The following is an 83,606-nucleotide window of genomic DNA, read 5'->3' as shown; positions in this document are numbered from 1 at the left end:
AGCTTAAGTCGGCGAGGAAATTGTTGGGACAACGCTCCAATGGAGCGAGTTTTTCGAACATTAAAAACAGAATGGATACCGGAAATTGGCTACGAATCAGTAAACCAAGCAACAACTGATGTATTTGCATTTATACGATACTACAATTTTATACGCGGACACAGCTACAACAACTACGCAACACCAGCTGAAGTTGAGAAAGCATTTAAATGATAAAAACCTCCTACAGGGTGGTATGAAAATAATTGACCACTACAAAATACCAGCAAGATGTTAGTAGTTACAGAATAGACATCAAGACAAGACAATGGCTTCAGCCAGTAAAGCAACTTCCCAACAAACTGAAACGATTAATTGAAGCATGGGTTGAGGTGCATGAATCTGATTTATTTATTCAATGGAATAATGCTCAGAGACGAATTCCAGTGCGTATAGTAGGATGAGAAAATATATGTGGAATGAACTAGAGGCTTACCTAAGCTCCAATAACGTAATTATTGAAAAAGGCATACTGAAAGTTGAATATATCGATGAGTACATCCTTCAAATTTGGTTTGAGGAAAAGTTAAACGTATCGATTTACAATCTGGATTTTTTGCCAATAATTTCATCGCCAGATGCAGGAGAAGTTTTTAATAGACTACTTAACAAAAATTTATTTATGCAAGCCGTGGGTAGATATAACATAACTTGGTACGACGAGGAAACAGCCGAATATAACGAAAACGCAATAGATATTTCACCCGAAGCTGTAAAGTGGTTCTGTAAGAAATTTGGCAAGTTAATAAAAATTAATAACGAAAAACACAAATTAATGAACAAATAAATCAACACTATCGAATTATTTTTAATCTAGAAGACTCTGATTAAATCAGAATCGAGTTAATCAGAGAACCCTTTATTAACTAATCTTTTGATTTATACTTCGATCAAAGGTTTCTGTGCTGAAATAAACAATTCGTAAATCACCATATCTGGATCTTGAATTCCATAGTACTCCCTTGAGTGCTCTATAAAGTATTCAGAATCACAAAAAAATATTTCCATTTTTTTTAGATCAAAGCCAGACTCTAGCATTATTCTACGCAATCTCAACGGGGTATAAAATATTTGCCACAAACCTTGTTTATCTTCACGATATGAACTCTTAACGGCATCCACTCTATTTAAAAACTCGCTATTCTCTTCTAAATAACCCATATCCAAAGTTGCAAATATTGTAGGAAACATACCAACAAGAAATCCTCCGGGTTTTAGTGATTCAAAGCACGATTCCAATATGTTTCGATTTTCCTCGTCATTTTCAGAAAGTATTGAGTTAACAACAATTATAATATCCCACTCATCCCGAAAACCTAGTTTCTGAGAGTTTCTAACGTCATATTTTATTTTAATGTGATTATCATTTAATTTTGCTTTGTCTATAACATCGGCAAAATCGGTGCACAGTATTTCTTCAACCTCATCTACCATCATTGCTATCTGATTTTGTAAAGTAACTCTCGAACCACATCCAGGGATTAATATTTTACTATTTTCAAAGATTTCTATTTCTCTAATCAATTTTTCTCTTACCTTATGGTCATCGGTCATACTCCAAACAGTCTCGTAATTTTCATTGAGATGGGTATTTTTCCAATATGATTCCCGTTGGATATCGGTAAGCTTTCCTTCGTTCTCTATAAGCCACTTTCTTTGCTTTTGCATTATTCCGCTCCAAAAGGTCCTATCAAATCCATATCAAATACAGCTTCATCCATAGATTTAAACACAGACCGCTGATAGTACTCAATCGTACCTCGTTCGAAATACACAGAAAGATTCCCACCCTTTTCATGCCAGTAAAAAAGTAATCTAGGATTTTGTAATAGTCTATTAGAGAAGTATGACAAAACCTCTTCTAAAAACTCTGCTCTTCCTTTAGATCTTGTCTCTAGTGCATACATATACTGGTAATATGTATGTTCATATATCTGAAATATACACATAGCAATAGCACGCTCTTTTAGGTGGTACTCTTCCCTCTGAAAGCTTGTAGTCGGCCCCACAGCTGACCGTACCGAGATTCTAATATGCTCATAATTTTCTGGAATTTCAAACATATGGTTTAACATCCAGTTATCCAACCTTAACGCAGCAAGCTCATTAAAGGCATCATATTGCTGGTCAAGTAATTGAGATTTTGAAGCCTCTCTACTTATTTTTAACGATAACCAGACACTAAAGACAGAAACAAATAAAGCTATTGCCGCAATTATCCAAGAAATATGATCGACTAGATTACTACTATCTATTTCCATAAGGTTACGTGCTCTTGAGTTAGGGATATTTTCGATCACGTTAATATTGACGTTTATAACTATAACTACAAGCTGAAAACCAGCAACTGATTATTCGCAGGCATGGCATTATCTTCTTTGAGCGTGAGGCCAATTTTTGCAGCGAGTTCTTGTATGGCTTCGATATCGCGGATGCCGCTAACGGGGTTTTGGTCTTTGAGCCATAAATCAAATTTGGCGTTGCTGGGTGTGGTGAATTCGCCGTTGTATTTAAACGGGCCGTAGATGATCAGTTGGGCGCTGTCGCTAAGTACCTTGGGCAGACCTGCAAAGAATTGTTTTACCGAGTCAAAGCTCATTATGTGAAGGGTGTTAGCGGTGTAGATGGCATCAACCGTTAATTCGGGCCAGCCGCCGTTTACGTCTAGCTCAAAAGGGCGTTCGATATTGTTACCGGTGTATTCATCGAGCCATAAGTTAATGCCGGGATGATTTACGGCAAGATCTGAGGTGTGCCAACGCAGATGCGGTAATTCTCCGGCAAAATAAACCGCGTGCTGGCCGGTGCCAGAGCCAATTTCTAAGAGGTTTTTCGTTTCGGTTAATAATCGTTGAAGATGATTAAAAATCGGTTCACGGTTATTAATGCTGGCGTTAGAAATTGGTTTTTCTGTTGACACAAATTACCTCGCTTAATTGGGTTTTTGATGTTTACCCAAAATTAATATACATATTTTTATAGGAAACTCTGATTAATCTAGAGTTTCCTATAATCAAATAAATAAGACCTGTTATTGCGCAACATCTCGCGTAAATACCCAGGTGTTGCCTTTGCTTAGGCTTTCGTTATAAACGTAGCCGTTGCTATCAAAGCCTTTTAAATCTTGTGCTTGGGTAATGCTGTGGCGTATGGCCCAAGCGCTCATTAAGCCACGAGCTTTTTTGGCGTAAAAGCTGATAATTTTATACTCGCCATTTTTTAAGTCTTTAAAGGTTGGGGTAATAATGTCGGCATTCAGCACTTTTTTATTGACTACTTTAAAGTATTCGTTAGAGGCGAGGTTAACCAGTGTTTGGCTTTTAAGGGTTTTCAGTTGTTCGTTAAGCGCCTCGGTGACTTTATCGCCCCAAAATTCGTAGAGGTTTTTGCCGCGTTGGTTTTCGAATTTGGTGCCCATTTCAAGTCGGTAGGCTTGCATTAAATCGAGTGGGCGCAATACACCGTATAAGCCCGATAAGATTCGCAGATGTTTTTGCGCAAAACTAAATTCTTCTTTACCAAAGGTTTCGGCTTCTAAGCCTGTGTATACATCGCCTTTAAACGCCAGCACGGCCTGTTTGGCGTTGGTTTTATCGAAAGGCTGCGACCACGCTTGAAAGCGATCAAAGTTTAAAACGCCTAGCTTGTCGCTAATGCTCATTAAGTTTGAAATATCTTGAGGCGCAAGTTTACGGAGGTCTTCGATTAACACTTCGCTGTCATCAAGAAAACTCGGTTGGGTTGCCGTTTTGGTGACCGGTGCGGTTTCATAGTCCAGCGTTTTTGCTGGCGAAATTACCATTAACATATCAAAGCCATTGTCTTGTTTGTTGCAAAATAAAGCGGATTTACTCCGGCTTTAAAATTTCATTCCACCAATTGAGTGGCGTTGTGCCATCTTCTGGACTGTAGACATTGCCGTAACGCCAAACACTACCGGAATGCTCGCCAATGTATTTATTCAGTATGTCTTCTATGGCATTAAAGCCACAAGACACGTGAATGCTGTACACCAACAGTCGTGGTGACTCGATATCCAGTTCACCACCGAGCTTCTCGATACCAGAGGTTAATTCTTCGGCAAATCGTTCGGCATTTTCAGCATAAACACGAATGCATAAATTGCCCGAGCGCTTGACCAGCTCAAAAGAGTCGCCATCGCGTTTGATGGTGTCGCCTCTAGCCAGCCCTTGCACAAACGCAGGCGATGTCACTAGTTGGCAGCTGTCGTCATCGTTAATGGTTACACGCAGCTTTTCAACCACGGTTTCGCCGTCGGGACGTGTTCCGGCGTACATTTCTATTACTTGCAGAGCTTGCATTTTATTTGGCCAATGTTTCGTTATCTTGGGTTATAGACGGTGTTTGGCGTTATTATAACGGCACTCCGGGTGCAGGGCACAAACGACCTATTTTGCAGTCGATAGGTGCAACCCGAATGGATTAAACGGCAGCTTAAGCCGATTTTATTACTCAATATATTATTCAGTGCGTAAATTCATAGTAAGAGGAAGTTCTTGTGAAATTATCCAAACGTATTGCTATTGGTATGATAGCGGTGTTGCCAGCACTGCATGGCTGTACCACGAACCCTGTCACAGGACAAAGCCAATTTAGTTTGTTGTCTCGTGCTGATGAGATTGCCATCGGCGAGCAACAGTATGTTCCCAGCCAACAAAGCCAGGGTGGCGAATACACCGTTGACCCAAATCTCAACGCGTATATTTCTTCGGTGGGTCAAAAACTGGCGCGCGTTAGTGATCGACCAGACTTGCCTTACGAATTCGTAGTGTTAAATAACGATGTGCCAAACGCTTGGGCGTTGCCGGGTGGCAAGATTGCTATCAACCGTGGCCTGCTTTACGAATTAGAAGATGAGTCGCAGCTCGCAGCGGTTTTGGGCCACGAAATTGTTCACGCCGCAGCCAGACACGGTGCCACTCAGCAAAGCCAATCAACCATTCTCGGTGGTTTAGGTTCTTTAATTCAGGCAGTAGGTGAGAGCTATGGTTATGGCGCCTTAACTCAGCAAGGCGTGGCTTTGGGTGCATCGGCTTTTACGGCCCAATATGGCCAAGGCCAAGAGCTCGAAGCCGACCGCTATGGCATGGATTACATGGGGCGTGTTGGATACGAGCCGATGGGTGCGGTTGAATTGCAACAGACCTTTGTGAAGCTCTCAGAAGGTCAAAACACCAGCGCCTTACAAGCTTTTTTTCAAAGTCACCCACCGTCACAAAAGCGTGTTGCCGCTAACTTAGAAAAGGCACGTAGCATGTCTGACGGTACCCGCAACAAAGCAGCCTTTGATCGCGCTATGGCCCAAATTCGTAAAGATAAACCCGCCTACGATTTACACACCGAGGCATTAAAACTCGCGGGCGCTAAAGATTATCAAGGCGCCTTAGCAAAAGTTGAACAAGCCATTGCGAAACAACCTAAAGAAGCTTTGTTCTGGACAACCAAAGGCCAGTTACAAACCGAATTGAAAAACGAAGCCGCAGCGAAAACATCGTTTAATAAAGCGATTAGTTTAAATAACGAATACTTTGCGCCCTATCTGTACCGAGGCATTATTTCTGTTGATCAAAAAGAATACGCCGCGGCCCGGTCTGACCTGCTACAAAGTAATCAATGGTTGCCAACGGCTTACGCGACCTATTACTTAGGTCTGAGCAACGCCAATTTAGGTAACATTGTCGAAGCTCGCCAAAACTTTACTGCGGTTCAGCAGGTTGGCGGAGAGTTAGGACAAGCAGCCACTCGTCAGCTAGAACAACTCGGAAATTAGTCTTACTTTTCGGCAAATTTCTGCGTTCATTTTTAACGGTCACCGGTAACTCTGCTCACCTTGGGCGGAGTTACTTTTTTAAACCTCAGTTGCGCCCTCGGTATATATTCAGAGCTCAAGAGCACAATTGCGAGCACTGGGTAGCACAGCTCAGTTCGAGATTTTTTGCACCAAAGTGCAACACAGAAATTCGATGACTCCTCGCCAAAATCTTTTTTACGGTCTGAAATCTTCGGGCAGTAAAACATATCATTTATGTTATTTAGCAAACCAAAAACTAACCCTGCCGTACTTTTACGGCAGTTTTTACCGCTCATTTTGTAAAATAAAGTTTACTGGAAAACTCAACTTTGAAAGAAAACGCACCACTTTGGTACTCATAAACAATAAAAGATCGATATTGGAGAAAAATTTACAGATTCTCCCGTTTCTTTTGAGTCTCGTCATAAATCTGTCACAAAAACGACACAAAATAGCGGAGGTAGGCGTTTTACTTCGTAAATCTCTCAAAAAGATCTCATTTTATGACAATCAATACCTCCGCCACGTCATTACCCCAAACTGAGTATACCCAACGTAACTGGCAAAACTGGTTGTTGGTGGCAGCTCTCGTTTACTTATTGTTAGTCGCAGTTTCATTAATTGGTGGCGGTTTTAAGCAAGCAGCCGGTACCAGTGCAAAAGAATTATTTGAATTCGCCAGCAACCCAATCACTGGCTTGGTTATCGGTACGATCACTACCGCGTTAATTCAGTCGTCCAGTACCGTAACATCCATTATTGTGGGTTTGGTTGCCGGTGGCATGCCCGTCAGCGTCGCCATTCCTATGGTAATGGGCGCCAACATCGGCACAACTATCACCAATACTATTGTCAGCCTTGGCCACATCAAACAAGGTGAAGAGTTCCGACGCGCCTTTGCAGCTGCAACCGTGCACGACTTCTTTAATGTTTTGTGCGTGCTGATTTTTTTACCGCTTGAAATCATGTTTGGTCTTTTAGATCACATAGGTGCTTTTTTTGCCAAAATGTTAGTGGGTAGCGAATCGGTATCAATGAGCGGCCTTAATTTTATGAAAATGCTGGTCGGGCCACCGGTTCATCTGCTTAAAGATATTCTTTCACCTCTATCATCAACTTTTGCCGGTGTGATCACGATTATTCTTGGTGTGGTCTTGATTTTTGCGTCAATTACCTACATTGGAAAATTACTGAAAGTATTGATGGTTGGTCGCGCTAAAGAAGTGTTGCACTCCGCCGTTGGTCGCGGCCCAGTAACCGGAATTTTTTCGGGCACATTAATGACAGTGTTGGTTCAGTCTTCTTCTACAACCACCAGCCTTATCGTCCCTCTGGCCGGTTCTGGCGTGTTTTCTTTACGTCAGATTTATCCTTTTACTCTTGGGGCAAATATTGGAACCTGTATTACCGGTTTATTAGCGGCTACCGCAGTGACCGGTGCTAATGCTGTTTTTGCGATGGAAATCGCGCTTGTGCACTTGTTTTACAATTTAATCGGCGTAGTTCTGATCTACGGCATACCTATGCTGCGCGAAGTACCGTTAAACTGTGCTAACTGGCTTGCTGCCTTGGCCGTAAAAAATAGACTGTATATCGCTGTTTACATTTTGACAGTATTTATAGTTATTCCGGCAATTTTAATTATTGGCAGCAAACTTGTTGGCGGATAAACAAAATAAAGGTCGATGCAATGGACTCTATACAATCGCAAAAGCAAGAGCTGCAAGAAAGAATTCAAAACCTTGAAGCAACGTTAAAGGAATTAAACCAAAAGCTGGAGCAGTTAGAACAGCAAGAACAACACGAGGCGATTGATCACCTAGAAATGTATTTAGAAGAAGTTGACCACCACACTTCTCATTTACAAAATGTTGGCCAATTATTAGTGAACGAAATTCGCAAGGTATTTGCCTAGGCCGGTAAATATCATCGGTAAGTACACCCGCCTGTAACTTCATGCAATTTGTATGAAACATCAACCGTAAAACAGTTCTTAATAGTCTGTTTTACGGCTTTAACACTTCCCACCTTAATACTTCTCAATAAAAACCGTAAACATTTTCCACCGTGCATTCGCATGTTTAATTTTTTTCGATATCGAATAATTTGTTTAATGAATTATTTGTACAAAATTATCTTTCAGAACCATTGCACAGCTCTCTGCAATTCACCGATGAATACAATATAGGAACCTCTGATTAACTCATCCATGATTTAATCAGAGGACAGAAATTGAAAATGCGATTTCCAATTTCTTCACAATTTCAACCACTTACCGTTCTTGAAATTGGCGACACATCCTTGTGTCGCGAGAAACTCTAGGTTAATCAGAGTTTCCTATAAAAAATACCATTTTGAATTGTTTAACCATTTCGCTAGCGTGCATCATCGATAGAGGCAGCCGTATTAAGCCTTATCGAATATTTCAAATACATCGGAATTTTCTCGTAAAACTCTTTCAATAATAAAATGGTTTGCGGGGGTGTTTTTAAACAAGGCGAGCTAAACGGTTGGCAGTTTAACTTTTCAGGGCGCATAAAAAAGGGCTCCTATTTTAGGAGCCCCAAAAGCCGTCACTTATATGACTGGAAATTAATAACTGCTATTTAGCGGTAAATCTTAAGCACGGTGTCTTTTTGTCATTTTTACAGATTCTTCAGCAACCGCAAATTCATTCATAACGTGAATTTTTGCTTTCGGGAAGAAGTTAAATTCTGTTGCCGTAGCTGAGGTGTAAGCACCCATCATGCGGCTAACAATAAAGTCACCGTTGTTCAATTCTGGCAAGCTGATGTTTTCAGAAATAACATCAATGCTGTCGCAAGTTGGGCCTGCCAATACACATACTTCTTCTTGACCTTGGTTAAAAGGTGCAGAAATTGGGTAGTCACCGTGATCGAAGGTAATACCACTGAACGAGCCGTAAAGACCATCGTCCAAGTAGTACCACATTTTGCCATCGCGTAATGCTTTACCCATTACAGAGGCAACACCAGTCATTGCACCAGCAACAATAAAACGTCCAGGTTCTGCAATGACTTGAACAGTGTCTGGCAATACATCTAAAGCTTCGCGAATAGGTGCACAGAAGTCATCAATTGCTGGCACAGATTCGTTGTAAGGTACTGGGAAACCACCGCCAATATCCAAAGTAGAAAGCGCTGGCAAACCCATTTTTGCCGCTTTGCGAATTACGCGCGCGCTTTCTAAAATTGCATCAACGTATTTTTGCGAATCTAGAGTTTGTGAACCAACGTGGAAAGACAAACCTTTCACACGAATACCAAACTCTTGCGCTTTTACTAATAAATCGATCGCTTGTGTTGGAGAACAACCAAATTTTTTCGATAAATCTGAGTAAGCATTTGGATTTCTGAAACTCAAACGAATTAAAATTTCTGCTTGATCGCGGTAAGCGATAAATTTTTCAAGCTCGTTTAGATTATCGACCACAAACACGTAGCAGCCATATTCTAAGGCCCGCCGGATGTCGCCATCACGTTTAATTGGGTGAGTGTGGATGCATTTTTCTGGATCAATGCCTAAACCTTCAACCAATTCAACTTCACCGTTGGTCGCTAAATCAAAGCTAGCACCGATGTCGCGAAGCGTCGCAACAACTGCTGGGTGAGGTAATGGTTTTAATGCATAGTGCAAGGTTACATTTGGTAATGCTTTGCTTAATGCTTCGTATTGCGTACGAACTGAGTCACAGTCTAAAACCAACAAAGGCGAACCGTGCTCGGCAACTAATTGTGGAATATCAGCGTCAGACAAACCCTTGATTTCGCCTTTTTGAGTTTGGGCGAATGCAGGAATTTTTGAATACTCAACGTTTGAATCAACAGAACAAAGTGACATGGCCATCCTCAAAATGCATTAGCGCTTTTTGCAATAGAAATGCTATCGGCAGGACGTCACAATATTAAGGTAGGAACCAGAATATGGATGTGCGCAAACCAAGTGCAAGGGCAAAAAGCAAATAAAAAGGCAAAAAAAGTGTCATCAGCAACGCCGACAACAATTAATTCACTCTTGGATAGTTGCTCTTCTGCCTTGTCGCTATCAGTCCTATTTCTAGGAGCGCTGTACTTGGATTGGCTATCATCAAGAAGAGCGCGAATAATAAATTAATTAGTGGAAATCACAATCTTTTTTTTAGGCGTTTTTAGTTATTTTTATGTTAAAAAATGTTTCATTAATGAATATTCACATTCATCATAGCAGTATATTATTTATGGTTTTATGCCTGTCTAATTTAGAAACCGCTTTCATTTTCAGATTTAATTTGCAGCTGATAACCACCGTCATCGTCGACCACTAAATGAAAATCGATCGGACGGCAGCAAATCTGACAATCTTCAATGTAATCGCAGTCGCCTTCACTGAAGTCGACGGTAACCGTCTGTGGCTCCCCGCAATAGGGGCACAGAATTTCTTCATCAGGTAAACAGCTCACAATCAACTACCTCATTTCTTTATGAATACGTTTATTTGCCAACACTGTAATCAAGCCGTCTTCTTTGATAATAGCCAATGCGAATCTTGTGGTGCGGCATTGGGTTTTGACAGTGACCAATTACAGATGATTAGTCTGACCCGAGTTCACGAAACACAAACGCTGCTGGATAAAAAATCCAACCCCTATCGCGCTTGTGCAAACCGTGCGTTACACGTTTGCAACTGGCTTTTACCCAAAGCCAGTTTAGACACAGATTTGTATTGTCGGGCCTGCGCGCTAAATCGATACGTTCCAAACACCGGTGACGCTGACGCCAGTGTCCAGTGGGCCGAATTGGAACAGGCCAAAAAACGGTTGATGTACAGTTTGATTCGCTTTGGTCTTCCGGTGGTGGCTAAAAAAGACGGCCAACAACAAGGCTTACGCTTTGACTTTATCGACCAGCAACAAAATATTCCCCAAAATGCGACCAATACCATAGGCCACTCCCAAGGCCAAATTACGATTACAACCGACGAGGCAAATCCCAGCGAAAGAGAGCAAACTCGCATCGACTTGGGTGAAAAGTATCGTACGCTGCTGGGCCACTTTCGCCATGAAATCGGTCACTATTATTGGGATCATTTGGTCGCAAACGACGCTCATTGGTTGCAGGAATTTCGCAAGCTTTTCGGCGATGACAGACAAGACTATCAACAAGCTTTGGCAAGCCACTATCAAAACCCCAATCCAAATTGGCGTATGGATTTTATTTCTGAGTACGCGTCTTCGCACCCATGGGAAGATTGGGCAGAAACCTGGGCGCATTATTTTCATTTAATTGATACGGTAGACACAGCTCTGCATTTTGGCATACAGATACGACCTAATAATGCCGAATTGCCAAAGACCACCTATTCTTTGCGCGATGGCGCCTCTGCCGATGCCTATAGCAGTGAAAACTTCCAAGAGCTCTATGACAACTACATTCCCATTACTCTTGCGGTAAATTCTTTGAACCGCAGCCTAGGGCAGTCGGATGTTTACCCCTTTGTACTAAACCAATCGGTCTTTAAAAAACTCGACTTTATCCATCAGCTGATCAAGAATAAATCGAGTACCGCTACGCCAGATTAATGCAATCAATCACCGAGAAGAATAACTGCGTGGAAGTCGCCCGACTGATCTTGGATTTTCTGAAAACCTCAATTTGGCCGATTGTGACGCTGGTGTTCTTTTTGGTGTATGGCGATAGGGTTTTAAGCATCTTGTCGTCGCGAGAAATTGATGTGTTTGGTGTGCAAATTGGCCAGCAGATCAACAACTTTTCACACGTGCACGAACAACAAATTTCCGATTTAAAACGCGAGTTGTTGGTTCGCCAGCCCCAGCTTCAAGAAGCTAACATCGATTGGCTGACCCAAGAGCTCGATAAGATCAGTGTTAATGTGAATTCTGACCTTACCGCCATGCGCAGCCAGACTACCGAGCCTGAGAAATTCGATAAGATCGATCAACACAACCAAGCCCAAATTGAAGAAAAACGTGGCTTTGACGCCCTACTAAATAGAGATATAGATTCCGCCATTACTGCTTTCGATAAAGCGCGCAAACTGTGGCCGCAATACCACAATGTAGACGAAATTTACCGTCTGCTAGAGCAGTACAAAGGTAAATTGAATCAAAAAGACCAATGGAAGCTTTTTTGTGAGGAGCTTACCGGCAAGTACTCTTGGGGAATGCCCGCCGGTATCAAAGAAGAGCTTTTGCGCTCGATTTGAGAATTTATTTAGAGCGACTGCTGACCTGACGTTCCATCTCAGAAACGCTGGTGTGTCGAACATCCAAACCTTTCACTAAATAAATAATGTGCTCGGCGATATTTCTGGCGTGATCGCCAATGCGCTCAAGTGAACGCAACGCCCACATAACGTTTAAAATACGATTGATAGAATGCGGATCTTCCATCATGCAGGTCATTAGCTCACGCATTGCTGACTTGTACTCACGATCAACATCGTTGTCTTCGCGCACAACCGCAAGAGCTGCATCAACGTCAAAACGCGCAAATGCGTTAAGCATTTCATCAACCATGTGCAGTACGCCATGAGCAATATGGCGCAGCTCAACATAACCTTGAGAACGTTGACCTTCTTCAACCAAAGCAAGTGCCATTTGGGCAACTTTTTCGGCTTCATCGCCCATACGTTCAAGGTCACGAGTGATTTTGGAAACCGCCAAAACCATGCGTAAATCAGAAGCGGCAGGCTGACGTCGCGCCAATACGAGCGTGCAATGTTCGTCGAGAGCCATTTCGCGGGCGTCAACTTCGTCTTCAACGGTAATAACCTTACGCGCCAAATCCGAATCGGCATTGCTGATGGAAGAAATACCATCGCGAACCTGCTCTTGTACTATCCCGCCCATTTCCAATAACTCGGTACGCAGGTCCTCAAGATCTGAGTTGTACTGACGAGAAATATGCTGGTCGAGATGTAGCTTATCCATGGAGGTAGCTCCGTAAGTTAACCAAAACGACCGGTAATGTAAGCTTCGGTCAGCTGATGGTCTGGGTTAGTAAATACTTTTTCTGTCTCATTCACTTCAATAAGCTTACCAAGGTGAAAGTACGCCGTTCGATTCGAAACCCGCGCCGCTTGCTGCATGGAGTGGGTTACGATGGCAATGGTGTAGTTTTCGCTCAGTTCCGCAATGAGTTCTTCAATTTTTGCCGTAGCGATTGGATCAAGCGCAGAGCAGGGTTCGTCCATAAGAATAACTTCGGGACTCACCGCGATTGTTCGCGCGATACACAAACGCTGTTGCTGACCTCCAGAAAGTCCTGTTCCCGGAGCATCGAGTCGATCTTTTACTTCGTTCCAAAGGCCAGCTTTTTGTAAACTGGTTTCAACAATTTCATCGAGCTCGGTGCGCTTAGACACTAGGCCGTGAATCTTAGCTCCGTAAGCGACGTTTTCGTAGATCGACTTTGGAAATGGGTTGGGTTTTTGGAACACAATACCGACGCGCGCTCTTAACGGTACCACATCCAATTTCGCACCGTAAATATCCTCACCCTCTAAGTTTAGACTGCCTACAACTCGACAACCTTCGATTGTGTCGTTCATGCGGTTTAAACATCTTAAAAATGTCGACTTGCCACAACCCGAGGGACCAATCATGGCGATAACTTCGTTGGAGCCAATATCGAGGCTGACGTCAAAAATCGCTTGTTTTTCGCCGTAAAACACATTGACGTTGCGCATGCTCAGCTTCGCCGAGTCTACAAAAGGTTCGCCCACGGTACCATTAACCGGTACGTCTTGAATTCCAGAGGTTGTTGTCATGTTCCGTTAACCTTTTTAAATCTTATTGCCGAGACTGCAATGCTGCGCTCGGTTTTAGACGAATGTATTACCAACGACGCTCAAGCTTGCGTCGTAACAACACCGCTACGGTGTTCATTAAAATCAAAAAGCCTAACAACACCATAATGGCGCCGGAAGTTCGCTCCGTAAAGGCGCGCTCTGGGCTGTCTGACCAAAGATAAATTTGTACCGGCAGTACCGTTGCCGGATCGGTAATTGAGCCTGGTAAATCGACGATAAATGCGACCATACCAATCATTAACAGCGGTGCGGTTTCACCCAAGGCTTGCGCCATACCAATGATGGCGCCGGTAAGCATGCCGGGCATAGCCAAGGGCAATACGTGATGCAAAATCACCTGCATTTTTGACGCGCCAAGACCGTAGGCCGCTTGGCGAATCGAGGGCGGTACCGACTTAATGGCAGCTCGGCTGGAAATAATAATGGTCGGCAAGGTCATCAGCGTTAACACCAAACCACCCACCAAGGGCAAGGAGCGCGGCATCTCAAAGAAATTGATGAAAATCGCCAAACCCAGCAAGCCGAAAATAATCGATGGTACAGCCGCCAGGTTGTTGATGTTCACTTCGATAAAATCGGTAAAGCGATTTTTAGGCGCGTACTCTTCAAGATACATGGCTGCGGCAACACCAATGGGGAACGACAACACTAGAGTTACCAATAAGGTATACAGTGAACCCAACAGAGCACCGCGAATGCCGGCCATTTCTGGCTCGCGTGAATCACCGTTGGTAAACAGTATGCGGTTGAAGCGCGATTTGATTTCGCCAGAGGCTATAAGGGTCTCAACCCACTCAATTTGTTTCTCACTCAAGCGACCAATAAATGGCTCAGCATCATCACGGCTTTTCGCGTAGGTATCGACGTCGTCATCCACCAGCACCCACAAACTAACGGTACTGCCGAGCTTGGTCGGATCGGCTTTGAGAATATCTTGTACGGCAAATCCAGCACTGTTACTAACCAAAGCGTACAAAGAGCGGCGATCGGAACGACCGGTAACCTCGGGGAAACGTGTTCTCAAAGCCTCTTTGACCACGCCTTGATAATCGGCAAGGGCCAGCTGCTCTGGATCGGTAGCATCGCGAATGTCGAGAGTACTCGCATTTAGAGTTACTTCAATTTGCACGTAGTGCGCGGTAAAAGCCCCATGACCTTTACCAATGATGTCGGTAAACAAAACCACTAAGCACAACAAACCAAAGCCAATAGACAATATGCCGTAGGCTCGAAAGCGTTTTTCTGCGCGATAACGTTTTTTGAGGTTCTTATTGACCAGCTCGATGGTGCTGGAAGTAGACTTACTCATATTGCTCTCGATATTTTTTCACAACGTGTAAGGCGATAAAGTTCAGAGTTAAGGTCACCAAGAACAACACCAAACCCAGTGCAAACGCCGCCAAGGTTTTAGGGCTATCAAACTCTTGATCGCCCACCAACAAGGTTACGATTTGCACGGTAACAGTGGTAACCGACTCTAGCGGGTTAGCGGTCAGATTTGCAGCAAGTCCCGCCGCCATCACCACGATCATGGTTTCACCGATGGCGCGGCTCACCGCCAGTAAGATGCCGCCAACAATGCCGGGCAATGCTGCGGGAATAACGACCTTCTTGATGGTTTCAGACTTGGTTGCGCCAAGACCATAGGAACCATCGCGCAGCGAATTGGGTACCGCGTTGATCACATCGTCCGATAACGAAGACACCATCGGAATGATCATCACCCCCATCACCGCACCCGCAGCCAACGCGCTTTCGGATGAAGCACCAGCAATACCGATACTTTCTAAAAAATCACGCAGCGCAGGCGCTACGGTTAAGGCGGCAAAAAAGCCGTACACAACCGTTGGAATACCGGCTAAAACCTCAAGAACGGGTTTGATAATGGCGCGCACGCGGCGGTCGGCGTATTCCGATAAATAAATTGCTGCCATCAAACCCGATGGCACCGCAACCAACATAGCAATGGCGGAAATTAACAAGGTACCGGCAAATAAAGGCACAGCACCAAAAGAACCAGAGCCACCCACTTGGTCGGCGTGGATCGCCGTTTGTGGGCTCCAGTGCAGGCCAAAGACAAAGTCGGTGACAGGAATAACTTGGAAGAAGCGTAAACTCTCGAATAACACCGACAGCACAATGCCTACGGTCACTAAAATTGCGAGACTTGAAGACGCCAATAAGAGGCTGCGGAAAATCTTTTCAACGAAATTACGGGCGCGCAGCTCGGGGTGGACCTTCAACCAAGCACCGGCGCCAAAAATCATGGCAACCAACAACACCACAACGGCCTTTGACCAATCACTGATGCGGTTTAAATCCGCTAAACGATTCGCCGCGTCAATCATCACCGGTGTTTCATTGCCCGTAAGGGCCGATGGGTTGGAAGCCAGATTCTCAACGGAGTTGATCAAAAGGCCGAGTTCGGCCGCTGAAATTTGTCGCTCAGACTCTGGCAGTGATTGAATCACCATGGTTTCGATCAAGTAACCGTCGAAAATCGTCCAAACAAAAATCACCAATAACGCCGGAAATAAACACCAAATTGCTGCCATCATTCCGTAGTACATCGGTAGAGAATTCAGCTGGGCCTGACCGCCAATAGCTCGGGCTAAGCTCAGTGATCTTTGCCGGGATACTACAAACACCCCAAAGCACAAAATCGCTAGAACCAAAATAAGCGTGGATAAACTCATGCGTCCTCAACTAGACAACGTCTTTCTTATCGTCACAAATGTGGCGGTATCACCTAAAATTCAGCGGCAATTTAGGATGCAACTTGTGTTATTGGTTGCATTCTTCCTTGAGATATAAACTGAACAACGTGTTCGATAGTGGCTTAATTTTGCGAAATAATTGCTTTATTTCACCGATTTTCTCAGCCAATTACTCTTGTTTAAAGGCGCACCGTAAAAACCAGGCGCGACTATAAAGAAAAATGGCGCAAAACAAAAATAAAGCCCAGGCCTTAGCGCTGGGCTTTATCTGTTCTAAACCAGTGCCGGCTATTATCTAGCCGATACCCAAGCTTAGATTACATCGCCAAGCTTTCTAGATTTTCTACCCGAGCCTTAATGGATTTACGCTCTTCTTCGCTGAGCGGAATCATGCCTTTTTCGGCTAAATAACCTTCTTCACCCCATGCCTTGCTGCTGGTGAACTCACTTAAATACTCAGCAATACCTGGAATAAAGTTGATGTGCTCTTTTTTCACGTAGAAATAAAGCGGGCGCGAAACTGGGTAGGTACCTTCAGCAATAGCATCAAAAGTGGGTTGTGAACCGTCGATAAACGCACCGTGAATAATGTCGGCGTTTTGATCTAGGAAGCTAAAACCAAAAATACCGTAGGCGGATTTATTTGCGTCTAACTTTTGAACAATAAGGTTATCGTTCTCACCGGCCTCAATATAAGAACCGTCTTCACGCACTGTGTGACAAATCGATTTGAATTGATCTTTGTGAGTTTTCTCAAGATCTTTAATCCAGCTGTAGCTTGAACAACCGGCTTCCATAACCAACTCAACAAACGCGTCGCGAGTACCTGAAGTTGGCGGTGGGCCTAAAACTTCAATTTTAGACTCAGGCAACTTAGCGTCGATATCGCTCCAGTTAACATAAGGGTTATCGATTAACTTACCAGGATTGGCTTCGTCGGGGGTTTTTTTCGCCAACGCCAAGAACAATTGCTTGCGAGTGATGTTTAGCGGCTCGGCTTCGGCAGAATTGCCAAGCACAATGCCATCATAACCAATCAAGACTTCAACGATGTCTTTAACACCATTAGCTTGGCATTGCTTGAATTCGCTGTCTTTTATTTTGCGCGAAGCATTGGCGATGTCTGGGTAGTTAACACCCACGCCCTGACAGAACAATTTTAAGCCGCCGCCGGAACCAGTAGCTTCAATTTTTGGGGTTTTAAAGCTGGTTGCACGACCGAATCGCTCGGCAACTACGGTCGAGAACGGATAAACAGTCGACGAACCAACAATCTCAATATAATCACGCGCTGCTAGCGCAGTATTTGCCACGCCAGAGCATGTCGCTAGCAGTAGGGTTGAAAGCAGTACTTTTTTCACAGGTAACTCCTAGAGATAACACTTCACAGCAGCCGCTTTGAAAGTTCAGCAGCGCATAAAATTCCGTGGCAAATTTATTTCAAAAATGTGTAAGAAATATTACAGCGGGCAAATTAGGTCGATTTTTCGTGTAAAAAAAAATAAATTTAGACCAAATTCGAGTATTTGTTGCTGATAAGATAGAGCTAGCGCCACAGTCTAACGACTGTATGCGACAATTTTGTTTAAACGACGACATATTTTCATTTTATTTATAAAAATTTTTGCACGTATAGGGAAAAATGAATATAAGACTGGTGTCTAGCAATTAATCTGTTTATTCGTATATTTTTTTGTCAGAACCGGTTTTTCAGGTTTAAGAACAACGGCTTTTTCTTATTAATTACTTAGAATAATTACAATAAATTAACGAACTTTCTCCACGATTATTCTCCGTACGCAAAAGATTTGAGAACTCATGAAATACGCCATCCACTGGCTTGATCAGATTGCAAAACTCACTGGCCTGATTTGTTCTTTCGCCATTCCATTTATGGTGATTATTACCGTGGCTATCGTTGTCATGCGCTATGGATTTGGAGTCGGCTCGGTGGCCTTGCAAGAATCGGTAACTTATCTACACGCCAGTCTTTTTATGCTGGCTATCGCCTATGCGCTAAAAACCGACTCTCACGTTCGAGTAGATATCTTTTACCGCCGCTTTAGTCCAAACACGCAAGCCTGGATCAACGCACTGGGCGCTCTGGTCTTTTTACTGCCATTAGTTTTGGTGATGATTATTTACGGTTGGGACTACGCCGCACGCAGTTGGGCCATCAAAGAGACCTCTATCGAACCCGACGGAATACCGGCTTTATTCTTATTAAAGAGCTTGATTGTGTTGTCGGCATCACTGTTGTTATTGCAATGCCTGGCCGAGGTCTTAGCAAACGCGCTGACAATTATTGATCGTCCAATCGAGCGCATCCGTGGAAAATAGCCGCCCAAAGCACAACGAATCTTACACAACTTCCATTTGCGCAATTTTAGGTTAGCTCGCCGTTGATTGAATTTATTCCCATTTTGCTATTTGTTTGCGTCTGCTTGGCACTGATGCTTGGCTATCCTGTTGCCTTTACCTTAGCGGGCGCTTCGCTGATTTTCGCCGGTTTTGGTATTGTTTTCGGCGTTTTTGAGCCAAGTCTCTTGGCCGCTATTCCCGATCGTTTTTTTGGCACCATGAGTAATTCAACCCTCGTCGCGGTACCGCTGTTCATCTTTATGGGCATCGTGCTTGAAAAAAGCCGCATCGCCGAAGACTTGCTAAAAAGCATGGCGCGATTATTGGGTTTTCTACCGGCGGGACTGGGTTTATCGGTTGTCGCCGTTGGTGCGCTATTGGCGGCATCCACGGGTATCGTTGGTGCCACCGTAGTGACCATGGGTTTGATGTCGTTACCGACGATGCTCAAGCAGGGTTACAGCAAGAGCTTGGCAACCGGCACCATCTGTGCGACCGGTACTTTGGGGCAAATCATTCCACCGTCCATTGCCTTAGTATTACTTGGCGATATTCTCTCTACCGCCAATCAGCAAGCGCAAATTAATAATGGCGTATTTAACCCAACCCCGGTATCGGTAGGCGATTTGTTTATCGGCGCCGTTATCCCCGGACTTATGTTGGTTTTCGCCTACGGTATTTACGTACTTTGGGCTGGCCGCAAAACTAAGCAACCGGCAATAAAAAACTCAGAAGACGAGCCAGACATCAGTTTGTGGTTCGCGTTAATCCCACCAATTTTATTAATCAGCATTGTGCTTGGTTCGATCATTTTTGGTGCAGCCACTCCCACCGAAGCCGCCGGAATAGGCGCGTTGGGCTCGGTGATATTGGCCCTTGCCAAGCGCCAACTGAATCTTGCGACCGTAAAAGAGATCGGCCTTGCGACCACGCGCGTAACTACCATGGTTTTTACGATTTTGCTGGGCGCGTCAATTTTCTCACTGGTGTTTCGTGGATTTGGCGGCGAAGAGCTGATCAATCACGGCTTTAGTCAACTACCCGGTGGGTTATTTGCTGCCACTTTGATCGTAATGCTGGTGATTTTCTTATTGGGCTTTATCTTAGACTTTATTGAGATCACCTTTGTGGTGGTGCCACTGGTAGCGCCGGTGTTAATTACCCTTGGCGCAGATCCAGTGTGGCTTGGCATTATGATCGCTATCAATTTACAGACTTCGTTTTTAACGCCACCGTTTGGTTTCGCACTGTTTTATTTACGTGGCGTAGCACCCAATTCTGTAAATACCTCCGACATCTATTCTGGAGTGGTACCCTTCATTGTGATCCAATTGTTGTTGCTTTTGGTGCTTAGTATTTGGCCTAACATTGTCACCTGGCCCATACAGGCTCTACCGCAATTGAGCCTTAGCCACTGAGTATTCAAAGGAGTGAACATCACAACAAGGAAGTCGGCGATAATGTGGCAGTATTTATGCTGACACTTGTTTCGTCTTCAATAATCAATAAACAATAATTAGAGATACCCATGAGCCATTCTTATAATGAACTCGACGAAACACCGTTACCTAACGGTGAGCTAGCTTTACAAACCGTCGCCATGCCCGGTTCCACCAACGCCAGTGGCGATGTCTACGCTGGTTGGTTGCTGTCGCAAATGGATATTGGCGGCTCCATGGTTGCCCAAGAAATTGCTGGCGGAAGAGTTACCACCGTCGCCGTAGGCAGTATGGCCTTCTTGCGGCCGGTACCGGTGGGATCGCAGATTCGCTGCTACGTAGAAACCTTAGAAGTAGGGCGCTCTTCCATTAAGGCATTGGTAGAGGTCTGGTTAAAGGCGCCGCAATCTCTGGAGTTGATGAAAGTCACCGAAGGTGAGTTTGTCTTCGTTGCCATAGATGCCAACGGTCGCACTCGTCCCATCGACAAATAAATCGCCCTATCGAGAAAATCGAGAAATATAAGCCAGACACAAAAACGCCCCGAAGGGCGTTTTTTTAAATCATATCGTTGTAGATGGCTATGTAATGGCAGCAACTGCCGCCCAACACAAATAAATGCCAAATGGAATGCGCAAAGGGAAGTCTATCGAGCGCATAAAAGATCACACCTACGGTATAAACAATGCCCCCAGCCAAAACCAGATCAATGGTCATTGGCGAAAGCTTATCCATTAGTACCGGAGCGGCAATAATACCAATCCAGCCCATTACTACGTAATTGATGACGTGAATCTTGTGGTACTGACCACGGCGCACCAGTTTTAAGGTAATGCCAGTAATGGCCAATGACCAAACCACGATGAAAAACGACCAACCCAATACACCGCCAAGACTAACCACCAAAAATGGCGTGTAGGTTCCGGCAATCAGCAGATAAATAGCGCTGTGATCGAACAGCCGCAGGACCTTTTTCGGGCCAGCAAAGGGAATGCTGTGGTACATGGTGGACGCCAAAAACATCAAAAACAGGCTCGCGCCGTAGATGGATACAGCCACAATCGTCCAAGCGTCGGCTTCGATGCTTGCCATTACAATCAAGAGCGTCACCGCCGATACACTTACCACGGCACCAACACCATGACTGATGGCGTTGACCAACTCTTCGGCGAGACTGCGCGCGCGACCTTTTTTGTCTTCAACTTTTACCGGCAGGTTCGCATCCGGCATGTGTATACTGTCGTTCATAAAATGAGTACTAACCTTTTGGGCGATCATCTTAATTCTTTGGATTTTTACTTGCTGCTGTTAGTTTAAAGAGTAGCAGCTGAATAGTGTCTGAGTAATTGGTTGTAACCGCAGATTTTGATGGCTGAGCAAAGCTTAACCCTGGCCAACCAGCGGCATAGACATGTGCTGATGCACGACCTGCCAGCGGTTGTCGGTTTTCTCCAACGCGAAAGTGGCTCGCACCAGGTTCTCAAAGCTTTGGCCGTTTTCTAAAACGCCACCGCAACGAATAATACCAAAGGCATAGGCTATGTGTTCACGCGCCTTGATGCTCAACTCGATAAAATCAAACACCATCGACTGCGGATTGTCGAGATGCCAATCATCCCAACTTTGACGGTAAGCCTCTACGCCTTCGTACTTGAGCGGCGGTAATACATCGAACATAACCAAGTCATCACGATGATGCCTAAGAATCTGATCATCCATACTCAAACGCGTACAGGTGGCCCATTCTTGCAAAATATTTTGGATGGCTTGTTCTTCGTGCTCCATGCTAATCCTCGTCAATAAATAGGCGACTACTGCGCCTTTGGAAAACTTTCTCGGGCTTTGTACCACGCCTGCTCAGAGATTTCGTGGTAGGCCTCTGCTTGATGTCGAAACTCTTCGTAAGCTTTGTACACTCGGGCAAACTGCGGATCTTTTGCCGCTAACTCATCGTACACCTCAAACGCCGATTTGCGCAGCGCTAAGAGCACATCTTTGGGCAGCTCGCGCAGTTGCACGCCGTGTTTTTCGACCAATTCTTTTAATGCCGCATTGTTGCGACTGGTGTACTGATCAAGGGTTAGCTGATTAGAAACAATCGCCGCGCGATAGACCATCTTTTGCAAGTCTTCGGGCAATGACTCGTATGCATCGCGATTGACAAGTAACTCAAGCGTTGGCCCCGGCTCGTGCCAACCCGGATAATAATAATATTTCGCGACCTGATAAAAACCCATCACCAAATCGTTGTAAGGGCCAACCCATTCGGTCGCGTCGATCACGCCGGTTTGTAGCGAGGTATACAGTTCACCGCCGGGAATGGTCACCGCAACACCACCGGCGCGATTCCAAACCTCGCCACCAAGGCCCGGAATACGCATCTTCAAACCTTTAATGTCGTCGATGGTGTTGATTTCTTTGTTGTACCATCCCGCCATTTGCACGCCGGTATTTCCGGCCGGAAAAGGCAACAGATTGAACGGTTCATAAAGCTCGCGCCACAATTCCCAGCCACCGCCTTCGGTAATCCACGCGTTCATCTCTTGGGCATTCATGCCAAAGGGCACGGTCGTAAAAAATACCGACGCTGGCATTTTGCCTTTCCAATAATAAGACGCGCCGTGGCCCATTTGCGCAGTGCCATTAGAGACCGCATCAAACACGCCCAATGCAGGTACAAGCTCGCCTGCACCATACACTTTGATTTGTAAGCGCCCGCCACTCATTTCAGTAATGGATTCGGCAAACTCGTTAGCGGCGGTTCCCAATCCGGGAAAATTCTTGGGCCAAGTGGTTACCATGCTCCAGTGATACACCAATTGATCACCGGTTGCGGTTTCAGATTTGGCGTAGACCTTGGTTGACCCGCGTTTTACGTACTGCGCAACCAACGCCGTGCTTACTAGCACCAATAGCAGAGTCAAAACCAGTACCGCAATGGGCAGCACCGTTCTGGGTTTAGACATTCTTTTTCCTCAAGGGAGATAACAATCTACAGCGGCGTAAGCTTGGCATACTGCATCACCAGCCACTTGTTACCAGCGTCATCAAAGTTTATTTGCACTCGGCTGTTCGGCCCACTGCCTTCTACATGCAAGATAACGCCATCGCCAAAAATAGGATGGGTTACACGCTGCCCCAAATGAAACCCCATTTCTTCCGGCGAGTCACTGTAACGTCTGCGACCCACCGGTTGTCGGTCAAACTGCACCGGACGCTGCACACTCGATTTAACACGAACCTCTTGAATGCATTCACTGGGAATTTCTTTGACGAAACGCGATACCGAATTGAAGCTTTCTTTACCGTGAATACGCCGTGATTCGGCGTAGGTGAGAAACAACTTGGTCATGGCGCGAGTGATGCCCACGTAGGCAAGACGGCGCTCTTCTTCCAAACGCGTTGGATCTTCCACCGACATCTTGTGCGGGAAGAGGTTTTCTTCAACACCGGCCATAAACACCAGCGGGAATTCTAAACCCTTGGCCGAGTGCAAGGTCATCAGCTGCACGGCTTCTTCGAATTCGTCGGCCTGTTCTTCACCGGCATCTAACGCCGCCGAGGCTAAAAAGTCTGCCAGCACGCTGAGTTCTTCTTCACCTTCTGCCACACCCGACGGCTCATAGCCCCGACAAGCGCTGATAAACTCGTCCAAGTTTTCTTTTCTAGCTTGGCCTTTCTCGCCTTTTTCTTTGGCATGAAAGGCCCCAAGGCCTGAGATATCGATGACCTTTTCGGCCAAATCGGCCAGATCCAAGTCGTCGGTAAAACCCGCCAGCGTATCGACAAGATGCATAAAGTTCTTAACCGATGTACCGGCGCGATTGGTAAACACGCTGTTAGACAACATTTTTGCAGCGGCCTGCCACAACGAAGCGCCCTCACTGCGAGCAAATTCGCGAATGTCATCGATAGTTTTACCACCAATACCGCGTGTAGGCGTGTTGATGACACGCTCAAATGCCGCATCATCGTGACGATTCAGTAACAAGCGCAAATAGGCGAGAGCGTTTTTAATTTCGAGGCGATCGTAGAAGCGTTGGCCGCCATAAATGCGGTAGGGCACAGACTCACGCAGCAAGACTTCTTCAAGCACTCGCGATTGCGCGTTGGAGCGATACAAGATTGCTACGCTGTCGCGAGGATTGCCTTGATCAACCCAACGCTTGATCTGCTCAACAATAAACCGCGCTTCGTCTTGCTCGTTAAAACCGGCATACAGCGAAATCGGATCACCGTCTTCGCCGTCGGTGCGCAGAGTTTTACCCAAACGGCCAAAGTTATGTTCGATAACACCGTTTGCGGCTTTCAAGATGGTTCCGGTAGAGCGGTAGTTTTGCTCCAAACGCGTGATATGAGTGTTGGGAAAATCGACATCGAACTGCTGAATGTTTTCGATTTTTGCACCACGCCAGCCGTAAATCGACTGATCGTCGTCACCAACGGCAGTAATAAAAGAACTGTCACCAGCGAGCACACGCAGCCACGCATACTGAACCGTGTTGGTGTCTTGGAATTCGTCCACCAAGATAAACGGAAAGCGCTGTTGATAATGTTTCAGCAAAATGGGGTTATTTAGCCACAACTCATGGGCACGCAGCAGTAACTCGCCAAAATCCACCAAACCCGAGCGCTGACAAGCCGCTTCGTATTCACGGTAAACGCTGAGCATGGTGCGCTCGTACAGATCGGCGGTTTCGATAACATGCGCCGCGCGACGACCTTCGTCTTTGTGACCGTTGATGTAGGAAGCCGCCTGACGAGGTGGCCATTTTTTATCATCAATATTTAAGGATTGATAAACGCGCTTAATCAAACGCAGCTGATCGTCGCTGTCGAGGATTTGAAAGGCTTGGGGCAGATTGGCTTCGTGCCAATGAGTTTGCAAAAGTCTGTGCGCAAGACCGTGGAAGGTACCAATCCATAAGCCGCGCGGATTCACGCCCAGCAGCTGCTCAACGCGCGCGCGCATTTCCCGCGCTGCCTTATTGGTAAAGGTCACCGCCATAATCGAAAACGGCGACACTTGTTCAACCTGAATCAGCCAAGCAATACGATGCACCAGCACACGGGTTTTACCCGAGCCAGCTCCCGCCAAAATAAGTTGATGCCCAGCCGGAGCACTTACGGCCTCGCGCTGAGCGCTATTTAATTGATCTAATAATTGCGATACGTCCATGGGCGGCATTGTAGCAGAGCGATTTATAGATACTCGGATTAATTCACCAAGGCTTTAAAATTTATCCGCGTCTCAATGACGGCTCTTTATTGAGAGAACAAGTGCTATTTTTACCCTAAGAGGATTTGTTTGCGGTAAGTTGTACAAACTCAAACACAGATTCTTGTAATTTCAGGCGGAAATGTGTGTAATTTCACTACAAAAAGTGGGCTGGAATTACAAAAAAAGATGAATATGCATCATAATCAACCATAAAATCAGCGCTTTTAGCCCCAAATTGCAGATTTTTACGTGCTTTATCGGCAAAATCAGCGTGTAGCACAACACTACCGAGTGCCAGAGCCTTGACCTTAAAACCCTCTGAAGTCACACAAAGTATTACCGACAACATTCCCACCATGCGCAAATCCGAGCGCAAGGTTGCCGAATATGTGCTCGAAAATACTCGCGATGTCATTCATATGCGCATTGTTGATCTCGCCAATGCTGCCAAAGTGAGTGAGCCCACCGTCGTGCGCTTTTGTCGTGCCGTCGGTTGCAATGGCTTTCAGGAATTTAAGCTGAATTTGGCGCAACAGCTGGCCTCGATACCAAACTTTGTACACGTGGCGGTCACCCGCGCCGATACGGTTACCACCTTTTCACACAAGATTTTCGATTCCACCGTAGAAACCCTGCTGCAACTGCGCGACCAGCTCGATCCCATCCAAGTTGAAGCGGCAATTTCGGCCATTTGTCGCGCCTCGCGGGTAGAATTCTTTGGCTTTGGCGCCTCCGGTGCCGTCGCTGCTGACGCACACCACAAGTTCTTCCGTTTGCAACTCGCAACCGCAGCCTATTCCGATCACCACATTCAACACATGTCGGCGATGAGCATGAAAGAAGGTGATGTGGTGGTTGCCATCTCGCAAAGCGGTCGCACCAAATCGTTATTGAACTCAATGGCTTTGGTAAAGCAGCAAGGCGGGGTGGTGATTGGCATTTCGCCGAGCAACTCACCCATTTCTCAAGAGGCAAGCATCAATATTGATGTGAATGTGGATGAAGATTTAGACATCTATACGCCATTGCTGTCGCGCATTGCCCATTTGTTGGTGATTGATATCTTAGCGATTGGCGTTGCTCAACAAAAAGGCGAAGGACTTCACGAGCATTTGTACAAACTCAAACAAGGTCTGGTGTCTTTACGGGTTTAGTCGTGAAACCTAGTTAACGCGCTGGGCGATCAATAAAAATTCGCGATTGCCATCGCCGCCTTTAATGGGGCTTTCTAGATAACCTTGCACCTCAAAACCCAGCGCTTCAACTTCTCGCTGAATGCGAGCTTTTACCTGCGGATACAGTCGGGCATCGCGCACCAAGCCGCCCTTGCCAATGTTTTCTTTACCGACCTCAAATTGCGGTTTTACTAAGCTGATCAAAAAGCCTTTCGGTTTTAAAAAGCGACCCAAATTCGGCAAGATCAACGATTGCGAGATAAAAGACACATCCATCACGATCACATCAAAACCCTGCGGTTCATAGTCCAGTATGGTTTCCGGCAGTTCACGGGCATTCACACCTTCAAGACAGGTTACCTTGGGATGTTCGCGTAATTTGCCATCGAGCTGATCGCGACCAACATCCACACCCACCACACGCTTAATGCCCGATTGCACTAAATAATCGGTAAAACCGCCCGTAGATTGACCAACATCCAAGGCCGACTTGCCAGTCAACTCGATGCCCGAGAACTCAACCGCCGCCTTAAGCTTTAGGGCACCGCGGGAAACGTATTGCAATTCGTCTAAGTCATCGAGCTGAAATTGAATATCGTCAGGCAACTTGAGGCTGGGTTTAGACAACACCTGCCAATCGCTGCCACTGCCATAGCGAACGCCGCCTTGTTTGATAATACGTGCCGCCTGCGCTCGTGAGCTTACCCAGCCGCCTTCAACCAAAAGTACATCTGCGCGATTCATGTGTTGCTATGCTGCCTGTTCGTCGATTTAAGTATTACTGAAAGGAAAAATATGTACGAGATTATAGAGGTGAACGCCGAGACTACCTATCCCTTGCGTTTAGAACTTCTGCGACCCAACCAAACACTCGCCGAAATGGCCTTTCCCGGTGATCGCGATATTCACACACGTCACTTTGCCGCTGTACTTAAAAACGATCTATCGACGTTAAAAATCGAAAATCTCAATCCGGAATCTATCTATGGAATTGTCTCGGTGTATTTTGTTGAGAATTCCGTGATTGGCGCACAATGGCAAATTCGGGCAATGGCAACCCGAGCACAATGTCGAGGCCAAGGCCTAGGCCGTTTATTGCTAAACGTTAGTGAAGACTACTGCAAAAATAACACAATTATCGAACCTTCGTATATTTGGGCAAACGCTCGTGTCTCTGCATTAGCGTTTTATTACGCATGTGGTTATCAAGCCGTGGGCGATACTTTCAACATTGAAGGCGTTGGCGAACATCGTCTAATTAAAAAACCTTTGATAAAAAACTTTTAGGACGCTTTGATAAAGCTCATTTATAAATCCGTCCTTGTAAATTTATTTTTAAAAAATGTCGCAAATAGCTAAATAATTCCGTTAAATCCTTCAGGAATCTCAGATTAACTCCGCAATGATTTAATCCGTGATTCCAATAAAACCATGATCAGTAAAAATAGCTTATCAAGCCTGTGTTTTTATTCCTTAAAATTTAAATTTTAAAAATACATACCATTAATTTTTATTTTTTGTTAATCCATCCTTATTATTTTAAATAATTTAGTTTAAGATCACCCAGTAATTAATCGCTAAACACCTTTGTAAAATTAATCTCTTAACGTTTGTAAATATTTTAATAATTTTTAAAAAGGCTTTTTAAAGTTATTGGTCAAAATATTTAAAACCGCATTAATTCGCATAACCGAATTTACCAAAGATTAATTTAAGGTTACTTAATTAAGTTTAAGAAACTCTGATTAAATCATGAATGAGTTAAGCAGAGGTTCCTTTAGTGATTATCGGTCATTTAATTGATTCCAATTAAATACTCATTACATGGATTCTTAAAAACAAGGTGTGTTACCCATCACGGATTTAAATCGGCACAGGTAATTTTTGAGCATTTTTAATACTGCCTCTGCATACGCTTGTCGAAAACACCCTATCTAAACACGGCACAAAACCAGTTTAACTATTTATGATTTATTAACGATTTATTTTAATTATTCTTAAATAACTCATTAACGATATTTTTGGCCCAACCTTGTTCGGCTGCGTGCACCTGCACGCCCGTAATTTGCGAAACGATAGAAGTATTTAAATGTTAAATTTTTATTTGGCCGTCGTCGTATTTTTTTCTTTTACTTGGCTATTCGAATATTTATACGGACTCAAAACCGGCAAGAATACCTACAACGGTAATGAATTTTTATCAAATATTTCCATGGGTCTAACCAGTACGCTGGTTAGTGTTTGCATAACACTGATCAGTGTGCCTTTGTATATTTGGATTTATGAAAACGCTTCTTTATCGTTTCTTAAAAACGCTGTCGTAGCGCAAATTATTGTTGCAGTAATTGCGTACGATTTTTTGTACTACTGGAATCACCGCTGGCACCACACCATCAGTTTTTTATGGCTCGGTCACTCGGTACATCACTCGGGTCAAACCTTCAATTACAGTACATCATTGCGCCTAGGCGTTATTGCCTCTGCCACCAGCTGGGTGGTGTTTATGCCTTTGGCCATGCTAGGGGTAAGTGTTGAGGTGTATTTTGGTATTTACGCGGTACAGTTGTTTTATCAACATTTAATTCATACGCGACATATTCCCAAGCTCGGTATTTTAGAAAAATTCTTTTACACGCCGTCTCACCACCGCGTGCACCACGCCAGCAATAAAGAATACATCGATAAAAATCACGGTTGTTTTACGATTATTTTCGACAAGCTCTTTAATACCTACGCTGAAGAACGCGACGATATAAAAACCGTATACGGCACCACGCACGTAGTCACCAGCCACGTGCCTTCGAACGTGAATTTTTTTGAGTTAAATCGACTTATTCAGTATTTGGGTCGCAAAGCACGGCCGATAAAACAATGGCTTTCGGCGCTGTTTGGTGGCCCAGACTACGATGAACAAGACAACACAGCGCACTTGCCGCGGCCTGCTCTTGCAGATTATTCGCACAATGTTACCAAGTACGTAACCGCTTTATTTTTAAGCGCGCTGTTTTTAGCGCTTTATATAGCCATCAACTTTTTAAACAAAGCGCAAACCTTGGATTTTTTATCGTTAATGAGTTTTGTCATTTTGGTTATTGGCATTATCGACATCGGCGCGCTGCATCTTAATCAATCACCAGCAACCTATCGCAGCCTTATTTACACCATGATTTTATCCAGTTTGGCGTTTTTTCTGTGGCAGCGACAGCAGCTGAACATCACTATTTTTGCTTTTGTCTTGGTCTTTTTAGCGGTTCACACGCTGATACTTTTTTACAAAAAACGACCAAGCACTCACTCGTTTGAAGGAATAAATTATGACAAGTAAAACCAACAGGGACATTACCGTTGGCTCAAAAGCCTGTAACTTTCTGCTAAACCGATACAACAAATACAAAGAGCGCGGTTATGCTGATGTGGTTTCGAGAATTTTTCACGGTATTCCTTCAAAGCACGCGCAAGTGAGCTATAACAATATCGAATTTTGTGACAACCCCACCGACAGTTCGCACATAGAAATTCAAAATGTATTGCATTTGGGTTCTTACAATTACTCGGGATTAAACGGCCACCCGGATATTATTGCCGCAGCAAAAACTGCACTTGAAAATTTTGGCACCACAACCAGCGGAGTGCGTTTATTGAACGGCACCTCGCGTCTTCACATTGAGCTTGAGAAAAAACTGGCCGAATTTTTACGCTACGATACCGTTATTACCTACAGCAGCGGTTTTGCAGCTAATCTTGCCGTTTTCGATACATTATGTGATGCCAACGATGTTATTTTTTCAGATTCACTGAACCACGAATCTATCGTTAAAGGCATTGAGCTTTCCGGCGCACGCTGTGAAGTTTTCCCGCATAAAGATATGGCGGCGCTAGCAGCGTTACTTGAAAAAGAAAGTCCTGAAATTCGTAAATTTATTGTTACCGATGGCGTATTCAGTATGGATGGCGATTTGGCGCCATTACCTGAACTGTGCGATCTCAGTGAAAAATACGGCTGTTTCTTAATTGTTGACGACGCCCACGGCACCGCTGCCATCGGCCCGAATGGCCGAGGTACGGTTGCGCATTTTGGCTTAGAAGACAAGGTAGACATTATTACCGGTTCATTAAGCAAAGGGCTTCCCGGTATTGGTGGTTTTGTTGCTTGTAACGATAAAACCGGCATTGTGCTTCGCACCGGTTCGGCACCTTATATATTTTCTGCATCAATACCACCGGCAACGGCGGCGGGTATTTTAAAGGCCGTAGAAATTCTAGAAACATCACCCGAAATTGCCGAGAGTCTACAATACAACGCTAAATTTCTTCGCGATAGCTTACGTGCCGCAGACATTGATATTTTAGACAGCGAAACAGCGGTTATTCCCATCGTAGTTCGCGCCGACGAAAAAGCCTTTATGCTTGCCAAGCGTTTACACGAAAAAGGTGTTTACGCCAATCCGGTGGTATTTCCTGCGGTAAAAAAAGGTCGCGCTCGCGTACGCTTAAATGTCAGTGCCGATTTAACGCAACAAGAACTGGACTTCGCGGTTAAAACATTAATCGAAGAAACCAAAGCTGTACTTGAGTCTACCAACGCCTTGGCACCCGCGGAGATGGCTTGATTCTCGATGCAAGGCTCGAACTATACAACAACCTGGGTCAGCTCGCTGGCCGAGGTTGGCGAACACCATTGGCAGACGTGTTTTCCTGAGGACGATATTTTAAGATCGTATAAAATGCAGCAGGTATACGAAGCGGCTCATTTAAGCGATGTTAAATTTCATTATTTGCTGATTAAAAACACGTCCGTGGATTGTGTTGTTGGGTTATTGCCGTGTTTTGAATTTCGATTATCAATGACCGACGTTGCACCACAGGGTGTGCAAAACGCAGTCGCACAAGTTCGAAAAATATTCCCGAATTTTTTGCGGGTCAGCGCCTTTGTTACCGGTAGCCCAATCGCCATTTGTGATGACTTAATTGGTATTAATCCCGCTTACCGACAGCAGAGCAATCGTATTCTGAGTTTGGCCTTTACCGAGTTTGATGCTAAAAGTCAGCAACTGAAAAAACAAATGGTTGTGGTTAAGGAAATTCGCCAACGTTATTTAGACAGTTTCAAAAATCAATTGTCGGAATCCTACTTGTTGGGCGAAAGTCCGCCCACCAGTTTTGCCTATGTGGGCGAGATAGATGGCAAAGATTATTTACACGCGTTCCGCAATCGCTATCGTAGTTCTATCAAAGGCTATTTAAATAAGTTTGCAAAAACCGGTTTACGTTGGGAAATTGTCCAGGATTTTGGTGAACATGCCGAAACCATGTGCAATCTTTACTTAAATGTTTTAAATCATTCCAAGGTAAAATTCGAACGGCTCACGCCGGATTTTTTTCGCGCTGCAAACTCTATTTTAGGTGAGCAATCGTCGGCGCTATTATGCTTTGAAGGCGATAACATTATTGCCATGGAATTGATCATTCAAGGCAAGCAAATGCATCCTATTTATTTGGGAATGGATTACCAATATTTGCAAAATTCCGGCTTGTACTTCAACTGTTTAATTCGCTTACTTCAAGAAGCTGAAAATCGTGGCAGTTTTGTTGTTGAGCTTGGCCAAACCAGTTATGAGGCTAAATCGAATTTCGGGATTTGCTTAGAAAAATTATACGTTGCCATTAAATACAATAACCGTCTCGCGAATGGTTTGATAAGCCTATTCAAAAATCAGTTATTTCCCGCCTACCAACCGTTACGCGAGCGTAATTTATTTAACAACACGCAAGCGCATCGCGACAAGCTCGATCAAGCTCTTGCAGCAGACAGAGAGCCTTATCAATCATGAATACCTTGACTCTCTGCGCTTCGTTTGAGGATTATCGTTTAGATATTTTTAACTCGATTCAGCAAATAGATGCGATTTTTTGGGATGATCACATCGGTAAGCTGGATGTCAGTAAAAGCCATCAATTTTTAACCGACATAGAACGATGTTTTCCAGAACGCCAATATCGTTATGTTATGGTATACGCCAATCACGATCACAACAAATTGGTTGGTTTATACTTTGCCTGCCAGTATCAACACGATTTGCTGTTAACTGCACCGCCCGCGCTGAAAACACTCACGAGCGGTATACGAAAAGTGTTTAAAAATTTCGGCGCCGTTGCTGTTGCTATGACAGGTAATCTGGAAACGCACAGTCAAACTTGGTGGTTTGACGAAAAGGCTCTGTCACAAGCTCAATTTTTTGCACTACTCGCCGGGTCGTTAAAATCGGTGTTTAAGAAAGCGTTTTTATACATTGTTCGTGATTTTAATATCGCCATACGTGATTTTCCAAGCGAGCTCAACCAAGCGCTAAACGATCAGCACTATTTTTTAACCGAAGGCTTACCTTTGGCGTTAGTGCATAGCAACGATCTTACCCCTGAAGAATACAAATCTCGTCTCAAACAAAATTACCGCAAATTGGTACGCAAAGCGTTGGAGAAGTTCGAACAACAGCAATTTAGCGTTACGCGATTGGATAGCTTTACCGAATGGGTAGATATTATTTATCCCATGTATTTAAACGTTCACGCTCGCGCTAAAGAATATGCCCGCGAGCCTTTTTCCCGTGAATTTTTTCTAACGCTGGCGAGTGCTGAAAATCATTATGCCGAACTGACCCTGATACTCGATAAAGACCACCAAGTTGCCGCATTTACCATCAGTATATTCGCCGGTACTTCTTATAATCCTTATCTATTTGGTTGCCGAGAACCTAGCGACAATGATCCTAATTTTTATTATTGTTTAATGTGGTTCGACCTAGAAAACGCTCACTCAAAACACATCCCTGTAATCGACATGGGTATTACCAATTATTTTCCAAAGCAAAACTTTGGCGCCGAACTTAAGCCTCTCAACATGGCAGTATCTTTGTGTCGACCACTGCGGTTTTTGAGTCGCAGCCTCGCTAAGGGTTTAAACGAACCACAACCACCCGTGCGTCATGTGATGCGGTAATTTATACTTGCGAACGGCTTTCAGAAATTTCTGATGTGAATTTTACGACGATAACAAAACGCAGGTAATTTGTGACACACGCAGAATCTAGGGTTGAAAACGCTACGGCGAATGAATCTTCTAAAGCGCAACAGGCGGTAATTGATCAGATAGAAGCCAAGCGAGATTTTTACCAAGCGCAAATAGAGCAACAAAACAAACAACTGGCGCTATTGTCTAAAATTCGTGTAACGCTCTTTTTGGGATTTATTGGGCCGTTGGCTTTTTTAGAACACGGTTTGTTTTTGGTAATTCCAAGCGTTATTTCATTGGTACTATTCATTGTTATTGTTAGACGTTACCAAAAAATCAATCGCAATAAAAATCACCATTGCGATCTTCTTGCTATTAACCAAAGAACCTTAGCGCGCATTTGTCGCGATTGGACATCTCTGGATCAAGCCAAAGATGACACCGACGATGCTATTTTTTGGCACGACCTTAACATTGGTGGTACTAAGTCATTTTTATCGCTAATTAATTGCATCAGTTCACCGCTGGGTTTTTCACGCATTAAAGCTTGGTTAAAAGAACCCGCACGTACCGAGGTCATTTATGAACGGCAAGCCGCACAACAAGCCTTAAAAACTTTGCTCGATTTTCGTCAGCACATTAATGCTCTGGGTTTGAAAATTGGCGAAATCAACCAACTGACCTTATTAACACAATGGCTGAAAACACAGCCGCAAAAGGGCCGTGCATCGGTTATTAATCGCCACTTATTACTGGCGTGGAATCTATTGGGGTTAGGCGCCATCGGCGCTAGTGCTTTTTCAATTATTTCGCCTTTATTACCAGCACTCTATGTTCTTGGTAACATTGTTTTAATCGTAAAAAATTCCGTTCAAGTTAAAAATCTGTATTTTCACATTAATATTAAGCCCGAGCAGATTAATGGTTTAAAAGAGCTCAGCGCGTCTATTGAACAGCTTTCTACAGACAACCGTCAGTTAAAAGATTTACAGGCACAGTTATCGGATCAAGACGGACATTTTTCACAAAGCTTAGAGCGCTTGCATCAATTAATTTTGCTCTCTGAGTTGCGCCTTAACGTGATTCCTTACGCGGTAATTTCGTTATTGGTGTGCTGGGATTTACACGTATTGTTAAATGCAAATATCTGGGCAGATCGCTTTAATAACCGTTACGAAACACGGTTAAGAGCCGTTGCCGATTTTGAAGCGCTGACCACACTCGCGGCACTGGCTTACGAAAATCCAAGCTGGACGCTACCGACCATCGAAAATAATTTAACGAGCGCTATTGTTATCGAAAATGGCGCACATCCGCTTTTAGCAGCAAACAGTGCAGTTACCAATTCGTTTGAATTAACCCAACAACAACGTGTGTGTGTTATTACAGGTTCACATATGTCTGGTAAGACCACGTTTTTACGAACCATAGGCGTTAATGCAAAATTGGCGATGATCGGCTCTGTGGTTTGCGCGTCACGCCTATCTATGCCGCGCATAGAAGTTCTCACGAGTATGCATATTTCTGACTCATTGCTCGACGGTGTTTCGCTATTTATGGCCGAAGTCATAAAAATTAAGGCCATTATCGAGAAGCTAGAACGTATTCGCAGTGAAAACGATACCAATACGTTATTTTTACTGGACGAAGTTCTACGAGGTTCTAACGATTTAGAACGTAAATTTGTCTTTGTAGAATTATTAAAAAAGCTCGAAACCTACGGTGGTTATGGGTTAATTTCGACCAACGATATTTCCATTGCAAGGTCATCGGAGGTCGATGCCATTGTCGAGCAATATCATTTTCAAGAGTCTTTATCTGAGCAAAATCACGGTGTTAATTTTGAGTTTGATTATAAACTCAGACCGGGCTTGGTTTCTAAAACGAACGCACTGCACATTTTAAAATCAATGGCAGTGGTGTAGCGGCTTATATATTTGTGAAAATTATTCTAGCAACACTTCCAACCTTATATTCTATTTATTTTTTAAACGTTTATTTACGTCGCGACAAGGGTTCGGTGAATACTGTTTTGGTGTCAACTAAACCGGTGGTTATTGATAAACGTAAAATAACCGGAATTGCCGACACCGTATTTTTACTCAATCGATTCGGCTTACGCTATTTTTTATTTTTGGCGGCCAATCAATCGTTAATGGAGAAAATTCATCAGCAAAGTAAAGCGTTTGAGTCTGTACACGATAATCTTTGGAGTTTAGATAAGCTCGCCTATCATTTTGGCTTTGATGTTATTACATCGAATAATTTTAATTCTGAAGCCTGTATCAGAGAGTTGAGCTCTATCAACTCTGATCTTGTGGTCGTTAATGGTTGCGATCAAATTTTAAAAAAACCGTTTTTAAATGCCGTAAATAAAACTGTGAATATCCATCCGTCTTTTTTGCCAGATGATCGCGGCGTTGATCCGATATTTCAAAAATATCTACGCCAAGCCCATGAAGTGTCGGTAAGTTTGCACGAAATTACCGAGGCAATCGATGAAGGGCCTTTACTGATACAAGATCTTCATAGCGCTCAAAAACACGATAGTTATCTACAGTCTTCAATGGCCCATGGCCGTATGGCATCAACGCTGTTGAAGCAGTATCTACAAAACCCGACAGAAGCCAAATCACAGCGGGCCGAAATACAATTCCCGTACAAATCTTGGCCCACCAAAGACGACTTGAAGATTTTCAATAAGAAGGGTTTAAAGCTGATAACCAAGCAAGCTCAACAGGAATTGTTGAGCTTTTCGGTTTAACGTAGAGATTATCGAAGCGAGCCGGGATTAACCGAACAAAACAATCTTTAGGTAGGGCAGCATAAACGCACTAAAGGTACCGGTTAAACCCATTCCCAAACCCGCTAAAGCGCCGCAGCGAACGCTGATTTCAAAACCGCGCGCCGTACCCACGCCGTGGGCCAGCACCCCCAAAAGAATACCTTGCAAGCGATCGTCGGTAAGGCCCGCTATTTTGAATATGGTTGGCCCCATTAACGCACCGGCAATACCGGTAAAAAGTGTTACGGCGGTGATGAGCGATACCAAGCCACCTAGGTTTTCGGTAACACCAATGGCAATTGGACTGGTTACCGATTTTGCGAGCAGGCTTACCAGTACTTGTTCATCGGCACCAAACAACCACGCCGCACCCAACGCCGTTAAAGGCGCAATCACTGAACCTAGGGCAATGATAACCAACGCAGGTACAGCAATACCGCGCAGGGTTTTTAGTTCATTGCGCAAGGGCACTGCGAGGGCGACCGTTGCCGGACCTAAAAAGAACAACAGTAATTCGTTGTTTTTAAAGTAGGTTGGGTATTCGTGGGGTGTTAATAAGATAAAGCCAACAATGATTACGGTACCCATAACCACCGGGTGCATCCACGCTTTACGACCGACTTTTTCGTAGCAAATCAAACCCACCTGAAAGGCTAATAGGGTGAGCGTTACGTTAAACAAAGGCGACGAAAAGAGCGCATCGACGGCGCTGTCAAAACTCATGGTCTACTGATCCAACGTAAAATAAGTGCACAAATAAACAGAGCTACCGCGGTACCTAAAACCATGGCCGCCAGTAACGCCGGCCACTGTGAAAGAATGTTTTCAGGCAAAAAGAACAAGCCAACACCGGCCGGTAAAAAGAACAAGCTGAGGCTTCGCACGAGGCCATCGGCAACTTTTTGCAACGGCTCAGGTGTGGGCATGAACAACAGGTAGATAAATAACAATAAAAGCCCAATTACCGAGCCTGGAATGATCAGGTTAAACCAGCGTACCAATAGCTCGCCCAAAGCCTGAAAAATAAATAAAAACAGAAAACCTTTGATTAACACACGTTACTCAGTTCCGGCGTAATAGCTGCCAGAGATTAAATAATACCAAACCAATGAACGCGACCAGTGTCCAGCCGGGAATACTAATTCCCAAAAACGTCCATGAAATTTCTGCACAGTTGCCGTCGCCGCGCAACAGTAACGTCAGTGCTTCTTGTAGTGGGAACGCATCCAAGAGGTAGTTCAGCGATGGCCCGCAGGCCGGTGCTTGGCCTTCGGGAAGGCTTTGCAACCAAAGCTGGCGAGAAGAAAAAAATCCGCCCGCAATCGAGCTTAAGATTCCCAACACTGCCAGTGTTCGACGCGCCCAAACTGGGTGATGTACGGCAACTGCAATGAGCGCCCACAATCCAGTGGCTATAATGAATACACGTTGGGTGATACACAACGCGCAAGGAACAAGACCCATAAAGTACTGCATGTACAGGCCGACAAGCATTAAACCAACACAGCCCAAAAAGATGATGAAGTTGGTCAGCCGAATTCCCGGTAACCATGCAACAGACGCAGACAAGCTAAATTCTCCTAACAGTGGCAACAGGCGTAAGCCCGTTACAAAATTAATTCAAGTCGAGGCCAACCATGAACATTAGCAACCGAATTTTAACGACAATGGCCTGCGTTTGGATGGGCTACGCAGGTCTGGCATTCGCCGAAGACGAAAAAGAGGCCGAAGGCGAGGTGGCTGAACCAATCGCCGCCATTTACGTGCCTCTAAAACCATCGTTTGTCGTCAATTACGGTGGTGCCGATAAGTTACGTTATATCAAAGCCGATATTACCGTGCGTGTAAAAGACACCATCACCGCAGATCAAGTCCGTCATCATTTACCGTATTTACGCAACAACATTGTTTTGTTGCTGAGCAAGCAAACCGATGACACCATCACCACGCAAGCCGGTAAAGAACTACTCCGACAAGCCGCCTTAGAAGAAGTGCACTCTGTCATGGCTGCCGAAGAGGGCGAAAGCGGTGTTGTGGACTTGTACTTCGATAACTTTATTGTCCAGCACTAAACCGTTCGGCACTGGATTGTTCAGTACTGGATTATTCAGCGCTAGATTGTTCGGTATTAACCTTTGCCATAAGCATAACGATTAAACCGTTATTGCTCGGCAATGTACAACGATCAAAACTTGAATCACTTGGTGAAAGAAGTTAACGACTGGCTGCTTTTGCTTTTTTGCGAAGCTCGGTTACCACTTCGCCACCAATACCCCAGTTGTCGGTTTCAACTTCATCGATAACAACCACAGTGGTAGCCGGATTTTTGTTGAGGGTGGTACGCAATAACTCGGTAACACCGGCGATTAACTCGGCTTTTTGTTCTGCGGTTGCCCCTTCGCGGGTTATTTTAATGTTCACATAAGGCATGATGACTTCCTCTACTGCTTGCTTTTAGATAGCTGCGCCAATAATTGCGACGCTTTTAGGTAAACCCTAAGTTGTGGCGGCAAGCTGTTCCTTGCGTTCCAACAGCTTTAAACCAATAAATAACACGCACCCCAAGCTCATAACGGCGGCGGCAAAATACAAACCCGAGGCGTAACTGCCGGTTTTTTCGGCCAACAAACCCGTCACGGCAGGGCCAAGTATCACCGCAAAACCATAGGCAACCGTCATCTTGCCCATCATTTTGGCGGGACGACTTGGAAAGTAGCGGCCACTCATGGTCAACACCAAACTTACAAGTGCGATAAAGGTAGCGCCAAACAGTGCACAACCGATAAATGCGAAGGTAAACGTGGGAATAAGAACCGGTAATAAAATACCCACAACGTGGATGACCGAAACCCAAATCAACGTCATCACATAACCAATGTGCCGAGCGACGATATCCCAAAGAATACACGCCGGTGCTGCGGCAACCCCCATAATCATGAACGCCCAACTGCCTAAGCCTTGCAATCCGGGTAGTTCTTCAATGATGGCAACAATAAAAGTAATGCTCACCACGTAACCAATTCCGGCGCAGAAATAGGCCACCAAAAATAATTTGAAAAACCCAGGGCTTGGCGGACTGTCTTGCGCAGTCGCTTGCTTGGCTTTGGCATTGTCATCGGGCTTGGGTAACCAAATCCAAGCGATAAACGCCAAAACTACCGAAATAGCCGTTAATAGAAGCCATTGCTGGCGCCAGTCAAACAGGTCACCTACAACCTCAACCAACAGCGCTGTAAACACCACACCAATACCAACGCCCGAAAAGTGCACACCAAGCTCTGGACGAAGTTGTCGGTTGGTTCGCCAATTTAAAATCAGCGCAGAAGCCAAGAGCATTCCTGCGGTACCGCTGAGTCCGGCTAAAAAGCGGAAGAACATCCACAGCCAAAAGTCTTCGGTAATGGCCATGCCAGCCGAACTGATAACCGCCAGCAATAAACCAATGCGATAGAAAAGATCTTTGGTGGCTAAACTCTTCACGCTAGCAGCTATAAAAGCACCGCACAGGTAACCCAAATAAATACCTGAGGCCAACCAACCGCCTTCGGCCAAACCTAATCCGGTTTGTGACTGCATAATGGGCAATAACGGCGTGTAGGCAAATCGAGCGATGCCTATGGTTAGCAACAGACTCGCAATTCCAGCACCCATGACTCGCGACTGTTCGCTCAATACAACCATTTACAAACACCTTTCAAATTCTTGCGCAAACAGTAATTAAACGCTTTAATCTCTTCAAGCGAATTATACAGATGTAATTATTCTCTAATTGAGATACTTAAGTTTTCAACGAGTTAACATCATGGAAATACAGGCCTTACAAACCTTTCTTGCCGTTATTGATGAGGGCGGTGTGCTAGCGGCCTCTAAGGCACTGCATACGGTTCAATCCAACGTCACCAGTCGCATTAAGCGTTTAGAACAAGAACTTGGAACCGAGCTTTTTTATCGCAGCGGCCGTGGTTTGGAGCTGTCGCCCAGTGGACGAGAACTCGCCAAACATGCTCGCGAACTCATTCAAATGGAAAAACTCGCTTCTTTGGCGGTAAAAGAGGTGGGTTACAACCGCGGTGAAATTCGTATTGGCACCATGGAGACCTTTGCGTCCTATCGCTTACCTCTCGCCCTAAAAGAATTGCGTAAAGCTCATCCGGGTATTCAGATTAAAATCGAAACCAACACCTCGCAAACACTCATCAACAAGGTGTTACAACATAAGCTTGATTGCGCGTTTATCGGCGGTCATTACGAAAATCCGGCGTTAAGCACCGATGAAGTTTTGGTGGAAGAACTGGTACTGGTGCGCGCCAAGCACGACCAAAATCCCGATACACCGTTGATGCTGTTTCGCGAAGGGTGCACCTATCGAGATCGCGCTTTGCAATGGCAATCGTTGTATGGAAAACAAACTCAAGAAATCTTAGAACTCGGCACACTCGACGGCATTTTAGGTTGCGTGAGCGTGGGTTTAGGACTAACGCTGATGCCAAGCTGGGTGGTGGAATCGAGCCGCTTTCGAGACGAATTAATTATTGAGCGCGTTCCTAAAAGTCTCGCCCTAGTGCCAACACTGATGATTTGCCATCAGCGTGAAACCGAGTTAGCCGCATTAACGACACTTCGCCAAGCGGTTATCGGCCAAGGTATTTCCAAACCTCACTCCGTTGAGACTCAACAATCCGCTGTGGCCTAATTTGTTACTGGATTAGTTTGTTACTGATCTAGTTCGTTACAGACTTTTCGTTACTAAGATTGCCAAGTTTCGCTAAACTGCGCACCAACAATAATGTCGCTTAACGTTGGAATGGTGTTATGAAATTAATGGTAATTGCTGTGGCTCTGATTGGATTTACACTCGCAGGCTGTGCACCAGAGGTGGGTAGCAAAAAATGGTGTGAACAATTGAAGGAAAAGCCCAGCGGCGACTGGACGGTAAACGAAGCCAAAGACTTTGCTCAATACTGCTTGTTTAAATAGAGACTCAAATAGAGCGCTCTACAGAATAGTTAACCCTTAAAGTGCTCGGGCAGCTCATTAAGATGTTGCCGGGCACGTTGTTGCAACATAGGAAATAAAGCGTCAAAACCTTCTGCGATCTCGTCGTAATGCTGCAAAAATGCAACGAAGGCTTGATCCAATCCCAAGGGTCTTCGGCGACGCATCTCCATGCTATCCACAATTCGACCTAGTCTGGGAAGATTTCCGTAACCCGCCAACAGATCGGTATTTTGTGCGTGTTGCAGCCAAATCTGCGCAGATTTCGGTAAAATCGACTCAAATCGCGACAGATTTTGATAAAAATCTTGAGTAAACGATTCCAGAGTTTGATCGTGAAATTGCGACCACTGCAAACACAGGAAATGATCGATCGCCAAATCAATAATGATGGGCGCAATGCGACGATGCTTTGCCCCCAACTTTTCGGCAATCGATTTGAAGGTTGAATCTTGATCGGACCAAGCATCTAGCTTGCGATGCAACCAAATGCCCTGCTCAACGGCTAAAGGCCAAGCGCCGGTAAGCGGCCCTTTAACAAAATCACCAAGAAATCCGCCCACTTGATGATCTTCAAGATCGCCAGATACTAAAATGTGGGCAAGATAATTCACGGCTTAACCAGCGGCTAACAACCTAATTACGCGCGTGCGCAAAAGTCGTATTGGGCGTAATAATCGCTTAGGTATTCATCAAAGCCTAGATCATCTTTAACTTCGATGGTGGCTTGCTCCAACAGAGAAGATTCAGCCATGGCCTGTAAGCGTTCATTGGCAGAATCATCGATACCCACCCGCTTAAAGTACTGTGAATGCTGCTGAGCGAGCTCCATCGTATGTTCGAAGAAAGTCTGGTTGTTTTCACGCATATTGCGCAAAACTCGCGCAGAAGGCGTAAGTTCAGGATCTTCAATCACCGCAGATTGCGCTTTAAGAGCACTCATGTAGCCTTGATTGCCGCAGGAAAGATCTAACAATTCTGCCACCGGTTCCATGGCCGTTAACAACTCTTGGCCCCATTTGCGCAGCGGCTTTTCGTCGCCATTATCAATCAGCTTAATGGCGGGATCACGGCCGTTATAAACCGTCCGTTTTTGGTTTTCTTGAATGGCACGGAATTCCTGTTCGAAGGTTTGAGGGCTTGGTGTTAACAAGCAATACAACAAGAAGGTATCTAAGAACAACATCTGATCGCGCGAAATACCCAGCGGCTCATAAGGGTTTAAATCTAAACAGCGCACTTCAAGATATTCAACACCGCGATAGAACAACGCCGTTAATGCAGTTTCATCTGTACGTGCCGTGCGCTTGGGACGAATGGAACTGTAGAACTCGTTTTCGATTTGTAACAGCGAAGTATTCAACTGCAGATATTCACCGGTCTCGTCTCGGGTACCAATATTTTGGTAACCCTCGTAAGGGGTGTTGATTGCTCGACAAAGCGTGCGAAGATATGAACGTAAATCGTTGTAATCAACCAACAGACTGGTTTGCGCATCACTTTGATAGCCTAAATCACCCATGCGAAGCGATGTTGCGTATGGGCGGTAATAGGTTTTGCCCTCGTCATCAAATTTTTCTAGGCAGTGGTTTTTATCTTCCACAAAACAACCACATACCGCAGGTGATGCGCCAAACAAATACAATAACAACCAAAAATAGCGGCGGAAGTTACGAATTAGATCGAAATAACGGTTGGTTCTGAATTCTTGTAAATCCAGTTTTGATTGCTCTAGACCGTGTAAATGCGCCCAGAACGGGCTTGGCAGTGAAAAGTTGTAGTGTATGCCAGCGATGGTCTGCATTTTACGACCATAGCGATGACCTAGCCCCAGCCGATAAATGGTTTTCATGCGGCCAACGTTGGAGTTGCCATAAAGAGCGACCGGAATATCTTCATCGTCTTCTAAAAGACACGGCATACTTGCCGGCCAAAGATGCTCACCGTTTAAATGACCGTAGGTAAACTGATGCGTTGCCATTAGGTTTTCGATAACTGCACCAACCTGATGAGAAGGCGGAGTAATGAATTCCAACAATGATTCGCTAAAATCTGTGGTGATTTGCGGGTGGGTTAATGCCGACCCCAATTTTTTAGGATGCGGAGTTTGGGCCAGTTCACCAGCCTCCGTCACGCGTAGACTTTCTTTTTCTAGGCCACGCAAAATGCCATACAAAAGCGGAGAGTTTTCAGGCTTTTTAAGATCGTTAAGAAGTTTGTCGAACGTAGCCAAGAGGCCTCCTTAATCGGCTTAATTCAAAGCCGTTGTTACAAACACTACCCGCTTACCGAGATTATTTATGCGGTTTGCTCGGCAGTAATTTCAGTGTATTCATCAGGGTCACACGACTCAGCCTCAACGGTATCGGTTTCGTCGGTCGTTGAGTCTGCACCAGCGTGGTTTTGATCAGCAACGAATTCTATAGTCTTATCACCAAAATCTTGAACAAAAGTTTGTTCCAATACGAATTCATCGTTGGTTTTTTCATCGCTAACAGATTCCGTGCCGGTTTCTTCTGCCACTGCGATCTCTTCATCGGATGCGGCAACTATCGAGCCCGGCTCGGGTAAATCAGAGATCCAACTCGGATCAACAACAGGCACACCCTTTTCTGTGGTCTCGGTCTCAACAATGCTAATACGTTGACTATAATCGCGAGCACTTACCTCAAAAACTTCGTTAACCGCCTCATCTTTATTAACGGCACGAAATAGCCCTGCGGGCTCACGACCACTGACCCATAACCCCTGACGATTGAGGAAAAATCCTTGGTGATTTTGCAAAAGGAAAATTTTACTCATGATGTGCTCCTAAACTAATACGTCAGCTGGGTAATCGGAGTTATTATATTAACCGATCGGTTTTTGGAGAAAACCTCCGCTCTAAAGCCAAAATTTGAGCAGGATCGCTTAAATGGTGGCACCCAGCTTGATGTTTTTCGACTTTATACCTGTAAATTAGTGACGCCAAACCGTCATAATTTTGTAGCATTATGCGTCGGCCAAAAGTGAATTGCTAAAGCAATAACAATTTGGCTGCCAATATTTGCTAACGATTATTTTAGCGTTTTTCAAAATTTCGGTGCACAAGTGCCTAATATTTTGAGAGTCGTCGACTTCTCAAAAATGATTATTTTTTGGGCGACCACTGAAACAATACTTAAACTAATTACTGAAAAAGTAATTATAAACAACGGTTTTTTAAGGATGGCAGTAGAAGGCCGCAATCGATAACGGGTATTATGGATTGATTGAGTTCGTCATATGAACAAATCAATAAGTTCCGTTTTTATCACAGCGAGAACCAAATTTAATTTCTACCATCTGAGCTGGGACTCAGAGAAGCTATCATTTTTTGTACAACGGTAATTCAAAAACCAACATCTAAACTTGCAACAGAAGCTCAGACATGAATCAAGCAGTTAGTCATCTACCAGCGATACTTAAGCAAAGCTTGGGCAAGCCCAGCACGCTGATATTGGCTCGCAATATTTTGGTGGTGGTATTTCTACTTTGGGCTTGCAGTAACCTTGCAAATCTATTTTGGGCCTTATTACCTGCACCTACTCTCCCAGAACCGTCATCGGCGGCTCCTAGAAATGTGGTTATTGAGGTCAATACAGGCGCAAATCAAGGCTCAATCGATATTGAATCTTTAGCCGCTATTGAATTGTTTGGCTCTGTTGATGCCACAGCAGCAGTTGAAGAGGTTGCTCCAGTCGCCACCGATATCATCGAAGATGCTCGCGAGACCTCTCTGAACCTAACATTGAAGGGTGTTATTAAAAGTAGCATCCCAGAAAACTCTGAAGCCTTTATCGCTCATGCGCGCGACGAAAAAGCGTACAAAGTTGGCGATCGCCTACCCGGTGGCAACAATGTCAAGTTACTTCAGGTTCAAGCAAATCAAGTTATCCTCGATAACAACGGTAATAACGAATCTCTTCGTCTCTTTGAACCTAACAGTGACTTAGGTAACTCGCGAAACGATTCTGCTCGTAGCAATGTTTCACTGGGTCGAGTTACCCGTGACCCACAAGAAATTCTTAACGAAGCGCTAGAAGAGGCGGGCGTTGACCCCAATTCATCCACCGCTTCCGATGACGAGGATGACGACGACGAAGACGATACTGAACCTCGCGTAGTTACGCGAGCGCCAAAGTCACTCGCCGAAGTTATTAAATTTAGCGTGGCTCGTGAGGGTACCGATATTGTCGGCTACCGAATTCGCCCAGGCCGCGACAGAGAAATTTTTGACCAGTTGGGCTTACAACCTAACGACATAGTTACAGAGATAAACGGCATTGCGCTGAATAACTCTGGCAGCATTACACAGGTTTACCGCGAAATGCGTGAAGCCACCAGCGCAAGAGTCACCCTTTTGCGCGATGGCCAGAGCCAATCTATAAACATCGAGCTTGATGCAAATACCGAAGAGTGAGGATTAACGTGCGCCGATTTTTGTTAGCAGCGCTACTATTGTGTGCCGGTCACACATACGCACAGGACCGCGAAACTGAGAAACTAACCCTCAGCTTTAACGACGCTGATATTGTTGAGGTTATTCGCTTTGTTGCCGAAGCCACCAATAAAACCGTGATCATAGATCCACGCGTTAAAGGTAAGGTGCAGGTATTTACCAACGGTGAAGTTACTCGCGATCAAGCTTACGCATTATTATTATCTATTTTAGAGTTACACGGCTTTACCGCTTTTGAAAACGGTAACGTGGTGCGTGTTGTACCAAACAAAGACGTACGCTCTTCACCCATTCCTGTGACCGGTGAAAAGGCCGCACAAGCTGGTGATGAATACATCACTGAAGTTGTTACACTGCGCAACATTTCAGCGGCTAAAGTACTGCCGGTATTACGTCCTCTGGTCGCTCAACATGCACACATGGCAGCTTACGACCCCAGTAACTCCATCGTAATTTCTGATACCGCCGCCAACATTGAGCGCGTCAAGCAAGTTATTGCACAAATTGACGGCGCCGCCGTATCTCAAACCGAAGTTATTCAGCTTGAATATGCACCGGTTTCTGATGCTCTGCAAATGATGGAAGCATTGCTCAGTGGCGATGCCGGAAAAGACACCGGTAGCCTAAAAATGGTTGCCGACGCTCGGACCAACTCTTTATTGGTCAGCGGCGACCAGGTACAACGCAACCGAGTAAAAGATTTGATTGCTCGTCTTGACCGTCCGCAAGCCCAAACCGGTAACGTGCGCGTTTTGTATCTTGAATACGCCAATGCCACCGAGGTTGCGCAAACCCTTCAGCAGCTCCTGCAAAACTTGTCACAAGGTGGCGGTGATGCTGCGGCAGCAACTGGCGGCGGTGGTATTCGCCCGTCGGTAGAAGCTGACGAATCTACTAACGCACTATTGATCACCGCCGAAGGCGATACTCTCGACTCATTGTTACAAGTCGTTGAACGGCTCGATATTCGCCGCGCTCAAGTCTTAGTTGAAGCGGTTATTGCGGAGCTTGAAGACGTTGACGGCAAAGATTTAGGTATTCAATGGTTATTCGCCTCTGAAAACGGTGGTTTTGGCTCCAGCTCACTGGGTGATGGCATCTTGTCGGGCGCAGGCTCAATCGCATTATCGGATGACGACGATGTTATCGAAGATCTTGCTGGCGCTATCGGCTCGATCACTGGCACTACTTTTGGTGTCGGCGATTTCGACGGCGAAAAAGGCTTTATTGCTTTGGTTAACGCGCTGCAAGAAAAAACCAATTCAAACATTCTTTCAACGCCGAGCGTGTTAACCACCGACAACCACGAAGCCGAAATCTCCGTCGGTCAGGAAGTACCTTTCGTAACCGGTAGCTTTACCAGCACCGAAGGTAACGTGAACAACCCGTTCCAGACTATCGAGCGCCAAAACGTTGGTATCACCTTGCGCGTAACGCCACACATTAACGAAGGCGACAAAATTATTCTCGATATCGAGCAAGAAGTATCAAGCTTGACTGGTGAAACCAGTGCGTCGGATGTAATCACCAACGAACGCTCCATCACCACTCAAGTCTTAGCCAGTGATGGCCAAGTTGTCGTATTGGGCGGACTAATGCGCGATAACGTGCAAACCTTCCAGTCCCGCGTGCCTATTTTAGGTAGCATTCCAGTTATGGGGCGTTTATTCCGCTCTAACAGTGATCGAGTGACCAAGACCAACTTATTGGTATTTATCCGCGCCACTGTTATTCGCGATGACGAAACGCTAACCGGCACCACCGCTGAAAAATACAAATTTATTCGCGAACAGCAGCTCAGCGCTCGTCGCCAAAAAGGTCTCAGTCTGAAGAAAGATTTACTGCCCGTTGTTCCTGAGTGGCCGATCTCTCCAGAGACCGACTTATCAGGCTACGCTACTAAGGCTGCCGAACTTGAAGCTCAGCGCTTGAAGAAGTCGAAGAAAAAAGACAAGCCGCAAGAAGAAACCAGCGAAGAAAGTAACTAGGCCCGGATTTAATCATGGCAGAACAAGCCTTTGACACCGAAGAACAAACCATCGAACTAGACCCATCAACCGTGGCTGCCGCCCCGGTTGATGAGGACTACGAACGAGCCTTGCCGTTTCATTATGCCAGCGCCCATGGCGTCATTTTGAAAGACGGACAAATTCTTCATCGCGGCCGCTTAGGCCTGCCTATGCTGCTTGAGTTGCAACGTCATCTCGGCCGCGGCTTTATAACCGTCGCCATATCTGATGAAGAATTCCAACGTGCACTCAAAGAGATGTATCACGGCTCCAGCGGCTCTGCACAACAAGCCGCAGACGAAGTTGCCGATGATCTTGGCAGCGATATCGATCTTGGCTCTCTGGCTGAAGAATTAAGCGATGACCAAGAGCTGCTTTCCGGCAACGACGACGCACCGGTTATTCGTCTAATCAACGCCATTTTGTCTCAGGCGGTACGCGAGAAGGCATCGGATATACACATTGAGCCCTACGAAGACCGCGTAGCCGTTCGATTCCGTGTCGACGGCGTTCTCAACGAAATGTTGTCGCCCAAAGCTGTTTTAGCACCTTTGTTGGTTTCCCGTTTAAAGGTTATGGCGAAGCTCGATATTGCCGAGAAACGCTTACCTCAAGACGGACGCATCACGGTAAAGCTCGCCGGTCACGGCCTCGATATTCGACTTTCTACAATTCCTTCGGCACATGGCGAACGCGTGGTATTGCGTCTGCTGGATACCACTGCTGGCCAATTATCGCTGAAACAAATCAACATGCCTGAAGCGGTTTACGAAGGCTTTTCCGGCTCATTGAATAAACCGCACGGCATTATTCTGGTGACCGGTCCTACCGGTTCCGGTAAAACCACCACTCTTTATGCTGGTTTGTCGCACATCAACGATCGCAGTAGGAACATTTTGACCATTGAAGATCCGGTGGAGTATATGCTGCCGGGCATTGGTCAAACTCAAGTTAACTCAAAAATTGATATGACCTTTGCACGCGGCCTACGGGCAATTTTGCGTCAAGACCCGGATGTGGTGATGATCGGTGAGATTCGAGACCAAGAAACCGGCTCCATTGCCGTTGAGGCCAGTTTGACGGGTCACTTGGTGTTATCAACCCTGCATACCAATACGGCGATTGGTGCGGTAACACGCTTGCAAGACATGGGCATAGAGCCATTCTTGTTGTCTTCGAGCTTGACCGCAGTAATGTCACAGCGCTTAATTCGAATGCTGTGCAACAAATGTAAGCGCGAAGATCATCCAACACCGGCCGAACAACGTCACCTCAACCTGTCAGCCACAGATACCATATACCGTGCCGTCGGCTGTGATGAATGCCATCACCAAGGTTATCGTGGTCGAAGTGCAATTTACGAGTGGATTGAGATCACCGATCGTCTGCGTAAGCTTATTCACGAAGACGTGGGTGAGCATGTGCTCGAAGCCGAAGCTCGCACCCAATCTGATTCCATCACCGAGCATGGTCGCAAGCGTGTTTTAGCCGGCGATACCAGCATTGAAGAGGTCATGCGTGTAACCACGGCGATGTAATCATGGCAGCATTTACTTATACAGCTCTTAATTCGACGGGTAAAACCGTTAAAGGTGTTATCGAAGGTGACAGCGAACGTCAAGTTCGCGCTCAGTTACGTACACAACAACTCAAACCTTTAACCGTATCGTCAACTAACGATAAAAAGTCTAAAAATACCGGCGCTAAAGCGAGTAAGAACAAATCGTTTCTATCAAGCTTATTTGGCCCTAAGTTAACAGTTAAAGAACGAGCCCTGATCACCCGTCAGTTGGCATCTCTACTGTTATCGGGTCTGCCTCTAGACGAGGCGATCAATACCGCCGCCAAACAGACCACCAAACCTTCAACTCAATCAATCTTATTGAGTATTCGCAGTCGCGTTCTAGAAGGCCACTCACTTGCACAGGCGTTCGGCGAGCACCCAAAAAGCTTCGATAACATGTATCGCTCCATGGTTCGCGCCGGTGAATCTTCAGGTTATTTAGGGCAGGTTTTAGAGCAGCTTGCCGAATACATTGAGCGTAGCCAATACACGGCAAGTAAGCTTAAAGCGGCAATGATTTATCCCATTGTGTTGTTGTGCGTGAGTGTCAGCGTTGTTGCTATCTTGATGGTCTTTGTGGTTCCAGACCTTGTTGGTATGTTCCAACGTAGCGAGCGAGAATTACCCTTTATCACTAGGGTTCTAATTGGAGCAAGTAACGGCCTGAGCAACTACGGTATTTACATACTCATTGCCATAATCGCCGCGATTTTTGGTTTTAAATCGCTGCTAAAAAACGAGAAGAACCTACGCGCTTGGCACAGCTTCACGCTAAAGGTACCCCTCGTAAAAGATGTCATTCTACTTGCCGAGAGTTCGCGATTTGCTGGAACACTCAGCCTTTTAGTAGAAAGTGGCGTGCCCTTGCTACAGGCGCTAAGAATTGCCACCCAGGTTTTATCTAACACTGCGCTGCGTCATGCTTGCACCGATGTCAGTCGCTCCGTACAAGAAGGTGGATCGTTACACAAAGCCTTAAAAAACGCCGGTTGGTTTCCACCATTGCTTGTGCAAATGACTGCCAGTGGTGAGGCGAACGGTACACTGGACAAACAACTTAAACACTGTGCAACCAACCAAGAGCGCGAGCTAGAAATGATGCTCACCACGGTTATGGGTATCTTCGAGCCAGCCATTGTTGTCATTATGGGTATTTCTATCGCCTTTATTATGATCGCAATTTTGTTGCCCATCTTTGAACTCAACCAGCTTGCGTAGATCAGAGCAGCTACACGTTCAAAAACGATTTGACTGTAATTTTTAATGGATGAAGGGTTATGAACCAGAAAACGAAAAACGCGGGTTTCTCGCTTATTGAAATCATGGTGGTCTTGGTGATCATGGGGCTGTTAGTAGGGATTGTGGCGCCTAACGTTCTCAAAAACGTCGATGACGCCAATATTCAACGTGCCTATGCAGACTTCCGCAGCATCGAAACCTCTTTAAAATCCTACCGCTTGGATAACTTTGTTTATCCATCAACCGAGCAAGGCTTAGGTGCTTTAGTCGAAAAAACCTCTCTTGAGCCAGTTCCTCGCAAGTTTCCTCAGAGTGGTTACTTAAACGAAGTACCTCAAGATCCTTGGCAACGCGATTATGTCTATATCAGTCCTGGAGAAAGCCACGACTATGACATTATTTCCTACGGTGCAGATGGCGTTCCCGGCGGTGAAGGCCAAAACGCCGATCTAAACATTTGGGATAAGCCTGAATAATCGTGCCCTGCCAGCAGTTGTCAAAAATACCTCCAAAATCTCAATCAGGGTTTACTCTGATTGAGATTGTCGTCGTGGTATTGCTTGTGGGGCTGTTTGCAGGCATTGCCTCCATCAATATTCTCTCCTACGACAACGGCGATAAGCTCAAGGACTATACCGAAGACCTCTTTGATCAACTTCAATTTGCCGCGGATCAATCCCTGTTTACCGGTGAACACATTGCCTTAGTACCTGCTCTTCAAGATCCAGCCAACTCAACTGCGAGTCAAGATCAATGGGAGCTGCTTTGGTATCGCTGGCGTGATGACGAATGGCAAAAAATTGAAGAATTAACGCCGATCAGACCTCCAGAAATTGCTGAGCTAAGCATTGAAATCGACGACAAACCACTCGATTTTTATCTATGGCTCGACAGACAGACCGAGGGAGATGGAGAAGACGAGGAAGAGGAAATTGTTCCAGCGTTGGTATTTTATGGTGGCGGCGAAGCCCTGGGAGCCACGGTAATACTCGGACTTACTCCTCGCGCTTCTGAAGGCGTTACTAATTTTGAAGATCGTTACCAGCACATAGATATTAACTCTGTAGGGCAGGTTATATGGCGTGAACGACAAGCAGAAAAAGAGCTTACTGCTCAATCTGGAGTTCAGTAATGCTATCAACGAAGGCTTGCTCGACTCACTCATTCGTGAACAAAAACAAGGGCTTCACCTTAATTGAGGTCGTTGTTGCTTTGGTCATTGTTGCGGTGGCGCTGCCAGCTTTGCTCACTCTGGTAAGCCGCCAAAGCGATAATACATTTCAGCTGAGAGAGCGCACCTTGGCCGAGTGGGTTGCCCATGATCAGCTGCAAACCTTTCGCATCAATCATCAGTTAACCGGGCGAATTCTCGACGGACGCCAAACCGGCTCGACCGAGTTTGCTGGTGTTTCCTGGTATTGGGTCGCAGAGTCCCAAGACACTGCCGTAGAAGACATGATCCGTATCAACATAGCAGTAGCTGCCGACGAGAACGACCTTCGCGATTATCCCACAGCTACACTCTCAGCATTTATTTATAAGTGAAGCCCGTGACACCACGCGTTATTTCTAACTCCAAAGGCTTCACCCTGATTGAATTATTGGTGGCTCTTGCCCTTACCGCCGTTGTTTTGACGTTGGCTTCACTGGCTTTGACATCTTCGATAAATAGCGCGCAAAGCAGCCGTGAGGCTATGACAGATATCAACTCGATAGCACGCGCCATGCGCATTCTCGAAACAGACTTTAAACACACCGTTGCCAGAACCAGTTACTTGTTTGGTATCGCCACCGATAACGGTTTTGGTACAGAGATCGATAACAACTATTTGATAAAGTTTATTCGCAGTGGTCGACCAAACCCAGTTGACCTAAGACGAAGCTCCCTATTACAAGTAGGTTATAGATACCAAGACCAAATTCTGTACCGCGACACTTGGCCTGAAACCATAGACGCAACTCTCGAAGACGCTGAAGACATCGCATTGCTACAGGGCGTCACAGATTTCCAAATCTTATTTTTACCCTTAGGTTCAACAAGTGCCGAAGGGCCATGGGTCGATGAATGGCCCGAGCGCGGCACCACTGGCCTACCTATTGCGGTACAGGTGACCATCGAAACCGAAGAATTCGGTCGCATGACTCGTTTATTTACGATTGTTACTGAAATTAACAACCCTCGTAATGAAGCCCCACCCGAAGATAATTCTGGGGAAGGCGGCTCTGGAGAGGGTAATAATCAGGACAACGATAATAATAACCGAGGTAACCGTGATTCATAATCGCAGAGCACTAAACCTACCCTCGACACATCAAAACGGCGTCGCTTTAATCGCCGCGTTAATCATTGTTGGTTTGGTGACGGCTTTGGCCATTGGTCTTGCTACAACTCATGATCGAACCCTACTGCTAGCAGAGAGTCGCTTCCACGGCAATCAAGCTCAGGAATATCTGCTCGGTGCAGAAGAACTTGGTCGATTCGCGCTTGAGAAAGACTTCGAGAGTGATCGCGAAGATAACGAATTGGTAGACAGCCTAGAAGAACCTTGGGCACAGGAACAACCTTTTCCTTTAGATGAAGGTTTTCTAAAAGGCCAACTCGAAGACGCTCAAGGTAAGTTCGACGTTAATCGTCTTGCCGTGCAGAACCAAGACAACGGCACGGGCGACACCAGTCCAGAGCGGTACACATCGGATCAGAAAAGATTCATTCGACTGCTACAGCTGTTGGATGAAGAAAATCCAATGTCGATCTCAGACGCCATCGAGATCTTGCAGCCTATCATTGACTGGATTGATCCCGATGATGATAGCTTTGGTTTTAGCGGTGCCGAATCTCTGGAATATCAACGTGAAGACCCACCGATTCGTCCAGCAAATGGCCCGTTAAAAAGCATTTCCGAGTTGCGTTTGGTAAAGTCCATGACTCCAGAACTGTTCGATGCTTTGGAGCCTTACATTACCGCCTTGCCCGACAGTAACGGTTTGAATGTAAATACCGCGAAACCACTATTGCTGCGCACCATTAATTTAGAGAACGACCTAACACCGCTATCTAAGGCAGACGGTGAACAGATGCTCCTAGATCGAGCAGGTTCGGGTTATATTGGTATTGCGGAGTTTCTCGACAGTGGCGTAATTTCGTCACTAACGCCATTGGGTACCGTCAGCTCGAATGGTTTGACGGTTAACACCAGTTATTTCACTTTGAAAGCAGAAGTTGAAGTCGGTAGACAAAGACGCACCCAGTACAGCCTAATATTACGCGATAACGGCGACGCCAAAATTATTCAACGCAGCGATTTCAACTTATAAGAATGTCTGATTAAAACTGACATATTCGTAATACTAGAAAGGCCTTACACTAGCCCCTAGAAATTTAAAGACATTGAAAATGACAGTGCCAATGTTTGGCCTCGAATAAAATCAGGGATGCGTTGACCAGAGGCTCAAACGGTAGTCACAGCGCTAAATTTGAACACAGCTTAATTTGAACACAATAGAGAACGAACGTTGATCGGATTGGCTCCGAGCATGGAAGTGTATGAATAGAATTATCGCGATTTACGACAGCTCAATTGCAGGTCAAAACCCGCAAAGCCCAGCGCTAACTTGGCGACTTGCGCAAGACGGCGACTGGATGGGTCCAGCCATGCAAGGTTCTGCCACTGACTTGAGTCAGGCGCAATCGGCCGCCAATGCAGAAGTATGGCTGGCTCTTAGCTCCTGCGATCTTGTTATGCTGGCTCAATCCTTTTCATCTAAAGAAAAGCGCCACATTGCCAACCTAATGCCCTACGAATTAGAAGAGCAAATTATTGGCAACGTCGACAACATGCACTTCGCTTACGGACAATTTGAAAACGATATTGTTACCGTTGCTTACACCCCCATCGATCCTCTTAAAACCCTGATCGACACCATAGAATCAGCGGGCGCAGAAATCACGGTTTGCTTGCCGTTGTTTTTACTGCTTCCCAGAGCTGATAAACAGTGGGCTATTCGCTGGTTAGGCGACGAGAGCCTTGTTGAAGTCCGTTACGATAAAGATCTTGGTTATCTCATCGAATTAGATATGCTCGCCGCCTCTCTGGAGTCTCTCGCAGCGACCTTCGAAGAGGCAGAGCGTCCGACCGAAGTAAAGCTCTACGGACAATCTTTTGAAGATTTGCAAACCTTGCATAACCACTTACCCAATGCTTATCAAGAGATCGCCACCAGCCAGCAATGGGATCAGTGGCTGAGCTTAAGCATGGAATTGCTGCCACCCATTAATCTTCGCCAATATGCCTTAGGTAGAGCACTGCCAGTTGCCCGCTGGTGGAAAACCTGGCGCCCTGCGGCAATTGCCGCAGCCATTGCCTGTGTGCTGTATTTGGGCGGAAACTGGGTACAAATCTTCCAGCTGAAAAGCGAGCAAAAAGCCTATTTGGCTCAAGTCGAGCAAGCGTATCGATCAGCGGTTCCACAGGGTGTTATGGCCGATCCCGAGCGTCAACTGCGCAACCAACTTGCCAAATTTAAAGACAACAGCAGCGCGGGTGGATTATCCGTCACAACGTTGCTTGCACAAATTACCCCGATCATCGCTGCATCCGAAAATGTGGTGGTAAAGAACATCAACTTTGTAGAAGGTGACATGCGCTTAACGGCAGAGTCTTCAAACTTCCAGCAGATTGATCGCTTACGGGCAGAATTAGAAGGAAGCCAGCTAGTCGCTGAATTACAGGGAACCTCATCTGTTCCGAACGGTGTTCAGGCTCGGCTGCGTATAAGGAGTGGACAATGAACGCCATCAACGAATATTGGGCAACGCTCAGTCGTCGAGACCAAGCTGCACTTTTCATTTGCTCTGTAGCCATTGGCTTGGCGATTATTTGGTGGCTTTTGCTCGAACCATCGGCGAACACTCTCGCTAATCAAAAGTTATCCACACAGTCAACCTCCGAGAGTTTGGCTCGCGTTCGCGAAATGGCGCTTGAGCTTAAAGAATATCAAACCGGCGGCGGCCCTAAGGTTTCTAGTGCGCCATTGAGTGAGTTGATCGACAGAAGTCTACGTTTGCGCGGCTTACGCATGAGCAGCTTCCAACCGGTACGCGAAGGCGAAGTGCGGCTGCGTTTAGAAGAAGCCGAATACGGGAAAGTCATTGAGTGGCTCTACCAAATGGAATACGAAGAAGGGCTGCAAGCCAAAGAGCTTACCGTGACACCAACACGCACCAGCGGTCGTGTCTCGGTAAGTATTCGTCTTGCCCGATAAACCCTTTTTTTACTGGAACGTAACGACTTAGACGCACATGACTCAATCAAATATCCTAACCAAAAAGCGGCTCTGGTTTGGCCTTATTCTTCTTCTGATAATCCTGTTGATCGCACGTATTCCAGCAATTTGGGCTGCCTACGCTTTTACCCAAGCGGCGCCGGGTTTGCGTATGTCAGAAATCAACGGCACCTTATGGACTGGCCGTTCGGGTTCCACGCAAATCATTCTTGGTGGCGACCTATACAGCCTCGGTGAACTGTCTTGGTCTTTGCATCCCACAAGCCTGTTAACGCTGACACCATGCGCCGACATCAAGGTCTCGTTTCAAAACCAAAATGCCGCTGGTTTAGCCTGTGTAAGCAGTAGCGGCGCCGTAACGCTCAGTGACTTTGAGGCCAACTTTCCTGCGGGCCTTACCAATCTTTTTTCACCCACTCAATTGGCGGGAAATTTTTCGGTCATCATTAGTGAGGGTGACTTCGACGGAGAACACGTAAAAGCGATTGATGGCAGCGTGTCTTGGCGAGAGGGAGCATTTCACGATGGCGAAAAATGGTTGCGCGTTGGCAGCTTCGGCGCTCGACTTTCCGGCGATGGCCAGCAGGGTATCAACATCGATCTTCAAGACCTTGGCGGCCCAGTATTGGTCGATCTAGACGCCAACTACAACCCCACACTGCGCCCTAACGACGATGTAGGCATACTGTTCACCGGTGAAGTCGGCGTTCGCGATTCTGCTCATCCCGATTTAGCCACCATATTACCAACCATGGCGGCTTCGGTTGGAGAGCCTTCTGATAATGGCTATCGAATCTCTTGGAGCTTCTAGTCACTCGTCTGCGGCCGGTTGAACCGGTCGCATTACGCAGATTTAAAGGCTAAATGTGCCTAAGTTTTCAGATCTCACAAAATCCGTTCACTCGGTGTCCGCACAAACCGTCTTGTTACTGGTTGCGATGCTGTTTTGCAGTCATGGCCACGCTAAGTGGTTTCAAGAGAATTGGGCCATTATGGGCACCTCGGTCGGTGCGCGCTTCTGGCTCGATGACCCAGACGCACGACTGCAAGATACCAACCCCGAACAATTCAAAACACAAGTTAACGAACAAAAGTATCGCGCCGAACACATTCTTGGCTTAATCAAGGCCGAAATGGAGCGCTTTGATCAAACCTACAGTCCCTACATAGAATCCAGTGAACTGTCACAGGTTAACCTTCACGCCTACAAAACAGCGCAAATTGTGTCACCCGAGTTTGCGTCTTTGATTAATAAATCCCTTTGGATGAACCAAATTAGCGATGGCGCGTTTGATGTTACCTTTGCCTCGGTAGGGCGTTTTTATGATTACCGCGAAAAGATCGCCCCAAACGACGACAAAATTACCCAAAACCTCCCAGCCATAGGCCGCGATCGTTTGCGGTGGAATCCTCAGACACGCAGCATAAAATTCACCCACCCGGCGGTTAAGATTGATTTTGGCGGATTAGCCAAGGGATACGCTGTAGATCGTGGCGCAAAAATATTAGCCGAGAACGGAGTGCGTCACGGCAGCGTAAACGCCGGTGGTGATACGCGGCTGCTTGGCGATAATCGCGGTCGACCATGGTTAATTGGCATTAAAAACCCACGCCTTGACGATAAAAAACTGAGTTGGGAAGAACAGCAGGTACTTAAGTTACCGTTACAAAATGAAGCCATCTCAACATCCGGTGACTACGAACGTTTTTTCATTGACGAACACAGCGGTGAGCGAGTTCACCATATACTGAATCCGAAAACGGGCAAATCGAGTCACGGATTAATCAGCGTCAGCGTTATTGGCCCAGAAGGGTTTAATACCGATCCATTATCAACGGCGGTGTTTGTGCTCGGCGCCGAAAAAGGCCTCGCCATGATCAATAAACTGAATGGCTACGAAGCAATTTTAATCACCGAATTTGGCAAAGTTGTGTATTCGAATGGACTTATAGATCCATCCCAATAAGGATTGGGTCGCCAAAGATTTCTCGAAACTGGAAACACGTCACGCCTATCGCATTCACAAAGCCGCTGATTTAAGTACAATTTTCGTCATCAAAGCGCGTTAGTGTGCTTTTTGGCACTCTTTAATTTTGCACCTCGCTTATACTCGCAGGTAGGATCGTCCAATCGCAGCGAAATAAGCGACGCAACCAACAGGCGTGGAATTGGTTTTACCCAGAAACACTACTGCGCGTAAAACCAGTCGGTGATGGATATCGACGAGACACTCAAGGAATCTGGATATGGCTTTGCCATCCCAAAAAGTAAGGCAATTAGGAGAACGCAGTTCCATGTCTGCACTTCGCAACTCGAATTGGCTTCGAGTCATAAAAACTCTAGGCAGCGCACTGACTTTGGCTTGTGCCTGTACCGTCGTTCACGCTCAAGAAGCCGAAAAACCGGTTAGTGAGCAAATTGAAGACCTCAAAAAGCAAGTACTCTCGTTGAATCGAGACCTTCTGATTTTAGAGGAAGAGTTACTCTATCCCGCCAACAGCCAAGTAGCTGTGTATCTCTCCATGGATATTGGTGAGTTTTTTGAGCTGGATGCCGTAAAGGTTCACATTGACGACAAGCTCGTTGCTAGCGAACTCTATACAGATCATCAAGTTGACGCATTGTTTCGAGGTGGCGTACAACGCCTGTATCTCGGCAATCTCAAAACCGGCGAGCACCGTTTAACGGCGTTTTTTACCGGCATTGGTCCAGAGGGCCGCGAATACAAACGTGCCGCAGAAGTTACCATCAACAAAGAAACCGAAGGTAAGGTTTATGAACTAAAAATCATAGACTCTACTGCCAAGTTGCAACCGGTGTTTGAAATTAAAGAATGGCAATTGTTCTAAACACCAAGCGGCTTGGTCTTCCTGTTGCGATCGCACTGATCAGCCTATCAAGCCTCGCTTTTGGTGCTAAAAAAAAGGAAGAGCCGCTCTCAAGCGTCGCTGATTTACGCTACGGCGTTACCTTGTATCACTACTATCAAGGTGACTACTTTGACGCGCTCAGCGAACTCTATGTCGCCAAAGAGCGCGGTGGTATTTCCGGCCACAAAGATAATCCTGAAATCATCGAAGGTGGAATTAGCCTTGCCTTTGGCATGCACGAAACCGCCAGCGACATTTTCAATCGCCTCTTAACTGAAGAGCGCCCCGCAAAAGTTCGCAACGCCGCTTGGCTAAATCTAAGTAAGCTTGCCTATCAACGCGGGCTTTGGGCCACGGCCAACGAATCCATCAATCACATGAACACCGACGATATCCGCTATGAAGTCGATATCGAACGCCGTGCATTAGCCGTAAATACGCTTATTCATCTCGGTGATCTTGCTGGCGCAGAAAGCGCCTTAGCAGAACTCGATGCAGAACTTGCCAAAAAAGACCCCACCGCCTGGCCTTACTATCTGCATCACAACCTCGCCAGCGCCTACGGTCGCACAGGCCAGTTCCAGCAGGCGATTGCGCATTACCAGCAGGTTTATGCATCAGAGCTAACCGAAAAAAGTTTGGAACCAGACCTGCAACAGGCGCTTCGCGATAAGGCTCACACAGCCGCAGGCTTCAGTTTACTGGCGCTCAACCAGTATCAAGACGCGCAACAAGAATTCAACCAAGTGCGACTCACCAATGGTCTGGCTAATCAAGCCTTGCTCGGCTCAGGCTGGGCAGCTTATGGCCAAGAAAAATACGCCGATGCCATTCGACCTTGGCAGGAACTGCTGCGTCGCGACAGTGATGCGCCAGAAGTGCAAGAAGCCATGTTGGCCTTGCCTTACGTTTACGAAAAAATGGGTGCCCAGGGAGAGGCTCTTTTTGCCTACCTAGATGCCGAAAGCAATTACGAAATCGAGCTGGCTCGCATTCATGAAGCCGAACAAAAACTGCAAGAAATCGACCTTTTACCACTGCTCAATTTAGAGATCGATCGCAACAGTACCTGGCTAAATACCCCCGACTTAATCGAAACTCCGGTCATCAATTATTTACAACGCTTGGTCGCCAAAAATCTCTTTCAAGCTCGGGTACAGGAGCTTCGCGATCTCACCGCGTTACTTGAAGAGCTCAAGGGCTGGGAAGCAAAACTGGTCGATTACCAAGACCTAATCTCTGCTCGCATTGATCAAAGGCTTGCCCAAGAAACCGAAATTCGTGAACGCAACTACGCTCAAATAATCAATGATGCCGTCGCCCAAAAGTCCCGTATTGACGCGATAATCGCCAATATTGAATCAAATCGAGACTATCTTGCGCTAATTACCGATGCCGACACCAACGACCTGATCGATCGCGCCGAGAAAAGCGTCAACACCGCCAAAATTGCCGGTGATCAAGTCAGCGCTCGTAAAGCTGCGCAGGCGAAATTGTTTTACGGAATACTCTATTGGAACGCCTCGCAGGCTTACCACGACCGCATTTGGGAGCTAAAAGAACAAAGCCGCCAACTCGAAACCAACATTACCGAGCTGAAACAATCCTTCGCTAAAGTTCAAGACGCCAGCACCTTGGCTCCCGACATAGCGCCCATGGCGGTGCGTCTCGATGATGCACAAGTGCAAATTACCGATAAACAAACCCGCCTCAGCAACCTGCTCACCGATGTCGAAGCAGACTTAAAAGAAGGTCTTTTGGCGGAGCTTGACTCGCAAAAACAACGCGTGCGCTTCTATTTGGCCGAGACCAAGCTCTCGATCGCGCGCCTTTACGATACTCGCCCGGCAAACGGCGAAACTATCCTCGATACCAGTAAAGACGCACCGTTAACACTGCCTCAAGGTACTTCGGAGGCAGTCGATGAATAAGTTGCCTATACACAATCGCTCTATAGCTATCAAACTGCCACAGAAGCTGGCGCTGGCCGCTGCCGTCAGCGCTTTGGTGGCGTGTAGCAGTGTTGATGTGGTTGAAACCGGCCCAACGCTCCAAGATATTGAACCGGCGCGAATTCCAAACCCAACGCTGCCTGTACCGAGTGTCTCCATCGATGAAATCGAAAAAAGTTACCGCGAAGCCCTAAGCTACGCCGATAATCCAGATACTCGACGCAAAATCTTAATTCGTTTAGCGGGCCTTGATATGGCGCGTAACGAAGAGGCTCTAGCCAACTCAGAAGCTCCTGGCCGATTCTTCGACAGCTCCATTGAATTGTACAAAGAACTGATTGAGTTACAGCGCACAGCGCCCGCCGGTGTAGAAACTCGCGTCGACGAGCTCCTGTATCAACTGTCGAAAGCCTATGCTCTAGATGGCCGTACTCAAGAGTCCGACAGCACGCTCACCGAATTGGCCACAGAATACCCAGATTCACCCTTCTTGGCCGAAGCCTATTTCCGCCGCGCCGAGCGCAGCTTCAGCGAAGAAAACTACCGTATCTCAACCGAGCGTTACGAAGCGGTGGTGGAGCGCGGGCCAAACACAGCATTTTTCGAAAACGCCTTGTATATGCTCGGCTGGAGTCAGTTCAAACGCACCGTCTACGAAGAGGCAATCGATTCGTTCACCCAGCTGTTGGATCAATACCTAAGCAATGGCAAGACGCTGGCGGATCTGAACAATAATGATCGGACGTTAGCCGACGATACGCTAAGAGTTATCAGCCTATCGTTCTCTTATCTCGATGGCCCTAAAACCATCGCCGAAACCTATGAGCGATTGGGCGAGCGCGACTACGAATACTTGTTGTATCAGCACCTAGCAAACCTGTATCTGAGCAAAGAGCGTTACAGCGACAGCGCTGAAACCTACCAAGCCTTTGTTGATCGCTATCCGTTAAGTGATTTAGCTCCTAGCTTTAGTGCGGCCAAAATTAAGGTGTATGAAACCGGCGGCTTCCCAGACCAGCTTGTACCCAACAAGGAGCAATTTGTTGAGTTGTACGGTATTAACAGCGAGTACTGGCAGGTTAAAACAGAAGGCGTTCGCGATCGGTTACGACCAACGCTGCATCAGTTCCTAACGGAACTGGCCAAGTATCGTCACGCTCGTGCACAGCAATGGCGTAAAACCTTGGCGGAGAACCCTAAAGATAAGTTCTTGGTGGATGATCAACCCATTACAGATCAGTCGGTTATCAACGAATTTATTCTTGCGGCCAAATGGTACCAAGAGTTCGTTTTAACCTTCCCGGATGACCCTGATCGCGGCGAAATCAACTACCTGCTTGCCGAAGCACTGTATTCGTCGGGCCAGCTAAAAGCGGCCTACCAAGAATACGAGCGTGTCGCCTACGAGTTAAACGCCCAACAACGCGACGCCAAAACCGCCGCGCAATCGGGTTACACCACGGTGATTCTGGCCAAACAGCTGCAAGAGCAAGCGCAAACCGAAGAAGACAGAAGCTACTGGCAAAACCAAGCCGTCGAAAGCGGTGTACGCTTCGCCAATGTTTTCCCAACGGATGATCGCGCCGTTGCGGTGCTTACCGAATCGGCGCAGGGCTATTTCACAACCGGTAAACTCCATCGCGCCATCGAAGAAGCCTTGCGAGTCACACAGTGGCAGCCACCGGCGGAAGGCCAAGTGCTTAAAACCGCGTGGCTGATTGCTGCACAGTCACAATTTGATACCGGCGCTTTTGTGGAAGCGGAATACAGTTATCGCCAAGTGATTGCTCTGTTGCCAGAAAAAGACCCAGAGCGTGAATCCTTGGTGCTGCGTATGGCTGCGGCCATCTACGAACAAGCGCAAAACCAACTGGCTAGCGGCAACAAACAAGAAGCGGTCGTGCAATTACTGCGTGTTCGTGAGAACGCTCCGAATACCGAAATCGCGCTAACATCACACTACGACGCCGCTAATTATTTGATTGAGCTGGAAAACTGGAGCCAAGCGCGCGACGAACTCATTGAGTTCCGCGTACGCTATCCCAATCATTCTCTTGCCAACACCATTGGCCCCAAATTAGTTGTGGTTTATCAAGCTCTTGAAAACTGGGCACTGGCAGCAGACGAGCTGTTGATTGTTATGGAGCAAGACAAAGACCCTGAAGTACAGCGTCAGTCTTTGTTATTGGTTGCCGATTTGTTTGAACGCGATGGCAACCTTGAGCGCGCCATCGATAACTATCGTCGCTACGCTCACACCTATCCAAAGCCTTTTGGCGAAAACATGGAAGCTCAATTTAAAATGAGCGAACTGTACAGCCAACTTGGTGATGTCGATAAGCGCAACTTCTGGCTGCGCAAAATGGTTACCACCCATGATCGCGCCGGAGAAGACAAAACCTTCCGCAGTATGTATTTGGCGGCTTGGTCATCAACGGAACTCGCCGAGCAGCAGTTCCAAATCTTCTCGGCCATCGACCTAACGCTGCCATTACAATCGAGTTTTAAAAAGAAAAAGGCCGCCTTCGAAAAAGCACTAGATTCCTACAACAAAGCCTTGAGCTACGACATTCAACAGGTGTCTACCGAAGCCAGTTACAAGGTTGGCGAAATCTATCGTTTATTGGGTCGTGCGCTTCTCGATTCGCAACGTCCGGGTAATCTGGACGAGCTTGAACTTGAGCAGTACGAGATTTTGCTCGAAGAGCAAGCCTATCCCTTTGAGGATAAGGCCATCGAAATTCATTCTAGCAACAGCCAACGTGCGTGGAGCGGTATCTACGACGAGTGGGTACAAGCGAGTTTTGAATCTCTGCGCAAATTGCAACCGGGTCGTTACGACAAGCCAGAACAGCTAATTGAGGTGAGCCGTGAAATTTATTAATGGGCTAAACCTTTGCGCCAAATCTGCCGTGGCGATTGCTCTCATCACGTTAACCGGATGCAGTGGTCAACTTCCAATTTCATTGCCCGGAATTGGCCAACAACCAAACGGCGCCAGCGAACAAACCAACGCACCTGAAACCGCCAGCGCAGAGACCGCAACCAACTCGGACAGCGAAACCACAGATCTCACAACTGATCCTTCAGGTGTAGCCCTGCCACCTGCAAATCCCTATTTGGCGAATGCTGTTGCCGTAGATCCAACGACTGAGGCCCTTTTTAACCAAGCACTTGCGGTTCAACTCGATAAAGACTGGACGGCAGCCGAGCTTGCCTGGCAAGAATTAATACTGGTCGCGCCGAATTTATCCGGCCCATATTTGAATTTGGGCTTGGTATACGATGCAACCAACCGTCTTGAAGAGGCGCAAACCGCCTATGAGAAGGCCATTGAAGTTAACTCGCTCAATCTAAATGCCTACAATCAGCTGGCAATTCTTAAACGTAAACAGGGTGACTTTAAAGGCGCTGAAGCCAATTACTTGAGTGCGTTATCGATTTGGCCGGAACACGCCAAATCACACCTCAACCTTGGCATTCTCTACGAATTGTACATGGGCGATTTATCAAATGCGCTTTTGCATTACGAACAGTACCAAGCCTTGCAAACAACTCCCGATGACAAGGTCGATGGCTGGATTCGCGATCTGCGCCGTCGGGTCGATCAACAAGACTCTGGTAGTTAACACTGTGCACAGGTCTCAACTTGGAAAGATCATCGATGAAAAGTAACACCTTTGTTTTATTGATCTCATTTGTTTGTGCTGTAATTGCCAACCTCGCGAGCGCGCAATCAACTGTGATTACGCTTGAAGAAACCGTCACAGGTAATCAGGAGCAGCCCAAGGTTTTATACATCGTGCCCTGGAAAACCGCGGCCAATGCCGAGGAGTTTTCCCAAACGATTAGCTCACAGTTACAAGGCAGCGTCTTCGAGCATATTGAACGTGCCGAATTACGGCGCGAAGTGAAATATCTTGAAAGCCTAAACAAACAAGATGTCGATCCGCAGTAAATTGCTAAGCTTTGCTTCCAACACATAACTTCTCTTTGGTTCTTTCGCGTTAAACGCGGAAATTTTTGCATGTTAGTCAGGTAAATATTATGGATTTTTTCAGCAACGTAGTTCGTTTCTTCCAGGACGGCGGCACTTTCATGGTTCCAATCGCGTTAGTGCTTGCCATTGGTTTAATTGTCGCCATTGAGCGCTGGATCTACCTCACCTACGCCAAGCAATCTAATCGCCGCGCGTTCGATCAAATTTTGCCAATGCTGAAAAAGAAAGATTATTCCGGCATCGTCAAAATGGGCCAAAACAGTAAAGCGCCCGTTGGTCGTATGGTTGCCGCGGGCGTTATTCGTATGGCCGAAAGCCCACGTCGTGACGACATCGAGTTGGCCATGGAAGAAGGCGTTCTTGAAGCCATGCCACGCCTTGAAAAGCGTACCAACTACCTTGCCACTTTGGCGAACATCGCCACTCTTTTGGGTCTTTTGGGTACTATTATCGGTCTTATCGCAGCATTTACCGCTGTAGCTAACGCCGACCCTACCGAAAAAGCCTCGCTGCTTTCACAATCTATTTCCGTTGCGATGAACACCACAGCATTCGGTTTGATCTCAGCAATTCCGCTGCTTTTAGCACACGCCATTTTGCAAACCAAAACCACCGAGATCATCGACAGCCTAGAAATGGCCGGTGTTAAGTGCTTAAACGTGTTGGCCGGTGGCAGCAGTGCCAAAACCCGCAACGAAGACCCTGGCGCCGCAGTACGCTAATTCCCGGCAACCGAGCAGGAAGTAACCATGTTGAAGCTCCGGCGTAAAAACGCCCAAGAAGCCGAATTAGACATCACCTCATTCATGAACCTGATGATTATTCTGGTTCCTGTATTGTTGATGACCATGGTGTTTTCACGCATTACGGTAATCGACCTGACGTTACCGGAAGTGGGGAACCCAGCAGAAAGCAATCCCGAGATTCCCAAGATTCTCGAAGTGGTGATTCACGACGACTATCTGGATGTAAATTATCCAGCGGGAACTCGCGTGCAACGCATCGAAAAAGTTGAAGTTGCCAGTGAAGAACCCGGCGAGGCAGCGATCATTGAGCATAACTACGCGCTCTTGTCGTTGACGCTGCAAGAAGTTAAACGTCGCCTAAAAGAGCAAGGCATCGAGAAAAAAGACATTTTAATTTTGTCGCAATCGAACACCAGTTACCAAACCCTCATCACCGTGATGGACACGGTGCGCTCCTACAAAGCCGTGGTGGTAACCGATGTTGTGGATGCAGAATTATTTCCCGATATGTCTTTGGGTGACGCACCCGTCAACGATACCGAAACCGCACAAGCCGGAGGTGCGCAATGAAGCAATCACTGCGCGCCAAACGCATGGCCAAACATCACAAGCGTAATCTCGGTGGCTCTAAGCTAAACCTTGTGTCGTTGATGGATATTTTTACCATTCTGGTGTTTTTCCTACTGATCAATTCCGACGATGTTGAAATTTTGCAAAATCAAAAAGACATCATCTTGCCGGAATCTGTATCTGAGCAAAAACCCGATTCCACGCTACTCATTTTGGCCAACAATGAAGACCTAATTGTCTCCGGCCAAATCGTTGCCAAGGTTCCCGATATTCTTGCTCGCGAAGACCTTGTTATCGCCGAGCTAAAACAGGTGCTGACCGACCTTGCGACTCAAGCAGGCCCACTACCTGAAGAGCTAGAAGAAAAAGGCCGCCCGGTAACCATCATGGGCGATGCGGAAATTCCCTACGAAATGCTCAAACGCATTATGCAGACTTGTGTGGATACCGAATTCCGCGATGTCTCCATGGCGGTTTCTCAGGTTCCATCCAACGATCCTGTGCCATTGGCCGAAGACCCAGTTGGCGCAGCCGCGCCAGCACCGACCGGGGAGGGCACGTAATGACAACCGTCAATACTGCAATGCTCAACCTGTCTTTGCCTTGGCAACCGGTTGAGAGCGACGAAAAACGGTTTCGTACCATTGCCGCTATCGGCTTGGTATTGTTTTTAATTTTCGCCATCGGTGTTCCTTTAGTACCACTCCCAGATCGTTTGGTGGACGAAAAAGAAGCGCCCAAGCCAGATTTAGCGAAGATTATTTTGGAAAAGCAGGAAATTCCAAAACCGGAAGAGAAAAAACCAGAACCTAAACCCGAGCCTGAAAAGCCTAAACCCAAGCCAGAGCCGAAAGAAATTCCGGTTGAGACCAAGCCAGCTCCACCTAAGATCGATAATCAAGAAAAGATCAAAAGCAGTGGTTTGTTGCAATTTCAGGATGACTTACAGGATTTTCGCAACAAGTTCGATACCAATAACAGCAATCGCAGCCTAACCACCGGTGACGCTACCGCAGCTCAGGTAGATAGATCCGTGGTTGCCAACAAGGCCAAAACCACCAGTGGTGGCTTTAATACCGCAACGGTAAGCCGTGACACCGGTGGCATTGCGTTATCGGGTAAAGAAAACACCGTTGTTGATAGCGAAATCTATGACGCGGAAGGTACCAGCGTCAAAGCAGCACCCAAACCCGGCTCGAAGCAAACCATCGGCGGCCGCAGCGACCGTGATGTTCGTGTGGTGATGGACAAAAACAAAGGTGCGGTTAACGCAATTTACAATCGTGAGCTGCGTAAAGATCCAAGCTTACAGGGCAAAATGACGATTCGCTTGGTCATTGAGCCGGATGGCTCTGTTTCTTCGGTGACCGTTGTTTCTAGCGATCTTGGCAGCGACACTCTTGAAAGCAAACTGCTAGCACGTATTCGCTTGATTGATTTTGGCGCCAAAAACGTCGCCCAAACCACCGTGAACTACACGCTAAACTTGTTCCCTGCTTAAATTCTCCCGATAGTACACACCTCGTCCTTGCGCGAGGTGTACTTTCCCTTCATTACCTTCTTCTAAACTCCACAGCCTTCCTGCTATCGCGCTGTCGCAGATAATCAACCGTTATCTATCAGCGTCACCTGTTTACGTTTGTTATTCGATTTTTCCTATCTTTACCGATTTTTGTGCAACACGTCAGCTTGCCTTAATTCTTAAAGCGCCGCGGTGACATAGACTCAACCAAGTAGCGTTTAACAGACCACCGAATTTGAGGAGTCTCTTTAGATGAAGAAGTGGGTATCTCTTACTCTAAAATCCATCACCGCCAAAGCCATATTTACTGCTTTGTTGGCGGTACTCAGTGCAGCGCCTAGCTACGCAAAATCGGAGTACACCGTCAACGGCCATCGGGTGGCAGAAGAAATCTCGGCGTTGTTATCGCATCAAGGTTATCCAACCGGTGATTATTACGTTGATCGGTTTGGAAATTACGGACAAATTGGCCAGCCACCACAAGGTAATCTGGGCGGCGGACCAGTGTCTAATTGGCAGGGCGAACCTCAGGGAATCGCCAATAACCCGTACGCTCAGGCCTACGTAAATGGTATTCAATCCGTGCGTATCTTCTGGATTTACTCACCAAGTGTTTTTTCGGGCGCAACCGGCGGAGCCTCTGGCTACTATCATATCTGCCCAGAACGACTCTATTATCGAAGTTCCGAGGGAGCCATAAATATTGGCACCAGTAATGGATGGGCCGGTTCCGCCGGAACCGATACCGGCGGCGGTCATTGGACTTTAGAGGAGAGCGAAAATGGCCCGTACATCATTTTGGCCGGTTCCGATGGCGCTCATCAGTTTTTGCTGGAGAATATTATTCGCGGCAAGTGGCAGCAGGGACAATTTAAATACGCCGTTGAGTTCGGCAAAGCGTCGTGTTTTTAATTTTCCCGTTAAAGTCTGAGCACCCGGCGTTGGCAACTTACCAAGGGCGCTCAGACTTCACTCAATAAGCTTTTTTCGACAATAGCGTGAAGGGTGTTAACAGCAGGATTTTTATATCCAGCCAAGGTGTCCACGCATTGATGTATTCAAGATCAGACTTAACTCTTGCCTCCATGTCTTCGAGCTTTTCGGTCTCACCTCGAAAACCCCGAATCTGCGCAAGCCCGGTCATACCGGGTTTAACGCGTCCCCGCGCCATGTAGCGTTGAATTTTATTGCTGTAATACTGGTTGTGTGAAATTGCATGGGGTCTCGGCCCAACCAATGACATGTTGCCAAACAACACATTAAATAGCTGTGGTAACTCGTCTAAGCTGGTTTTTCGCAACAATTTACCGATAGGCGTAATGCGGTCATCGTTTTGGGTGGCTTGTTTCACAAGCTGTCCTTCTTCGTGAACATACATACTGCGAAACTTAAACACCTCAAAGGTTTGACCATCCCAGCCATCGCGTTGTTGTTTAAAGATAACCGGGCCTTTAGAGGAGCGCTTGACGAGATAGGCAAGCACTAAAAAGAGCGGGCTCAGCAACACAATTAATAACGCTGCAATAGAGCGATCAAATACCGTTTTCACAAAGTATCGAAGACCACTGTAGTGAGGAGTTTCGTTTAAACAAATAAGCGGCAAACCACCCAGTTCGCGCACACAATGATTGAGTAAATCAAACTCGTAGATATCGGGCACCCAAACGATATCTACCTGCTTGTCTTGCAATGCTTGATAATAATGCACAAGTTCAGGGGTATTTTTGAGTCCCAAAGCTACGTAGATGCGCTGCACCTGGCGCGCATCAATCATTGCCAGTAACTCCGTTAAATTAACAATGTTCTTGATGCCGATATCGTCTCGTTGACCAGATAACGGATTCGAAGGGTCACACAATCCAACGACTCGCTCATCGAGCCAAACGTTATCGACCATTTTTGCCGACAGATGTGAAAGGGCAGCGCCCGAGCCAATAATTACCGACGAAATACGTTTGGAAGATCTCAGAGTAAAAAACAGCCGCACCTTAAAACAAACGCTGGCAACCAGCATTTGTGCGGCCAAACTCAACAACAACCAACTAACAATCGTTACCGGCTGAGCGGACTCTACTGCGTGGGTGTAAAAGCCAATACCCACTAAAAAAACCGAAACCAACGCCCACGCCTTACTGAGCCTGAATAAACCAGACATACCCAATAAAGCCTTACGGCCAATCCCTAATTTTGGATACACCAGAAGCACCGATAGTGCTGCAACGACACAGTACAACTGACTGTGAAGAGTGAATCCACCCGGCGAGTAGTATTGTTGTAGATACAAAGGTATGACTACCGCAAGTACGTACAAACCGTATTCTAAATAGCGAAAAATGCCATCGTGGTTTTGCAACAGTCGCTTGTGAGAATGGCGACTGCGCAGAATATCTTCTGATGTCTCTGAGTAATATTCAGAGACTTCTTGTGCAGAACTCATAGCGGATTCCTTTTCCATCACCGGAGCCTTTTTAAAAAAATAGGCGCTTCCTGATTGTTCTTAGTAACTGCAAATAATCACATATCGAGCGGGTAAAACCTGAGGAACAATTAACTCATCCAACCTTAGAACAACGTTAAAACGTTAATAAGTGTATTGTCGCGTAAAACACTGTGGGTAACCAACATTCAGAAAAAACCAAATATTAGGTGCTGCTTGCAGAGGTTTAATTACAAAAATCAAAAAAGAATGAGCTAATAAACGAATTTCAGACACCTAATTCTTTTATTCTTATTCTAAATGTACGATTACTGTTCAGGCTTATAGCATAAACAAGCATTGAAAGACTCTCAAGATCGCCGAATAACCTTTTCATTCTATTAACAATAGAATTTATTCGAATACTGAATCTAAGCCTCTAAATCGCAGGAAATACTTGATAAATTCGTGACATATAATTTACCAAACATCGATATTTAAAAATAAATTTCAATATTTATTCGTTTAAAACCTCGGACTACATTAGCGCTATCAGTTACTGAAGATCGCTAATTAATAAGATGAGTAAATTGAAATTAGGGAAACATTGAAAGTGCGATTTAGAAATTCGATCTGCTGATTAAATCAAAACAGAATTAAGCAGCAGATTCAGTAATGAGAAATCGAATTGTAGGAAAGCAGGAAATTGCCAGAAAATAATTTAACAGAAAACTCTTATTGATTAAGACCGCGCATTGATTAGGCATTTATTAAGAGTTTTCTGTTCGTAAAATTAATTACGATTCCTCAAAAATTAAGACTTCGTTTGCCACTGCAATATTTTAATATGATTGGTTTGGCCGCCACTGCCAGAAACATCACCACAGGTAATAACCACGCGTTGGCCGCTGATTAAACCGCCGGTTTGACCAACTGTATCCAAGGCCGATTGATAAATGTCACCGCCACTTTCGGTCACATCGTAAAAAATCGATTTTACACCGCGATACAAGGCCATTTTTCGGCAGGTATTTTTATGACGAGACAACGCAAAAATAGGCAAACCAGAGCCCAATCTAGACATCAATAAAGCCGTATTTCCCGACTCGGTTAAACAAATAATCGCGCCAATATTGTATAGGTGATTAGCTGCGTAAATTGCCGACAGCGCAATGCATTCATCAATGCGATAAAAAGTCTGTTCAATTTCACGATCAATAATACGCACATCTGGATGCTGCTCGGCGCCCACGCAGGTTGCCGCCATGGCTCGAACCACCTGAGCAGGATATTTACCACTAGCGGTTTCGGCAGAAAGCATTACCGCGTCAGTGCCGTCGAGCACTGCGTTAGCAACATCGAATACCTCTGCACGAGTAGGCACCGGTTGATTGATCATGGATTCCATCATTTGTGTGGCGGTAATTACCGGTTTATTCGCTAGGCGGGCCAATCGAATGATTTTTTTCTGCACACCAATTAGCTGTGGATCACCGATTTCTACCCCTAAATCTCCGCGCGCAACCATCACTCCGTCGGAGGCTTCGATTAATGCTTTTAATGTGCTTTCTGACCCAACCGCCTCGGCACGTTCAATTTTGGCGATAATGCCGGTTTTAACACCCGAGGCATTCAAGGCATCGCGCACCGGTTTTAAGTCAGCGGCGCAACTTGGGAAAGACACTGCCAAATAATCCAGCTCAAGCTCGATGGCGAGTTTTAGATCCAGCTCATCTTTGGCCGTGATGGTTGGCGCAGACAAACCACCACCAAGTCGATTTAAGCCTTTACGCGACTTTAAGATTCCGCCAGAAATCACCCGGCATTCGACGTCGGTTTCAGAAACATTCACAACTTCTAAACGCATTAATCCATCGTCTAATAACAAGATATCCCCAGGTTTTACAAACTTAGGCAACGCCTTGTACCCCACACCAATGCGCGTCTCACTGTGTGGTTTATCGTCGTCGATGGTAAGCGTAATCAGAGAATTATCGATCAACTCAATGGTATCTTTAACCAAATCACCGATACGAATCTTAGGGCCCTGTAAATCGCCCAAAATCGCCGCGTTACGGCCTTTCTCCTCGGCAACCTCACGTATCACCTTGGCCTGATTGCGATGACCCTCAGCGCTGCCGTGAGAAAAATTTAAGCGAAAAACATTCACGCCCTCATCCAACAAACGAGCAATCATTTCAGGACTAGCGCTAGCAGGACCGACGGTAGCGACAATTTTGGTACGACGAAGATAGGTGGACATTTTGAATTCCAAATTTCTTTTAAAGATGAAAGTAAAGCAGAAGAACTTGAATAAGTTTATGTCGAAAGCAAGAGTAATCGCAAAAATTGAAGGGGAAGCAAGATGTATTTAATTTGAACTAGTACTTTCTCAAGCCTTAATTCACAACACGAGAAGGCTTTAAAACTAAAGAAAACAGAAATAAAACTTAGGTGTTAACTTTTAGTTTTCACCTAACAAAAAGATAAAAATAATTAAACACACATGCCTAAAAACGAGAACTATCTAACAAAAATTAACAGATTAATTCGCTAATGTTTTATTGGTCGTTCAAAAAGCCAAAAGCTTAATGACCTAATCTCTAACCCACAAAATGGAAGCGATAAATGAAAGTTTTAAAAGCTCTTATCTTAGGTTCTCTAGTATTCTCTTCAACATCCTTTGCAGCTGGCATGAGCTGTTTGGTTGATACCATCAACTTTGACAGATTCTTTACCGGTGAATGTTTTGGCATCGACGATAGAAATAGTACTACAGCGATATTCAGGGTAGACAACCCGCCGGCAAATTTTTATATCGACTGGCACGACCCATCTTGTTCACCTACGTCATTAAGCTGCTCAACGACTATCTTCGCGTACGTAGACTATGTTGGATCCGCAACGGTTATTGACCTTTCCACCGGCGCAACTCAAACCATATCTGCAACAGCAAGACTTGAAAACTTCTTCTGATAAACGCTTGCGTATAAATTTTATTCAGAAAAAAGGCGCCTTCGGCGCCTTTTTTATTGCATAAATAACCAAAACATCTTACTCAGCCAACAGTGCTTCGATTCGATCCATAATGTCGGTCATGCGACGCGCGGTAGCTTGGTAGGGCTCGGGTTTTGCCATGTCTAAGCCTGCAGTTTTTAGGATTTTGTAGGCGTCGTCTGATCCACCGGCTTTTAGCACGTCAATAAACGAGTCTCGAACCTTGGTATCGCCTGCGAGTAGTTGCTCGGCAAACCAAGATGCCCCAGCCATGGAGGTTGAGTATTGGAAGACGTAGAACTTGTAGTAGAAGTGCGGAATGTAGGCCCATTCGTTGGTGTATACGTCATCGATTAGCAATACGCCTTCGTCGTGACCGTGATATTTCTTCAGAAGGTCGCCGTAGATGTCTGATAATTTTGCACCGGTTAAGGGTTCACCAGCTTCTGCGGTTTCGTGAATTTTTAATTCAAATTCAGCGAACATGGCTTGGCGATAGAAGGTACCACGCACCGATTCCAGAGCCTGGCCTAAATAGAAGAGTTTTTCTTCTTTGGTTTCGGCGCGTTCGATCAAATATTCTTCTAATAGAATTTCATTAATGATGGAGGCAATTTCGGCAGTAAAGGTTGAATAGTCTGCTTTTAGGTACGGCTGGGCCTCGTTAGCCAACATGCTGTGAACGGCATGGCCCCATTCGTGCGCATAGGTCGATAGGCCGTTGTAGTCGTCGTTATGATTGAGCAAAACATACGGATGCACATCGTAAACGCTGCCGTTCATGTAGGCGCCCGAACGCTTACCGGGTTGTGGATAAGCATGCGCCCAGTTTGAATTCAGTGCCGTTTCAAGCTTCTCGTAGTAGTCTTCACCTAATGGCTTAAGCACGGTTAGAGTGATGTCTTTAGATTCTTTGAGGCCAAATTCGGTATCCAGCTCAACCAGCGGTGGATAGATATCGTAGTAACGCATCTGGTCGATACCTAAGATTTCACCACGCAGCTTAAAGTAACGGTGTAATACAGGCAGCGATTTGTTCACTTCTGCGATTAGTGTGCGATACACGCCTTCTGGAAGATTTTCTTGATCCAATTCTTTTTGCAAGACCGAATCATAGTTGCGCGCCTTGGCGGTAAAGATATTGGCTTGTACCTCGGTACCTAAAATTTTGCCAATACTGTCGCGATAGTCGTGCCAGGTTTGCCAGAAGGTATCAAACACCAATTTGCGATCGTCACGATTGGCGAGACTGCGATAACGTGAATAACCCGCCTGATTAAGTGTTATGGTTTCGCCTGTCGATAGCGTTACTTCCGGCCATTTAACATCGGCATTAACGAGTAATTCGTAGATTTCGTTAGGGCTACCCAATACCGCCGACGCAGAAGCTAATAAAGATTCGCCTTTCTCGTCTAAAAGATGTTCGCCGCTTTTAACAACAGAGCGAAGATAGTAGTCGTAAGGAGTAAGGCCTGGCTCTTTCTTGATGAATTTTTCAACTTTCTTACTGCCAAGAGCCAGAATTTCTGGGTCCATCCACGAAAGCGCTTCGCCGAACTCGGTAAATAACGAATTGGCCTTGGCAAATCGCTCTTGATTGTCTTCAGAGCGCTGATCGGTATCGTGATTTAAACTGGTATAAACATAAACACGCACCGCTTCTTTTTGTACGCCAAAAATGGCGTCCAGTGCTTTGGCTAATGATTTTGGACTTTTACCTAAGGTGCCTTTGAATTCAGGCAATGTAGCAATATCAGCGCGAACCTTATCGTAAGCCGTTTCCCAAGCCTCGTTATTGGCGTAAATTTCGGTTAAATCCCAAACCACTTGCTTGGGTTGGTCTTCTGCAACCGCGAAACCACTGATACCGGCAAGGCTCACGCCCGATAACAATACACAGGACAACAATTTTTTCTTAAAGGCTTTTTTGGCCGACACCGCTTCTTTCAACATGGTATTTTCTCAAGTCAGTCCGTTTTTTAATGAATTATTTGTTCGTGTTGTTGTTATCGACGAAAACTCACGCGGCAACCGCATTTTCTGTACTTATCTTGCTTACAGGCATTAGCGTTAGATGAAAGTCTTTATTTATCGCTCACGAAATAGCGATCATGAATATTCTTACAATAACGCACTAAGTTATCGTAAGACCTGGCTTTTTGGTTAAACGGCCCGTTTAAATCCACCTCAATCAATTCAGCCAAATGCGCATAGGCGATGGCATCAAAACTAGATGGTTGGTTATTGAAGAAATAGTCGCTATTGCCAAGCAAATCCGACAAGCTCTTTAACATGTCGTCACACATAAGAATCAGCTCAGCTTCACTGTGGCGACCCAAACCTTGTTTTTTGATCGAGCCTTTCACCATTTGCCGCGCCACGAGCGGCGCTATCTGCTTCATGACCGGCGGCATAAAATTAAAGAAGTTTTTGCGCACCACAGTAAAGCCAGAATTGTTGATCCAACGACCGTAAACAATAAACCAATAAAAGCACTCGTCTAACGCTTTTTGGAACAACACCTTTTGCGCCTGTTGCCGGGTATCGAGGTGATTGTCTAATTCGATGTTATAGCGCTTTTGCAGATGCTGGATGATCAATTCCGAATCGCCAATAACTGCGCCGTTATCGTCAATAAATGGCAGCTTTCCCTTCGGAGATTTGGATAAATATTTCATTCCGGCTTTCGACTGGTATTCAATGCCGGCCATTTTTAAATAGGTATACACCTTCAAAACAAAGGGGCTAGCATCGGCTATTGATATCATTTGTCCAAATCCATAAACCGTAATCATGCTTTGCTCCATTGTTAAAGGTTGTTGGCGTTGCTTTGGGTGATGTGCGCTGGCCATGTGTTCGGCAGCTGCAAAATAGGTTACTTTCGACGTCACACAGTATGACGCCGAAAGATGACGGAAACACAAAATTACGGGCAAAACACTATATTTTCAGCGATGTGGCAACAAAATCTCGCAACACTGATACGGCTTCGTTGCTGGCGGGGTTGGGAGCAATCAAGCTAATGGCAATGTCACCCAAGGCCGGAAGCAGAGGATTCTCATGGAGGATTTTTAGATTGCTAGGCACAGTGCTACGCGCCAATGCGGTGATACCCAAGCCTTCTTCAATAGCCGTGGTAATGCCGGTCAAATCGGGATTGGTGTAAATCAGTCGCCAGCGCCGATTTTGTGCCTCAAGCCGCTCGATCATACGGCGGCGATAAATGCAGCCATGCGGCGCCACAATCAAAGAAATCGGGTCCTCTTCTTCGAACTCTTCACGGCCATTGCCAACCCACACCAAATCGTCGCGCTTAAATAAAGGTGTGCTCTTTAGATTTTCAGAGAAATCGTTATCCAAAAACAACGCCAGAATCAGGTCAAAATTGCTTCGTTTGGGTTCACACAACAGTTCTTTTGTCAGCGCGCTGGTGACCTCTAAGGTCACGTTCGGATAGGCGCGAACAAATCGACCAACTATTTTCGGCAAGAGTGTGGTGGCAAATTCACTGGGAATTCCAAAATGAACCTTGCCGTTAATGGCCGTTGAATGAAATTGAGCCAGAGCCTCGTCGTTAAGCGCCAATATTTGCTTGGCGTAACGGTACATCATCTTGCCTTTGCTGTTGGGCTCAATCTGTAATCCATTTCTGGACAGTAATTTTTGTCCGGTTAGCTCTTGCAGCCGTTTAAGTTGCAAGCTAATTGCCGGTTGTGAACGCCCCAATAATTCAGCCGCCGCTGTGAAGCCACCTACATCCACGATTGTCACGAAAGTTCTGAGCAAGTCCGTGGGAATGTTTCGTATCATACGTTCCCCCATATTGTATTTAAAATTCTTATACTTGCATTTTAACTATTAATTAAACTTATCACCAAACTGTGGTTAAACTTAATGTGCCTCCGTATATCTGTGTTGACTCTTTCTATATTTGAGAAAAGCTATGGCCGATACAAACAGCTACTCCAGCGATTTAAAAACCACTCCCTTAAATGAACTTCACGAGCAACTTGGCGCCAAGATGGTTCCTTTTGCAGGCTACTCTATGCCGGTTCAATATCCAACAGGAGTGAAAACCGAGCATCTACACACTCGCTCAAGCGCTGGGTTGTTTGATGTATCCCACATGGGTCAGGTTATTGTTGAAGGCCCCAACGCCGCCTCGGAACTGGAACAGCTAATTCCTCTCGATTTAGAAGCACTTGCCATTGGCAGCCAAAGCTACGGATTACTTACCAACGATCATGGCGCTATTATCGACGACTTGATCATTGCGCGCTGGCAACAGAACACATTTTTTATTGTCATCAACGCTGCCTGTAAATACAAAGATATCGAGCACCTTCGCGCCCATATCAGTGCCAGCACAATCACCGAGCTAACCGATCGCGCACTGCTCGCCCTACAAGGCCCAAAAGCGGCGAGCGTAATGCAGTCGATCTGCCCAGAAGCGCTGCAACTGAAGTTTATGGAATTTGGCGAATTTACCGTTCAGGGCGAATCCATGTTCATTAGCCGTTCGGGCTATACCGGTGAAGATGGCTTTGAAATTTCGGTACCGGCACAGCTTGCGCGCAGTTTTGCCGAACATATTTTGTCGTTTGATGAGGTAGCGCCAATTGGTCTGGGTGCACGGGACTCTTTGCGCTTAGAGTCTGGTCTTTGCTTGTACGGCCAAGACATGAATGACCAAACCAATGTCTGCGAAGCGTCTTTAGCGTGGAACGTCCACAAAAACCGTCGCGCCAACGGTTCGAAAGCCGGTAATTTTTTGGGCGCCGATGCCATCTTTGCGGCCCAAGAATCAGGCGTTTCAAAAAAACGCGTCGGCCTATCGGTTGAATCAAAAACACCGGTTCGCAGCGGTACCTTATTAGTGGACGCAAACTCTCAAGAAATTGGTGAAGTCACCAGCGGTGGTTTCAGCCCAAGCCTCGAAAAACCTATCGCCATGGGTTATGTGTCGTCGGATTTTGCGAAAATTGGCACCGAGATTTTTGCCTTGGTACGCAACAAGTTGATTCCCGTTACCGTCGCCAAGACCCCGTTTGTCACCCAGAACTATTACCGCGGCTAAAACACTCGGCCGGCAAAAAGACTGGGATTTCACGTCTACACTTTTTGCTGGGCCTTGAGCGCCATGCCTCTGCTTTACGAGCTTGCGGTTGCTGCCGCAACACGAGCTCGATCTGTCCAGTCATCTACTATTCAGTGAAGGAAACCTACCCAACATGAGCTTGTTATCCGATTTATCTCGCTCTGAGTTCTCATCAAAGCACACTTCATTTGGCGGTGAAGAGTTTCTCAATCGCCACATCGGTCCAGATGCCCGAAGTCAACAAGCCATGCTGGACGAGTTAGGTTACGACAGCCTCGACAACTTCATTGCCGCCGTGGTGCCCGCGAGCATTCGCATTCCAGAAGGTATGCAGATACCAGAAGCGTTATCGGAAAGCCAAGCGCTTAGCCGTTTAAAGCAGTTCGCTAAAAAGAACGTCGTTGCCAAATCGTTGATTGGCCAAGGCTACTACGGTACCAAAACGCCAGCGGTTATTTTGCGCAACATTCTTGAGAATCCGGCTTGGTACACGGCCTATACGCCATATCAGCCGGAAATTTCTCAGGGTCGTTTGGAAGCGTTATTAAATTTCCAAACCATGATCACCGATTTAACGGGCATGGATATCGCCAGTGCGTCATTGCTGGATGAAGCCACAGCCGCCGCCGAAGCCATGACCCTGTGTCATCGCATGACCAAAAACAAAGGCAGCAAATTTTTTGTCGATCACAACACCTTTGCACAAACCATCGAGGTCGTAAAAACCCGCGCCGAACCCCTCGACATTGAAGTGGTGGTTGGCAATCCGAATACCGATTTAAGAGAAGATTGCTTTGGCGCGCTTTTGCAAAATCCGGGTTCCGACGGTTCTGTTACGGATTTCTCCGAAGTCATCGAGCGCGCGCACTCACACAACACTTTGGTCGCCGTCGCAGCCGATATCTTAAGTTTATTGATTCTAAAAACACCGGGCGAAATGGGTGCCGACATTGTTGTTGGCAGCTCCCAGCGCTTTGGCGTACCCATGGGTTTTGGCGGACCGCACGCTGGCTTTATGGCCACTCGCGAAGCCTACAAACGCTCCATGCCGGGCCGTTTGGTGGGAGTTTCCATTGATTCCAATGGTAATCCGGCCTTGCGCTTGGCGTTGCAGACTCGCGAACAACACATTCGCCGTGAAAAGGCCACCTCGAACATTTGTACCGCGCAGGTTTTATTGGCGGTGATTGCCAGCATGTACGCGGTCTATCACGGCCCAGAAGGTTTAGCTAACATTGCCAAGATTATTCACGCAAAAACCGTCGCGGTGGGGAACTCACTAAAAGCTTTAGGCTTTGGTTTAAAAAGCGAGACGTTCTTCGATACCTTGACTGTGAATACTGGTGATAAAACCGCGGAAATTCTTGGAAAAGCGCAGCAAAATGGCATTAACTTACGCCAAATTGATTCAGTTAATCTTGGCTTAAGCCTTGATGAAAGTTGCGAAATTACGGATTTGGTTGCCATTCTTACCGTGTTTGGCGCCACAACCGATGAAGCCGCCATCATTGCAGCATTGAACGCAGCGGATTGGTCCATCGACAGCGACTGCCGTCGCCAAAGTGAAGCCTTGACGCATCCGGTGTTTAATCGTTATCACTCTGAAACCGAAATGCTGCGGTATCTGCGCGCCTTATCCGATAAAGACATTGCCCTTGACCGCGCAATGATTCCGCTCGGTTCTTGCACCATGAAGCTCAACGCCACCAGCGAGATGATTCCAATCACTTGGCCCGAGTTTGCCAATGTTCACCCACACGCGCCGCGCGATCAGGTGACCGGCTATACCGACATGATCACCGAGCTAGAACGGTGGTTGTGCGCCATTACCGGCTACGATTCGATTTCGCTGCAACCCAATGCGGGTTCTCAGGGCGAGTACGCAGGTTTATTGGCGATTCGTGCTTACCACCAAAGCCGTGGCGATGATCAACGCAACATCTGCTTGATTCCAAGTTCGGCTCACGGAACCAATCCGGCCTCGGCACAAATGTGCGGTATGCGCGTGGTGGTGGTTGCCTGTGACAGTCGCGGCAACATCAATTTAGAAGATTTGACAGCCAAGGCTGAAAAGCATCACGAACAGCTTGCGGCCATCATGATTACCTATCCTTCAACCCACGGCGTGTTTGAAGAAAGCGTTAAAGAGGTCTGCGAAATCGTGCATCAGCACGGCGGTCAGGTGTACATCGATGGCGCCAATCTCAATGCCATGGTTGGTCTTTGTCAGCCCGGTGTATTTGGCGGCGATGTTTCGCATCTGAACCTGCACAAAACCTTTTGCATTCCCCACGGCGGCGGCGGCCCAGGTGTTGGTCCAGTCGCAGTAAAAGCGCATTTGGCCGAGTTTTTACCGCAGCATTCTGGCTATCAATCTACCGAAAACGGTGTAGGCCCCGTGTCTGCGGCGCAATTTGGCAGCGCGAGTATTCTGCCAATCACGTGGATGTACATTCAAATGATGGGCTCGGAAGGCCTCACTCAGGCCACCAAGGTGGCTATTCTCAACGCCAACTACATTGCTAAACGTCTGCAATCGGCCTATCCCGTGTTATACACCGGTAAAAACAAACTCGTTGCTCACGAATGCATTCTCGATATGCGTCCATTAAAAGAGCAATCCGGTGTGACGGTGGATGACATCGCCAAGCGCTTGATCGACTTTGGCTTTCACGCCCCAACCATGTCGTTCCCGGTGGCAGGCACCTTGATGATCGAACCGACCGAGAGCGAATCAAAGGAAGAATTGGATAGATTCATCAACGCGATGCTGGCGATTCGTGCTGAAATCGACGAGATTCTTGCTGGCAACATTAGCTACGAGCACAGCGCCTTGCATATGGCGCCGCACACGGCAAACTCGTTGCTGGGCGCAGACTGGACGCGAGCTTACTCCAGAGAGCAGGCAGCCTTCCCAACGGAAAGTTTAAAGCTCAACAAGTACTGGCCGCCGGTTGGTCGTATCGACAACGTCTACGGCGATAAAAACCTAGTGTGCTCGTGCTTGCCTATCTCTGCCTATCAAGAATAATTCGCGAACACCGAATTTCAGAGACAAAAAAACCGGCTTTTAGCCGGTTTTTTTATGCACTCGCTCTTTAATGCTTTCGCTTAATAAATCCACAAAAAATACAAACCTAACAAGGCACCAAAGGTACAAATAAAACCGGCCATGTATTCCGCAATGGGCCGATTTTTAGGGTTGTGTGTTTTTGGGTTTGCTTTAAAGACACCTGCAATAAACAGTGATAACAAAATTATTGACGCGAATAATTTTGCTAAAACAATCAATAAATCAACCATTCAGCTTTTTGATCGCCTTACGCGCTTCACGGTTTGCCTTATCGGTCAACTTCAATAACACCGTACGAATCAAATCGCGGGTCATTTCGTCTTTTGATTTCGCTGCTTTCATGCCTAACGCAGACATCATCTTACGAACCAAACGCTCTACCCAAATGCTTAGGTGTTCGGCAAGATCGATACCTTTTGACAAGATGTACGCTAGCTTGTCGGCAACGGTAAAACCACTGATAAGAACGCCTTGTAAACCCAACGCCAAAGCGCCAAGGGCTTTTGACAAGACTTTCTTCAACACGTAGATAATGGCCGAGTCTAACCAGCGCCAGAAGGTAGGGCTGCTGGTACTTACCGGCGATTTAGATTTCAGCCAGTTCTCAATGGATGACTCAAGGGTGAACGGATCTTGAGCGATACCGGATAGTTGCTCCCAAGACTGCCCAGCAACCGACTCGATATAGTTCGCCATCTTGTGTGCTTCACCACTAACCAGTGGTTGAGATGAAGGTAAGAAGTAACCATTCGCTTTATGCGGCGCATGCATGTAAGGATACAAAGGCACCATCGGCACTGGATCGGTTTTATGGAAACAGCGGTAAATATTGGCAGGGCCAATTTTCTTGCTAGTGCTTCTTACAAATAATTCGGTACCAACACGCGGCTGACCGTAGGTGTACAAGCTTACTGGCTTGTTGGTGTTACGAGCAGCCCAATCGGCGGCCAAACTCGCCACCGCTCCACCTAGACTGTGGCCAATACAGTGAATTGACGTTGCAGCGCCAACATTTTCGGCAACGAAACGTCGAATGTCAGGCAACATACTTGAAAAAGTGCTTTGAAAACCGTTATGAACCGGAATACCCGCGTCTGATAACGAGATACCAATGCGCGCATCGGTTAAGAAATCAGCCTTGTTATTAGCCGTGGTGGTACCACGGAACATCATAACCATGGCGCCGGGATATTTATCCCCAGCCATTGCGCAAGCGCCAAAATTGTCTTTAGCGGCCAGTAAGATTCTTCCACCCACATCGGCTTTTAACACAGATGATTTGGTTTTATCTTTTCCTTTTGTGCGAAAGACCTCTTTGACAGTTAAAAACTCGAAGGTCATTTCATTTTGAACTCGGTAGATTGCTTCTGCGAGTTCAGCCGTTTCCTTGGGGGTAAAAGTAGTCATAACGATTTCTCGGAAATTAGTTGTCCCAGCTGCATGATGTGAATAACGAGATAGCTCCTTCCTCGTAATATTCACGATCGTTCGTTAATTCGCACATTAAATTTTTGGGGTTATAACCAAGCGCACCTTCATTAAATACCTTTAATGAACTGAAATTCCAAATAAGGTATTCGTCGCCTTGGTAGGTTGCCGTGATTTGTTGGTTAATCACTAACTGGGTAAATGCGCTGGATTTGTAGGTACCTTTTTGCTCTTCAAATTGAAAGTGGCCGTTTTCATCGGAAGTGACAACAACGGTATCGCCGTCAGAAGAATCCCACTTTGTCCAAAGTTTTACCTCGGCGCCTGCGGCTGGCTTTCCTTCAAATAACAGTTGGCCTTCCATGCCACCGAATATAATGATTTCTTCTTTATTTTTGTCACTGCTACTTGAGCCAAAAAAGGACATCGCTAATCCCTTAACCGAGAACACAATTAATATTAGAGCGGATAATATGTGAATTACGTTTTTAGTGTACATTATTTTCCAACGGTAGAAATTGCACTAATCGCACATAAAGTGTAAATAAATGCTAGGAACATCCACATTTATGCATATAGTGCGCTTTGTTTGTGAATATTTAGCTATTTTTGATTTTAAAATCAGTAGCAGTAAACATACACCCAAATTGCTTTTTTAAAAAAACAATACCAAGCTAACTTTGCCGATTTGAATGCGTTTATTCAAGATTAACAGACGTAGGATTTGTTAATTTAAATCAGCCTTTTGTGCTTTAGTTTTTTTGAATTTTAAAAACAGTAACTTGTTCGCACTTTTTAAATGCGATAGCGACGGATTTTTGACAAAGCAATTGTTAAGTTTTTTTGATTAAACGAGAGAATAAAAAACCGGTCTTGATACATTTTACAGGTAAAATTTTTTAGGAAACTCTGATTAACCTAGAGTTTCTCGCGACACAAGGATGTGTCGCCAATTTCAAGAACGGTAAGTGATTG

The 83,606-nt window shown here is 46.0% G+C and carries 80 protein-coding genes; 47 read left to right on the top strand and 33 right to left on the bottom strand.

Annotated features, from left to right (window positions below):
- On the top strand, nucleotides 1–213 hold a 213-nt coding region (locus tag ACYQ2C_RS13465), incomplete at its 5' end, for an integrase core domain-containing protein (protein ID WP_460103219.1).
- A 238-nt stretch (nucleotides 214–451) separates the two neighbouring features.
- The gene (locus tag ACYQ2C_RS13460; protein WP_460103221.1) at nucleotides 452–826 is read left to right on the top strand and encodes a hypothetical protein; all 375 of its coding nucleotides are present in this window, start codon (nucleotides 452–454) and stop codon (nucleotides 824–826) included.
- Nucleotides 827–918: 92 nt separating this feature from the next.
- Here ACYQ2C_RS13460 and ACYQ2C_RS13455 read toward each other — a convergent pair whose 3' ends face one another.
- The 5 genes from ACYQ2C_RS13455 to ACYQ2C_RS13435 form a co-directional block, all read right to left on the bottom strand.
- A complete protein-coding gene (locus ACYQ2C_RS13455; protein ID WP_460103224.1) occupies nucleotides 919–1,707 on the bottom strand; it encodes a class I SAM-dependent methyltransferase in 789 nt (262 codons plus the stop codon).
- A complete protein-coding gene (locus ACYQ2C_RS13450; protein ID WP_460103226.1) occupies nucleotides 1,707–2,300 on the bottom strand; it encodes a hypothetical protein in 594 nt (197 codons plus the stop codon). Before ACYQ2C_RS13450 ends, ACYQ2C_RS13455 begins: the two co-directional genes overlap by 1 nt.
- Nucleotides 2,301–2,365: 65 nt before the next feature.
- Complete coding sequence (locus ACYQ2C_RS13445) at nucleotides 2,366–2,959, bottom strand: DUF938 domain-containing protein (protein ID WP_460103228.1); 594 nt, start codon at nucleotides 2,957–2,959, stop codon at nucleotides 2,366–2,368.
- Between the two features lie 111 nt (nucleotides 2,960–3,070).
- A complete protein-coding gene (gene yaaA / locus ACYQ2C_RS13440; RefSeq protein ID WP_460103230.1) occupies nucleotides 3,071–3,847 on the bottom strand; it encodes a peroxide stress protein YaaA in 777 nt (258 codons plus the stop codon).
- A gap of 40 nt (nucleotides 3,848–3,887) precedes the next feature.
- Nucleotides 3,888–4,361 (bottom strand): DUF4265 domain-containing protein, encoded by a 474-nt coding sequence (locus tag ACYQ2C_RS13435; protein WP_460049117.1) that lies wholly within the window; start codon nucleotides 4,359–4,361, stop codon nucleotides 3,888–3,890.
- A 197-nt stretch (nucleotides 4,362–4,558) separates the two neighbouring features.
- On the opposite strand from ACYQ2C_RS13435, the gene ACYQ2C_RS13430 reads away from it, so the two are divergent.
- The 3 genes from ACYQ2C_RS13430 (at nucleotide 4,559) to ACYQ2C_RS13420 (ending at nucleotide 7,766) form a co-directional block, all read left to right on the top strand.
- On the top strand, nucleotides 4,559–5,830 hold the full coding sequence (locus ACYQ2C_RS13430; protein ID WP_460103234.1) for a M48 family metalloprotease: 1,272 nt from the start codon (nucleotides 4,559–4,561) through the stop codon (nucleotides 5,828–5,830).
- Between the two features lie 524 nt (nucleotides 5,831–6,354).
- Entirely contained in the window at nucleotides 6,355–7,521 is a 1,167-nt protein-coding gene (locus ACYQ2C_RS13425; protein WP_460049121.1) for a Na/Pi symporter, read from the top strand.
- Between the two features lie 20 nt (nucleotides 7,522–7,541).
- Nucleotides 7,542–7,766, top strand: a complete 225-nt coding sequence (locus ACYQ2C_RS13420; protein WP_460049122.1) for a hypothetical protein — start codon at nucleotides 7,542–7,544, stop codon at nucleotides 7,764–7,766.
- A 704-nt stretch (nucleotides 7,767–8,470) separates the two neighbouring features.
- Here the strand turns inward: ACYQ2C_RS13420 and ACYQ2C_RS13415 are convergent.
- On the bottom strand, nucleotides 8,471–9,712 hold the full coding sequence (locus ACYQ2C_RS13415; RefSeq protein WP_460049124.1) for a type III PLP-dependent enzyme: 1,242 nt from the start codon (nucleotides 9,710–9,712) through the stop codon (nucleotides 8,471–8,473).
- A gap of 397 nt (nucleotides 9,713–10,109) precedes the next feature.
- Complete coding sequence (locus ACYQ2C_RS13410) at nucleotides 10,110–10,310, bottom strand: CPXCG motif-containing cysteine-rich protein (RefSeq protein ID WP_460103238.1); 201 nt, start codon at nucleotides 10,308–10,310, stop codon at nucleotides 10,110–10,112.
- A 21-nt stretch (nucleotides 10,311–10,331) separates the two neighbouring features.
- On the opposite strand from ACYQ2C_RS13410, the gene ACYQ2C_RS13405 reads away from it, so the two are divergent.
- Nucleotides 10,332–11,429: a zinc-binding metallopeptidase family protein gene (locus ACYQ2C_RS13405; protein WP_460103240.1), complete on the top strand. Its 1,098-nt coding sequence runs from the start codon at nucleotides 10,332–10,334 to the stop codon at nucleotides 11,427–11,429.
- The gene (locus ACYQ2C_RS13400; protein ID WP_460103242.1) at nucleotides 11,429–12,073 is read left to right on the top strand and encodes a hypothetical protein; all 645 of its coding nucleotides are present in this window, start codon (nucleotides 11,429–11,431) and stop codon (nucleotides 12,071–12,073) included. Before ACYQ2C_RS13405 ends, ACYQ2C_RS13400 begins: the two co-directional genes overlap by 1 nt.
- A gap of 4 nt (nucleotides 12,074–12,077) precedes the next feature.
- Here ACYQ2C_RS13400 and phoU read toward each other — a convergent pair whose 3' ends face one another.
- The 5 genes from phoU to ACYQ2C_RS13375 all read right to left on the bottom strand — a co-directional run bounded on the left by phoU (nucleotide 12,078) and on the right by ACYQ2C_RS13375 (nucleotide 17,759).
- Nucleotides 12,078–12,800, bottom strand: a complete 723-nt coding sequence (gene phoU, locus ACYQ2C_RS13395; protein ID WP_460049128.1) for a phosphate signaling complex protein PhoU — start codon at nucleotides 12,798–12,800, stop codon at nucleotides 12,078–12,080.
- 17 nt (nucleotides 12,801–12,817) lie between these two features.
- Nucleotides 12,818–13,639, bottom strand: a complete 822-nt coding sequence (gene pstB / locus ACYQ2C_RS13390; RefSeq protein WP_460049129.1) for a phosphate ABC transporter ATP-binding protein PstB — start codon at nucleotides 13,637–13,639, stop codon at nucleotides 12,818–12,820.
- Between the two features lie 67 nt (nucleotides 13,640–13,706).
- Complete coding sequence (pstA, locus tag ACYQ2C_RS13385; protein WP_460049130.1) at nucleotides 13,707–14,990, bottom strand: phosphate ABC transporter permease PstA; 1,284 nt, start codon at nucleotides 14,988–14,990, stop codon at nucleotides 13,707–13,709.
- Nucleotides 14,983–16,377 (bottom strand): phosphate ABC transporter permease subunit PstC, encoded by a 1,395-nt coding sequence (pstC, locus tag ACYQ2C_RS13380; protein ID WP_460049131.1) that lies wholly within the window; start codon nucleotides 16,375–16,377, stop codon nucleotides 14,983–14,985. Before pstC ends, pstA begins: the two co-directional genes overlap by 8 nt.
- A gap of 338 nt (nucleotides 16,378–16,715) precedes the next feature.
- Nucleotides 16,716–17,759, bottom strand: coding sequence for a substrate-binding domain-containing protein (locus ACYQ2C_RS13375; protein ID WP_460103245.1), 1,044 nt, complete (start codon nucleotides 17,757–17,759; stop codon nucleotides 16,716–16,718).
- 457 nt (nucleotides 17,760–18,216) lie between these two features.
- Between ACYQ2C_RS13375 and ACYQ2C_RS13370 the strand changes: the two genes are divergently transcribed.
- From ACYQ2C_RS13370 to ACYQ2C_RS13360, 3 genes are all read left to right on the top strand, one after another.
- Nucleotides 18,217–18,738, top strand: a complete 522-nt coding sequence (locus ACYQ2C_RS13370; RefSeq protein ID WP_460103247.1) for a TRAP transporter small permease subunit — start codon at nucleotides 18,217–18,219, stop codon at nucleotides 18,736–18,738.
- Between the two features lie 62 nt (nucleotides 18,739–18,800).
- Complete coding sequence (locus ACYQ2C_RS13365) at nucleotides 18,801–20,177, top strand: TRAP transporter large permease (RefSeq protein ID WP_460049134.1); 1,377 nt, start codon at nucleotides 18,801–18,803, stop codon at nucleotides 20,175–20,177.
- Nucleotides 20,178–20,287: 110 nt separating this feature from the next.
- Complete coding sequence (locus ACYQ2C_RS13360) at nucleotides 20,288–20,692, top strand: acyl-CoA thioesterase (protein ID WP_460049135.1); 405 nt, start codon at nucleotides 20,288–20,290, stop codon at nucleotides 20,690–20,692.
- A gap of 64 nt (nucleotides 20,693–20,756) precedes the next feature.
- Here the strand turns inward: ACYQ2C_RS13360 and trhA are convergent, their stop codons facing one another.
- The 4 genes from trhA to uvrD all read right to left on the bottom strand — a co-directional run bounded on the left by trhA (nucleotide 20,757) and on the right by uvrD (nucleotide 25,377).
- A complete protein-coding gene (gene trhA / locus ACYQ2C_RS13355) occupies nucleotides 20,757–21,446 on the bottom strand; it encodes a PAQR family membrane homeostasis protein TrhA (RefSeq protein WP_460049136.1) in 690 nt (229 codons plus the stop codon).
- A gap of 135 nt (nucleotides 21,447–21,581) precedes the next feature.
- Nucleotides 21,582–21,983 (bottom strand): YybH family protein, encoded by a 402-nt coding sequence (locus ACYQ2C_RS13350; RefSeq protein WP_460103252.1) that lies wholly within the window; start codon nucleotides 21,981–21,983, stop codon nucleotides 21,582–21,584.
- 26 nt (nucleotides 21,984–22,009) lie between these two features.
- Nucleotides 22,010–23,164 carry a TRAP transporter substrate-binding protein gene (locus ACYQ2C_RS13345; RefSeq protein WP_460049138.1) on the bottom strand — a complete coding sequence of 385 codons (1,155 nt, stop codon included), beginning with the start codon at nucleotides 23,162–23,164 and terminating at the stop codon, nucleotides 22,010–22,012.
- Between the two features lie 26 nt (nucleotides 23,165–23,190).
- A complete protein-coding gene (gene uvrD, locus ACYQ2C_RS13340; RefSeq protein ID WP_460103254.1) occupies nucleotides 23,191–25,377 on the bottom strand; it encodes a DNA helicase II in 2,187 nt (728 codons plus the stop codon).
- Nucleotides 25,378–25,721: 344 nt separating this feature from the next.
- Here uvrD and ACYQ2C_RS13335 point away from each other — a divergent pair, with 344 nt between their 5' ends.
- Entirely contained in the window at nucleotides 25,722–26,573 is an 852-nt protein-coding gene (locus ACYQ2C_RS13335; protein ID WP_460049140.1) for an SIS domain-containing protein, read from the top strand.
- Between the two features lie 9 nt (nucleotides 26,574–26,582).
- Here ACYQ2C_RS13335 and ACYQ2C_RS13330 read toward each other — a convergent pair whose 3' ends face one another.
- Complete coding sequence (locus tag ACYQ2C_RS13330) at nucleotides 26,583–27,338, bottom strand: TlyA family RNA methyltransferase (protein ID WP_460103257.1); 756 nt, start codon at nucleotides 27,336–27,338, stop codon at nucleotides 26,583–26,585.
- 51 nt (nucleotides 27,339–27,389) lie between these two features.
- On the opposite strand from ACYQ2C_RS13330, the gene ACYQ2C_RS13325 reads away from it, so the two are divergent.
- The 7 genes from ACYQ2C_RS13325 to ACYQ2C_RS13295 all read left to right on the top strand — a co-directional run bounded on the left by ACYQ2C_RS13325 (nucleotide 27,390) and on the right by ACYQ2C_RS13295 (nucleotide 36,367).
- On the top strand, nucleotides 27,390–27,881 hold the full coding sequence (locus tag ACYQ2C_RS13325; protein ID WP_460103259.1) for a GNAT family N-acetyltransferase: 492 nt from the start codon (nucleotides 27,390–27,392) through the stop codon (nucleotides 27,879–27,881).
- A gap of 802 nt (nucleotides 27,882–28,683) precedes the next feature.
- Entirely contained in the window at nucleotides 28,684–29,919 is a 1,236-nt protein-coding gene (locus tag ACYQ2C_RS13320) for a sterol desaturase family protein (RefSeq protein ID WP_460103261.1), read from the top strand.
- Entirely contained in the window at nucleotides 29,909–31,204 is a 1,296-nt protein-coding gene (locus ACYQ2C_RS13315) for an aminotransferase class I/II-fold pyridoxal phosphate-dependent enzyme (RefSeq protein WP_460103263.1), read from the top strand. Before ACYQ2C_RS13320 ends, ACYQ2C_RS13315 begins: the two co-directional genes overlap by 11 nt.
- 6 nt (nucleotides 31,205–31,210) lie before the next feature.
- On the top strand, nucleotides 31,211–32,425 hold the full coding sequence (locus ACYQ2C_RS13310; RefSeq protein WP_460103265.1) for a hypothetical protein: 1,215 nt from the start codon (nucleotides 31,211–31,213) through the stop codon (nucleotides 32,423–32,425).
- Nucleotides 32,422–33,591: a GNAT family protein gene (locus ACYQ2C_RS13305; protein ID WP_460103267.1), complete on the top strand. Its 1,170-nt coding sequence runs from the start codon at nucleotides 32,422–32,424 to the stop codon at nucleotides 33,589–33,591. Before ACYQ2C_RS13310 ends, ACYQ2C_RS13305 begins: the two co-directional genes overlap by 4 nt.
- A 71-nt stretch (nucleotides 33,592–33,662) precedes the next feature.
- Nucleotides 33,663–35,528 (top strand): MutS-related protein, encoded by a 1,866-nt coding sequence (locus tag ACYQ2C_RS13300; protein ID WP_460103269.1) that lies wholly within the window; start codon nucleotides 33,663–33,665, stop codon nucleotides 35,526–35,528.
- Nucleotides 35,529–35,542: 14 nt separating this feature from the next.
- Nucleotides 35,543–36,367, top strand: a complete 825-nt coding sequence (locus tag ACYQ2C_RS13295; protein ID WP_460103271.1) for a formyltransferase family protein — start codon at nucleotides 35,543–35,545, stop codon at nucleotides 36,365–36,367.
- A 27-nt stretch (nucleotides 36,368–36,394) separates the two neighbouring features.
- Here the strand turns inward: ACYQ2C_RS13295 and ACYQ2C_RS13290 are convergent, their stop codons facing one another.
- The 3 genes from ACYQ2C_RS13290 to ACYQ2C_RS13280 are packed head-to-tail and all read right to left on the bottom strand — an operon-like array spanning nucleotide 36,395 to nucleotide 37,957.
- On the bottom strand, nucleotides 36,395–37,111 hold the full coding sequence (locus tag ACYQ2C_RS13290; RefSeq protein ID WP_460049149.1) for an LrgB family protein: 717 nt from the start codon (nucleotides 37,109–37,111) through the stop codon (nucleotides 36,395–36,397).
- A complete protein-coding gene (locus ACYQ2C_RS13285; protein ID WP_460049150.1) occupies nucleotides 37,108–37,443 on the bottom strand; it encodes a CidA/LrgA family protein in 336 nt (111 codons plus the stop codon). The genes ACYQ2C_RS13290 and ACYQ2C_RS13285 overlap by 4 nt, the downstream gene beginning before the upstream one ends.
- A 7-nt stretch (nucleotides 37,444–37,450) precedes the next feature.
- On the bottom strand, nucleotides 37,451–37,957 hold the full coding sequence (locus ACYQ2C_RS13280; protein ID WP_460049151.1) for a disulfide bond formation protein B: 507 nt from the start codon (nucleotides 37,955–37,957) through the stop codon (nucleotides 37,451–37,453).
- A 68-nt stretch (nucleotides 37,958–38,025) separates the two neighbouring features.
- On the opposite strand from ACYQ2C_RS13280, the gene ACYQ2C_RS13275 reads away from it, so the two are divergent.
- The gene (locus ACYQ2C_RS13275) at nucleotides 38,026–38,460 is read left to right on the top strand and encodes a flagellar basal body-associated FliL family protein (RefSeq protein WP_460049152.1); all 435 of its coding nucleotides are present in this window, start codon (nucleotides 38,026–38,028) and stop codon (nucleotides 38,458–38,460) included.
- A gap of 142 nt (nucleotides 38,461–38,602) precedes the next feature.
- Here ACYQ2C_RS13275 and ACYQ2C_RS13270 read toward each other — a convergent pair whose 3' ends face one another.
- Both ACYQ2C_RS13270 and ACYQ2C_RS13265 read right to left on the bottom strand, forming a co-directional pair.
- Complete coding sequence (locus ACYQ2C_RS13270; protein ID WP_460049153.1) at nucleotides 38,603–38,818, bottom strand: 2-hydroxymuconate tautomerase family protein; 216 nt, start codon at nucleotides 38,816–38,818, stop codon at nucleotides 38,603–38,605.
- Between the two features lie 66 nt (nucleotides 38,819–38,884).
- Entirely contained in the window at nucleotides 38,885–40,069 is a 1,185-nt protein-coding gene (locus ACYQ2C_RS13265; RefSeq protein ID WP_460103276.1) for a YbfB/YjiJ family MFS transporter, read from the bottom strand.
- Nucleotides 40,070–40,190: 121 nt separating this feature from the next.
- On the opposite strand from ACYQ2C_RS13265, the gene ACYQ2C_RS13260 reads away from it, so the two are divergent.
- On the top strand, nucleotides 40,191–41,081 hold the full coding sequence (locus ACYQ2C_RS13260) for a LysR family transcriptional regulator (protein ID WP_460049156.1): 891 nt from the start codon (nucleotides 40,191–40,193) through the stop codon (nucleotides 41,079–41,081).
- 119 nt (nucleotides 41,082–41,200) lie between these two features.
- Nucleotides 41,201–41,365: a DUF3012 domain-containing protein gene (locus ACYQ2C_RS13255; RefSeq protein ID WP_460103279.1), complete on the top strand. Its 165-nt coding sequence runs from the start codon at nucleotides 41,201–41,203 to the stop codon at nucleotides 41,363–41,365.
- 29 nt (nucleotides 41,366–41,394) lie between these two features.
- On the opposite strand, the gene ACYQ2C_RS13250 is transcribed toward ACYQ2C_RS13255, so the two are convergent.
- The 3 genes from ACYQ2C_RS13250 to ACYQ2C_RS13240 all read right to left on the bottom strand — a co-directional run bounded on the left by ACYQ2C_RS13250 (nucleotide 41,395) and on the right by ACYQ2C_RS13240 (nucleotide 44,185).
- Nucleotides 41,395–41,997: an acyl carrier protein phosphodiesterase gene (locus ACYQ2C_RS13250; RefSeq protein WP_460103281.1), complete on the bottom strand. Its 603-nt coding sequence runs from the start codon at nucleotides 41,995–41,997 to the stop codon at nucleotides 41,395–41,397.
- A gap of 26 nt (nucleotides 41,998–42,023) precedes the next feature.
- Nucleotides 42,024–43,616 (bottom strand): glutamate--cysteine ligase, encoded by a 1,593-nt coding sequence (gshA, locus tag ACYQ2C_RS13245; RefSeq protein ID WP_460049159.1) that lies wholly within the window; start codon nucleotides 43,614–43,616, stop codon nucleotides 42,024–42,026.
- Between the two features lie 65 nt (nucleotides 43,617–43,681).
- Nucleotides 43,682–44,185, bottom strand: a complete 504-nt coding sequence (locus ACYQ2C_RS13240) for a hypothetical protein (RefSeq protein ID WP_460103285.1) — start codon at nucleotides 44,183–44,185, stop codon at nucleotides 43,682–43,684.
- A 607-nt stretch (nucleotides 44,186–44,792) separates the two neighbouring features.
- Between ACYQ2C_RS13240 and gspC the strand changes: the two genes are divergently transcribed.
- From gspC to ACYQ2C_RS13125, 23 genes are all read left to right on the top strand, one after another.
- A complete protein-coding gene (gspC, locus tag ACYQ2C_RS13235; protein WP_460103288.1) occupies nucleotides 44,793–45,824 on the top strand; it encodes a type II secretion system protein GspC in 1,032 nt (343 codons plus the stop codon).
- Nucleotides 45,825–45,832: 8 nt separating this feature from the next.
- Nucleotides 45,833–47,851: a type II secretion system secretin GspD gene (gspD, locus tag ACYQ2C_RS13230; RefSeq protein WP_460103290.1), complete on the top strand. Its 2,019-nt coding sequence runs from the start codon at nucleotides 45,833–45,835 to the stop codon at nucleotides 47,849–47,851.
- Nucleotides 47,852–47,865: 14 nt separating this feature from the next.
- A complete protein-coding gene (gene gspE / locus ACYQ2C_RS13225) occupies nucleotides 47,866–49,410 on the top strand; it encodes a type II secretion system ATPase GspE (RefSeq protein WP_460103292.1) in 1,545 nt (514 codons plus the stop codon).
- Between the two features lie 2 nt (nucleotides 49,411–49,412).
- Nucleotides 49,413–50,654, top strand: coding sequence for a type II secretion system inner membrane protein GspF (gene gspF, locus ACYQ2C_RS13220; RefSeq protein ID WP_460103294.1), 1,242 nt, complete (start codon nucleotides 49,413–49,415; stop codon nucleotides 50,652–50,654).
- Between the two features lie 59 nt (nucleotides 50,655–50,713).
- Entirely contained in the window at nucleotides 50,714–51,151 is a 438-nt protein-coding gene (gspG, locus tag ACYQ2C_RS13215; RefSeq protein WP_460049170.1) for a type II secretion system major pseudopilin GspG, read from the top strand.
- Nucleotides 51,152–51,153: 2 nt separating this feature from the next.
- The gene (locus ACYQ2C_RS13210) at nucleotides 51,154–51,807 is read left to right on the top strand and encodes a pilus assembly FimT family protein (RefSeq protein WP_460103297.1); all 654 of its coding nucleotides are present in this window, start codon (nucleotides 51,154–51,156) and stop codon (nucleotides 51,805–51,807) included.
- Nucleotides 51,807–52,220 (top strand): type II secretion system minor pseudopilin GspI, encoded by a 414-nt coding sequence (gspI, locus tag ACYQ2C_RS13205; RefSeq protein ID WP_460049174.1) that lies wholly within the window; start codon nucleotides 51,807–51,809, stop codon nucleotides 52,218–52,220. Before ACYQ2C_RS13210 ends, gspI begins: the two co-directional genes overlap by 1 nt.
- 5 nt (nucleotides 52,221–52,225) lie before the next feature.
- On the top strand, nucleotides 52,226–52,957 hold the full coding sequence (gene gspJ, locus ACYQ2C_RS13200; RefSeq protein WP_460103299.1) for a type II secretion system minor pseudopilin GspJ: 732 nt from the start codon (nucleotides 52,226–52,228) through the stop codon (nucleotides 52,955–52,957).
- Entirely contained in the window at nucleotides 52,947–53,990 is a 1,044-nt protein-coding gene (gspK, locus tag ACYQ2C_RS13195) for a type II secretion system minor pseudopilin GspK (RefSeq protein ID WP_460103301.1), read from the top strand. The genes gspJ and gspK overlap by 11 nt, the downstream gene beginning before the upstream one ends.
- A 229-nt stretch (nucleotides 53,991–54,219) precedes the next feature.
- Nucleotides 54,220–55,464 (top strand): type II secretion system protein GspL, encoded by a 1,245-nt coding sequence (gene gspL, locus ACYQ2C_RS13190; protein ID WP_460103303.1) that lies wholly within the window; start codon nucleotides 54,220–54,222, stop codon nucleotides 55,462–55,464.
- Nucleotides 55,461–55,937 carry a type II secretion system protein GspM gene (gene gspM / locus ACYQ2C_RS13185; protein ID WP_460049179.1) on the top strand — a complete coding sequence of 159 codons (477 nt, stop codon included), beginning with the start codon at nucleotides 55,461–55,463 and terminating at the stop codon, nucleotides 55,935–55,937. Before gspL ends, gspM begins: the two co-directional genes overlap by 4 nt.
- Nucleotides 55,938–55,974: 37 nt before the next feature.
- Complete coding sequence (locus ACYQ2C_RS13180; protein WP_460049180.1) at nucleotides 55,975–56,769, top strand: type II secretion system protein N; 795 nt, start codon at nucleotides 55,975–55,977, stop codon at nucleotides 56,767–56,769.
- Between the two features lie 55 nt (nucleotides 56,770–56,824).
- Nucleotides 56,825–57,925, top strand: coding sequence for an FAD:protein FMN transferase (locus ACYQ2C_RS13175; RefSeq protein ID WP_460049182.1), 1,101 nt, complete (start codon nucleotides 56,825–56,827; stop codon nucleotides 57,923–57,925).
- A 280-nt stretch (nucleotides 57,926–58,205) separates the two neighbouring features.
- Entirely contained in the window at nucleotides 58,206–58,808 is a 603-nt protein-coding gene (locus ACYQ2C_RS13170) for an AraC family transcriptional regulator (RefSeq protein WP_460049184.1), read from the top strand.
- The gene (locus ACYQ2C_RS13165; RefSeq protein WP_460103307.1) at nucleotides 58,793–60,760 is read left to right on the top strand and encodes a hypothetical protein; all 1,968 of its coding nucleotides are present in this window, start codon (nucleotides 58,793–58,795) and stop codon (nucleotides 60,758–60,760) included. The genes ACYQ2C_RS13170 and ACYQ2C_RS13165 overlap by 16 nt, the downstream gene beginning before the upstream one ends.
- The gene (locus ACYQ2C_RS13160; RefSeq protein ID WP_460103309.1) at nucleotides 60,753–63,665 is read left to right on the top strand and encodes a tetratricopeptide repeat protein; all 2,913 of its coding nucleotides are present in this window, start codon (nucleotides 60,753–60,755) and stop codon (nucleotides 63,663–63,665) included. The genes ACYQ2C_RS13165 and ACYQ2C_RS13160 overlap by 8 nt, the downstream gene beginning before the upstream one ends.
- Nucleotides 63,652–64,410 carry a tetratricopeptide repeat protein gene (locus ACYQ2C_RS13155; protein ID WP_460103311.1) on the top strand — a complete coding sequence of 253 codons (759 nt, stop codon included), beginning with the start codon at nucleotides 63,652–63,654 and terminating at the stop codon, nucleotides 64,408–64,410. The genes ACYQ2C_RS13160 and ACYQ2C_RS13155 overlap by 14 nt, the downstream gene beginning before the upstream one ends.
- Before the next feature lie 35 nt (nucleotides 64,411–64,445).
- A complete protein-coding gene (locus ACYQ2C_RS13150; protein WP_460049190.1) occupies nucleotides 64,446–64,739 on the top strand; it encodes a hypothetical protein in 294 nt (97 codons plus the stop codon).
- An 89-nt stretch (nucleotides 64,740–64,828) separates the two neighbouring features.
- Nucleotides 64,829–65,503, top strand: a complete 675-nt coding sequence (locus ACYQ2C_RS13145; RefSeq protein ID WP_460049191.1) for a MotA/TolQ/ExbB proton channel family protein — start codon at nucleotides 64,829–64,831, stop codon at nucleotides 65,501–65,503.
- 30 nt (nucleotides 65,504–65,533) lie between these two features.
- Nucleotides 65,534–66,097, top strand: a complete 564-nt coding sequence (locus tag ACYQ2C_RS13140) for an ExbD/TolR family protein (RefSeq protein WP_460103342.1) — start codon at nucleotides 65,534–65,536, stop codon at nucleotides 66,095–66,097.
- Nucleotides 66,094–66,660, top strand: coding sequence for an ExbD/TolR family protein (locus tag ACYQ2C_RS13135; protein WP_460103315.1), 567 nt, complete (start codon nucleotides 66,094–66,096; stop codon nucleotides 66,658–66,660). The genes ACYQ2C_RS13140 and ACYQ2C_RS13135 overlap by 4 nt, the downstream gene beginning before the upstream one ends.
- Nucleotides 66,660–67,598: an AgmX/PglI C-terminal domain-containing protein gene (locus tag ACYQ2C_RS13130; protein ID WP_460049193.1), complete on the top strand. Its 939-nt coding sequence runs from the start codon at nucleotides 66,660–66,662 to the stop codon at nucleotides 67,596–67,598. Before ACYQ2C_RS13135 ends, ACYQ2C_RS13130 begins: the two co-directional genes overlap by 1 nt.
- A gap of 273 nt (nucleotides 67,599–67,871) precedes the next feature.
- The gene (locus tag ACYQ2C_RS13125; protein WP_460103318.1) at nucleotides 67,872–68,531 is read left to right on the top strand and encodes a hypothetical protein; all 660 of its coding nucleotides are present in this window, start codon (nucleotides 67,872–67,874) and stop codon (nucleotides 68,529–68,531) included.
- 61 nt (nucleotides 68,532–68,592) lie between these two features.
- Here the strand turns inward: ACYQ2C_RS13125 and ACYQ2C_RS13120 are convergent, their stop codons facing one another.
- On the bottom strand, nucleotides 68,593–70,056 hold the full coding sequence (locus tag ACYQ2C_RS13120) for an undecaprenyl-phosphate glucose phosphotransferase (RefSeq protein WP_460103321.1): 1,464 nt from the start codon (nucleotides 70,054–70,056) through the stop codon (nucleotides 68,593–68,595).
- Nucleotides 70,057–70,849: 793 nt separating this feature from the next.
- Nucleotides 70,850–72,298 (bottom strand): pyruvate kinase, encoded by a 1,449-nt coding sequence (gene pyk / locus ACYQ2C_RS13115; RefSeq protein ID WP_460103323.1) that lies wholly within the window; start codon nucleotides 72,296–72,298, stop codon nucleotides 70,850–70,852.
- A gap of 431 nt (nucleotides 72,299–72,729) precedes the next feature.
- On the opposite strand from pyk, the gene ACYQ2C_RS13110 reads away from it, so the two are divergent.
- Nucleotides 72,730–73,011 (top strand): hypothetical protein, encoded by a 282-nt coding sequence (locus ACYQ2C_RS13110; protein ID WP_460103325.1) that lies wholly within the window; start codon nucleotides 72,730–72,732, stop codon nucleotides 73,009–73,011.
- A 78-nt stretch (nucleotides 73,012–73,089) separates the two neighbouring features.
- Here the strand turns inward: ACYQ2C_RS13110 and pepF are convergent, their stop codons facing one another.
- The 3 genes from pepF to ACYQ2C_RS13095 all read right to left on the bottom strand — a co-directional run bounded on the left by pepF (nucleotide 73,090) and on the right by ACYQ2C_RS13095 (nucleotide 76,842).
- Nucleotides 73,090–74,985: an oligoendopeptidase F gene (gene pepF / locus ACYQ2C_RS13105; RefSeq protein ID WP_460103327.1), complete on the bottom strand. Its 1,896-nt coding sequence runs from the start codon at nucleotides 74,983–74,985 to the stop codon at nucleotides 73,090–73,092.
- A gap of 131 nt (nucleotides 74,986–75,116) precedes the next feature.
- The gene (locus ACYQ2C_RS13100; protein WP_460103329.1) at nucleotides 75,117–75,923 is read right to left on the bottom strand and encodes a glutathione S-transferase family protein; all 807 of its coding nucleotides are present in this window, start codon (nucleotides 75,921–75,923) and stop codon (nucleotides 75,117–75,119) included.
- 49 nt (nucleotides 75,924–75,972) lie between these two features.
- Nucleotides 75,973–76,842 carry a LysR substrate-binding domain-containing protein gene (locus ACYQ2C_RS13095; RefSeq protein WP_460103331.1) on the bottom strand — a complete coding sequence of 290 codons (870 nt, stop codon included), beginning with the start codon at nucleotides 76,840–76,842 and terminating at the stop codon, nucleotides 75,973–75,975.
- Nucleotides 76,843–76,975: 133 nt separating this feature from the next.
- On the opposite strand from ACYQ2C_RS13095, the gene gcvT reads away from it, so the two are divergent.
- Both gcvT and gcvP read left to right on the top strand, forming a co-directional pair.
- Entirely contained in the window at nucleotides 76,976–78,109 is a 1,134-nt protein-coding gene (gene gcvT, locus ACYQ2C_RS13090; RefSeq protein WP_460103333.1) for a glycine cleavage system aminomethyltransferase GcvT, read from the top strand.
- 154 nt (nucleotides 78,110–78,263) lie between these two features.
- Nucleotides 78,264–81,161, top strand: coding sequence for an aminomethyl-transferring glycine dehydrogenase (gene gcvP, locus ACYQ2C_RS13085; RefSeq protein WP_460103335.1), 2,898 nt, complete (start codon nucleotides 78,264–78,266; stop codon nucleotides 81,159–81,161).
- Between the two features lie 80 nt (nucleotides 81,162–81,241).
- On the opposite strand, the gene ACYQ2C_RS13080 is transcribed toward gcvP, so the two are convergent.
- Genes ACYQ2C_RS13080 through ACYQ2C_RS13070 form a run of 3 tightly spaced genes read right to left on the bottom strand, consistent with a single transcriptional unit; the run spans nucleotide 81,242 to nucleotide 83,058 of the window.
- A complete protein-coding gene (locus ACYQ2C_RS13080) occupies nucleotides 81,242–81,433 on the bottom strand; it encodes a hypothetical protein (protein ID WP_460103338.1) in 192 nt (63 codons plus the stop codon).
- A complete protein-coding gene (locus tag ACYQ2C_RS13075) occupies nucleotides 81,426–82,610 on the bottom strand; it encodes a lipase family protein (RefSeq protein ID WP_460049209.1) in 1,185 nt (394 codons plus the stop codon). The genes ACYQ2C_RS13080 and ACYQ2C_RS13075 overlap by 8 nt, the downstream gene beginning before the upstream one ends.
- A 16-nt stretch (nucleotides 82,611–82,626) precedes the next feature.
- On the bottom strand, nucleotides 82,627–83,058 hold the full coding sequence (locus ACYQ2C_RS13070) for a DUF6795 domain-containing protein (RefSeq protein WP_460103340.1): 432 nt from the start codon (nucleotides 83,056–83,058) through the stop codon (nucleotides 82,627–82,629).
- Nucleotides 83,059–83,606 lie beyond the last annotated feature (548 nt).

It is taken from the genome of Sessilibacter sp. MAH3, from assembly GCF_054658275.1.
Note: the sequence above shows the minus strand (reverse complement) of the source record. Positions and strands in the feature narration are given on the sequence as shown.

Coding starts and splice junctions, on each gene's coding strand:
- ACYQ2C_RS13095 (WP_460103331.1), bottom strand. CDS start 76,842: ATGATACGAAACATTCCCACGGACTTGCTCAGAACTTTCGTGACAATC.
- ACYQ2C_RS13455 (WP_460103224.1), bottom strand. CDS start 1,707: ATGCAAAAGCAAAGAAAGTGGCTTATAGAGAACGAAGGAAAGCTTACC.
- ACYQ2C_RS13360 (WP_460049135.1), top strand. CDS start 20,288: ATGAGCCATTCTTATAATGAACTCGACGAAACACCGTTACCTAACGGT.
- ACYQ2C_RS13425 (WP_460049121.1), top strand. CDS start 6,355: ATGACAATCAATACCTCCGCCACGTCATTACCCCAAACTGAGTATACC.
- ACYQ2C_RS13255 (WP_460103279.1), top strand. CDS start 41,201: ATGAAATTAATGGTAATTGCTGTGGCTCTGATTGGATTTACACTCGCA.
- gspM (WP_460049179.1), top strand. CDS start 55,461: ATGAACGCCATCAACGAATATTGGGCAACGCTCAGTCGTCGAGACCAA.
- uvrD (WP_460103254.1), bottom strand. CDS start 25,377: ATGGACGTATCGCAATTATTAGATCAATTAAATAGCGCTCAGCGCGAG.
- ACYQ2C_RS13110 (WP_460103325.1), top strand. CDS start 72,730: ATGAGCTGTTTGGTTGATACCATCAACTTTGACAGATTCTTTACCGGT.
- ACYQ2C_RS13350 (WP_460103252.1), bottom strand. CDS start 21,983: ATGGAGCACGAAGAACAAGCCATCCAAAATATTTTGCAAGAATGGGCC.
- ACYQ2C_RS13265 (WP_460103276.1), bottom strand. CDS start 40,069: ATGGTTGTATTGAGCGAACAGTCGCGAGTCATGGGTGCTGGAATTGCG.
- ACYQ2C_RS13070 (WP_460103340.1), bottom strand. CDS start 83,058: ATGTCCTTTTTTGGCTCAAGTAGCAGTGACAAAAATAAAGAAGAAATC.
- ACYQ2C_RS13270 (WP_460049153.1), bottom strand. CDS start 38,818: ATGCCTTATGTGAACATTAAAATAACCCGCGAAGGGGCAACCGCAGAA.
- ACYQ2C_RS13145 (WP_460049191.1), top strand. CDS start 64,829: ATGGATTTTTTCAGCAACGTAGTTCGTTTCTTCCAGGACGGCGGCACT.
- gspE (WP_460103292.1), top strand. CDS start 47,866: ATGGCAGAACAAGCCTTTGACACCGAAGAACAAACCATCGAACTAGAC.
- ACYQ2C_RS13415 (WP_460049124.1), bottom strand. CDS start 9,712: ATGTCACTTTGTTCTGTTGATTCAAACGTTGAGTATTCAAAAATTCCT.
- ACYQ2C_RS13240 (WP_460103285.1), bottom strand. CDS start 44,185: ATGAGTAAAATTTTCCTTTTGCAAAATCACCAAGGATTTTTCCTCAAT.
- gcvP (WP_460103335.1), top strand. CDS start 78,264: ATGAGCTTGTTATCCGATTTATCTCGCTCTGAGTTCTCATCAAAGCAC.
- ACYQ2C_RS13080 (WP_460103338.1), bottom strand. CDS start 81,433: ATGGTTGATTTATTGATTGTTTTAGCAAAATTATTCGCGTCAATAATT.
- ACYQ2C_RS13160 (WP_460103309.1), top strand. CDS start 60,753: ATGAATAAGTTGCCTATACACAATCGCTCTATAGCTATCAAACTGCCA.
- ACYQ2C_RS13330 (WP_460103257.1), bottom strand. CDS start 27,338: ATGAATCGCGCAGATGTACTTTTGGTTGAAGGCGGCTGGGTAAGCTCA.
- gcvT (WP_460103333.1), top strand. CDS start 76,976: ATGGCCGATACAAACAGCTACTCCAGCGATTTAAAAACCACTCCCTTA.
- ACYQ2C_RS13325 (WP_460103259.1), top strand. CDS start 27,390: ATGTACGAGATTATAGAGGTGAACGCCGAGACTACCTATCCCTTGCGT.
- ACYQ2C_RS13275 (WP_460049152.1), top strand. CDS start 38,026: ATGAACATTAGCAACCGAATTTTAACGACAATGGCCTGCGTTTGGATG.
- ACYQ2C_RS13170 (WP_460049184.1), top strand. CDS start 58,206: ATGGCTTTGCCATCCCAAAAAGTAAGGCAATTAGGAGAACGCAGTTCC.
- ACYQ2C_RS13075 (WP_460049209.1), bottom strand. CDS start 82,610: ATGACTACTTTTACCCCCAAGGAAACGGCTGAACTCGCAGAAGCAATC.
- ACYQ2C_RS13290 (WP_460049149.1), bottom strand. CDS start 37,111: ATGAGTTTTGACAGCGCCGTCGATGCGCTCTTTTCGTCGCCTTTGTTT.
- ACYQ2C_RS13135 (WP_460103315.1), top strand. CDS start 66,094: ATGAAGCAATCACTGCGCGCCAAACGCATGGCCAAACATCACAAGCGT.
- ACYQ2C_RS13310 (WP_460103265.1), top strand. CDS start 31,211: ATGCAAGGCTCGAACTATACAACAACCTGGGTCAGCTCGCTGGCCGAG.
- pstC (WP_460049131.1), bottom strand. CDS start 16,377: ATGAGTTTATCCACGCTTATTTTGGTTCTAGCGATTTTGTGCTTTGGG.
- ACYQ2C_RS13165 (WP_460103307.1), top strand. CDS start 58,793: ATGGCAATTGTTCTAAACACCAAGCGGCTTGGTCTTCCTGTTGCGATC.
- ACYQ2C_RS13120 (WP_460103321.1), bottom strand. CDS start 70,056: ATGAGTTCTGCACAAGAAGTCTCTGAATATTACTCAGAGACATCAGAA.
- ACYQ2C_RS13435 (WP_460049117.1), bottom strand. CDS start 4,361: ATGCAAGCTCTGCAAGTAATAGAAATGTACGCCGGAACACGTCCCGAC.
- ACYQ2C_RS13125 (WP_460103318.1), top strand. CDS start 67,872: ATGAAGAAGTGGGTATCTCTTACTCTAAAATCCATCACCGCCAAAGCC.
- pstB (WP_460049129.1), bottom strand. CDS start 13,639: ATGACAACAACCTCTGGAATTCAAGACGTACCGGTTAATGGTACCGTG.
- ACYQ2C_RS13450 (WP_460103226.1), bottom strand. CDS start 2,300: ATGGAAATAGATAGTAGTAATCTAGTCGATCATATTTCTTGGATAATT.
- ACYQ2C_RS13305 (WP_460103267.1), top strand. CDS start 32,422: ATGAATACCTTGACTCTCTGCGCTTCGTTTGAGGATTATCGTTTAGAT.
- ACYQ2C_RS13345 (WP_460049138.1), bottom strand. CDS start 23,164: ATGTCTAAACCCAGAACGGTGCTGCCCATTGCGGTACTGGTTTTGACT.
- ACYQ2C_RS13460 (WP_460103221.1), top strand. CDS start 452: ATGTGGAATGAACTAGAGGCTTACCTAAGCTCCAATAACGTAATTATT.
- ACYQ2C_RS13400 (WP_460103242.1), top strand. CDS start 11,429: ATGCAATCAATCACCGAGAAGAATAACTGCGTGGAAGTCGCCCGACTG.
- ACYQ2C_RS13130 (WP_460049193.1), top strand. CDS start 66,660: ATGACAACCGTCAATACTGCAATGCTCAACCTGTCTTTGCCTTGGCAA.
- pyk (WP_460103323.1), bottom strand. CDS start 72,298: ATGTCCACCTATCTTCGTCGTACCAAAATTGTCGCTACCGTCGGTCCT.
- ACYQ2C_RS13150 (WP_460049190.1), top strand. CDS start 64,446: ATGAAAAGTAACACCTTTGTTTTATTGATCTCATTTGTTTGTGCTGTA.
- gspI (WP_460049174.1), top strand. CDS start 51,807: ATGCTATCAACGAAGGCTTGCTCGACTCACTCATTCGTGAACAAAAAC.
- trhA (WP_460049136.1), bottom strand. CDS start 21,446: ATGAACGACAGTATACACATGCCGGATGCGAACCTGCCGGTAAAAGTT.
- yaaA (WP_460103230.1), bottom strand. CDS start 3,847: ATGTTAATGGTAATTTCGCCAGCAAAAACGCTGGACTATGAAACCGCA.
- ACYQ2C_RS13315 (WP_460103263.1), top strand. CDS start 29,909: ATGACAAGTAAAACCAACAGGGACATTACCGTTGGCTCAAAAGCCTGT.
- gspC (WP_460103288.1), top strand. CDS start 44,793: ATGAATCAAGCAGTTAGTCATCTACCAGCGATACTTAAGCAAAGCTTG.
- gspL (WP_460103303.1), top strand. CDS start 54,220: ATGAATAGAATTATCGCGATTTACGACAGCTCAATTGCAGGTCAAAAC.
- gspG (WP_460049170.1), top strand. CDS start 50,714: ATGAACCAGAAAACGAAAAACGCGGGTTTCTCGCTTATTGAAATCATG.
- ACYQ2C_RS13180 (WP_460049180.1), top strand. CDS start 55,975: ATGACTCAATCAAATATCCTAACCAAAAAGCGGCTCTGGTTTGGCCTT.
- ACYQ2C_RS13320 (WP_460103261.1), top strand. CDS start 28,684: ATGTTAAATTTTTATTTGGCCGTCGTCGTATTTTTTTCTTTTACTTGG.
- ACYQ2C_RS13420 (WP_460049122.1), top strand. CDS start 7,542: ATGGACTCTATACAATCGCAAAAGCAAGAGCTGCAAGAAAGAATTCAA.
- ACYQ2C_RS13370 (WP_460103247.1), top strand. CDS start 18,217: ATGAAATACGCCATCCACTGGCTTGATCAGATTGCAAAACTCACTGGC.
- ACYQ2C_RS13260 (WP_460049156.1), top strand. CDS start 40,191: ATGGAAATACAGGCCTTACAAACCTTTCTTGCCGTTATTGATGAGGGC.
- phoU (WP_460049128.1), bottom strand. CDS start 12,800: ATGGATAAGCTACATCTCGACCAGCATATTTCTCGTCAGTACAACTCA.
- pepF (WP_460103327.1), bottom strand. CDS start 74,985: ATGTTGAAAGAAGCGGTGTCGGCCAAAAAAGCCTTTAAGAAAAAATTG.
- ACYQ2C_RS13405 (WP_460103240.1), top strand. CDS start 10,332: ATGAATACGTTTATTTGCCAACACTGTAATCAAGCCGTCTTCTTTGAT.
- gspF (WP_460103294.1), top strand. CDS start 49,413: ATGGCAGCATTTACTTATACAGCTCTTAATTCGACGGGTAAAACCGTT.
- pstA (WP_460049130.1), bottom strand. CDS start 14,990: ATGAGTAAGTCTACTTCCAGCACCATCGAGCTGGTCAATAAGAACCTC.